The sequence below is a fragment of the Ectothiorhodospira haloalkaliphila ATCC 51935 genome (genome assembly GCF_000633935.1).
Taxonomy (GTDB): Bacteria; Pseudomonadota; Gammaproteobacteria; order Ectothiorhodospirales; family Ectothiorhodospiraceae; genus Ectothiorhodospira; species Ectothiorhodospira haloalkaliphila.
Genome location: NZ_KK214998.1, coordinates 850,530 through 936,316, shown reverse-complemented (window position 1 = coordinate 936,316; position 85,787 = coordinate 850,530). Strand labels below are relative to the sequence as shown.

Below are 85,787 nucleotides of genomic sequence, written 5' to 3'. Positions count from 1 at the left end.
AAAAGGCCTGCATCAGCAACTGCGGGCCCGCCTCCTTGTAGTCAAAGCGCTCCATCCAGCTATCGGCATGTTCACGGAAGAATTGCTGGAAGGCACGTATCAGCCTGGGCACGTCCAGGCAATGGACGGGGGTGAGATACCAGACAGTTTCCTGGTTGGGAATGCGCACCTGCGTGGTCCAGGTCAACTCCCGGGGGATGACTTCTCGGTAGATACGATTGCTGATGCGCACCCGGGGGCGGACCTCGATCAGACCCAGGTCGTGAACGTATTCCAGATCGTCCAGGGGGAGTTGCTCCAGCCCTTCCTCATCAGAGGCCAGCAACTCACTGATCACGCGGCAAACGCGGGGCTCTCGCAACTTGTCCGCCAACTGGTCCAGGTGCGTGGCCCGGGACTGGATCAGGGCCTCCCGGGCCGCCCGGTAGTCCTCCAGGGACAAGGGGCGGCTGCGGTCGCGGGCCGGTTTGAAGCGCCAGGTGAGTTCATAGCCCAGGGCATTCACCAGCCAGGGCTGGCCGTGGGTGTCTTCCCATAGCTCCTGGAAGATGGTCGGATCAAAGGCCTGACCCGTCTCGTCGGTGTGCTGCTGCCACAGGGCCTGGCACTCTTCTTCGGTGAAGTTGCCCATGCGCAGCGACTCGGCCTTGATGTTGAAGGCACTGCCGCCAGTGATCACCTGAGCCCCTTCCTGGTGCAGGCGGTAATCCCGTACATCGCGCACACCACACAGCACGATGCTCTGGGGGAAGGCATCCGGTCGCTGCGGATAGCCGGCGCGGATCTGGCGCAGCAGCGAGATCAGGGTGTCGCCCACCAAGGCGTCCACTTCGTCCAGGAACAGTACCGTGGGGCGATCGCATCCAAGCGACCATGTTTCCAGCAAATGCGTCAGCAGATCCTGGGCGTTGGTGTCCTGATGCTCCCTCAGCCAGCGACTCGGAGCGTCGTTGCCCAGATAGTGGTTGATGGATCGGGCAATGGCGCTGCAGGCTGCATGGATGCCGAGCGTCGAGTCGCCACGCGCGGCCTGGGCGCCCTCGATATTGGCATAGGCACAGGCATAACGACCCTGCGCATTGATCGCCTGCATCATCGCCAGCAGCGTGGTGGTCTTGCCTGTTTGCCGTGGAGCGTGGAGCACGAAATACCGCTTCTGCTCGATCAGTGCCTGCAGATCCTCCCAGTCGATGCGACTCAAAGGATCAATGGCATAGTGATCGGCAGGGACCGTGGGTCCGGCATTGTTGAAGAAACGCGGCATAACCGCAGTATAGGACGGAATCTGTCTGGTAAACCAATGCCTGCGTACAACAGACAGGGACAGGCCTGTTGGAGAAAACGCTGCAGCAGGGCTGATGCAGGAGCGGGCCTGCCCACGAAGACGTTCGGCACCGCGCTTCAGCTCCATGCGCTCCGCTTTTCGCCGCCCTGGCCGGCTCCCACGGTGTTATCACCTTGACTTGCTGCTTGCTCCGGACGAGAAAAACAATAGATAATGCTTCTCATTACGATTCACTGAAATGAGGAGAAAAACATGCGAGTGGCCATCTACTTTGGAACCACCAGTGGCAGCACATTGCATGTGGCAGAAATGATCCGGGATGCCCTCCAACCCATGTCGGTGGATCTGCTGGATGTGGCTACCCTCGACAATGCCCACAGCATGACGGACTACGATCTGCTCATCTGGGGGGCGCCCACCTGGGGTTACGGGGATCTTCAGGATGACTGGGAGGATTTCATCGACCACCTGGACGACGTGGATCTGTCGGGCCTGCCGGTGGCGTTGTTCGGCCTGGGCGATCAGTATGGATACGGTGAGGTGTTCGTGGATGCCATGCGCATCCTGCACGACAAGGCCCAGGCTCGCGGCGCAAGAATTCTTGGTTACTGGCCGATCGATGAACACTACGACTTTGAGCACTCCCTGGCCGTGATCGACGACCATTTCTGCGGTCTGGCCCTGGACGAAGACAACCAGAGCGAATTCACCGATGCCCGCGTGGCCACCTGGTGTCGACAGCTTCAGGCGGTGGTCTTCCCCTGACAGCCCCCCCACCCGCAGCCACGTGCCGCGGGTGGGTATGGCGGCTGCTACTGCTGCGCCGCGGACCTGGCCTCCTCGGACGTGATCCCGCCCCAGGTCATCACCATATTGATGTCCGGGGTGCCAAAAAGCGTTTCGAATGATTTGGTGGGCAAGGTCTCCACCATCTCGTCTTGCAGCGACTGACGCCGCGCCTCCAGCTCGGGCGTCATTTCCCCGGCGCGACGAAGGGTTCGCAGCTCAAACCAGTCCTCGGGCCAGAGTTGCGGGTCCAGGGCAACCGTGACGGTCTGCATGGTGGATTTGCGCAACAACTGAATGCGGAAACTCTCCACGGCGTGCTCCATCCCCGCCGGTCGCGGCGTGCGCGACTCGGGCTTCTCGCTCACCAGCACCAGATCCAGTGCATCGGTCACTCCACCCATGGGTGCATGACTCAGCACCAGAAGATCGTTGGCCCGAGCGATCTCATCCTCCCCAAAGAGCAGGTCCAGACCATATTGCAGGGCCAGAAAGCCGACTGTGGCCGGACCGCATGGGTAGCCATGGTGGTCCAGCACCTGCGCCAGGCTGATGCTTCTGGCGACCCCGTCGGGGTGGATGACGTGTATGGGGGGGTGATCCTTCACCACCTGGGGCAGGTCATCGGACACGGCCTGTTTCAGCGGTAGCCCGGCCAGCAGGATGATGCACAGGGCAGAGGCAAGCACGAAACGACGAGGGGATGAATGCATGGACGATGCTCCTTGGGTAGGTGAAAACAACTTGCAATGAGTCACTGCTCGAATCTCTCCCGGTCGTGGAGCCTGTTCGTTCCCTGTGTGTGCGCCACAGCCTGCTGCCTGGAGGCTGGCAGAGGCGGATTCGCCCGGTTCATCCGGCGCCGGTTCGAGTAACGGGCGCCATGGGGCGTCGTCTTGGGAGATGAACGGCAGGAGAGCCAGCAGCAGGCATCGTTGCGTTTCCGTCAAGCCAGGGTTACGGGTGATGTGATCCTCGCCGTGGGATCACATGGGTAACCGTTGCATGTGGCTGGCTGCGGGCTGGCTGATGATGCAAACGGGAATGGTTAACATTCTTGCATCATTCATCGAATGAGACAAGCACGCATGAATGGCAGATGGCCGGTTGCATTGTGCTGGAACAAAAACACTTGTGAGCGCCCATGAACTCTGATAGAAATGGGAATGATTCGCATTATTTTGTTTCCAAAGGAGGATCTCATGCCCCAATCTGCCCCCCAGCCGCATCCATCCAGCCCCCTGCGCCAACGTCTCGCCGAGGAACCGGGCGTCGTGCTGGAACAGATCGCCCATGAGGAGAACATCAGCCTTCTGGAGGTGGTGCGCTGCCTGCCTCAAAACCACTGGACGGAGGTCAGCGGGCGACACTACCTCAACGTCCTGTCCGCCCTGCCCTCCTGGGGAGAGGTGACCACGGTGCTGCACACCGCCGACGTCATCATGGAGTTCAAGGGCCCGTTTCCCTCCGGTCGGACCGGGCATGGCTTCTACAACCTCCAGGGCAAGACCGGCCTGTCGGGTCACCTGCGTCCTGAGCGCTGTCAGCACATCGTGTTCATGGAGCGCCCCTTCATGGGCATGGAGACGGCGTCCATCCAGTTCTTCAATGGTGAGGGAGAGGGGATCTTCAAGGTCTTCGTCGGTCGCGATGAACAGCGCCAGCTGCGGCAGGATCAGCTCCAGCACTTTTCCCGACTGCGCAACACCCTGACCGCCCTGGATCACGTCGAGCGGGAGGCCTCCGCATGAAGCCTGTCCTGATCTTCGGCGCCACCCGGGGCGTGGGGCTGGAAGTGGCCTACCGCTTGCGTGGGCGCAACCAGCCCGTGCTGGCATTGGTAAGGCCCAACAGCGAGCCCGCTCCCCTCAAGACCCTGGATGTCGAGATCATTCCGGGTGATGCCACCTGCTCCGGGGATGTGGAGCGTGCCTTCATGGCCCTGGGCACCGATGGGATCGTCATTTCCACGCTGGCCGGCAGGCTGGACGACGGCACCTACGTGGACGAGACCGGCAATCAGACGGTCATTGACGTGGCCCGACGCTATGCCCCCGAACGCCTGGTGCTGGTGACCGCCATTGGTTGCGGAGAGATGATGCCCTATCGCTCCGAGCAGGCCATTGCCGCCTTCGGGGATGTGGTGGAAGCCAAAACCCGAGCCGAGGACTACCTGCGCACGTCCGGCCTCCCCTACACCATCATTCGCCCGGGAGGCCTGCTATCCGCACCGGCCACCGGTCGGGCGATCCTCTCCACCAGGCCCACCATACACGGGATGATCACCCGGGCCGACGTGGCTTGCCTGATCGAGCGTGTGATCGATGAACACAATTCACTGGGCAAGGCTTTCGCAGCCGTGGATCTGGATCACTCACGACTTGATCCGGATCCGAGCAAAGATTCTCACGCCGAGCCCCTGACACCTTGACAACGTAATGATAATAATTATCATTCATTAAAGATTTGCCCAGCCCGCCAACGCCCCTCCCGGGCCAGGTAGCCAGCCAGGCCGCTTGTACCACAAGCATCCCGTGACCCCGACTCCATCGCCTGGAGGGCTTTCATGCCGCAACACCGTCATGCCATTCCTGTCATTGCCGCCTCCTTGACGCTGGCATTGCCCGCACACGCCGACACCCGGCCTGATCACGAACAGGTGGCCTCCCTCACCCTGCCCAGCATCATGGTGGAGTCCACCCGGGTACCGACGGCCCTGGATCAACTGGGGGCCCCCGTCGCCGTGCGTGACAGGGCCACCCTGGACCGGGATCAGGCAGCGGACCTGGCGGATGTATTGAATCGCATGCCGGGGGTGGATACCAGCGGCGGGCCCCGTACCACCGCCCTGCAACCCGTGATCCGCGGCCTCGGTGGCGAGCGGGTGGTCATCCGGGTGGATGGCGCGCGTCAGAATTTTGCTTCCGGTCACAAGGGCCGGGTGTTCCTGGATCCGTTTCTTCTGGAGCAGGCAGAAGTGCTGCGCGGGCCGTCCTCCAGCCTGTACGGCTCGGGTGCCCTGGGTGGCGTGGTGAACTTCCGCACCCGCGACCCGGAGAGTTTCCTGGGAGACGATGCCTTCGGCGGCCGCATCACCGCGGGTTACCAGGATCAGGGCAGCCAGCAACTGCTGTCGGCCATCGTGGCCGGACAGGGTGAGCGGGGCTCCTGGCTGGGCAGCATACTCCAGCGGGATCAGTCCGACCTGGAGGACGGCGATGGCGACACCATCCGTTTCACCGGCGATGACATCACTTCCGGGCTGATCAAGGGCACGCTGCGTCCCGCACCGGACCATCGGCTCACCCTGAGCCTGCAGGGATTCCGTGATGACCATGAGATCCCGTCCAATGCCACGGCCTCGGGTACCGGCGGTGGCTCGGCCGGCATCATCGTGGATCGCCGTACCGATAGCCGCACCCAGACCCTGCGCTACCAGTTCACCCCGGACAACGACTGGGTGAACCTGGACGCCACCGTTTACGGCAACCAGGTGGAACTGGAGGAGACACGGGTCGACACCGACCGGTACGACGAGACCCGGCTGCGAACCGTGGGCCTGGACATGACCAATACCACCTGGCTGCGCACCGGCGCGGTGGATCACGAGTTGCTTGTCGGGCTGGAATATTACCGGGACCGTCAGCGGGGACGGCGTGACGGAGATCGGCGGCCCCAGTATCCCGATGCCCGCCAGGAGACCACCGGTGTGTTCATCACCGACCGCATCCTGATCGGTGAGCGTTGGGAGGTCTCTCCGGGGCTGCGCTACGACCGGTTCCACAAGGATGCCGACGATCAGCCCTCCATCACCGAATCGGAATGGTCAGGGCAGTTGACGGCCACCTTCATGGTGGCCCCGGGCTGGGATCTGTTCGGTGGCTATTCGGAGGCCTTCCGGGCCCCATCCCTGACCAATCTCTATGTGGGCGGGGTGCATTTTGGCAACAACTTCTTCGAGCCCAACCCAGACCTCAAGCCCGAGAAGGCCCGCAACAAGGAACTGGGACTGAGCTACCACGGGCAGGGTATCTGGCAGGCCCAGGATCAGGTGCGGGCCCGGCTATCCATCTACCAGAACGATGTGGAGGACTTCATCGATCAACGGGTGGAAATGGAAATGCCTGCGTTCGGTCCTCCCATTCCCGGCGGTCGCACCTATTTCGAGAACGTCGAAGATGCCCGTCTGCGCGGCCAGGAACTGGAATTCCAGTATCTGAACCCCGACTACTTCGTGGCCATGACCGCCAGTCGCATAAGCGGGGATAACCGCACCGACGGGGAACCGCTCTCCGGCATCCCCGCGGACAGTCTCAGCCTGGAGGGTGGCATCCATGTCATGGGTGGGCAGCTCACCCTGGGTGGACGTCTGACCCGGGCCTGGTCCCAGGATCGCGTCCCCGATGAGGGCGAGTCCACCGACGGTTACACCCTCACGGATCTCTTCATGACCCTGCAGCCCAAGGCGGCCGGCGAGCGTCTGCGACTGGATTTCGGCATCGACAACGTCACCGACAAGGCCTATCGCCCTCACCTCGCGGCCATCAACGACCCCGGCCGCAACGTGAAGATCCAGGCCAGTTACCGATTCTGAACACGGCATGTCCCTCAACAGGAGACAACCCACATGTCACGCATCATTCACACCCATGAAACATCCGCCCTGAATCACGTCACCGCCCGTGGACTCCCGGGCCAGGAGTCACGCCATGCATCGTCGTGACCTGTTGCGCTGGCTCGGAGGCGGTGCCCTGGGCATGATCTGCGGACCGCTGGCGGCCAAGCCCGCCTGTGCCGCCCACGACATGTATGTGGACGGGGGCCTGGTGGCCATCGGCGGGGGCCTGACGGAAACCATCTTTGCCCTGGGGGCCGGTGACCAGGTGCTGGGCGCGGATACCACAAGCACCTACCCGGAGCCCGCCAACGCCCTCCCCAGGGTGGGCTACCAGCACACGCTCACCCCGGAGAGTATCCTCTCCTTGCGGCCCGACGTCCTGATCCATGACGGTAGCGCCGGCCCGAGCACCACTCTGGAGCGTGTGGCCGGGGCAGGCGTCAAGCTGCTCACCGTCTCCGGGGAACCCAGCCTCAACGGCTTCAAGATCCGGGTGGTCACCCTGGGGTGCTGGCTGCGTGCCGAGGCCCGCGCCATGGAAATCATCCGGTCCGTGGAGGCGGACCTGGACGAGGCCCGGAAGATCCAGACCGATCTGGGCCGTCCGCCCCGGCTGGTCCTGCTCATGGCCCATGGCCAGGGTAATGCGGTGGCCGCCGGTCGCGATACCAAGGCAGATGCCCTGGCGCGCCTGTGCGGGGGCGAGAACGTGTTCCAGGATTATTCCGGTTATCGGCCCGTGTCCCGGGAAGGTGTCATGGCCCGGCGACCGGATGCCCTGATCATCTCCGGAGAGGCGGCGGCAGACTTTGGCGGCTCGCTGTCCCGGGTGCCCCAGTATGTGGGCGACACCCTGTTCCTGCTGGGCTTTGGCCCCCGACTGGGGGAGGCCGTGCTGGATGTCAGTCGCTTCCTGAACCAGGGCCTGGCCGGCCACCCCGTGGGCATCGGGCACTCATGAGCGCCGTGGCTCCCGAATGGGTGCGGGCCAGCCCGACCGTGAAGCCGGAAGGCTCCCGGTCCGCCCGTGCGCGCCTGGTGACCCTGTCCCTGATCCCGGCGGTGATCCTCGCCGCCATGCTCGGACTCACCACCGGTGCCGTGGCCATGACGCCCTGGGATGTACTGCGCATCCTCACCGGGCAACTGGACGATCCCTTCCTCCACGAGGTGATCTTCAATCTCCGGCTGCCACGGGTGCTGGTGGCCATCACCGTGGGCGCTGCGCTGGCCATGAGCGGCGTGGCCCTGCAGGGGTTGTTCCGTAACCCCCTGGCCGACCCCGGCCTGATCGGCGTGTCGGCCGGTGCGGCGCTCGGGGCCGTGGCGGTGATCGTGCTGGGCACCACGGTGCTGGCCCCCCTGGTTCTGCCCCTGGGGGTGCTGGCGCTGCCCCTGGCGGCCTTCGCCGGCGGCCTGGCGACCACCTGGCTGGTGTATCGCCTGGCCAGCCGGGGGGGACATACCTCGGTGGCCACCCTGCTGCTGGGCGGCATTGCCATCAACGCCATCGCCGGCGCCGCCACCGGCATGCTGGTCTACATGGCCGACGATCAGCAACTGCGCACACTGACCTTCTGGAACATGGGGTCCCTGGCCCATGCAGGCTGGGCCCTGTGGGCGGTCAGTGCAGGCTTCGTGGTGCTGGCCCTGGCCGCCCTGCCCTTCATCGCCCGCGCCCTCAACGGCCTCATGCTCGGCGAATCCGTGGCCACCCATCTGGGTTTCCCGGTACACCGCATCAAGACCCTGGTGGTGATCACCGCTGCCCTGGCGGTGGGCGCCTCGGTGGCCATCGCCGGCATCATCGGTTTCGTGGGACTGGTGGTGCCCCATCTGCTGCGCCTGACCATTGGCCCGGACCACCGCTATCTGCTGCCCGCCTCGGCCCTGGGTGGCGCCCTGTTGCTGCTGCTGGCCGATGCCCTGGCCCGCGTGATCGTTTCTCCGGCGGAACTGCCCATCGGGCTTTTGACCGCCCTGCTGGGCGGCCCCTTCTTCCTGTGGCTGTTGATGCGTCAGCAGGGGAGGCTTGGATCATGAACTCCCTGCTTCATGGGCGATGGCCCCTGCCCGCCGCCTGGCGGTCCCCGACGGTCCGCCCGTCGCCCATGCCGGCGCAGGCGCCCTCGGACACGGGCATCCAGGTTCGTGATCTTCGGGTGGAACGCCAGGGCCGCACGCTGGTGGACAGGGCCCATCTGGATGTGGCACCGGGCACGGTGCATGCCCTGGTGGGCCCCAATGGTGCCGGCAAGAGCACCCTGCTGTCGGTGCTGGCGGGCGAAACGAGGCAGAACCACGGCCAGGTGACCTGGTCGGGACGGCCCCTGGATGACTGGTGCCCCAATGCCCTGGCCCGCTGTCGCGGCGTGCTGCCCCAGGAGGCGGTGGTCACCTTCCCGCTGACCGCCTGGGAAGTGGCGGAAATGGGCCGCCTGCCCCACCGCACCCCGGAACGGGATACCCCCATCGTGCACGAATGCCTGGAACGGGCCGGGGTGCTGCATCTCTCCGGTCGGGATTATCGCAGCCTGTCCGGCGGCGAACGCCAGCGGGTGCAAATGGCCCGGGTCATGGCCCAGGTGTATGAAACCGGCCCACAGCGCCCCGGGGTGCTGCTGCTGGATGAACCCACCTCGGCGCTGGACGTGCGTCATCAGCTGCGACTCATGGAGTTGCTGAGAACCGACGCCGCCAGGGGGCGCGCCATTCTGGTGGTGCTGCACGACCTGAATCTGGCCGCCGCCTTTGCCGATCGCATCACGATCCTCGAGGGCGGTCGCATCGCGGACAGTGGCGCCCCGCGGGATGTCCTTGTGCCCGCCACCATCCGCCGGGTCTGGGGCGTCGACTGCGTGGTGGAAACGGACAAACACACCCAGTGCCCCTGGGTGCGGTTGCGATATGGCACCCCCAAACCCCAATGCGAGCTGGAGGCTTCGCCATGATTGCCCATCCAACGCGTTCCCCCCAAGCCACCTCCCACGGTCACGGAACCCCCGAGGGCCGTCCTCCGCTGCATTACGAGAAGCGGCTGCGCAGCCACCACGACGCCCTGGCCCCCCTGCATGGCCTCTCGGACGGTGCCGTGACGCTGGGCGAGCACCTGGACGGCCGTGAGGCCGACGCAAGGCCCCGGGCCATCTACGTGCACATCCCCTTCTGCCGAAAGCTCTGCCATTTCTGCAACATGCGGCGCATGAAGGGCGCACCCGATGACACCTATACCGAACGCCTCCTGCGTGACATGGAAGCCCTGACTCGCCTCCCCTATGTGGCCGATGGGCGCTACGGCGCCATCTATTTTGGTGGCGGCACCCCCAGCACGCTCAGCGCGGCGGCCTTCAAGCGCATCCTGGCGGGTCTGAAACAGCACTTTCAGCTCACCGATGATGTGGAAATCACCCTGGAGAGCAGCGTTACGGAACTCACCGAGGAGAAACTTCAGGCCTGCATGAACGCGGGCGTGAATCGGGTCAGCCTGGGTGTGCAGACCTTCCATGATGCCGGGCGCCGCCTGCTGGGCCGCAGCGGCAACGGCCAGTGGATCGCCGAACGCATTCGCCGTTACCGTGCCCTGGGGCTGGACAACCTCGGGATGGACCTGATCTACCACTACCCGGAGCAGACACCCGAGGATCTGGCGGCCGATCTTCACAGGATTGCCGAACTGGACCTGGCCGGTTTTTCCTTTTACGCGCTCATGGTGAGCGACAAGAGTCGGCTGGCCCACCAGCATCCCGAATGGACGACACAGACGGCGGAGAGCCTGCGCCGGGAGTGGGGGCTGTTCAGGCAGATCATGGAGCACGCCCATGATCAGGGGTTCCAGTTGCTGGAGCTCACCAAACTGGCGCGTCCCGGGCGGGACCGCTACCGCTACGTGGATTTGCGCTACCAGGGAGGCGATACGCTGCCCCTGGGGGCCGGTGCCGGTGGCCGGCTCGGCGGCATGATGTTGATGAATCCCCTGGCACCGGAAGCCTATGAACAGGCGGTGAATCACCCGGGCGAGCGCCAGGGGCTGGCCACCCGGGATCCTTACCCGGCCTTTTACCGTTTTATCGGCGGTATTCAGTTCGGGCAGGTGGACCTGAGCCTCCTGCCGGCCCCCTGCCGGACAGCGGTGGCGGCCGTGTGCGCCGAACGCACGGCCCAGGGCCTGCTCACACCGGTGGACGGCGAGCGCCTGATCCTCACCATGGAGGGCGTGTTCTGGGGCAACAATCTGGCCGCGGAACTGACCGCCACCGCCATCAACGCGTGGCAAAGGGGCACCGACCAGGCCGACTGAACCGCCTGCCACGCAGCAGCTATCCCTTCATCCTCGGTCACCGCCGCCCATGGCGGCATCATCCGCTGGAAGGCCGCTGGCCTTTCAGCTTTTTACCTGTCCGTCCCTTCTGGAGGAGCAACGCATGAAACAATACCAAGAAGACCATTCCCCGCGCCGTCGTCTGTCCGGGCGCCCTGCCGGGAAACTGCTCATGTCACTGCCCTTGATCGGCGCCTTGGGGCTGGCTGCCGGGCCGCAGGCGGTATCCGCGGACATGCTGCAAAGAGCCACCGAGGCAGGCTGCATGGGATGTCATTTCGTGGATCGGGATCATCCGGTCGGGCCCAGTTACCAGGACGTGGCGGAGCGCTATCGCGGACAGAATGTCACGGACAAGCTGGTGGCAAAGGTCAGGGAGGGGGGTTCGGGTGAATGGGGGCAACAGTTCATGACCCCCAACGCCTGGGTGGATGATCATTTCGGCGAGGGCACCCTGGAGAGCCTGGTGGAATGGATTCTGTCTCAATAGCCTGAACGAAAAGGAGCGGCTCAACCCTTTCGGGCAGGCCGCTCCTCTATCTCGTAGGTTTGTCTTGTCACTTGAGCCGTTTCCGCAATCAATCACCTCCTGCCAGGTTGGGTGGGATGGCCCCTTGAGGGCGATGAAACGCGCGGGGTGCGCCAGAAAAAAGTGCCGCCGACCTCAACGGGAAAAAAAGCCGGCAGCACCCCGGTGCCTGACATCAAATGTAACTGATTCTCATTATAGTTAATTCGCACTACCTGTCAACCTTCCAATGCCATCTTACTCAATAAAATGATTTTCATTCATCATATTGAAGAGTGTGGCCTGAAAGGGCATGCTTGAGCCATGAACCTCATCGTCGCATCCATTCCCGGGCGCCTGCGTCTGCGTGACAAGGGCCTGCAAGAATCCTCCACGCTCAGGACGCTGGAATCCCTGTTCCAGGATCATCCCGCCGTGACCGGGTTGAGGGGCAACCGCCGGGCCGGCAGTCTGGTGGTGGAATATGACGTGGCACGCCTGCCCAGGGCACGGATGGAGCAGGAGGCCCTGGAGATCGCCCGACCTCATCTGGGCATGCCCCCTGCCGCCCCCGGTGCCAAGCGGAGCACGCCGGCACGCCCACCCCGTCGCCGGGGACCGCGTCCGTTGCGGATGCGGGTGAACCGGGTGGCCAAGGTGGCCATGCTGGTCAGCCTGGGCGTCTCCCTGGCGGTGGCGGAATTAAGGCCTCGGGGATGGAAGCACTGGCATGCCACCACCGGCTGGGCCTTCGTGGTGGCACTGGCCGTGCACCTCTACGTGTATCGACGTCATCTGGTGCGATAGCCCGGGGTGAGGCGGGCGCCTCACCCCGGGCCACCCTCACTTGCGATGGGCGGCTTCCGGGGCCACCGACGGCGCGCGGGCCGGTGCGGCTGAAGGAGACGCCGATCTGACTCCGCGACGTGCAAACCTGAGCAAGGCCGTCGCACACAGGATCAGCACCAGCATGGGCCCGAAGGGCTGGTCCACGGCGACCGCCACGACGAAGGCAATCACATAGGCCACCACCGCCAGCCCTGCGGCAATGATCAGCACGTTGCGCCAGCCCTGGGCCACCCCCCAGGCCACCCAGGCGGGGATGAAGAGCAGCGCGAAGGCCGCCATCACACCAAAGGCCGTGGTGGCCACAGCAACGATGGCCACCACCAGCCAGTCGAAGGCCACCCGGTGCCGCCAGGCGGGAATGCCGTTGGCGGAGAAATAGTCCGGGAAGAAACGGTCCATGAGCAGGCGCTGGCTCAGCCAGGACATGCACAGCGTGCCGATCACCAGCAGGGCCAGAGCGCCCAGCAAATGGGCCTGGCCAGTGAAGTACAGCTGCCCGTCCATGAGGGACTGGCCCACCATCTCTCCATGGGCACTGAAGGATCCGGCCACCAGGGCCACACCCCAGCCCAGCAGGATGAAGATGACGAAGTGATGATTGCCCGGGTTGGCCAGCAGCCCCTTGACCGTGGCCACCAGCCCGGCCGCGGCCAGGGCACCGAGCATGACGGGGGCATGGAGCACCACGGCCACCACCGCCCCGGCGGCGGCCACCTGGGCATAAGCCAGGGCCGCCAGCCACTCCTCCCGCAGGCGCAGATACACGCCGGCAATGGCGGCCACCGGTGCCAGCAACAGACCGGTGATGAAGGGCAATCGAAACAGGGGGTCAAACAGTAATTCCAGCATCAGGCACTCACCGAGACAACGCGGGAACAGATGGCATCGATGAAGGATGCCTCGTGACTGACCACCAGGATGGTGCGGCCCGCCTGATCCTTGCGGATGAGGTTGACCAGCGCCTCCACCGTGGCGGGATCCAGGTTATTCGTGGGCTCGTCCAGCAGCACCACCTCCGCCCCGCTCCCCAGGCAGGCCCAGATCTGCAGGATCTGGAACTGCCCGCCACTGAGCTGATCCACGCGACCGTCCAGCAGCCGGGCGATCTGCGGTGGTGGTGTCTGGCGAGAGGCCCCGGTGAGGGTCACCAGGTCATGACCGGAGAGGGGGCATTCAGCCGGTCGAACCGGCTGCTGGCGATGATGGGCCAGCTCAATGCCGGGCGCGGTTTCCAGTCGGCCCCGAAAGATCCTGGCGTGCCCGGTGATGGCCTTGATGAGGGTGGACTTGCCCGCCCCATTGCTGCCCAAAAGCCCCAGGACCTCGCCACGAAAAAGTTCAAAGGTGACGGGGCCGACCACCGGGTGTTCATACCCGGCGACGACCCCGTGGCACCGCAACAAGGCTTCACTCTTCATGCTTTAGAGTTTACCTGCCATGGCGTCCACCCACTGCCCGATCAGATCAAAGTAATCGTCCGCGGTGGCGCCCACCTCCGGATCCAGCGGCAGGGCATACACGGGCCAGTCCAGTTGCTCGCCCACGAAACGGGGGCCCCGTTCCTGATGGAAGGTGGCACGGATCACCACGCCATCCCGGCCTTCCAGATCACGCACCAGATCACGCAGATGACGGGCGGTGGGGGGAATGCCCGGCAGCGGCTCCACATAGCCGAGCACAGGGACATCGAGGCGCTTGGCCAGGTAGTCGGCATCCTCATGGAAGAACACGACACCCGGTGCATCGGCCACCCGCTCCCGCCAGACGGGCAGGTGCTCCTCCACCTTGCGCTCGAAGGCCTCGGCATTGGCGCGGAACAGCTCGGCATTGGCGGAATCGAAGCGGATCAGCCGCTCGGCCAGGGCGTGGGCCACCTGGGCCATGCGCACCGGATCCATGTTCACATGGGGGTTACCTGCCGGGTGCACGTCACCCAGCGCCCGGTCGGCGGGGCCGCCCACGCCGATCAGGTCCACCTGGGCGGCAGCCTCGAAATAACCGCTGCGGCCGGGGAAGACGCCGGGGTTGTTGGCGCCGCGAATGGCGGCGGGCAACCAGCCCACTTCAAGCTCGGCACCGACCGAGACCACCAGATCCGCGCCCCGCAGGGCGGCCATCATGCTGGGCCGGGCCTGCAGATAATGGGCGTCGCGATCCGCCGGCGCCAGCACCCGCACCGACACGGCATCGCCGCCCACCGTTTCCGCCAGCATGCCCATGGCAGGCGTGGTCGCCACTACGTTCACAGCAGCCTGGGCGGTGGCGGTGGACACCAGCAACACCAGGCCAATCAGCCATTTATACATCATCGTATCTCCCTTGAGGTATGAAATCGGGACTGCGGCCACCGGACCGGTTCGCTGACCCCCGGTGACCGCATTTCTCTGGTCTTGAACTTAGAATTCGTGGGCACCGTGCACGCCGAGCGCCATCTGGAACTGCAGCATGAAGGACCAGCCGTCACCGTCGTGATCATCATCCTCGGTGGCGAAGTCGGCACGGTTGACCTGGGCCCGCAGCATGGAGAACTCGGTGGGGCGGAAGGTGACGTTGCCGGCGTAGCGGTAGGAGGTGCCGAAGGAGTCGAAGCCGATACGTTGGCCTTGTGCATCCCTAAATCCACCCAGAGCATTGTCGTTGGTGAGACCTAATGCCTCGGCCCGGGCGCCTACCTGCCAACGGGGAGCAATTCCATGTGTTGCCTGCAGGTAAAGACCGTCCTGGCGAGTTGTAGCCGAAGTCGGGGTAGCGCCTGCGCTTTCTCGGTAGTCAGCATCAATGGCTCGGTAGAAATATTCTCCTTGCAGAACCCAGTCCCCCGCTCCATGGCTACGTCCAGCATCGTATTTATAAACTGCATCCACACCTGCAAACCAGGAATCACCATCCCAGGACTCTTGTCTTCCACTTGAGTGCGTTTCACCACGTTGAAAAGCTCGAGCGTATCCATAGGAGAGTCCAAACTGGGCTGCATGATCAAAGCCAAGGTCAGGCGCAAATTTGGCGAATCCTGTTACGAGCCTTGGACCGGATTCGTCCTTGAAGGGAAATCCATCTTCACGGCCTTCATAGGCAGCAATCCCCTCAGTCTCCCCCTGCAACAACTCGATCCCAAACCGGCTGTAGAACGGCGTGTTCGGCATCCACGTCAACTGCACCCCCGTCTCCTGCAGGCCGTGATCACCAAAGAGGAATTCGTTGACCAACGGGCGATCCACGAAGGCCCAGTCGTGGGGGTGCTGGGAGTTGATGTAGCCAATGTCGGAGAGGAACTTGCCCGCCTTGATCTGCAAGCCCGCCGGGAGGTTGCGGGTGGTGGCATAGGCCTCTTCTACCTCGATGTCGTGCTCATCCAGGGCCAGCATCACGAAGGCATCGAAGTAATTGTCCACCGAGGCACTGAAGGCCAGCTCGATCTCCCGCAGGTTGAAACCCTCGTCCAGATCATGGCCATGGTCATGCCCGCCATGACCGTGATCGTGGCCCGCCTCGAATCCCGCAGGGTCATCCACGTGACCACTGATCTCGTTGAAATACACGGTATCGACGATGATGGAGATATCGGGGTTGAAGGCCGATCCCGAGGTCACCTGGTGGGTGCCTCCCAGGGGCAGGGGGGCCAGGCGGGCACCCGGGAGCTGGCTGTCCCGGAACATATCCTGTGCCATGACCGGCATGGAAAACGACATCAGCACCGCGGCGGGCAGGGCGCGTTTGAGAGAAGGCATCGTGGGCGAGCTCCTGTGAGTGTGTGGTGAACTGAGAATCTTTTCGTTTGGGTGGGTTATACCATAGCTCAAGGAGATCTAAAAAGGGGCATGGGCACTCACACTTGACCGCGCCCCAGGATGCGACGCCACTTTCGGGTTCTAGAGCCCCTTGGGAGGGAGCGGTGGATACGGCGTGCTCAGGCTTGCCGGCAGGCGAGAGGACCCCATGAGCCACAGGTCGATCTGGCGCGCCACGTCACGCCCTTCCCCGATGGCCCATACCACCAGGGACTGCCCACGGCTGGCATCGCCCGCCACGAAGACGCCGGGCACCGGGGTCATCTTGCGCGCGTCAGCCTCCAGGGTATGACTCGAGGTGAGGGTCAGGCGCGGATCGTTCAGGCAGGCGGCTTCAGGGCCCTCGAAGCCGATGGCGATCAGCACCTTGTGGGCAGGCAGGATGATACCGCTCTCCCGCACGATCTTGTCGGTCCGACGCCCCTGGTCATCCCGCTTCCAGTCCACCCGTTCCAGTTCCAGGGCATCGACCCGGCCATCCTGATCCTGATCGAGAAAGGCCGCCACATTGAGACTGAAGGCCTCCTCCCCGCCTTCCTGAAGGGCATAGGTCTGCTGGCGAACCTGGGGTGACTGGGGCCAGAGGTTATCCGCCTGGCGGGTTTCGGGCAGCGGCGGATTGATGCTGATCTGCACCACCGAACTGGCACCCTGACGGTGGGCCGTGGCCACACAGTCGGCACCCGTATCCCCTCCCCCGAGCACCACCACCCGCCGGCCCTGCGCATTCATGGCCGCGTCCAGGGGCTCACCGGCCTGATGGCGGTTTTCGGCACACAGGTATTCCATGCCGAACAGGACACCCTGAAGTTCGCGGCCCGGCACCGCCACGTCCCGTGGGCGGCGTGCACCAATGGCCAGGCAGACGGCATCGAACCGCGCCTTGAGCTCATCAATGGACACATCCTCTCCCACAACCACACCACAGCGAAACTCGATGCCCTCGTCACGGAGCTGCTGCGCCCGGCGCGCCACCTGATGCTTGGCAAACTTGAAATCCGGGATGCCATAGCGCATCAGCCCACCGATGGCATCATCCCGCTCGAACACCGTCACCCGGTGCCCGGCCCGGTTCAGTTGCTGGGCCGCCGCCAGGCCGGCCGGGCCGCTGCCCACCACGGCCACCTGCCTGCCGGTGCGCTCCGACGGGGGCTCGGGACGTATCCAGCCCGCCTCCCAGCCCTGGTCCACGATGGCCCGTTCGATGTCCTTGATGGTCACCGCGTCATCGTTGATGGCCAGGGTGCAGGCCGTCTCGCAGGGCGCCGGGCAGGTGTAGCCGGTGAACTCGGGGAAATTGTTGGTGGCATGCAGGCGTGCCAGGGCTTCCCGCCAGGCACCCCGGGACACCAGATCGTTCCAGTCCGGGATGATATTGCCGATGGGACAACCCGCCATGCAGGTGGGGATGCCGCAGTCCATGCAGCGTTCCCCCTGGGTGCGCAACTGCGCCGGATCCCACCGGAACCGATAGATCTGGTGAAAATCCGCCACACGCGACGCCGGCTCACGATAGCCGATGGGCCGCCGGGGATGACGCAGGAATCCATCAGGATGGTTCTCGGACATGGCGTGATACCTCAGGCAAGGGGGGCCGGTGGCTGGACGCGGATGTCCTGCCCCCGGGACAGATAGTCCGCCACCACCTCGGCATAGGCCTCGGGCACCACCTTCACGAAGGTGTCCAGGGCCCCTGGCCACCCGGCCAGTATCCGGGCAGCCTTCTCGCTCCCGGTGCAGGCCACATGGTTTTCCAGCAGGCGCTGCAACAGCGCCTGATCCCGGGGATCGGTGACCGGCTCGGTGCGCACGCCTGCGGCATGGATGGCGTCTGCTGCCTGACCTTCCTCGTCCCAGAGGTAGGCCTCGCCGCCGCTCATGCCGGCGGCAAAGTTCCGCCCGATGGGACCGAGGATGACCGCCACGCCCCCGGTCATGTACTCGCAGCCATGATCCCCCACCCCCTCGACCACGCTCAGCGCCCCGGAGTTGCGCACACAGAAGCGCTCGGCACCGCGGCCATTGACATAGGCCTCCCCACCCGTGGCACCGAACAGGGCCACATTGCCGATGAGGGTGTTGTCGGCGGCCACATAGGGGGCGTCCGGCGGTGTCTTCACGCTGATCAGGCCGCCGGACAGCCCCTTGCCCACATAATCGTTGGCATCCCCTTCCAGGTGCAGGGCAATCCCCCGGCACAGGAAGGCCCCGAAACTCTGCCCCGCGGTGCCCGTGCAGTGAATCCGGATCGTTCCCGGCGGCAGTCCCTCGCCGCCATACCGGCGCGTGACCTCGTGGCTGAGCAAGGTGCCGAAGGTGCGGTCACGGTTGCGTAATCGAATGGACAGACTCACCGGCTCGCCATGGCTGAGCGCCGCATCGGCCTGGGCGATGACCTGGTGATCGATCTTGCGGTCCAGGCCATGATCCTGCCCTCGTACCCTGCGCGGGCTGTCGTCCGAGCGCACCCGTCGCAACAGGGCCGAGACATCGGGCATCGGCTTGTGCGCCGGTGCCATGGGCCGCGCCCGCAGGCAATCCACGCGACCGATGGCCTCATCCAGCGTGCGAAAACCCAGCGCCGCCATGATCCGCCGCATCTCCTCGGCCACGAATCGCAGATAATTGACGATGTGCGCCGGGTCTCCCTCAAAGCGCCGACGCAGTTCGGGATCCTGGGTGGCCACCCCCACCGAGCAGGTATTGCAGTGGCATTTGCGCAGCATGATGCAGCCCAGGGTCACCAGCGGCGCCGTGCCAAAGCCATATTCCTCCGCCCCCAGCAGGGCGGCGATCATCACGTCGCGTCCGGTCAGGAACCCGCCATCGGCCCGCACGGTGATCCGGGAGCGCAGGCCGTTGGCCATCAGCACCCGCTGGGTCTCCGCCAGCCCCAGTTCCCAGGGCGTGCCGGCATGCTTGATGGAGGTCTTGAGCGCCGCGCCGGTGCCGCCGGAATCCCCGCTGATCAGCACCGCGTCGGCCCGGGCCTTGGCCACCCCGGCAGCGATGGTGCCCACATTGGCCTTGGCCACCAGCTTGACGTGGATCTCGGCCCCTGGATTGGCACACTTGAGATCGTGGATCAGTTGCTGCAGATCCTCGATGGAATAGATGTCATGGTGTGGCGGCGGGGAGATCAGTCCCACCCCCGGCACGGTGAACCGTACCCGGGCGATGCCCTCGTCCACCTTGCCCCCGGGCAGTTCACCGCCCTCCCCCGGCTTGGCCCCCTGGGCCATCTTGATCTCGATCTGCCGGGCCTGGGCCAGGTAGCGGGCGCTCACCCCGAATCGGCCGCTGGCCACCTGTTTCATGGAGCACTCGCGTTCCGTGCCGAACCGTTCTGTCTGCTCGCCCCCCTCCCCTGTGCCGGATTTCCCGCCGATCCGGTTCATGGCCATGGCCAGCGCCTCATGGGCCTCCTGGCTCAGGGCCCCGAAGGACATGGATCCCGTGGAAAAACGCCGCAGGATGGACGCCGCCGGCTCCACGTCATCCAGGGGGATCGCGGCGGCCTCATCCTCGAGGAATCCCAACAGCCCGCGCACATTGAGAAGCCCCCCGGCCTGCTCGTTGATCTCACGGGCAAAATCCTCGTAGGCCCGGGCATCGTTGTTGCGGGCCGCCTGCTGGAGTTTGCCGATGCTGTAGGGATTCCAGTGATGCCGCTCGCCATCCCGCCGCCAGTACAGATGCCCGCCGGGGTCCAGCGGCAGTTCAGCCGCAATGGGCCGGCCAAAGGCCCGCTCGTGGTCTGCCAGGGCATCCTGCTCGATCTCCGCCAGGCCCACGCCGGGCAGGTGTGTGGTGGTGCCGGTGAACCAGGCATCAATCAATTCCTGATCCAGCCCCAGGGACTCGAAGATCTGCGCCCCCTTGTAGGCCTGCAGGGTGGAAATGCCCATCTTCGACATCACCTTCAGCAGCCCTCCCTCCAGGGCCTTGCGGTACTGTGCGACGGCGGCATCGGCCTCCGCTTCGATCATGCCCTCATCCACCAGGGCACGAATCCCCTGATAGGCCAGCCAGGGATGAATCGCATCCGCGCCGTAACCGATCATCACGCACATGTCATGGGCCGTATAGGGCTGACCCGACTCCAGAATGAGGGCCGTGCGCATGCGCAGACCACAGCGGATCAGATGATGATGCAGGGACGACACGGCCAGCAGCGCCGGGATCGCCACCCGCTCAGGCCCCACGAGCGCATCGCTCAGCAGCAGGATCCCGCCCCCTTGTTCGATGATCTGCACGGCTGTTGCGTGCATGGCACGTATGGCGGATTGCAGGTCGAGTTCCTTGGGATAGGTGATGTCGACCGGGTGCGGCTGCAGATCCTCACGGTGGATCATTCCAAGCGCATGCGCCTGGGCCCCGCTCAGAATGGGGGACGGCAGATAGAGTTGGCGGCAGTGATCCTTGCCTTCCTCGAGCAGGTTGCCGCGCGGGCCCACATAGGCGCCCAGCGAAGTGACCAGGGCCTCGCGGATGTAGTCCAGGGGCGGGTTGGACACCTGGGCGAACTGCTGCAGAAAATAGTGGCTCAAGGGGCGGGCACGGGATGACAGCATTGCCGGTGGGGTGTCATTGCCCATGGCGCCGATGGGATCCCGCCCGGATTCGGCCATGGGCTTGAGGAATGCCCGCAGGCCCTCCAGGGTGTACCCGAAGGCCCTTTGATACTGGTCCAGGGCATGCGGGAGAGCGCCGCCCATTGCCGGTCCGGAGGCGATGGGTGGGTCCGGGGGCAGTGTCAGACGGTGCTCGCGCAGCCAGCGCCCGTAGGGTCGTCCGGCCAGTTCAGAGAAGACCTGGGTTTCGGGAACGATCCCGCCACGCTCGGGATCGAGCACGAACAACGCCCCGGGATTCAGTCGCCCCTTGCGCAGGATCTGGTCCGGCGGCATATCCAGCACGCCCGTCTCGCTGGCCATGATCAGGCGCCCATCCCGGGTGAGGCTGTAACGGCAGGGCCGCAGGCCGTTGCGATCCAGCACCGCAGCAATGCGCTGTCCATCGGTGGCCACCACCAGGGCCGGACCGTCCCAGGGTTCCATCAGGGTACTGTGGTATTCGTAAAAGTCCCGTCGGTCCTCCGGCATGGCGGGATTCTTTTCCCAGGCCTCGGGAATGAGCATGCGCAGGGCATGGGGCAGACTGCGCCCGGTCAGCGCCAGCAGTTCCACCACGTTGTCCAGCTGGGCGCTGTCGCTCAGGCCCTCCCCGGTCAGGGGTTTGACCTTGTCCATGTCCTTGCCCAGGTGAGGCGAGGCCAGGGTGGACTCCCGGGCCCGCATCCAGTTCTGGTTGCCCCGCAGGGTGTTGATCTCGCCGTTGTGGACCAGATAACGATAGGGATGGGCCAGATCCCAGGCCCCCAGGGTGTTGGTGGAAAAACGCGCATGCACCAGCACCAGCGACGAAGTGACGCGGGCATCGGAGAGATCCGGGAAGTAGCTTCGGAACTGCCCGCAGGTGAGCAGGCCCTTGTATACCACCGTGGTCCGCGACAGGGAGCAGATGTAGAACGTCTCCGCCCCTGCCCCCACCAGATTGCGGTAAAGCACCTCGTTCTCGATCGCGCGCCTGAGGACGTAAAGTCGGACATCCAGGGCCTTGGGGTCCACCGCCTGTTTCGGCCGAACGAAGAACTGCCAGGTCTGGGGTTCGCTATCAAGGGCGGTCTGGCCCAGTTCCTGATTCTGAGTGGGCACCTGCCGCCACCCGAGCAAATCGAAGCCCTCGGCCTGGCAGCGCCGGGCAATCAACGTGCGGATGGCTGTCCGGTGATCTCCGTCCCGGGGCATGAAGACCTGGGCCGCCCCGTAATCGTCCCGGTCACCCAGCCCCGCCACCACACTGGAGAGAAAGGCATGGGGTTTTTGCAAAAGCATGCCCGCGCCGTCACCGGTGTTCTCCTCGGCGCCACGGGCGCCCCGGTGATCCAGGTTTTCCAGGCACTCAAAGCCATCCTCAATGAGCCCATGGCTTGCGTGCCCATCCAGGTGTGCCAGCACGCCCACGCCACAGGCCGCGTGCTGATGCCGTCTCAGCCAGGGGCCGGTCGCCTCTTCGGCACGTTCCCGCACCCCATCATGAGGATTTGCAAACTGGGTCATGGCAGCACTCCCAAGATGGATACAGCAAATTCGACCCTGTCGATTCATTCTGCGCCCGGCCCGTCGAGGGGATCAACTTGTCATGACAGGGTACCCACGGCGCGGCGCGACGCCGTTCCAGTCCGTTGGAGGCCCATGTGGGGTGATTGAGTTCCCTCAGGCCCTGGACTGAACCCCCTCACGGGCCCGCAGTCCCACCCCTTGAGGTGTCTTTCCAAGGAATTTGCCATGCGTGTTGTGGAGGTGATTGCGCCCGCCCGTTTGCAGACCCATCTGCTGGAGATGGCCCGTACCCACGGCGCCGTGGATGCCTGGTGCGGCACACTGAACGATGACGGCCGCGTGGCGGTGCGCATGGTGGTGCTGGAAGATGAGCGCCAGGCCCTCCTGGACGCTCTGCAAAGTCTGTTGATCGAGGAGCCCAGCGCCCGCATCGTGATCACTCCCATCGAGGCCACGGTGCCCATGCCGGCCCCGGGAGAGAACGACCCGCGCCCTGAGCGCCCCCGCTCGCGCAAGGTCAGCCTGGAGGAACTCTATGCCGGAATCGCCAAGGGCGCCACGCTGGATCGCAATTACCTGATGCTGATCGTCCTCTCCACCGTGGCCGCGGCCATTGGCCTGGCGGAGGACAACACTGCCGTGGTGATCGGTTCCATGGTGATCGCCCCGCTGCTGGGCCCGGTGATCGCGTTTGCGTTCGCCACCTGCCTGGGCGAGCGCTCGCTGGCCCTGCGTTCCCTGGCCACCACCCTGGCTGGCCTGACGGTGACGGTGGCTTGCGCCATGCTCATTGGTTATCTGTGGCCGGTGAGTGTGGGCAATCAGGAGGTGCTGGCGCGCACAGAGGTCAATATCTCGTATGTCATCCTGGCTCTGGCTGCGGGCGCTGCCGGAGTACTGGCCCTCACCAGCGGCGTGACCTCGCGTCTGGTGGGCGTGATGGTGGCGGTGGCCCTGCTGCCACCGGCTGCGGTGACCGGTCTGCTGGTGGGCAAGGGAGCCTTCGACCTGGCCCTGGGCGCGGGCCTGATGCTGGCGGCCAACGTGGTGTGCGTGGTGCTGGCGGCCCAGTTCGTGTTCCTGTTCCAGGGGGTGAAGCCCCGCCGCTGGATCGGCGTGGGCCAGGTGGAACGGTTCACCCCCTGGGACTGGGTGCTCTGGTCGCTGGGCTGCCTGCTCCTGCTCACCGGCCTGGTACTAGCCATCCTCTGGCGCAATGGGGCCTTTTGAAGCACTCAGCGGTGCAGATCCCCCGCGCTCTCGGGCTGATAGAGGATGGCATCGATGCGCACGCGGATGGTGCCACCACCGGGCCGGGGCCATTCGATGCTCTCTCCCACCGACAGGCCCAGCAGGGCGCTGCCCACCGGGGCCACGATGGAAATGCGGTTCGGCTCCCCGGTGCTGTCACGCGGGTAGACGAGGGTCATCTCGAAGGACTCGCCGGTGGACTCCATGACAAACCGCACCGTGCTGTTCATGGTGACCACATCGGCCGGCATCTCGTGGGGCTCGACCACCTCGGCCCGGTCCAGTTCCGCCTGCAAGGCAGCGCGCCCCGGGAAGCTGTCCTCCGGGAGGGAGGCCATCAGGGTATCCAGGCGGTCATAATCCTGGCTGGAGACAATCACCTTGGGTTTTTCTGTCACGTCCATACTCTTGGGAAAAGGCGTTCAACGAACTGCCATTGTAGCCCTAGCGTGCAGGAAAAGCTGCCTTCCCGGCAGCCACCAGGGATGAAAGATGTCCCCAGTCTCCAAAAGGTGCTCATGAAATTTCCCGTGGGAAAACACCTTGTCAAGACTTGACAGCCCAGGACTTTGAGGATTCCTCCTTTTAACCAGGAAACAAGCAGTTACAGACCCTGGCCATTTTTTGACCAATCTGTTCCCGGGCCGCGCACCGTCGCGGCCGGGCGGCGTTTCATGACATTTTGCCCACAAGGTTATCCACAGGTTCTGTGGATGATCGCGGGCCTCAGACGTGCTCGTGCAGCCCGCACTCGCGCTTAAGCCCGAAAAACCGCATCTGCTCTGGCTGTTCGATCTCGTGCACCGAGCGCGTGCTGTGTACGTCGCCGATGGAGAGATAGCCCTGGTGCCAGAGTGGATGGTAGGACAATCCGTGCCGCGTGAGGTACTGATGCACATCCCGGTCGGTCCAGTCGATGATGGGATGGATCTTGGCTCTTCCGTTCTGCCAGGCCACCACTTCAAGCCCGGCACGGCTCTCGGACTGTTGGCGGCGCAAGCCCGCCAGCCAGGCATCTGCCCCCAGATCCTGCAGGGCCCTCTGCATGGGTTCAACCTTGTTCATGCGGTTGTAGTGATTCAATCCCTCCAGTCCTTGCTCCCAGAGCCTTCCGAACCGGGCCTCCTGCCACGCGGATGACCAGGGGGAGCGATACACCTGAAGGTTCAGGTCCAGTTGCGCCGTCAACTCATCCACGAAACGGTAGGTTTCCGGGAAGAGATAGCCCGTGTCCACCAGGATGACGGGGATCCCCGGCCGCGCCTGGGTCACCAGATGCAGCATGACCGCCGCCTGAGCCCCGAAGCTGGAACTCAGTACGATGCGATCTCCAAAGCAACTCAGGGCCCAGTCCAACCGGGCGCGGGCGTCCAGGGGCTCCAACTCACGATTGATCCTCTCCAGGGTGTCGCGATCGCCTGAGATCCGATGGGGCGCGTGCATGAGTTCAATCCTCTTGGCGTTGAATGTGGCCCCACCTTAACCAAGATTGCGATTACGCAAAAAAGAATAAATTGTTTGCTATCAATTCCATTGGATTCTTTATGAGCCGGCATGGCTAATCCCCATTCGGTCTAATTCAATTCTTATAAATTCTTTTTCGCTATTGATATTTCGCATTATCTTGACCCCTCAGCGCCCTTGAGGCACCTCTCACAGACACCGAGGATGAGCATGTATCAGTACAGCGAATGGGATCAGGCTCTGCTCCGGGAGCGCGTTGAGCAATTCCGCGACCAGACCCGCCGCTTCCTGTCCGGGCAATTGAGCGAAGAGGCCTATCGACCCCTCAGGCTGATGAACGGCCTTTACATCCAACGCCATGCCCCCATGCTGCGCGTGGCCATCCCCTATGGCCTGCTCAGCAGTACGCAACTGCGGGGCCTGGCCCGGGTCGCCCGTGACCACGACCGGGGTTTCGGACACTTCACCACCCGCCAGAACATCCAGTTCAACTGGCTTGAACTGGAGCAGGTGCCCGAGGTGCTGGCATCCCTGGCCGAGGTGGGTCTGCACGCCATCCAGACCAGCGGAAACTGCATCCGCAATGTCACCTGCGACCCCCTGGCGGGCCTGACGCCCGAGGAGGTGGATAATCCGCTTCCCTGGTGCGAGGTGGTCCGTCAGTGGGCCACGCTTCACCCGGAGTTCAGCTATCTGCCCAGAAAATTCAAGATCGCAGTGACCGCCAGCCTGCAGGATCGCGCTGCCACCCGAATCCATGACGTGGGACTGCAATTGGTCAGGGGTGCCTCGGGCGAGCCTGGTTTCCGGATCAGCGTCGGCGGCGGCCTGGGACGGGACCCTCATCTGGCCCGGACCCTGCGGGCCTGGCTGCCCGCTGATGACCTGCTGGACTATCTCACCGCCATCCTGCGCGTCTACAACCTGCATGGGCGTCGCGACAACCTCTACAAGGCACGCATCAAGGTGCTGGTGAACAGTGTGGGTCTTCCGGCCTTCAAGGAGCAGGTGGAATCGGAGTGGGCCCTCATCCGCCGGGAACAACCGGTGTCCGCCCTGGAGGCCCATCGCCTGATCAGCGAACGGTTTGTCACGCCCGCTTACAGGGAGGGCGGCCCATCCCGGCCCCCTGCTCTACCAGCCAGTGCGAGCAACGAATTCGCGACAGCCTATGATCGCTGGCTCAGATTCAACACCCGTGAGCACCGGCATCCCGGCTACCGGGTGGTCTTCGTTCCGCTCAAGGGACCCGAACGAGCCCCCGGGGACCTCACCGATCAGGAGATGCATGCCCTGGCCGACCTGGCGGAGCGACACGGCTTCGGCGTGCTGCGCAGCACTCACGATCAGAATCTGCTGCTTCCCGATGTCCCCATAGCGGATCTGCCCAGCCTCTGGCAGGCCCTGGACTCGCTCGGACTCGCCCACGCCCATATCGGCACACTGACGGACATGATCGCCTGCCCGGGGCTGGATTACTGCAACCTGGCCAACGCCGCAACCCTGCCGCTGGCCCGGGACATACAGCAGCACTTTGATGACCTGGACTACCTGCATGACCTGGGCGACGTGCAACTGAAGATCTCCGGGTGCATGAATGCCTGCGCCCACCATCACGTGGGCCATATCGGCCTGCTGGGTGTGGAAAAGCAGGGTGCCTCCTGGTACCAGATCCAGCTGGGGGGATCCTCCGGCAAACAGGCCCGGCTTGGCCGGGTGCTGGGGCCTGCCGTGCCCGCGGACAAGGTGGTGGAAACCCTGGACAGGCTGCTCAGGTTCTACCTGGATCAACGCCAGCCTGAAGAACCCTTCCTGGACACGGTGCACCGCATCGGTCTCAAACCTTTCAAGGAGCACTTGTATGGCCCTGATCATGCTCGACGGGCGAACCGTGCCCGAATTGCCACGGCGGACGCCTGAAGAACACCAGGATGGTGACGGACCGGGGAACGTTCTGCTCGATCTGCGCCAATGGAGAGAAACGATGAACACCGGAGTCATCCCCGAGGGCGTGGAGGGCATCGTCCTGCACCCCGAGGATACACTCACGGATCTCATCCCCTGGCTGGGTCACCTGAACCTGTTGGCCCTTCACTTCCCCAAAGCCGGTGATGGACGCCCTTACAGCATGGCCCGACAACTGCGCGGGCGTTACGGCTATCACGGGGAGTTGCGGGCGGTGGGCGATGTCCGTGCGGACCAGCTGGATGCCATGCGACGCTGCGGGTTCACCAGCTTCGTACTGTCGGTGGGCGACCCTGCCACACCCGCCGCCCGGTATCTTCAGGGACCCCGCGCCTACCCACACTGGCAGGGTCCTTCTGCCGTACCGGGATAAGCACATGGATCATTTCCCCATCTTTCTGGACCTGCAAGAACGCCCCTGCCTGGTGGTGGGTGGCGGGCGGGTGGCGGCACGCAAGGCCCGGCGCCTGCAACAGGCCGGCGCTCGCGTACATCTGCTCACCCCGCACCTGACGCCGTCCCTGGCCGAGGCCGTGGCCCAGGGCCTGTTCGAGCATCAATCAGGCCGGTTTCATCACGGGGCCCTGGAAGGCATGACCCTGGTCATTGCTGCCACGGATGATGAGACCGTGAATCGAGCGGTCTACGAGGCGGCCCGACAGAGGGGCATCCTGGTGAACGTGGCCGACAGGCCGGAGCTGTGCAGTTTCATCATGCCAGCGGTCGTGGATCGCAGTCCGTTGATCGTGGCCATTGGCACCGGGGGCACGGCGCCGGTCCTGGCCCGTGCCCTGCGCGCCCGGCTTGAGGTATTGCTGCCACGAGATCTGGGCACCCTGGCACAACTGGCCGGCAGTTGGCGCGATCGGGTGGCCCGGGCCCTGCCGGAACCGGGGCAGCGCCGACGGTTCTGGGAGGCACTGCTGGAGGGCCTGTGGCAGCCGGGCATGAATCGACAGCCCCGGCATGAGGACTTCTCCCGTGTGCTCGATAACTGGGGCACGGGATCCGGGACCGAGGGCGAGGTGGCCTTCATGCCCTGCCCCCGGGATGAACCGGAGCACCTGACCATCCAGGCCCTGCGACTCCTGCAGCAAGCCGATGTGATCCTTCATGACCCGGACACGCCAGGCCCGGTGATGGATTATGCCCGTCGGGAGGCGGAACTGATCCCGGCGGGCCATTGCAATGACCTCAACGGAACGCCGCACAGCCCCACCCTGCCCATCATGATGCGCCACGTCCGTGATGGTGCCCGGGTGGTGCGCATCGGTCGGACAGACCCTCGGGATCCCTTCGCTTCCGAACGTGCCACGCTTGGCCAGCTGGGCATTCGGGCCTTCCCGGTGCCGGGTGTCTCGGGCCCGGTCGGGAGCATCACCCAGGCGATGGCCAGTTGACCCAGATCATGTGTCGCTGGAAACCCAACCATATTGCGTATTGTCAATATGGACCACTCCACCGGTCCCTCAAGAGGAAATCCATCATGCTTCCGGCCCCCGCCTTCACCCAGCCAACCCACCGCCTCCGGCTGCTGCTCTGTCTGCTGACAGCCCTGCTGCTCCTGCCGACCACCGCACTGACCTCAGAGAACCGCGTCAGCCCGTCCTCGCCCCTGGGTCAGGTGGTGGCCACCGACAAGGACATCAAGGTCTTCAAGACGCCTTACTGCGGGTGTTGCAATGACTGGGTCACCTACATGGAAGAGGAAGGCTTCACTGTGGAGGCGGTGGACGTGAGTCAGGAACAACTCAATGTGCTCAAGGTTCACGGTGGCCTGCAACCGGGCATGGGCTCCTGCCACACGGCCTTCATCGACGGCTATCTGATCGAGGGCCATGTGCCTGCCAGCCACATCCGTCGCCTGCTGGATGAGCAGCCCGATGTGGCCGGACTGACGGTCCCCGGCATGCCGGTGGGTTCCCCCGGCATGGAAATGGGCGACCGTTTTGATCCTTTCGATGTGATCACCTTTGATCGCAGTGGCCAAAGCGAGGTATTTTCTTCACACCATCAGAACTGAGCACCTCAAACTTAATGGAAAAACAGAACAAGACCCTCACCATGAGCGTGCTCATGACGCCGGACATGGCCAACTTCACCGGCCATGTCCACGGGGGGGCCACCCTCAAGCTGCTGGACCAGGTGGCCTATGCCTGTGCCGCCCGCTATTCCAACAACTACGTGGTCACCCTCTCGGTGGACCAGGTGTTCTTCCGGGAGCCTCTGCGGGTGGGTGAGCTGGTCACCTTCCTGGCCTCCATCAACTACACGGGCAACAGTTCCATGGAGGTGGGCATCCGGGTGAATGCGGAGGACATCATCCACCAGAACGAGCGCCACGTGATGACATCCTATTTCACCATGGTGGCGGTGGACGAGCATGGGCGCCCGATGAAGGTGCGCCCGCTGGAAATCGAAACCCCCACCGAACGCAGGCGGTATGAAAACGCCGCCCTGCGCAGGGAATTCCGTCGCGAAATCGAACGGCGCAACGCGGAAATCCGCAAGACCCATGGCCCCAGCGATGATAGCCCCTGAACACATGACCCCAGATCATTTGACCGACGGCGCGTATTCGCCCGGATGACCAAAATACCCGGACGCCAGTTCCGCCGCCCTGCCGGCCACCGCCTCGGGTGTGAACACATAAAATCGCCACAGGCCGGCGTAACGCGCCTCCAGGGCCGAGATCTCGGCGCAGGCGGCGCTGGCAGGGTCATTGAGGCGACGCAGACCTGAGGCCGTCTCCACCCAGGCCCGCGCCTCCTTCATCACCGTCAGGGCCGGGCAATAGACGATCACCTCTTCCGGCGACACCCCAAGCTCGCTGGCCAGCACCGCTTCCGCCTCCGCGCGCCGGGTACCCGAGTCATGATAAAGCCCTACCAGGGCCGCCCGCTCCGACTCGTCCAGGCTGGAAGCGGACAGCACGTAGCCGCGCTTGAGCAGGCGACGCCTCGCCAGGCCTTGCGCCAGATGACGCGCTCCCGGCGGAGACCCGGGCTGTTCCAGCCGATCCAGCAAGGTCCAGTCGTTGAGGTGCAGCAATTCGGGTTCGGTCAGCCACTGCGCCTGCATGGCCAGTTCCACCGCCTTGGAGATCATGGCCCCGGCCACCACCTTGGTGTGGTGATAATAAACCCGCTCGGTGAGGAAATAACGCATTCGCAGCAACTGCACCACCTCGGACCGGGCATCGGGGCGGTCCATGCCATGGCGCGCCATGCGCAGGGCCAGGTGATCATCGGCCACGGTGAAATAACGGAACACCCGATCGTCATAGTCCTGGGCCAGCCCGGTGAACCGGCTGTCGCGACGCAGGTAGTCCAGCAGGTCCGCATCCAGGGTGGAGGCGATGATCTCCCCTGCCCAGCCGGGCAGGTGGCCTGGGGCCTCGCCGAGCAGACCGGCGATCTCGCCCAGGATGCCCAGTTTCTCCAGGGCCTCGCCCAGCGCGCCCTTCAATAACCGGGACATCCGGTCACCCTTGTCGTGACGCGGGAACAGGCGCCGCTCATCCTCCAGGGTGTGTCCGAAGGGGACGTGGGTGACGTCGTGCAACAGCGCCCCTACGCCGATCAGGTCTTCCAGATCCGCGGGCACCGGCGTGCCCTGACGACGCAGGCCCTCCAGCATGCGGTGCGCCAGCGCACAGGCCCCCAGGGAGTGATCGAAGCGGGTATGCAAGGCACCGGGATAGACGTAGCTGGCCGTGCCCAATTGCTTGATCCCCCGCAGGCGCTGCACGTCCGGCAGATCCAGCACCGCCTGCTCCAGGGCGCTCAGTTCGATGTCGCCATGGACCGGATCACGGATCACCATGGGCCTTGCATCCCCACGGCCTCCCTTCACCAGGGCAAGGCCTCACCATCGAAAGACCAGAACCCACCGCTGTCTTCGGGACTCAGGCCCTCCAGCACCTGAAGCATGCAGTTCACGCTATAACCGGGCGTGAACAGGGCGTCCGCAGGCACGTTGCGCTGGAAAGGTTTGGAGAGAGCTGTATCCGTCGTACCCGGATGCAGTGACGCCAGCACAAGTTGTGGATGGGTGCGCCGCAACTCGATGGAGAGGTTCTTGATCACCATGTTCAGGGCCGCCTTGGAGGCCCGATAGCTGTACCACCCCCCCAGTCCGTTCTCGCCGATACTGCCCAGGCGCGCGGACACTGTGGCGAAGATCGCCGGACGACCATGACGCATGAGCGGTGCCATATGCTTGGCCAGCAGCAGCGTCGGCAGGGTGTTGACGCGAAAGTTCTGCATCACAAACTCGGGCTCCACCTGGGCCACGCGCTTCTCGGGGCCATGCGCCCCTTCATGCAACAGGCCTGCGGCGTTGATCAGCCAGTCGATTTCGCCAAGATCCCGAGCCAGCCGGGCCACAGCCGATTCATCCGTCACATCCAGAGGCGCCCATTCCACCTTGGCGTCCTCCCATGAGGGTGGCGTGCTGCGATAAGTACCCACAACACGCTGCACCGACTCCCGCGCCGCCAGGGTCTGTGCGAAGGCGGAACCGATGCCACCTGATGCACCCACGATCAGGATATTCATTGCGCCACGCCGCTCCTCTTCGGGCAGTCCAGGGTGGAGAGGATCTCCTGGGAGAGGGTATCCATCACCCAGCCGAAGCCCTCCCCATAATCGGATTCGTAAAAGCGCTGACTTCCAAAACTCACTCGTGAGGCCACCAGCACATCCCCCCGGGATTCTCGCGCCGCCCGCCGCTGGGTCATCAACTCACCGGACCCGGCTTCGAACAGATAGATCTCCACCTCCGCTCGGCGGCTATGCCGGTTTCGCAGGATACCCACGCTTTCATAGCCAATGTCGAGCACGATGCCGGCCACCAGAAAGTCCACCTCCATGTCCTCTGCGATCATTTTCACCCGTTCCCTCACCTCGGTAGCGCGGGGGTTGGGGAGATTCCCGTTCAGGGGAAAGAACAGACGACGATGGGCAGCACGATGGACCTCCAGCGGCGTATTGATCCCCACCCGATGCAGGATCTCATTCGGAACGCCCATTTCGACCCCCGCCACCCCCATCAGGGTGTTTTGATGGGGCTTGAGGAGCGGGAAACTCACGGCCCCGATCCGCATCCCCATCAGTGCCCCACAGCCGGTCTGAACCTCGTCCACACGGACCTTCACACGATAGAAATCACCTTCCTGGCCTTCACTGATGACCTCATATCGAGAAATATGGGTTCCAATCCGGAACCGGGATTCATCGGACACCACCACCCCTCGGTGCAGGCCGACCTCTCCCCGAATGGTAATCCCTGACTGGGCGGAGGCAGACCAGAGCGCATCCTTGAGGGCTTCCCTGCGCGCTTCCTGCACACTCTGATTTGCCGTGGAGGCGACGCCATCGGCGACGAAGGACTCCCCGAAGGCCATCCCTGGCAGCCACATCAGCACGATGAGTGCGAGAAGCCTCATGACATCCCTTCATCAACGTTGGTAGTAGTAGTAAGGCGCCTGCGAGCAGTAGGGCTCGGTGCAGTGCTGCCATTCAGGCACGCGTTGCCGGGGGGCCTGCAGAGGCACGACCCGGGTGGGCGGACAGGGACTGGCGCCGCAATACTGCCGCGTGACCACGGGCTGAGGAGGAGCCACCGGTCTGGCCGGCTGACACAGGTGGGGTGCCGCCACGCAGCGATAGAAATCATGGCCCACAGTGTACTCAAGCGTGGTCTCATAAATGTCATCCTCAATGAGCGCCACATCAATCACCCGTGCCCCCCGGATTTTCTTGTCTATGTAGGACCTCACTCTATCACGCTCACCCGCCATGTCACGCAGGCTGGTGCCGCCCTCGAGCCGCATGCCATAAAGTTCCTCAGCCAGGTTGCGGTAGGCATCGAGTCGACTGGCCCGAATGGCCATGAGTTTCTGCTGAGATTGCGTCAGGTCAGGTCTTGGCACACTCGTGCCATGCCCCCGAACCCGGATGGTACGTTCTTCCATGGCCGTGTATTGGTACCCTTGAACAGGCACTTGGTAGGAGTGGGCACAGGCTCCTGTAAGCGTTATTACACCAAAAAGCACAAGCACATACGCCATTTTTTTCATTTTCTTTCTCCGTGAGTGACAACCAGCCTCAGTAATCCCAGAAGCGCCCGGGCCGCCCGACCTCCTGGTCGCATATCAAACACGAAACCGAAGGCCCGAAGACAGACTGGACAGGAGCCCCAAGCTTTTGTATAAGCGGCCCTTATGGTCGGTATCGGCATCGACCACGAGGACTTTAGGCATCGCGACCAATCCCTTGAAGGTGTCCATCCTGTCCCGACTGACCTACCCCGCGCGGCCATCCCGTCACCGGCCTTTTTCATCACGGGCGCAGGCCCTGACCATTACGCCCGGCAGGGCCATACTCATCATGGCCATGTTGATGGTGATGGCAGCACAGGCGGGTCAGGTCGCTACCGGCCACACGCCACCTCACATGATGGCGTTCGCGACCGCTGCCACGCCCGAGAGCGCCGGGATCACGCAAAGCCTTGCCGACGCCCGAGCCAGCCTTGATGCCGGCAACCCCATGGAAGCGCTCCGCCGGTTGCCATGGCACACGGAAGGTTTGCCCGATGAACTGCATGCAGAAGCACTGGATATCCGGGCCGGGAGTGAAGCCGCTCTGGGACGAATCCTGGACGCCATCAAAACCTGGCACACCCTGTACACGGCTGGATTCAGCGCAGACCATTCTGCGCATGCACGTCGATCCATACAGGACATGCTCCGGGCACTCCCCCCTGGCGACGTCACGGCACTGAAGCAGCGTGCGCGAAACCCCGTGACGCTGCAGTGGCTGAATGACGCGCAACCCGAGTCCTACAGCCCGCACCGGAGCTTCCGGACACCGACTCGCCCCATGGGCGCTAAAGAACTGCCCCAAGGCACCTTCTCGGAGCATGTCGCCGTGATCCTGCCGCTGTCGGGTCGCTACGCCAATCTGGCCCAGGCCGTGCTGAGTGGGGTGAAGGCATCCCATGAGGCCGTCACATCATCCCAACGCCCGAGACTGAGTGTTTACGACATGGGTGACAGTCCGGAGTCTGCCTGGCAGAAATACCAGAAAGCGGTGGAAGCAGGCGCGGACATCGTGATCGGACCGCTCACCAAGGAGGCTGTGTCGCAACTCACCGATCGACAACCGCTCCCCGTACCCACCCTGGTGTTGAACCAGCCGGAGGGTGACATCGCGGCATCCCGACAGGTCATCCTGTTTTCACTGCAACCTGAACAGGAGGCCGCCCGGGTGGCTGACAGGGCATACGCTCGGGGTCACCGGCGCGCCGCCATCCTTGCCCCGCGATCGTCCCTGTGGGAGCGGCTGGCCAGCGCATTCAGTGAACAGTTCACGCAGCAGGGAGGGCGTGTGGCCTCGGTCCAGCACTTTGTGCCCCAGGCCACGGATTTTCAGGCCGTGCTCGGGAGGATCCTGGCTCAGAACGTGGACATGCTGTTCCTGGTGGCCAGTCCAGAGCAGGCCCGGATGATCCAGCCCCAGTTGCGTTACCTGAGCACCCGACATCCGCCTGTGTATGCCACATCCCACGTTTTCGACCTTGAGGGACGAGCCAGCCAGGACGCGGATCTGGACGGCATCACCTTCCCGGACATGCCCGCCATGCTCGGTCGGTCAGGTGTCCAGGGTCATGCCCGCCTGCTACAACAGGGCAATCCCCTGTGGCCACGGCTGGTGGCCATGGGATTTGATGCCTTTGCCATGATCCCTGAACTCGCCAAGCTGCAGCAGGATCCGCAGGCGAGCCACACCGGTCTGACCGGCCAGCTGCGACTGGATTCGCAGGGGCGCGTGGTGCGCGAACCCCACTGGGCCCATTTTCGCAATGGGCGCCCCATACCCGTCCATGGGCACTGAAACCAACGGCCGTCCTTGGTGAGTGGGCACTCATGTGTCTTATACTCATCCGCAACCCCGCTTGAGTACGCACAAGAAAAACCACAAGGAGCCCCCATGGATCATTCTCTCACGACCGCCACCTGGTTCTGGCTGCTGGTACCCATGTTGCTGCTGGTGCTGTTTTCGCTGGTGAGCCTGATTCTGCACAGTCTGCGAGGGGGCAAGTGATGAATACGGAAGTGGACGTGAATTTCGCCCTGCTGGCGACGCTGGTTGCCTATCTCATCCTGATGGTGCTGGTGGGGATGCTGGCCTACCGGGTCACCACCAACCTCTCCGACTACATCCTGGGTGGACGGCGTCTGGGGGCTGGCACGGCGGCACTGTCTGCCGGGGCCTCGGACATGAGCGGCTGGCTGCTCCTGGGCCTGCCCGGAGCGGTGTATGCGGCAGGCATGAACCAGATCTGGATCGCCGTGGGCCTGACCATCGGCGCCTACCTCAACTGGCAATTCGTGGCCGACCGATTGCGGCGGCTCACCTCCGTGGCGCGGGACTCCATCACCATACCGGCCTATTTCGAGAATCGCTTCCGTGACGACACCTCGGCCCTGCGGGTGGTCTCGGCACTGGTGATCCTGGTGTTCTTCACCTTTTACACCTCGGCGGGCCTGGTGGCAGCGGGCACCCTTTTCGAGGGCACCTTCGACATGGATTACCGGCTGGCGCTGGCGGTGGGCGCGGCCGTGATCCTGGTGTACACCCTGCTGGGAGGATTTCTGGCGGTCAGCTGGACCGACTTCATCCAGGGCATCCTGATGTTCGTGGCCCTGATCCTGGTACCGGTGATCACCGTCATGAACCTGGGTGGCTGGACCGAAACCACCCAGATGGTGGGCGAACTGGAGCCCGGTGCCCTGGATGCCTTCCACAACATCACCCTGTTCGGGATCATCTCCCTGATGGCCTGGGGTCTGGGCTACTTCGGCCAGCCCCATGTACTCACCCGCTTCATGGCCATTCGCAACCCCAAGGACATCCCCCTGGCCCGCTTCATCGGCGTGACCTGGATGGTGGTGGCCCTGTTCGGTGCCATCTTCACCGGCTTTGCCGGTCTGGCCTACTTCGGTGAGACAGGTCTGGATAATCCCGAGACCGTCTTCATCCTGCTCATCCAGACCCTGTTCAACCCCTGGGTGGCGGGCTGTCTGATCGCGGCCGTCCTGGCGGCCATCATGAGCACCATCGACTCCCAGTTGCTGGTTTCCTCCTCGGCCCTGTCGGAAGACTTCTACAAGCGCTTTTTCCGCCCCCAGGCCAGCGACAGCGAACTGGTGTGGATCGGCCGCGGCACGGTGCTGGGCATCGGCGTGCTGGCCACCCTGCTGGCGCTGAACCCGGAGGCAGCGGTGCTCGATCTGGTGGCCTATGCCTGGGCCGGCTTCGGTGCCGCTTTTGGCCCGGTGATCATTCTCTCCGTGTTCTGGCGCGGCATGAACCGTAACGGCGCCCTGGCGGGAATCGTTACCGGCGCGCTCACGGTACTGATCTGGGATCGCTTCGAAGGTGGCCTCTTCGACATGTACGAAATCCTGCCAGGCTTCATCCTGGCCACCCTGGCCATCATCCTGTTCAGCCGTGTGGGCAAGGGGCCCACGGAGGACATGCTCAGGGAGTTCGATCAGGTGCGGGACGAGATGCGGCGGCGCTGATCCAATGGCCGAAGCGAACAGTGCGAGAGCCCGGTTCTCCGGAATGGCCCGGGGGTTGACCGCCCTGGTGGCAGCCATGGGCATCCTGGTGGCCCTGTGGCAGTTGATGTCGGGGCCCGGGGGCCTGCAGATCACCCATGATCGGGTGGACGGCGTGCCCATCACCGTGGTCAGTCCCGCCGCCACCGAGCCCGGCCCGGTAGCGGTCATTGCCCATGGTTTTGCCGGCTCCCGGCAGATGATGCAGCCCTTGGCCATCACCCTTGCTCGCCAGGGTTATCTGGCCATCACACTGGATTTCCCTGGCCACGGGGCCAATGCCGAACCCTTCGTGCCGGACCTGATGGCTATGGAACGGCGCCGCCACTTGCTGGGCGGTGCGCTGGAGCGCGTGGTGGACCACGCCCGCAGCCATCCAGCCGGCGATGGCAGCGTCACCCTGATGGGACATTCCATGGCTGGCGACATCATGCTCCAGCATGGCCAGCAGCACCCAGGGCAAGTGCGCTCCATGGTGCTGATATCCCCCTTCATTGCCGAAGACACCTCCATGGAGGGGCTGGATAACCTGCTGTTCATCTTCGGGGAACTGGAGCCCGAACCCCTGCGGAACACGGCAATGCCGGCTTTCGAGCTTCACGACCCCGCCCGGGTGCAACCCGGCATGACCTATGGCGACTTTGCCAAGGGCGATGCCCGCCGACTGGCCGTGATCGAAGGGGCCGAGCACATGGGCATCATCCAGGCCCGGCAGGCGCTGCTGGAGGCACTGGCCTGGATGGAGGGGGTCACGCCGGCCGATCTGGACGCGCCCTTTGTGGATGCCAGGGGTCCCTGGCTGGGCCTGCTGTTCATGAGCATCATCGCCCTGGCCTGGCCCCTGATGCGCACCCTGCCCCGGGTGGCCCACCCCGCCCGGGGCTCGGATATGCCATGGCGGCGACTCTGGCCAGTGGCGGTGATTCCAGCCGTTCTGACGCCGTTGCTGCTCTGGCAGGTACCGCTGGGCCTGCTGCCACTGCTGCTGTCCGACTATCTGACCATGCATTTTGCGGTCTATGGGCTGCTGACCTGGGCGGGGCTCTGGCTGATGCAGCGCCACCACGGCAATGTCTTCGGGCCCTTCCCGGGCCGCACGGCATGGGGCGCGCTGATCGCGGCGACGATGCTGGCCACGACCTATGGCACCCTGGCCGTGGGGCTGCCCATCCACGCCTTTGTCACGGGCTATCTGCCCATCCCGGAACGCCTGGTGTGGCTGCCGGTGATCTTCCTGGGCACACTGCTGTTCTTCAGTGCCGACGAATGGCTCACCCGGGGAGAGACCGGTACCACCGGCTCCCATATCTTCACCAAACTGCTATTCCTGCTGTCGCTGGTGGGTGCAGTGGCCCTGCGTCTGGATGAACTGTTCTTCCTGATCATCATCTTCCCGGCCATCGCCGCATTCCTGTTGGTTTACGGCCTGCTTGCCCGCTGGATCTTCACGGGAACCGGGCATCCCCTGGTGGGGGCGATCGCCGTGGCCTTCTCCCTGGCCTGGGGCATGAGCGTCACCTTTCCGCTGGTGGGGGACTGACCCTGACGGCCCGTCCCCTGTACCATCACATTCAATGCCAGCCACACAGGGAGTTCCTCGATGCATAAGCGAATCGTCACACTGACCCTGAACCCGGCCGTGGATTCCTCGTGTTCGGCCAACAGGGTGAAGGCTATCCACAAGGTGCGCACCACGAACGAGCGCTATGATCCGGGCGGCGGTGGCATCAACGTGGCGCGGGTGCTCAACGAGCTGGAGGCCGGCAGTTTTGCCGTTTATCTGGCGGGTGGCCGCCCGGGGGACGTTCTGGATGAACTCATCACCCAGGCAGGGGTGATGTCCCATCGGGTACATATCATGGAATCCACACGGATGAGTCATGTGGTGTTCGAGGAAAGCTCGGGGCAGGAATTCCGCTTCACGCCCGAGGGCCCGCAGATCCGGCGCAATGAGTGGCAGGGTGCGCTGGACTTTATCGAAATGCTGGATTTTGACTATGTCGTGGCCAGTGGCAGTCTGCCCCGGGGCGTACCTGAGGATGTCTACGCCCGACTTGCAGCCTCGGTCAAACGGCGCGGTGGCAGACTGGTGCTGGACACCTCGGGGCCGGCTCTGGCAGCGGCCCTGGAGGAAGGTGTGTACATGGCCAAACCCAGCCGGGGCGAATTTGCAGGCCTGATGGGCAAAGACCTGGAAGACCCCAAAGACCTGGAGGAAGCCGCTCGGGAATGTGTGGCTGCCGGGGGCGTGGAACTGCTGGCCATCACCCTCGGGCATGACGGAGCCGTGCTCGCCACCCGTGATGGCATCCACCGCCTCGCCACCCCGGAAGTGACCGCGCGCTCTGCCGTGGGCGCCGGTGATAGCTTCGTGGCAGGCATGACCTTTGGCCTCTCCCGGGGGGAGGATGTCCAGCGTGCCTTCGCTCTGGGTGTGGCCGCAGGCACCGCGACCGTGCTGACATCCGGCACGGAGTTGTGCCACAAATCCGATATCGAACACTTCTGGAGGTTATTGCTCAGCGGCCAGGCATCCACAGCCACCTGAACGACCCGGGCCCTAGGTCAGTTCGTCCACCAGGGCATCCAATGACTGGACATCCAGGGCCAGATAGTCAGCCAGGAAGTCCTGTGTGGCCTCCCAGTCCGCATAGGTCATGCGTGCCGGGTCAACAGCGGTGGTGGCCCGAAGCGCCAGCTTGAGCATGACCAGCAGATCCCGGGCGTCCGGGTGCAGCGTCACCAGCATGTCCAGACGCTGCACCTGATACTGGTGGGCCGTTGCCTGGATGACGCTCGTCGGCGCGCGCCAGCGCTGAGTGATCAGCGCCCCCAGGCGGTCATGACTGACACCATAGCGTCGCTGTTCCTCGTGGATGGCGGAGGGCCACCCCTTCAAATCCGCCTGACGCTCAACGGTTTCGTAGGCCTCACCAAACACACTGCGCAGTGCGGGCACGCCCACCAGATGGAACAGCCCCACAAGATAGGCATCGTCCAACAGATCCGGACGCTTCACCCGACGTGCCGCCGCACCACAGGCTTCGGCCAGGGTGACGCTGGACTTCCAGAATTCGTGCATGCGCGGCAGGTGAGAAAGGGCATTGCGCAGGGCCACGGTACGTGCCACCGAATACACCCGCTGAAGCCCCAACAACATGACCGCCTCACGAATCGAACTGATCTCGCGGCGACGGCGAAACAATGGGGAGTTCACCACCAGCAGGATACCGCCGGAGACACTGACATCCTCCGACACAAGCCTGGCCACCTGTGCCAGATCGCCCTCCTCCTTTTCCACCTCGGCTGCGATGGCACGCAGCACGGTGGGCTGGGACGGAATCATGAGTTGCCCCATAATCCGCTCTTCCTCTTGGGACATGACCAGGTCAGCCATTAATCGTGCATCCTTTGGCTCGGCAAGCGTTTACGAAGCCTAAGCTTAACGCGCTTCAAAAGACGACCATTGTCGGCGCCGGGCCCTTGCAGCGCAACAAGGATAGCGGTTTGTCTGCCTCAGCACTTGCTCGTCCGTCAAAAAAATGACGAAACCTTACGGAAGACGGCCCCCAGCAACGCGGCATGAAAAGTGCATTATCATAAGTCATGAACACATCTCATGAACAATCCCGACGGGAGCGAGGCCAAGAGCACTCCCAGGGCCGCCTGGTTCGTGAGCAGGGCCTGATCACTTCCTGTGCCCTGGACGTGATCCAGACCGTCGCCCAGCAACGGGGAAGGCCCTTGCAGCCCCGGGACCGCATGGCCCTGAAACTGCTCACTCCCCGCAACGCAGCCCTGATGGTCAAGGGAGATAAGCGACACCTGGGATGCAGACAGGTGAGCTTCGAGATCCTGACGGATGACCCGGGCCTGGGGTCTTACCGGCTGGTCCCGGTCGGCGTGCATGTACTCAACCCGGAGACCCAATGGTGGAGTGACGAGTACGGCATCGGCCGTTTCCTATGGAACCTCTATCTGGGCGAGGAACCGGTGGACGGCATGCATCGCATCCTGGAACGTCTCTTCAAGCTGCCTGGCCAGGACCTGGGGCCCGCACAGACCCACATGGAAGTGCTGGGTCAGGAGCACGACATCCAGGCCAGCGTGCGCCCGGATCTGGATCTTTACATCCGCCGTCACAAGGGCAGCATCGAGACCTCCCTGCGCCGCCTGCATCGATCCGGCGGCCTTTGCCGGGCATCGGAACTGGGCCTGGACACCCAAGGACAGGGCCGACTGGCGCTGGTATTTGGCAAAAGCCGGCGCTACGCGGTCAGTTTCGCCGTCGAGAGGGCTTGAACCCGGCGGTCACAAGGGGGCATCATCGCACGCGTCCCCAAGCGCCCTGTCCGCTTCCTTCTTTCACCCATCCAGATTCCTGAATCGAGACCTATGAGCAAAGTCCTGATCATCGGCGCCGGCGGCGTCGGCAGTGTCGTCACCCACAAGTGCGCCCAGCATCCCGAAGTCTTCTCGGAGATCTGCCTGGCCAGCCGCAATGAAGCCAAGTGCCGGGATATCGCCGCCAAGCTGAATCGGCCCATCCAGACCGCTCAGGTGGATGCGGATGATGTGGATGCCCTGGTACGCCTGATCGAATCCTTCAAGCCGGATCTGCTGATCCACGTGGCCCTGCCCTATCAGGACCTCACCATCATGGAGGCGTGCCTGAAGACCGGCGTGCCCTACCTGGATACGGCCAATTACGAGCATCCGGACGAGGCCAGGTTCGAATACAAGGAACAGTGGGCCTTCCAGGACCGCTATGAAAAGGCCGGCCTCATGGCCACCCTGGGCTGCGGTTTCGATCCGGGCATGACCAACATCTACTGCGCCTGGGGGCAGAAGAATCTCTTCGACGAGATCCACCAGATCGACATCCTGGACGCCAACGGCGGCGACCATGGTTACCCCTTTGCCACCAACTTCAACCCGGAAATCAACATCCGTGAGGTCACCGCCAACGGACGTTACTGGGAGAACGGTGAGTGGAAGGAAACCCCGCCCCTGTCGGAAAAGCGGGAGTTTGATTTTGATGAGATCGGTCCCAAGGACATCTATCTGCTGTACCACGAGGAACTGGAATCCCTGGTGCAGAACATTCGCGGCCTCAAACGCATCCGCTTCTGGATGACCTTCTCCCAGCAGTATCTCACTCACCTGAAGGTGCTGGAGAACGTGGGCATGACGGGCATCGAGCCGGTGATGTACGAGGGCAAGGAAGTGATCCCGCTGCAGTTCCTCAAGTCCGTGCTGCCCGATCCGGCCTCCCTGGGGCCACGCACCAAGGGCAAGACCAACATCGGCGTCATCCTGGACGGCATCAAGGATGGCAAGCGCCGCAAGGTGCACATCTACAACATCTGTGATCACGAGGCCTGTTATCGGGAGGTCCAGTCCCAGGCGGTGTCCTACACCACGGGCGTGCCCGCCGTCACCGGGGCCATGCTCATGCTGCAGGGGATCTGGAAAGGTGCCGGGGTGTTCAACGTGGAGCAGATGGATCCTGACCCCTTCATGGAGCGCATCGGCGACATGGGCCTGCCCTGGCAGATGAAGGAACTGGACCCCGACACGGACCCCCTGGGTTGAGCCACACGGTCCGGCCATGAACAACCCATTCGATATCCAGGCCTGCCCCTCACCGGCCTTCGTGGTGGACGACGCCCTGCTGACCCGCAACCTGGAGCTGCTGCGTCAGGTCCAGCAGGACAGCGGGGCCCGCATTCTGCTGGCCCTCAAGGGCTTTGCCATGTGGGATACCTTCCCGCTGGTCAGCCAGTACCTGGTGGGCACCACCGCCAGCGGTCAGGACGAGGCAAGGCTGGGTGCGGAAACCTTTGGCGGTGAGGTGCACTGCTTCTCGCCGGCCTTCTCCGATGCGGAAATGGAGGTGGTGCTGCAGTACGCCGACCACATCAGCTTCAACTCCCCCGGGCAATGGCTGCACCACCGCGAGCGTGTTGCGGCCCACCCCCGTGCCATCTCCTGCGGTCTACGGGTCAATCCCGAGCATTCCGAAGGTACGGTGGCGTTGTATGATCCATGCACACCGGGATCACGCCTGGGTACCCGAGTCCGGGATCTGGAAGGGGTGGATCTCACCGGCCTGGATGGGCTTCATTTTCACACCCTGTGCGAACAGAACAGCGATGCGCTGGAGCGCACCCTGGGGGCCTTCGAGGCCCGCTTCGGGCAATATCTGCCCGGTCTCAAGTGGGTGAACTTCGGCGGGGGACACCATATCACCCGGCCCGATTACGATATCGAGCGCCTGATCAAACTGGTACGCGGTTTTCGGGAGCGTCACAACCGCATTCCTGTGTACCTGGAGCCTGGCGAGGCCATTGCCCTGAACACAGGCTACCTGGTCAGCACCGTACTGGACATCATCGACAATGAAGGCCCCATCGCCATTCTGGACACCTCGGCCACGGCCCACATGCCGGACGTACTGGAAATGCCCTACCGACCCGAGATCATCGGCGCCGGCATGCCCGAGGAAAAGGCCCACACCTACCGCCTGGGAGGCCTCACCTGCCTGGCGGGGGACATGATCGGGGCGTATTCGTTTGATCAGCCCTTGAACATTGGCGATCGCCTGGTCTTCACCGACATGGCTCACTACTCCATGGTGAAGACGAACACCTTCAACGGCATGCGTTTGCCGGCCATCTGCCGGGTGGACGCCGAGACCCGGGAAGTCCGGGTGGTCAGGACCTTTGGATACGAGGCCTACAAGGAGCGCCTGAGTTAGGCGCTGCTGCCCTGGCCGGCCTCACCCAGCACCTCCCTGATCTCGTTCACTTCCAGGGTTTCCCGGTCCAGTAGCGCCTGCGCCAGCTGCTCCAGCATCTGGCGATTTTCTTCCAGGATGCGGCGCGCGCGGGACTCCACCTCGCGAACCAGCTTCTGGACTTCCTCGTCGATCAGGGCCGCCGTGGCCTCGCTGTGCTCCCGTCCCTGGCCCAGTTCCTTGCCCAGGAAGACATGTTCCTGACCCTGGGGGAACGCAGCCGGCCCAATGCGCTCATTCATGCCCCAATGCGCCACCATGCGCCGCGCCAGTTGGGTGGCCTGCCTCAGGTCATTCTCCGCGCCACTGCTCACCTGTTCGAAGACGATGGATTCGGCCAGGCGACCACCGAACATGACTGCCATGCGGTCGTGCAGATAACCCTCGTTGAAGTTGTAGCGCTCCTCATCCGGGACCTGCGCCGTCACCCCCAGGGCCTGCCCCCGGGGAATCACGGTCACCTTCTCCAGGGAATCGGCTTCGGGCAACAGCCACGCCAGCAGCGCATGACCGGATTCATGGTAAGCCACCACCTTGCGCTCCCGGTCCGACAACAGGCTTTCCCGGGCCTCGCCCAGCAGGATGCGATCACGGGCGTCGGAAAAACAGCCCCAGTCCACCCGATCCAGTTCCCGCCGGCCCCCCAGCAGGGCCGCCTCGTTCACCAGATTGGAAAGATCGGCCCCGGAAAACCCGGTGGTACCCGCCGCCAGGCGATCCAGGTCCACATCGTCCGCCAGGGGCACCTTGCGCACATGCACGTCCAGAATCTCCCGCCGCGCCTGCTTGTGCGGACGTTCCAGCGTGATCTTGCGATCGAAGCGCCCCGGTCTCATCAACGCCGCGTCCAGCACATCGGGCCGGTTGGTGGCCGCCAGCACCACCACTGATTCATGCCCCTCGAATCCGTCCATTTCCGAGAGAATCTGGTTCAGGGTCTGCTCGCGCTCGTCGTGGCCGCCCCCCATGCCCGCCCCACGGGAGCGCCCGATGGAATCCAGTTCATCGATGAAGATGACGGCAGGGGCCTGTTCCTTGGCCTGCTTGAACAGATCCCGCACCCGGGAGGCACCCACGCCCACGAACATCTCGATGAATTCGGAACCGCTCAGGGTGAAGAAGGGCACACCGGCCTCGCCCGCCACGGCCTTGGCCATGAGGGTCTTGCCGGTGCCAGGCGGCCCCATCATGAGGATGCCCCGGGGCATGGTGGCCCCCAGTTTGCGAAAACGCGCGGGATCCTTGAGAAAGTCCACCACTTCCATGATGTCCTTCTTGGCATTGTCCGATCCGGCCACATCATCCAGGCGGACATCACTTTCCTCGCTGTGAATCCTGCGTGCCGCGGACTTCCCGATCCCCATGGGTCCCCCAGCGCCACCGCCAGCCATCATGCGCTGCTGGAACCGCTGCGAGGCCCAGAACAACAGGCCCAGCAACAGGATCCACGGGAGGGCACCCAGCAGCACACGTTGCCACCAGGCAGGCTCGACCGGTTGAGCCGTGATATCGACATCGTGATCGTCCAGAAGACCCAGCAGCCGCTGGTCTTCCAGTTCGGGGCGAAGGGTCTCGAAGGTGGCCGGGTCGGACAACTCCCGGTACTGGCGACCGGCCTCACTGAAGTGACCCTGTATGTTCTGGCCGCGCAGGATCACCTCGCTCACGTGCCCGTCGCGAACCGCCTCACGGAACTCGGTATAGGACAGTTCCTTATGATCCAATTCCCGAAGCCCATCGGTGAAATGGAAAAACAGCACGATGGCCAGCGACAGGGCGACAAAGCCCTGCCACTGTCCCCATCCGGAGCCGTTGGATGGCGCCCCCCCGCCCCACAAGGGGGAACGGGGAACTGGCGGGTCACCGGATTCCGATTGCGATGGCGTTCCGGGTTTTCGATCCTTGCGATCTGATCTTGCGATAAACCTACCCTCCGGTCACTTTCAGGCGGCGGGGGACTCCTGCTCGATCCCCTCGAGGCGATCTTCCAACTCCTCGCCGGCGCGGCGCAGGGCCTCCAGGGTCTCGTCATCCGGCTGCCAGTAGTTGCGGTCCGAGGCCTCCAGGAGACGGTTGGCCATCTTCGCGGAGGCCGTGGGGTTGAGCTGGGCCAGTCGTTCGCGCATTTCCGGATCCAGCACAAAGGTCTCGGACAGCTTCTGGTACACCCAGGGCTGAACCTGGCCCGTGGTGGCTGACCAGCCCATGGTATTGGTGATATGCACCTCGATCTGGCGCACTCCCTCGTACCCGTGCTTGAGGGCCCCCTCGTACCACTTGGGATTGAGCATCCGGGTGCGGGTCTCCAGGGAGACCTGCTCGGACAGGGTGCGCACCGTGCCCTCGCCCTTGGTCTGATCGCCGATGTACACCGGGGCGTCCTGACCACCACGGGCCTGGCGCACGGCACGGCTGATGCCACCCAGGGTATCGAAGTAGTTGTCGATGGTGGTCACGCCCAGTTCCACCGAATCCAGGTTCTGATAGGTGAGCTGCACATCCTTGAGCATGCTCTTGAGCAGGGTGTCCTGCTTCATGGGCCGACCACTGCGGCCATAGGCAAAGCCCTTGCGCTGGGTATAGGTGTTGGCCAGTTCGTCCTCGTCGTCCCAGCGGCCATTTTCCACCAGGTTGTTGACGTTGGAGCCGTAGGCCCCATCGGCATTGCCATACACACGCAGGGCGGCCGTCTCCAGATCGCAGCCGTGCTCCTTCATGTATTCCAGGGTGTGGGCACGCACGAAGTTCTGTTCCGGCGGCTCCTCCGCCGACGCGGCCAGGAAGGTGGCCTCGGCCAGCAGTTTGATCTGCAGGGGAAGCAGGTCACGGAAGATGCCGGACAACGTGATCAGCACATCCACCCGGGGCCGACCCAGTTCCTCCAGCGGGATCAGGGTGGCGCCGGCCAGACGACCGTAGTTATCGAAGCGGGGTTTGGCGCCCAGCAGACCCAGGACCTGGCCGATCTGGCTGCCCTCGGTCTTGAGGTTGTCACTGCCCCACAGCACCATGGCCACGGATTCGGGCAGGCCGTTGCCTTCCTCCACATGGCGGGCCAGCAAGCGTTCGGCCTGCATGGCCCCATCCTTCAGCGCAAAGGCACTGGGGATGCGGAAGGGATCGAAGCCGTGGAGGTTACGACCGGTGGGCAGCACGTCGGGCTGACGCATCACGTCCCCCCCAGGGGCAGGCTTGATGAAGCGACCGTCCAGTGCCTTTAGGATACCCTCCAGCTCCGTATCCCGGGACATGAGCTCATTGGAACGGGCCAACTGCTCGAACTGCTCCCGGCGCTCGTTGTCATTCTGGAATCCGGCCTCCTGGAGGGCATCATCCACCGAGCCGGTCTTGACCAGGGTCTCCACCACGGAGCGCTCCAGGCGGGTATCCTGGGAGGCTTCGGCCATGGCCATGAGCATGTCGATACGCTCGTCCTCGCCCAGGGGGGTGCCCACCACGTGCAGCCCGTAGGGGATCAGGGTGTATTCCAGTTCCAGGATCTCCTCGCCCAGCTTGCGCACCCGTTCCTCGGCCTCCCCGCCGGGCACATCCCAGAGGGGCTCGGGTTTGGCCAGTTCCAGCTCGGCGGCCTGGGACTGGATCAGTTCGGCCAGTTCTCCACGCTCATGCTCCTGAGAAGGCTCGAGACCGCGCCAGCGATCAATGGAACTCTTCAGGTCCAGCAATCCACGATACAGGCCCGCATGGGACACGGGCGGCGTCAGGTAGCTGATCAGGGTGGCGCCGGAGCGACGCTTGGCGATGGCACCCTCCGAGGGGTTGTTGGAGGCATACAGGTACATGTTCGGGATATCGCCAATGAGGCGATCAGGCCAGCAGGCCCCGGACATGCCCACCTGCTTGCCGGGCATGAACTCCAGGGCCCCGTGGGTGCCGAAATGCAGCACGGCATGGGCCTTGAAGTCCTCGCGCAGGTAACGGTAGAAGGCCGAGAAGGCATGAGTGGGCGCAAAACCGCGCTCAAACAGCAGGCGCATGGGGTCACCTTCGTAGCCAAAGGAGGGCTGCACCATCACCAGCACATTGCCGAACTGTTTGCCCAACACGAAGATCGAGCTGCCATTGGTCAGCACCTTGCCCGGTGCCGGCCCCCACTGCCCCTCGATCTGCTTGAGCCAGCGCTCGCGGCGCACGTGATCCTCGGCGGGGATCATGGTGTGCACGTTGGCATCGGCACCATACTGATCCTTGTTGCCATGGATGATGCTGTCGCGCAGTTCATCCACGCTGTCGGGCACCTCCACCTGATACCCCTCTTCCTTCATCTTCTTCAGGGTATTGAGCAGGGACTCGAACACGCCCAGGTAGGCGGCGGTGCCGGTATTACCGGCGTTGGGCGGATAGTTGAACAGGACAATGGCCACCTTGCGCTCGGCCCGCTCGGCGCGCCGCAGTTCCACCAGGCGCCGCACGCGGGAGACCAGCATGCCGGTGCGCTCCGGACAGGTGAACATGTCCTGGGTATTCTCGGAATCGGTGAACTTGCAATGGCGTTCGCAACCGGCGCAGATGGCACCTTCCGGGCCTGGGCGTCCGCCGTACACCATGGGGGCGATGCAGCCGTCCAGCTCCGGAATGGCCACCATGATGGTGCTCTCCACGGGCAGCAGGCCACGTTCGGAGTTGCCCCATTGATCCAGGGTCTGGAATTCCACCGGATGGGCGGCGATATAGGGCACATCCAGCTTGGAGAGGATTTCCTGCGCGGCATTGGCATCGTTGTAGGCCGGGCCACCCACCAGCGAGAATCCGGTCAGGGAGACCACGGCATCCACCGTGGGTCGACCGTCTTCCATGAAGAACTGCTCGATGGCAGGGCGCGAATCCAGGCCCGAGGCGAACGCCGGCACCACCTGCAAGCCGGCCTCTTCCAACCCACGGATCACCGGGTCGTAATGCCCGGAGTTGCCGGCCAGTACGTAGGAACGCAGCAGCAGCACGCCCACACGCCCCTTGGGGCCGCGCTCGGACAACCGGCCCGGCAAATCCTGGAGGCGATCCGAGAGACGCTTTTTCATGTCCGGGTGGTATACACCCACCTCGGGGTATTCCGCCGGGGACGCGATGGTGAGCTTGCCCCGCAGGCTGCGACGCGGACCATCGGCATAGCGATCCACGAGGAAGCGGATCATGTTGGCCATGTTCTCTTCCGAGCCACCCAGCCAGTACTGCAGGGTGATGAAGTAAGCGCGCACGTCCTGGGCCGTGCCCGGGATGAACCGTAGCAGCTGAGGAATACGGCGCAGCATCTTCATCTGCTGGGCGCCAGCGCTGGCCTTGGAATCCCCTTCCTTCTTGCCCCGCAGTCGCTTGAGCAAGGACATGGGGCCACTGCTGGGCTTGGACATGTCGAAGCTGCCCATGCGGGTCAGCTTGGTCACATCGCCGGCAGACATGGCACACACCATGGCATCGCAGTCGTCACGACGCGCCTGCAGGTCCGGCAGGATCTGCTGAAACTGGTCCTCCAGGAACAGCATGGTGGTGATGATGATGTCGGCCTTGGCCACATCGGCCTTGCACTGCTCCAGGGCCTCTTCATCCGCGGCCCACTCGGAGGCAGCATGAAGCGAGAACTTCAACCCTGGCAACTCGTGCCTGAGCTCGGCGCGAGCACGGTCGGCGGCGCTGGCCAGATGGGTGTCCATGGTCACGATCACTACCCGTACAGGGGTTTGATCGGCTGCTGACGAGGGCTTGGATGCCATAGATTCAGGTGCCTGTCGACTTGTGTTTTTTCGGGCGCGGATCTGGATTCACCCTTGGGATGCGTGTCAAATTAGATCGACCCGCTGCGGGTGTCAACCAAGGTGGACATTCAGCACGCACATCCGGGCACTGATCGTGCTTGATACCCGGACACTCCCCAAAAATCCCAACCGCCGTAGCCGCACATTATAGTGTGTCGCGGCCTGGAGGTAAGTCTTGAAAGGATTGACCCGTACATTTCTCGCCGGCCTCGCCGCCATCCTGCCCATCGTCGTCACCCTCGCCCTGGTGCTCTGGCTGAGCAACACCCTGGAGCAGGGGCTCGGCACCCTACTCAAGGCCATTTTGCCGGATGTGCTCTACTTCCCCGGCATGGGCCTGCTCACGGGCATCGCCCTGATCTTCGCCCTGGGCGTGCTGCTCCGGGTGTACCTGGTTCAGGGGATCTTTCGCTGGGTGGAGGGGTGGATGGAGCGCATCCCCGTGGTGAAGACCATCCACGGCGTGGTGCGCGACGTCACCCGGCTCTTTTCCGGTGACATTCACGAACGCTTCGGTGAAGCCGTGATGGTCACCCTGCCCGGCATGGACGCCCGTCTGGTGGGGTTCGTCACCCGCAGTGACTTCGAGGGCCTGCCGGACACCCTGGGCAAGCAGGGCACCATCGCGGTGTATCTGCCCATGAGCTATCAGATTGGCGGCTACACGCTGATGCTGCCCCGCGATCGGGTGGAGCCGCTGGATCTGTCCCTGGAGGACGCCATGCGTTACACCCTGACGGCGGGCGTGTCGGCGCGGCGCGACGAGTGACCGGCAGCCCGGCCGTCTGCAAGGCCATGCGGGCGGACCCTCGGTCCGCCCGCGAGCATCGCGACCACCAGGCTATCGCAGGTTGCCCTGCCCCCATTGTTCCATCACGCGCAGCAGGGATACCCCGAACCCTTCAGCCAGGCGCGAGAACAGATCCTGCTTACGGGTGAAATCGACGATATTGGGCTCGCCAATCACCTCGCGGGCCACGTAGCCGGCACTGCCCAGGCCATCCACCAGACCCATTTCCAGGCTCTGTTCCCCGGTCCAGACCAGACCGGTGAAGAGATCAGGATCATTGCCCAGGCGATCCCCACGGCCGGCCTTGACCGTTTCCACGAACTGGGCATGAATGCCGTCCAGCATGGCCTGCAGGTGAGCCTTCTCCTCCTCGTTCACCGGCAGGAAGGGATCCATCAGGCCCTTGTTGCCACCAGCGGTGAGCAGACGTCGCTCGATGCCCAGACGTTCGATGGCCTCATCAAAGCCGAAACTGTCCAGGCGAACACCGATGGAACCCACGATACTGGCCTTGTCGGCATAGATGTAATCAGCGGCGGCGGCAATGTAGTAGCCACCCGAGGCTCCCACGTCGGCAATGACGGCATAGACAGGGATGTCCGGGTGTTCCTCCCGAAGATGACCGATGGCGTCATTGATGTAGCCAGCCTGCACCGGACTGCCCCCGGGGCTGTTGATGCGGATGATCACCGCCTGGGTACGACTGTTCTCGAAGGCCGCCTTGAGGGAACTCACCACCAGGTCGGCACTGGCGGCGCTGCCCTCGCTGATGATCCCCTGCACGTCCACCAGGGCCGTGTGACTGGCCTTGCGCTCGGCATCCCGCGCGGACATGCCGTCCATGAACATGAACAGCAGAAAGAAAAGGTAGAGAAAGCCCAGGGTCTTGAAAAAGATGCCCCAGCGCCGGGTGGCACGTCGCTCCTTGATGCCTGCCAGGGCAATCTCCCGCAGGGCCTCCCGCTCCCAGTTTTCGGGAGCCGGATCCGTTTTGCGCTGGCTGGCGGTTTCGTTTTCTTCACTCATATGGGTTCCTTGCTCAGTGGTTGATCTAGCGCCCGGCCCTCCCGCAACCACGCCGGCAACTGGCCCACCCCGTTCAGCACGGCCCTGGGCTGATGCAGCCACAGTTCCCGGGCATCATGCACGCCCGAGGTCACCCCCAGTCCTTGCGTGCGTGCATTGACCGCCATGAGCAGATCCAGATTGCTGTCGCCGATCATCAAGGCATCGGAGGGCGCCACGCCCAGTTCATCCAGGAGGGATTCCAGCATCTGGGGATGGGGTTTGGAGAAGCTCTCGTCGGCGCAGCGGGTGGCCAGAAACCGTTTTTCCAGACGGGTATCCTTCAACACCCGGTCAAGCCCCGCCCGGGACTTGCCGGTCGCGATGGCCAGCCAGTAACCCTGCTCCGCCAGGTCGTCCAGCAGGTCGGTCACGCCAGGGAAGAGTGGCGCGGGAGTATTGTCCGTGTGGAGAAAGCGCTCCCGATAAGCGGCCGTGAAGTCCCGGATCAGCGCATCATCCGCCTGTGGGTACAGGTCGACGATGGCCTCGCGCATGCCCAGGCCAATGACATGACGCAATTCATCCGGTGGCCGCGTCTCCAGTTTCAGGGCAGAGATGGAACCTTGAAGGCAGGCGATGATGCGCCCGATGGAATCCATGAGGGTTCCATCCCAGTCGAAGATGAGCAATTGATAGGGATTGGCCATGATGATGTCGGTTTGTCGTCGATAAAGCCAAAATCAGCGGGGTTCCAGCCTCTCCAGAACCCTCTCCAGGGCGGGATCCAGCGGCGCCAACACGTTGTATGCACGACCCTGGGTAGGCAGCATGAACTGCAAGGAGGCGGCATGAAGAAACTGTCTCTTGAGGCCCAGACGCTTCATCCGCCGATTGAATTCGAAATCACCGTAATGCCGATCACCCGCCACGGGATGCCCTTCGTGAGCAGCATGGACCCGGATCTGGTGGGTGCGGCCCGTGCCGATCTGCACATCCATGAGCGTGGCCTCGGCAAACACCTGACGCGGCGTGAAGAAGCTATCCGCATCCTGCCCCTCCTCATCCACCTGCACCAGGCGCACCTCGCCACGACGATCCGTGCGCGACAGGCTCTGGGCAACGCGGCGGGGTCCGCCCTGCCAGCGACCCGCCACCAGGGCGCAGTAGACCTTATCGACCCTGCCATCGCGCAACAGTTCATGAAAGGCCAGCAGGGCTGGACGATTGCGTGCCAGCACCAGGCAACCGCTGGTCTCCCGATCCAGGCGATGGGCCAGTTCCAGGAAACCCGATTCGGGCCTGAGCCGCCGCAAGCCCTCGATGACGCCCACCGGCACGCCACTGCCTCCATGCACCGGCAGGCCCGCTGGCTTGTTCAGAATGAGCAGGTCATCGTCTTCCAGCAACACGGCGTCGGCGAGGGTTCGCGCCAGGCCTTCGGGCAGTGGCAGTTCCTCCAGTTTTTTCTCACCGCGAGTCACCGGCGGGATGCGCACCACATCGCCCACACAGAGGCGTTGATCCGGTTTGCAGCGACCCTTGTTGACCCGCACCTCCCCCTTGCGCAGCAAACGATAGATGCGGCTGCGGGGCACGCCCTTCAATCGACGCATGAGAAAGTTGTCCACGCGCTGGCCGTCCTCGTCCCGGGTAACCTGGACATGGGCAACCCGCGAGGCGGGGCTTTGAGGTGTTTCTGGCATGCGCGGATAATAACAGGTCATTCAAAGGTTTGATGCTCTTTTGCAACATTGGTACTATACCGTGTCGCGCTGGGTTGACTCGGCATGATACGGGATCGGCCCGGCAGTGCCTGCTGCCCACCCGAATCGCCCCACCCCGCGACTCAACAGAACACCACCGGGAGACGCCTGCCAACGGCAAGTCACGTTTCCCCTCAACGGACAATCGCTCACGAAACGCCAACTCAATTTGATGATTCTGAGCGGATTTTTGGACAACTTTGCCCCCACGCCCCGGCGCGATTCCCGCGCGGGCGTTGTGTTCCCATGGTTGTGCGCGTGGGCGCTGCTGTTCAGCGCCGTGCGACCACCCCATGCGGCACCGCCGACGCCGGGTCACCGCCCGGGCGTAGCTGGGCCACGCACTCGAGACACACTTCATGAAACGAATTCTTGTCAATGCCACGCAGCCCGAAGAGCTGCGTGTGGCCATGGTGGACGGCCAGAAACTCTTCGATCTGGACATCGAACTCCCTTCCCGGGAACAGAAAAAGGCCAACGTCTACAAGGGGGTCATCACCCGGGTTGAACCCAGTCTTGAGGCCGCCTTCATCAATTACGGCGCCGATCGCCATGGGTTCCTGCCCTTCAAGGAGATTGCCCGCAGCTACCTCCCTCAAGGTGAAGATGGCGATGCCTCGCCCAAGACCGGCCTCAAGGAGGGCATGGAGCTCATCGTTCAGGTGGAGAAGGAGGAGCGCGGCACCAAGGGTGCGGCCCTGACCACCTTCGTCAGTCTGGCCGGACGCTACCTGGTCCTGATGCCCAACAACCCCCGCGCCGGGGGCGTCTCCCGCCGAATTGAAGGCGAGGAGCGCAGCGAGATCCGAGAATCCCTGGCGCAACTGGAGGTCCCCCAGGGCATGGGCCTCATTGCCCGCACGGCCGGGGTGGGTCGCAGCGTCGAGGAACTCCAGTGGGACCTGGAATACCTCAAGACCCTCTGGACCTCCATCGATGAGGCCGCCCAGAGCAACAAGGGCCCCTTCCTGATCTACCAGGAGAGCAATGTCATCATCCGCACCCTGCGGGATCACATGCGCAACGACATCGCCGAGATCGTCATCGACGACCCCAAGGTGTACACCCAGGCCCAGGACTTCATGCAGCAGGTGATGCCCAATAACCTGCGCAAGCTCAAGCTCTACGAGGACCATGTCCCACTGTTCAACCGCTATCAGATCGAGAGCCAGATCGAAGCGGCCTTCCAGCGCGATGTCACCCTGCCCTCCGGCGGTGCAATCGTCATCGATCACACGGAAGCATTGATCTCCATCGACGTGAACTCCGCCCGGGCCACCAAAGGTAGCGACATCGAAGAAACCGCCCTGAACACCAACCTGGAGGCCGCCGAGGAGATCGCTCGGCAACTGCGCCTGCGGGATCTGGGCGGCCTGATCGTCATCGACTTCATCGACATGGCCCCCAACAAGAACCAGCGGGAAGTGGAAAACCGGCTGCGTTCAGCCCTGGAAATGGATCGCGCTCGTGTGCAGGTGGGGCGGATTTCCCGCTTCGGCCTGCTGGAGATGTCCCGCCAGCGCCTGCGCCCCTCCCTGGGCGAGTCCAGTCAGAACGTCTGCCCCCGCTGCAACGGCCACGGCCATATCCGCAGCGTGGAATCCCTCTCCCTCTCGGTGCTGCGACTGGTGGAGGAAGAGGCCATGAAGGAAAAGACCAGCCGGGTACTTGCGCACCTGCCCGTGGATGTATCCACGTTCCTGCTCAATGAAAAGCGCCAGGTGATCTCCACCATCGAATCCCGCTATCACGTGGACATCACCCTCGTTCCCAGCCCCAACCTCCTTACGCCCCATTTCACCGTACGCCGCATGCGTGACGACGAATCCGCCGACGAGATCGGCGACAAGAGCAGTTATCAACTGCTCACGGAGGAGGAGCCGGAACTGGTCAACCAGCCACGGGCGGCGCGTCTGGAAAAGGCCCTGGTACAGACGATCTCGCCCTCCACACCAGCTCCGACCGCAGCGCCGGCACAGGCCGAGGCGGCACCCGAGCAGAAAAAACCCGTCTCTCCCGTGTCCCTCCCTGGCCTTTTCAACCGCATCTGGACCAGCCTCTTCTCCAATGGCGGGCAAAGACCCGAGTCCCGCAGCGTCGATGGCGACAGCGGCACCTCCCGCCCTTCCCAGCGTACCGCGTCATCCGGGCAAGGTACCCGCAGTGGGGGCGCTCAGCGGCCCGCGCGCACCCGCAACGTGGCCCCCGGCGGCCCACAGCGCCGCGAGCGTTCGCAAGCGGATAAGGACAAGGAAGGCGGCAACGGTAACCGCGGTAATCGCACACGCCGCGGCGGTGGTCGCACGCGCCGAGGTGGACGCGACGGCAACGAGAACCCGAGCGAGGACAAGAACCAGAGCCGCAACACTCAGCCCAATGTTGCAGAGGAAACAACTCAGCCCAAGCCCGCGGAAACCGGCAAGAGCTCTCAGGCGAGCGCCACCAAGGGCGGTCAGGAAGGCCAGAAGGAAGACACCCGGAGTCGCGATAAAGAAGCCGACACCCCCAAGGTGCAACCCGAGACTCGCAGCAACGAGGTGGACGAGGCACAGGCTGAGGCATCAACAGGCGAGGCCACTCAGCCGCAAGGCAACGATCAGCCGCAGGAGCAGGAAGGGTCCAGCGGGGGCGGCCGCAGTGGTAGTGGTCGTAGCCGGGGTCGTCGCGGAGGGCGTCGCCGTCGTCGGAGCAGCGCCGGTAACACCGAGGGTCGTCAGGACGATAACGATCGCAACTCGCAAGCTGAAGGCGAATCCGACGAAGCGTCATCCGGCGTGGAACGGACCCCCAGGAAAAGGGGCTCCGACAAGCGCGAGCGCACCGAAGAGCCACAGGACAAGCCAGCTGCAAACAAGGCCCAGGCAAAGACGCCAGACGAGGCCCCAGTGAATGACCAGGCTCAACAGGCCCCTGCCCCTGCCAAGGCCAAAACGGGCGCCGAGGATACACAGGAGGTGGCGAAGCTGACCCATGAGGAGTCCGTACCCCACTCCCGCTCATTGCAAAAGCGGGATGAAGACACGAGTTCCAGGCGCAAGGCCGATACCGCCGACACCTCCCCCTCGACGTCCAGCGGGGGTGACTCTGAAGAAAAGCCGGAAACCGCCAGCCCTGAGGGGCAGGAAAAGAGCGGGCCGTCCAGGCGTACCCGCGGTGGCCGGAGAAGTTCGGGACGCAGCGACCGCAATGAGGAAAGCCAGGGTTCTGGCGGCGGTGAGCGCCGGGTGTCGCGGGAGGAGATGGAAAAGCTCCAGGCCGTGGCCAAGCAGGCCACCTCCAGCCCGGATGAATCACGGGAACAGTCCGATCAGCCCTCCACCGAGGGCGCGCCGGACTCACAGAAGTCAGGTCAGTAAGACCGTGCGGGGATGGGTCTTGACGGCCCATCCCATCTACACCGACAGATCCCCGACCTCAGAAACCATGCTCGCGGCGTATCTGTTCAAGCAGACCCCGCGACGCATCCTCCACCATATCCAGCACGCGTTCAAAGCCGTTGGTGCCCCCATAGTAGGGATCGGGCACCTCCTTCTCCGACCAGGCCCGCGCGTGCTCCATCATCAGTCCCAACTGGCCCATCGGGGTCGATTTCATCAGGGCACGAATGTTGGCGAGATTCTCACGGTCCATGGCCAGCACGTAGTGAAAACGCTGCAGATCTCCCGGTTCCAACCGTCGGGCCCGTTGTCCACTCAGATCAATCCCACGGTTCATGGCCGCCTTGCGCGCCCGATCATCCGGCGGTTTCCCCACGTGATAGGCATGGGTGCCGGCCGAGTCCACGTGAATCCGATCCGTCAATCCCTGTTCTGCCAACAGATGCTCGAACACCCCCTGAGCCGTCGGTGAGCGGCAGATATTGCCCAGGCACACGAACAGCACACCCACCCTGGAGCTGCTGCCACCCTGTTCGGATTCTGACTGCAATACGCGTTGAAACCATCTCATAGGTCGATCTTCTTTGCCGATTAATCTTCAGTGAATGCCGGGATGAAACCATCCTGTGTCAAGCCATCTCCGGCCACGGGGTGTTGACTTCATCGCCCCGGACATGAGACCAAGTCCCCACCACCGGGGACATATCACCTGCCTTTCATTGACCACGTTCCCATCCCGGGATTCCATACCAGACCAGATCCATCCGATTCAATGATCGATATCCCCACCAACCTGACAAGAGTGCAGCTTGCCGACTCCGGCGCCGTGAGCCAGCGCCCCCTACAGGCAGGACAGGTGCTTCAGGCCCGTGTGATAGGGCAGGCCGCCACGGCGGGTCAACCGGTGCAACTGAGGCTGGGCGGGCAGACGGTTGAGGCGCGCCTGCCCGTCCATGTGCAGACCGGCGATAGCCTGCGTCTGCAGGTGGCCAGCGTCAAGCCCCGGCTGGAGCTCACCCTGATGCGTGAAGCCCCCCGGGGGGCGAACCCGGGCATGAACAGCACGCTTCCTCCCCTGCTCCGCCAGTGGGCCCCCCAACAGGGCAGCCAGGCCCCGCTCATGGCCTCGCTGCAACAACTCAACCAGACAGGCAGCCCAGCCGCCCAACAGCTCCCAGCGGCGGTAAGACAGGCGCTGGAGGCCCTGTGGCAGGCCATCCCCAACCGGGAAAGCGCCATGACCGGCGAAGGCCTCAGGCAGGTCATGCGTGACTCGGGCCTGTTCCTCGAGGCACGCCTGGCCGGTGCTGCCGCCACGCGCGCGGACCCCCGGGGCATCATCCATCAGGATCTCAAGGCCCGCCTGCTATCCCTTGCAGAGCAAATACGTTCCACTCCTGCGCCGCGCTCGGAAGGACGAACCGCCTTGGGAAGCACGCCTCCCCCACTGAGGGACAGCGCCCCCGTGGCCCAGGCTCGCGCCGCGCCGGCACAACTGGCCAACCTGACGCGTGAACCACTGCTGGATACGCTGCGCCAGCAGGTGGAGCGCTCGCTGGCCCGCATGGTCATGCATCAGTTATCCAGTGCCGACAGCCCGGACGAGGCCACTCCCCGATGGCTGATGGAACTGGCCTTGCGCCATGGTCAGAACACGGATCTGGTACACCTGCGGCTGGATCGTGACGCTCGGCAGAACCACAAGGACAACGAGCGTTCCTGGCGTGCCGACCTGGCCCTGCATCTCCCTGAACTCGGCCCGCTCACCATCCGCGTCGTGGTGCGCGGGAACCACGTCAGCACCCAGTTCTGGACGGATTCCGACACATCCCGGGCGACCATCCAGGAGGCCCTGCCCCAACTGCGTGTAAACCTGGAGTCACGGGATCTGCAGGTCCTGAACATCACTTGCCGTGAAGGAGAACCTCCCGAGAACCCACCCTCGCCTGCGGCCTCTTCGGCGCGTGGCCCCATCGTGGACGGCCACGCATGAGCGGCAAGCATTCCAGGCCCGACTCACGCCAGGCCATTGCCCTGAAATACACCGGCAAGGGAGCACCGCGGCTGACCGCCAAGGGGGGCGGGGATATTGCCCGGCAGATCCTGGAACTGGCCGGAGAACATGGGGTACCCGTCCATGAAGACGCTGCCCTGACTTCGGCACTGGCCCAGATCCCTTTGGGGGATGAGATCCCGGAAAACCTTTACGTGGCGGTGGCGGAGGTGCTGGCCTTCATCTACATGCTCAGCGGCCGCCGTCCCGGCGACGCTCGGCCCGGGCAGGCGTCGGACAAGGAGGAGGGTGTTGTGGACGTCACGCCGATACGGGACCGACAATCTCAGGAAGGCGACTGATCCCGGTGCATGGCCAGCAAGAGTTCAGCCTCGCCCAACGACAGACCACACTGATCCACCAGCGCTTCGCGCCCGGCCCCCTGTCGCACCAGCCTCAGGGCATGCTGATAGGCACCCTCATCCGGCACCCTCAGCAACAGCTCTTCCTGCTGTTCAGCCAGCCGCGCGATCTGACGCTCGATCCGCGTACGATATTCCTCGGCATGCTGATCCTCCACATGCAGTGCGCTCAGGGCACCGCGCAGGGCACCCAAAGCGCGTTCCTGGCTCTGCAGCCGGAATTCCATTTCCTTCATGCTACGGGACTGTCGGGCGCACACCCACATGCTGGCCGCAGAGAGGGCCAGGGCGAATAACAGTAATAGCGCGCCGCCAATGGCAATTGTCAGGGTCATGCGTACTCGTCGATGTGATCGGGATCCTGATCCTTGGGCGGTCGGGGCGTGTCCCGAGCCTTGTCCTTGTCCTTGTCCTTGTCCTTGATGCCCTTATCCTTGTCGTGGTGCTTCTCCTTGGCATCATCCGCGTCGTTTCCAGGCTCCTTCCTCTCGGGCCGGCGTCTGGGGTTACGCCGGTAGTCATCGCCCTCCTCCGGGACGGGGCGACCCGGAATGGTGGGGTGGATCGGGGAAATCGGAGTTTCAGCCGCCATGATGACCTTCCCCTTTGAAGAAACGGCCCAACAGGGCCATTGTGACCTTCAGATTCACATGCTGGCAGGTACCCTGTTAAAGACTGGCCACCTCTGCCCACTCGTCGTCGGTGAGCAGTTTGTTCAGATCCACCACAATAGTCAATTCACCCTCGCGGCTTGCCACACCCTGGATGTATTTTGAACTCTCATCGTTGCCCACGTTGGGGGCCGGGTCCACATCCTTTTCAGCCAACTCAATCACCTCCGCCACACTGTCCACCAGGATGCCGATCACTTGCCCGGTCACCTCGATGATCACCACCCTGGAAGAATCATCCGATTCCTTGTCCATCAACCCCATGCGCCGCCGGGCATCGATCACTGTGACCACATTGCCGCGCAGATTGATGATTCCCAGCACATAGTGCGGTGCCCCAGGCACCGGGGCAATCTCGGCAACCCGCAGCACCTCCTGCACCTGCATGACGTTGATGGCATAGGTTTCCTCCGCCAGCCGGAACGTGACGTACTGAGTGGCATGGGTCGCGGAGGCAGATTGGGATTCTTTGGCCATGAGAGAGTGGAACCTCGGTCGGTTTTTACGTTACCTGCAGCCACCGACTCCGGGTTGGAGCCCATCAAAGCGGCAGCCTGTCAGATCATTTTGAATGCGTTGAGTGCTCAACCCCAGTTGCCGTCTTCCAGGGAAGACGCCAGATAGTCCACATCCAGGATGGCACACAGATGCTGGATCATCGTGCCAGCCAACCAGGGCCTCTTGCCCTGGGACGAGCGCCATCGTACCTGCTCCGCGGTGACGGTCAGGGTTTCTTCAACCCTGTCGCAGGCCAGCCCCCAGCGGGCGTCATCGATGAGGATGAGATTGCGTGGCGGCGAACGCTCAGGTATCCGGTCCCGGGGCATCACCAACTGGGTGATATCCACCACCTTCACCTTGCGTCCATGGCGATTCACCAGCCCCATGAACAATGGGCTGTGGCCCGGCATGGGCGTGATCTTCTCGGGCATCTCCATGATGCCGTTGAGTTTGATCAGAGGAACCGAAAGCGGCAGTCCAGCCAGCCGGAACAGCAGACACTGAAAGGCACCCTGGGCCCAGTCGGGCGGCATCGCTTGCCGCGGTGCCAGCGTGGCAGCGGGAACCGGTGGCGCCACCTGAGGCACCGACACCAGTTTCGGCTGAGTCACCAACCGCGGACCTGGCGCCACCTTCGCGGCGATGGGCTCGGGCTCTGCCTCGTCAAGGGCGATCTCCTGAAGCAGACCATCCAGGTAGGCGGTCAGGGCCTGTTGTTCTTCAACGATCAGGGTTTTCTGTGGACGATCCTTCATGACACCGCCTTCTGCTGGCAATGGCTGGCTGAATTGAGCAACCAGTCCAGCAGGCGTGCGTAGGCCTGACTACCCCGTGCCTCGGGCATCATCACGGGCAGGGGTTCGCCGGCCACGCTGGCTTCACGAAACTTGGTGTCCACGGTGATCACGCCCGGCCACAGGCAGTCGCGATATTGATCACGCAATTCCCAGAGGGCCTGAGTGGAGGCCCGCGTGCGACGATCGAACAAGGTGGGCACCACCAGGTACTCCAGTGGTTGCTTGCGGGATTTCTGTACCATCTTCAGCGTATGCAGCATGCGGTCGAGACCGCGGATGGCAAGAAATTCCGTCTGCACCGGAATCAGCAACCGATCACAGGCCGCCAGGGCATTCACCATCAACACACCCAGCATCGGCGGGCAATCCAGCAACACGAAATCGAAGCGGTCCTGCATGCTGGCAATGGCGCGCTTGATGACCAGCCCCATGCCCTCGCGGGTGCCCAGTTGCCGGTCCAGGGTGGCCTGGGCGGTGGATGCCGGCATCACATACAGGTGTTCATAGCGGGTCTGGCGTACCGCAGCGAAGGCATCCAGGGGCTTGCGCTCGGCGGATCGCTGGTAAAGGCTGTAGACGCCCCCGGTGGCGCCCTCGGGATCGTAGCCAAAATAGGCCGTGAGGGAGCCATGGGGATCCAGATCCACCAGCAGTGTATCGTGGCCCCGCAGTGCCAGCAGCCCACCCAGGGTGACAGTGGTGGTGGTCTTGCCCACCCCACCCTTTTGATTGGCCACAGCCCAGGTCACGGTGCTCATCACAATCCCCCCGGGCCAACGCGTTGGCGATCCAGCAGCATCTCCATATCCTCCCGAAGCATCTCGGGGGGATCCCCATCCTCGGCGCGGGGGCGCTTCCCGGCCAGGATGACGATATTCACCCGCCGATTATCCCGCCGCCCTTCCGGCGTGTCGTTGCTGGCGATGGGCCGGTACTCACCAAAACCGATGGCGGCCATCTGATCCGGATCCAGGCCATTGCGGGCGAGCAGATTCACCACCGTGGCCGCCCGCCCTGAGGAGAGCTCCCAGTTGGAGGGGTACACGGGACTGCTGATGGGGATGTTATCGGTATGCCCTTCCACATGAACACGCACCGGGAAACGGCTGAGGATCTCCGCCAGAGTCTCCAGCACCGGCACGGCCTCGGTCGCCAGATTGGCACTCCCACTGGCAAACAGGATGCTGGTGTTGATCTGAACCTCGATCCAGAGGCGATCCCGCCCCACATCGATCATTCCGGCTTCGATCAAGGGGCGCATGGCCTCACTGATCTCGTCTGCCATGAAATTGATCCCGGCCACGGCCTCGGCAAGGCCCTCCACATCCACATCCGCCAGCATGGATTCCAGGCTGCGGGTCATTTCCGGCATTTCGATGGGCGCAGTCAGCGGCGGCGTTTCGAGGATGGCGGGGCGCGGGGCGCGGGTGGGCTCCCCCACCTGAATCGGGTCCACAGCCCGCGGGGGGGTGCCAAAGGCGTTCACCAGAGATTCCGATAACACCCGATATTTACCCTCGTTCACCGAGGAAATGGCATACATCACCACAAAAAACGCCAGCAACAGCACGAGCAGGTCCGCATAGGGAATCGCCCATGCCTCGTGATTTACGTGATCCTCATGTTTTTTGCGGCGTTTGGCCATAGTGTCAATATCGGCATAAAGGCAATTTTTTCAAGGCCCTATCGCTGCAAATAACCTTGCAGTTTGGTCTCGATGTTACGGGGATTCTCTCCCTCGGCGATGGAGATGATGCCCTCCACGATCATTTCCCGATGGGCACTCTGATTCTGAATCGTGGTCTTGAGCTTGTTGCTCATGGGAAGAAAGAAAAGATTGGCCGAGGCAATACCATAGATTGTAGCAACGAAGGCCGCGGCGATACCGGCACCGAGCCGGCTTGGGTCCGCCAGGTTCTGCATCACCGCCATCAGACCCATCACCGCACCCACAATTCCCATGGTGGGCGCATAGATCCCCATGCTCTCGAACACCTTGGCGGCCTGAGTGTCGAAGTCCTCCTTGGTGCCCATCTCCACTTCGAGAATGGTGCGGATATTGTCGGGTTCCGTGCCATCCACCAGCAGTTGAAGCCCCTTCTTCGAGAACACATCCGTCTCTTCCTCGGCCAGGGACTCCAGCCCCAGCAGCCCCTCCTTGCGCGCCACCTGGCTCCAACTGACGATTTTCTCGATCGTCGCCTCCGGCTCGAGTCGAGGCTGAACAAACACCCAAGGCAGGATGCGGAAGGCACGCATGAACACCGCAGGACGGGTTTGCACCAGGGCCGCCGCAATCGTGCCCAGGATCACGATGACGAATGCCGCGCCGTTCCACAGCGCCGCAAGACCACTGCCCTTGGCAATGGTGCCGCCGAACACCGCCACCAACGCCAGCATCACACCAATGAGACTGAGGATATCCATGATATCAGCAGGCCTCCGCCAACAACTTGCCGATCTGGGGCAAGGGCAATATCCGATCCGCCAACCCGGCCTCGGCAATGGCTGCGGGCATGCCGTAGACCACACAGGTGGCCTCGTCCTGTGCCCAGACCGTGGAACCACATCGCTTGAGCAACCGGGCACCCTCACGACCATCCGCCCCCATACCGGTCATCACGATGACCAGGGCATCACCACGGAAGCAGGCGGCGGCGGAGTTGAAAGTGACATCCACGCAAGGTCGATAATGCTGATCAACAGCGCTCTCGGTGATACGCACCCGCGACTGCCCGCCGCGACACTCCACCTGCATCTGTCGTCCCCCGGGAGCCAGCAGGGCAAGGCCAGGCTGCAGCGCGTCACCGTCTTCGGCCTCCTTGACGCGGATACTGCACAGCTGATCCAGGCGCTGTGCAAAGGCCGGCGTAAAACTGGCGGGCATGTGCTGAACCAGCAACAAGGGGAGTGGGAAATGGGCCGGCAGGGCGGCAAGAACCTTCTGCAAGGCCAGGGGCCCGCCCGTTGATGTACCAATCAACACCACCTTGAAATCCCGCAGAACCGGGGGCGCCCGGTCGCCGCTTCCCCGAGACGCACGAGGCGCGGTTGCCACGGAAGGCTGAGCGATCGATCGTCCTGTGGCCGGAGGGGCTGACTTGGGGGCGGGTGCCGTGGCGCGTGAGCCGTTGTCGCGTCCTGACCTGACGGCTGCGCGGCGACCGATGGTGCGCACCCGGCGACACAGCACATCACGGGCTTCCTGCTGATCCCGGGCGATATCCTCGAAACGCTTGGGCAGAAAATCGACGGCACCCGCTTCCAGTGCATCCAGGGTGGCCTTGGCCCCCTCGAAGGTTAGTGATGAGAACATGAGAATGGCCGTGGGCTGACGCGCCATGATGCGGCGCACCGCCGTGATCCCGTCCATCACGGGCATCTCGATGTCCATGGTCACCACATCGGGCTTGAGCGCAATGACCTGATCAATGGCTTCCTGGCCATTGCTGGCCGTACCCACCACCTCAAGGGAGGGGTCCGCATTCAGGATATCCACGATGCGACGCCGGAAGAACCCGGAATCATCCACCACCAGAACGCGAACCGCCATTCACCGCCTCCGTTATCCATGAGCCCATCCAACGGGCCACGATGTTACAGAAGAACCCGACGCTCACAGGCGCCGGGCATAACTTTTCAACAAGCCGGGCACATCAAGGATCAGGGCAATGCCCCCATCACCGGTAATGGTGGCACCGGCCAGCCCGGGTACCCCATGCAGGACATTGCCCAAAGGCTTGATCACCACCTCTTCCTGACCAATGAGGCTGTCCACCACGAACCCCACCCGCTGGTTGCCGGCAAACACCACCACCACATGCCCCACGCCTTCCCCGGCGGGTGCGTCGCCGGACACCAGCCAGCGCCGCAGGTAGTAAAGCGGCAAGGAACGGTTACGGACCATGATGACCTCCTGGTCATCCACCCGGTTGGTACGCGACAGATCCAGATCAAAGATCTCGCTGACATTGGCCAGCGGCAATGCGAAACGCTGTTTGCCCAGCACCACCATCAGGGTGGGCAGAATGGCCAGGGTCAGAGGAAGACGAATACTGAGCGTGCTGCCCTGCCCAGGCGCCGAGGTGATTTCCACGCGACCGTTGAGCTGGGCAATGCGCGTCTTGACCACATCCATGCCCACGCCGCGGCCCGAGACGTCGGATATCTCCGTCTTGGTGGAAAAACCGGCCCGGAAGATCAGGTTGAAGGCATCATGATCCGTCAGTCGCGCGGCCGCGTCCTCGTCCATCATACCCTTCTCGACGGCCTTGCCCCGCAACACATCGGGATCCATTCCCTTGCCGTCATCGGAGATGGTGAGCAGGATGTGGTCGCCTTCCTGATTGGCGGAGAGCACCACCCGGCCCGCACGTGCCTTGCCCGCTGCCTGGCGCTCCTCGGGAGATTCAATACCATGGTCAACCGCATTGCGCACCAGGTGCACCAGCGGGTCGGCCAGGGCCTCCACCAGATTCTTGTCCAGGTCGGTATCCTCTCCCTCCAGCTCCAGGTTGATCTCTTTCTTGAGGGTGCGCGCCAGATCACGGACCACCCTGGGAAAACGACCAAAGACCTTCTTGATGGGCTGCATCCGGGTCTTCATGACTGCGGCCTGCAGATCCGCAGTGACCACATCCAGATTGGTGACGGCCTTGGAGACCTGCTCATCCTTCATGCGTGAGCGCAGCGTGGCCAGTCGGTTACGCACCAGAACCAGTTCACCCACCAGGTTCATGATGTCATCCAGGCGCTTGGTATCCACCCGAACCGAGGTCTCTGCCGGCGCTGCCTTGGCCTGCGTGGGCGCGGGTGCCTCCGGGGGGGCGGCCTCCCCGGTGGAGGTCGGCTTGGAAGCCGGCGGCGAGGCTGCCCGGGACTCTTCCTTGACGGTCTCACCACCGGTCGGCTTCTGAGGCTGGGGGGCCTGACCCTTGCCATGCAACTGATCCAGCAGATTCTCGAATTCGTCCTCGGAGATCAGTTCATCCTGGCCGCTGCCGGCCGCTGGCGCAGTGGACTGCCCACCTGCCGAGGCCCCCTTGCCTTGAAGCTCGTCCAGCAATTGCTCGAATTCTGCATCCGTGATCTCATCACCGCCCTGCTGGGTCGCCTCTGCGGGTGACGCCACCGGTGAAGTGCCGGCGCCATTTCCGGGCTGTTTGTTGTCCTTGCCCTCCTGCATGGCATCCAGGAGCGCCTCGAACTCTTCGTCAGTGATATCCCCGTCAGCCGTTTCCACCGGTGGCATGGGGGTGGAAGGTGCCGGGGTTGGTTCGGCAGGCTCGGCAGGCGCCGCTGCGGGAGGGGGGGACAGGTGTGCGGGTTCTTCTCCCTCGGGGTAAGTGAGCGGCTCCAGGGCCGCCAGCAGATGGTCAGGGGCGGGCTCAGGCTCCTGGCCAGAACGCAATTCATCGAACATCCGGTTAAGCACATCCAGCACCTGAAGGATGATGTCCATCAGGTTGCTATCGGCACGACGCTGCCCCTGGCGCAGCAGGTTGAAGACGTCCTCGGCGCGGTGACAAATCTTCACCAGGTTTTCCAGATTGAGGAACCCGGCGCCGCCTTTGATGGTGTGGAAACTGCGGAAGACGGAGTTCAGCAGGTCCTTGTCGTCGGGGGTTCGCTCCAACTGCACCAACTGCTCACCGAGGGCATCCAGGATCTCACTGGCCTCTATGAGGAAGTCGTTCAGGATTTCGTCGTCGGTGTCCAGAGTCATGCCTTGTTCTCGCGCGTCGTGCGGATGCCCTTCTCACTCCCAGGTTGGCGGCCAACTCGGGGAAATCTGAAATGGGCATACACCCGGAGGTGGGCCCTTGGACTCGATCAGAAACCCAGGCTGGAGAGCAGATCGTCCACATCGTCCTGCCCGCTGACCACTTCCCCCTTGTCGGAGGTCCCGGAGACTGCAGGGCCTGTGCCGGCGCTGGCAGGGCCGGCATCCTTGCGGGGATCAGCCGGACGATGGTCGGTTTCGGGTTTGGTCAGTCGTTGTCCCGATACCCTCACCAAACCCACCAGGTTGTCTTCCAGATCCTGAACCAGGGTCATGACCCGGCGAATCACCTGACCGGTCAGATCCTGAAAGTCCTGTGCCATCAACACTTCGGACAGACCCTTGCGCAGCTTGTCTGCATCCCGCTCCGTGTCCGCGAGAAAATCGCTCAATTGCTGGCTCACCTGTCTGAACTCCTCGAGAGACATCTCGCGTTGGCGAAAGCGTGTCCACTCCGCACCCAGTTCCCCGGCGCGAGTGGCCAGCGACTCCGCCACGGGCAGATTGTCCTCCACCGCGTTGAGCGTGCGGTGAGCAGCCTGTTCCGTCATGGCCACCACGTAATTGAGGCGCTCCTTGGCATCAGGAATATCCTGATGAGTGAGTTCCGACAGACGAGTATCCAGGCGGAAGCTGTTGAGCGCCTCGTGCAGGTCGCGGGTCAGTTTGCCCAGTTCCTGGAACAGCATGCTCTCGTGCATGCGGCCCAGTTCCTCGATCAGGTGGCCCGCCTTGTCTTCCTGGCCGGCCTCCATCATCTGAACCAGTTCCCGGGCTCGCTCCAGTTGCTCCTTCTTGAAAAGGGCCTCTTTGTCGCTGTCTTGGCTCTTATCCATGGGCAATGATCAACCGTTTTGCTCGAGGCGTTCGAAGATCCTGTCGATCTTTTCCCGCAGGGTTTCTGCCGTGAACGGCTTGACGATGTAGCCGTTCACGCCCGCCTGAGCCGCCTCAACGATCTGCTCGCGCTTGGCTTCTGCGGTCACCATGAGCACTGGCAGATCCTTGATGCGGGGGTCCGCCCTCACTGCCCGAAGCAGGTCGATGCCCGGCATGATGGGCATGTTCCAGTCGGTGACCAGAAAATCGTAGTTACCATTTTGCAGCATGGGTAACGCCGTGTGTCCATCATCCGCCTCGGAGGTGTTGTTGTACCCAAGATCCCGCAGCAAGTTCTTGATGATGCGACGCATTGTGGAAAAGTCATCCACAATGAGGATCTTCATATTCTTGTTCACAAAAAACCTCCAGTGATGCGCAAATCGTGAACCGCACGCTCGTCGCGCGGAATTGATACGTGTTCCGGAATCCAGTGACCTCGGGGATATTTCAGACCCGAACGCCATCCCCCACCCAGTCGCCCATGCGCGCCTTGAGCCGCATCAGCGCCTGACCATGGAGTTGACAGACTCGGGATTCACTCACCCCCAGCACCTGACCAATCTCCCGCAGGTTCAATTCCTCGTCATAATACAGGGACAGCACGAGTCTTTCCCGTTCCGGCAATTCGCCGATGTTTTCCACCAGCGCCTTCTTGAAATCGGTTCGTGTCAGATCCATCAGCGGATCCGGCCCATCAGAGGTCAGCAGATTCTCTGCCGAGGCATCATCATCCCCCAGATCATCGAAACCCAGCACCCGGCTAGAGACCGCATCACGGAGCATGTCCTGATAGGTCGTCATATCCACGCCGAGCGCCTCGGCGATCTCGGCCGCGGAGGCCTCCCGCCCTTCCCGGTTTTCGATCTGGCGGATCACTTCACTGATCTGCCGTGAGTGACGATGCACGGAACGGGGCGTCCAGTCACTGCGACGCACCTCATCCAGCATGGCCCCACGGATACGGATACCCGCGTAGGTTTCGAAACTGGCACCCTGGGACGCGTCGTAATGACGGGCAGCCTCCAGCAGGCCGATGATGCCCGACTGAATCAGATCATCGACCTGCACATTGGCCGGCAGGCGCGCCAGCAGGTGGTAAGCAATACGCTTGACGAGGGCGACATGCTCATCCACCAGGCTATTGGAATCCAACTGTTGGCTGGCATACATGGCGAGACCGCTTATGGTGCTGGCTCCAGATCACTCTGATCGCTATTGATCAGACGTTCCACAAAAAATTCGATGCCGCCCCGGGCCCCTCGGGGCATGGGCCATTGTTCGATGCGCGAGGGCAAGGCCGCGAATGACCGGGCCGCCGGAGAAGAGGGGTAGGCCTCCACCACGGACTGACGACGTTGCACGGCCTTGCGAAGATAATCGTCGTAGGGAATCGAACCCACGTAGTCGAGCGTGACATCGTCGAGAAAACGGTCACACACGGCGACCAGCTTGCGGAACAGACTCCGACCCTCGTCTTCCTGCTCGTTGCGCACCATGTTGGCCAGGATGCGGAACCGCATGACGCCGTGATCCCGACACAGGACCTTGATCAGCGCATAGGCATCCGTGATGGAGGCCGGTTCGTCACAGACCACCACCAACACCTCATGGGCTGCTCGGCAGAAACTGGTCACGCTGTCATGCAGACCTGCCGCGGTGTCCACCACCAACACGTCCAGGGGGTGAGTGAGTTCGCTGAAGGCATGAATGATGCCCACATGCTGGGCGCGCCCCAGGTCCGCCATATCGGCGATACCGGACGCCGCCGGGACAATCAGCATCCCGTTGGGACCCTCCACCACCACCTCATCCAGGCTGCACTGCCCTTCCAGCACATGGGACAGATTCCTCTTGGGTTGCAGCCCCAGAAGCAGATCCACATTCGCCAGACCCAGGTCGGCGTCCATGAGCATGACATGCTTGCCTGCCCGCGCCATCGCGGCACACAGGTTGACTGACACGTTGGTCTTGCCCACCCCCCCCTTGCCGCTGGAAACGGCAATCACCCGAACCGGCCGGGGCTTGTCCCGGCGCCCCGATGCGCTGCTTTGATTATCACTGGGTGAAGGCATGGGTAAACCTGGTGCTGAGATCGTTGACACTGTCAGGACGCGAGGTCACAGGTGCTGTCTGCGCCCGGAACCTGGAACGAGACCGTTGCTCGGAAAACCTCCCCGGGGCTTCAAGCGCCGCTGCCGCCATCTGAACCAACCGCGGGGCACTGGCGGCCAGCAGGTCCTCGGGGATCCTCTGGCCCGCGCTGAAGAAACTGAGCGGCAGCCTGGACGAGATCAGAGCGGATAGCACCTCACCCAGGCTGGCGGCTTCATCCACCTTGGTCAGGATGCAGCCCTGAGGTTGCAAATGACTGAATCCACTCAGGGTCTCATCCACGACGGCCTTTTGCACATTGGCGGCCATCACCAGCATGACGCGGGCGGCCGACGCCGAGGTGACCTGAGCCAGCTCATCGAGCATGCCCTTGTCACGCTGATTGGTTCCGGTCGTATCGATCAGCACAAGCCTTTTGGACTTCACTCGCCTAAGCATATCCTTGAGTTGCTGCTCTGTCTGCGCCAGATGAACGGTGACCCCAAGTAACTGACCGATGGTCTGCAACTGACGATGAGCGCCCAGGCGATAGACATCGGTGGTGATGATGGCGATGGATTCCTGCCCGTGCCGCAGGCTGGCCAGCGCCGCCAGTTTGGCCAGCGTTGTGGTTTTACCCACGCCACTGGGGCCTACAAAGGCAATGATACCATTGTGATCCAGGAGGTCATCGTCGGCGATGGGCAGCAGGCCCGCCAGCTGGCGCAGGGCCTCGGACCACCCTTCCACCGGCTCGAACCGGCCAGCGACCGGGGAGTTGTCCAACTCCACCGCACTGGCCACCGTGCGGGCCACTTCGTGATCCACCCCCATGGACGCCAGGCGCTGGACGATGGCCGCACGCCAGGGTTCAGAACGGGCAAACTCCTGGTCCATCAATACCGAGAGTTGTTCCTGCAGCAATCCACGCAATCCCTGAATTTCCTTGCGCATGGCCTTGAAGGCGGCATCCTCAGGGTCACTCTGCGTGGCTGCCCTGGCCCTGGCCTGCCCTGACTCAGGCTTTTTGCGTGAGGGGGTTTGTTTCTGCCTGTCCGGGGGCTCAACCAGGGGTGTCATCATCGCGCTCAGGGGGTCGTCTTCCGACGATGCACTCGCATTCCCGGACGACTCCCTTTTGTTCACCCTGGATGGGGTGGCGTCTTGAGGCAGGCGCGCCCAGGAATCCCCTGCCCCACGACGTGATGGCATCTGCCCCTGGCCCTTTGACTTCGCATCCACACCCAGCGAGAGCAGATCATCCTCCAGCCCGTCGTCCTGCGACGGGGAGTCGGATGCGCGGGCGGCACGCGGCGCATCTCCATGTTCCTCCTGATCCGCCATTTCCGTTACCAGGTCCTCGTCGTAATCGATGGCGGCGATCAGCTCGATCCCTCCGTCCACGCTGCGACTTGAGAGGATCACCGCATCCGGACCCTGGCTGTCACGCACCTGACGAATCGCCTGGCGCATGTCGGGTGCAAAATAGCGTTTAATCTTCATGTCGATACCCGTTATCCGTTTCGCTCCGACCCCGGCACATTGCCCGGGCCGGCCTGTATTTCACCTGTCAGGTCTCTTCCCGTCCCACAGTGGCCACCACCCGGATCTGCTTGTTATCCGGTATTTCGGTGTAGGCCAGCACGTTCAGCCCCCGTACAGCACTGCGTAACCAGCGGGCCATCCAGGGCCGGATATCGGGCGAGACCACCAGGACGGAGGGTTCTCCGGACATTTCCTGGCGTTGGGAGGCCTCGGCGATGGAGCGTTGCAGGCGTTCGGCCAGCCCCGGCTCGATGCCCAACCCCGCTCCCGAGGCCCCTTGTGAAGACTTCTGCAAAATCTGTTCCAGGGAGGGATCAATGGCCAGCAAAGGCAGCTCCGATGCCGTTCCAATGATGTTCTGCACGATGGAACGGGACAGGGACACCCGCACTGCCGCGGTGAGAACGTCGGGATCCTGACTGCGCGGACCATGCTCCGCCAAGGTTTCGGCGATGGTGCGCATATCCCGAATGGGGATCTGTTCCGCCAGCAGGTTCTGCATCACCTTGAGCACCACGCCCAGGCTCAGGGTCTTGGGCACCAGGTTCTCCACCAGCTTGGGCGAATGCTTGCCCAGGGTATCCAGCAGGTGCTGCACCTCTTCATGACCCAGCAACTCATGGGCATGATCCCGGAGGATCTGCGACAGATGGGTAGCCACCACCGTGCCGGCGTCCACCACGGTGTAACCCAGGCCCTGGGCCTCCTCCCGCTGCGCCGGATCGATCCACAGGGCGTCCAGCCCGAAGGTGGGGTCCTTGGTGGGCGTGCCCTTCACCTCGCCGAACACCTGTCCGGGATTGATGGCCATCTCCCGGTCGGTGAAGACCTCGCCCTCGCCTACCGTCACCCCCATGAGGGTGATGCGATAGTGATTCGGGCCCAGGTCCAGGTTGTCACGGATGTGCACCGGCTGGATCAGGAACCCCAGCTCCTGGGACAGCTTGCGGCGCACGCCCTTGATGCGTCCCATGAGCTGCCCCCCCTGGGAGCGGTCCACCAAGGGGATCAGGCGATAGCCCACCTCCAGGCCCACCAGATCCACGGGCGGCACATCGTCCCAGGTAAGCTCCTTCATCTCCGGGCTCGGCGGCGGCGCCTCGGCCTCCATCTCCTGCGCCTCGGCCGCCTCCAGCGCCTTGCTCCGCTGCATCATCAGATAACCGCTGGTCGCCATGAGGGTCGCCAGGCTCAGGAAGACCATGTTGGGCATGCCCGGCACCATCCCCAGCGCACCCACGATACCCGCCGCGACGAACAGGGCCCGGGGAGCGCCGAACAACTGGCTGAGCACCTGCTGACCCATATCCTGGGAGGTGGAGACGCGAGTGACGATGATGGCCGTGGCAGAGGACAGCAGCAGGGAGGGAATCTGCGCCACCAGACCATCACCGATGGTGAGCAGGATGTAGTTGGTGGCGGCATCGCCCACGCTCATGGCGTGCTGCAAGGTGCCGATGATGAGCCCGCCAATGATGTTGATGAACAGGATCAGGATGCCGGCAATGGCATCACCACGGACGAACTTGCTGGCGCCGTCCATGGATCCATAGAAATCTGCCTCCTGAGCCACTTCGTCACGTCGCCGGCGGGCTTCATCCTGGGAGATGAGGCCGGAGTTGAGGTCGGCATCGATGGCCATCTGCTTGCCGGGCATGGCGTCCAGGGTGAAGCGGGCGCTCACCTCCGAGACACGCCCCGCCCCCTTCGTGACCACCACGAAGTTGATGATCACCAGGATGGCGAACACCACCAGGCCCACGGCGTAGTTACCGCCCACCACGAAGTCGCCGAAGGCGCCGATCACGTTGCCGGCGGCATCGGTACCGGTATGCCCTTCCAGGAGGATCACCCGGGTGGAAGCCACGTTCAGGGCCAGACGCAACAGGGTGGCCACCAGCAGCACCGTAGGAAACACCGCGAATTCCAGTGGCCGGGGCGTGTAGACAGCCACCAGGATCACCACCAGTGACAGGGCGATGTTGAAGGTGAACAGCAGATCCAGCGCCAGGGGCGGCAGCGGGATCACCATCATGGTGAGCAGCGCCATGAGCAGCAAGGGCGCGCCCAGGCCCGACCGCTGGATACTGCGCAGGGATTCCATCAGGGCATTCATCTAGGGTTCCTCCCCACGGGTGGGGTCGCGCTTGAGAAATTCACTGGGCACGGGCAGGTCATCGGGCGGTGGTGGCTCGTCAGTGCCCTGACGATGGGCATGGCGCAACTGATAGACATAGGCCAGCACCTGCGCCACGGCCACATACAGGCCGGCCGGGATCTCCTGATCCAGGCGGGTGCTGAAGAACAGGGCGCGCGCCAGGGGCGGCGCCGAGAACAGCGGCACCTGATGCACACGAGCCACCTGGCGGATCTCCGCCGCCACTTCATCCGCCCCCTTGGCCACCACCCGGGGAGCCCCCATCTTTGACTGGTCATACTTCAGTGCCACCGCAAAGTGCGTGGGGTTGGTCACCACCACGTCCGCCTTGGGCACCTCGCTCATCATGCGGCGCTGGGAGATCTCCTGCTGGGTCTGGCGGATCTTGCTCTTCACCTCCGGCTTGCCTTCCGTCTCCTTGAACTCGTCCTTGACCTCCTGCTTGGTCATGCGCAACTGGCGCTGGTGGTTCCAGATCTGGAATGGCACGTCGATCATGGCCACCAGGATCAGCGAGACGCTCAAGGCCACGAAGGTCCAGGCAATCAGGTAACCGGCATGCACGACCCCGGGCACCATGTCCTGGGCGCCCAGACCAACGATACGTCCGGAGAGGTTCCACAACAGGAATGAGGCCACCGTGGTGATCAGCGAAAACTTGGCCAGGGTCTTGCCCAGTTCCATGGCACCCTGGGGGCCGAAGATCCGTTTGATGCCCTTGATGGGGCTGAGCTTGTCCGGCTTGGGGGCCATGCCCTGGGGCCGAAAACGCCCACCCCCCATCACCACCGGGCCCGTGATCGCGGCCACCACGAGGATGAGCATCATCGGCGCCAGTACCAGCAGGGCCTCGGCGATGCGGTGTTCAAGGGCGGTGAGCATGAAAGCAGGATCGAAGATGCGCTCCCGATCCACCATGAAGCTACGCCGGATCAGCTCCTGAATCCGGTTGAGCATGTCGCCGCCGAGCGCGAGCAGGGTACCGGAACCCGCCAGCAGCACCAGCGTGGTGTTCAGCTCCTTGGAACTGGCCACCTGTCCCTTGTCCTGCGCGTCGCGCAGGCGTTTGGGGGTGGGTTGTTCGGTTTTTTCCTGTGAGGTTTCGTTTTCGGCCATGACCTAGCCCCCCAGCATCCTTGAGATGACGCTGAATCCGGCCATGGCCAGATCCTCGACCCGTAGCGAGAGGGCGGGCAGCGTGAACATGATGAGAATGAACCCCAACAGGATCATCATGGGGAAACCCACGGCGAAGATGTTCAACTGCGGTGAGGCGCGAGTGATCACCCCCATGGACAGATTGACCATGAGCATGGCGGACACAATAGGCAGCCCCACCAGCAGTGCCCCCACATACATGGTGGAACCGAACTGCACCACCGCCCACATATCCACCTGGCTGAGCCCGTCCACCGCCACAGGCATCATTTCAAAACTGCGCAGCAGCATCTCCAGCATCACCAGGTGGCCATTCATGGCCAGAAAGATCAACGTCCCCATGATCATGAAGAACTGGGAGACCACCGGCACCTGAACCCCCATGGCCGGATCCACCATGGAGGCATAGCCCAGCCCCATGGACAGGGCGATGGATTCACCCGCCATGGTCAGGGCACTCAATACCATTTGCAGGATGAAGCCCATGGTGAGCCCGATCAGCACCTGCTGAGCCGTGACCAGAAGCCCTTCCAGGCTGAACGGCGACACCGGCGGTGGCTCGGGCAACAGCGGCGCCACCATGAGTGCCAACACCAGGGCCAGCACAATGCGAACCCGGACCGGCACCGTACCCGCGCCAAAGATGGGCGCCGCCAGCAACATCGCACTGATGCGCACGAAAGGCCACACGAAAGCGGCGACCAGGGCAAGGAGTTCGGCTTCGGTGAAACTGAACATGAGATGCCTCCCCACCTACCCGATCAGTCCGGGAATGGCGTCGTAGAGACGGGTCACGTAATTGACCAGAAGATCCAGCATCCAGCCACCGAACACGATCAGGGCGGCGAACATCCCCAGCAGCTTGGGAATGAACGACAGGGTCATTTCCTGAATGGATGTGGCGGCCTGAATCATGCCAATGAACAGTCCGATGCTCAGCCCGGTGATGAGCACCGGCGCAGCCAGCATGATGATGGTCATCAATGCCTCCTGGCCCACTTCCACGACGGTCTCGGGGGTCATCTCGGCCTCCTCAGGCGAAAAAGCTGGTGGCCAGGGTGCCCATGATCAGGGCCCAGCCATCCACCAGCACGAACAGCATGATCTTGAAGGGCAGCGAGATGATCAGCGGGGAGAGCATCATCATCCCCATGGACATCAGCACGCTGGCCACCACCAGATCCACGATCAGGAACGGAATCAGGATCAGAAACCCGATCTGGAAGGCGGTCTTGAGCTCACTGGTGATGAACGAGGGCACCAGGACCGAAAAAGGCACCTCCTCGGGGGACTCGAAGCTCTCGTAGCCCGCAATGCGCGCAAACATGGCGATGTCCGTTTCGCGGGTCTGCTCCAGCATGAAGTCCCGCATGGGCTCCCAGGCCCGCTGCACCATCTCTTCCTGAGAGATTTCCTCTGCCACGAAGGGCTGCACGGCCTCCTCGTTCACCGCCTGAAAGACCGGCGCCATCACGAAGAAGGTGAGAAACAGGGCCAGACCGATGAGGATCTGGTTGGAAGGCGTCTGGGTGGTACCGATGCCCTGACGCAGAATACCCAGCACGATGATGATGCGCGTGAAGGCGGTGAGCATGATGAGCGCCGCCGGGAGCAGGCTCATCAGGGTCATCAGGATCAGGATCTGCAGGGTGACCGAATAGGTCTCACTGCCATCCGGCCCTGGCTCCACGGTCAGGATGTCGAATCCTGCCTGCGCCATGGCCGTATCCAGAGGCAACAGGGCCAGCAGCGGCAGCCAAAGGGCCCACCCGACGCGGGGTTTCATGACGACGCCCCCTGACCGCTCATGGCGGTGCGCAAACGCTGGGCGAAGGACGGGTCGGCGCCCTTGACCGCAGTCGGGTTCACATCAATGGGACGCTCCAGCACATGCAGGGTCTGCACGCGCCCCGGGGCCACGCCCACCACCATTTGCACATCGCCCACCTGCACCAGCACCATGCGCTCCCGGGAACCCAGGGAGACACTGCCCAGCACCCTGAAGTCGCTGGAAAGCCCACCGGAAAGCCCGTGGATGCGGCGCAGTACAAAACCCAGCACCAGAATGGCGGCCACCACCACAATCAGGCCCAGCACCAGCTGCACAAGATGTGCGGCGCCGTCGCCGGTGACACCCAGCCCCGGGGTGCCGCGCTGGACCTCCTCGGCAGCCAGCATCCAGGGCATGCAGAGCAGCCCCAGAGCGGTCATGATCTGTGTTGCGGTGCGCATGGAGGACCTCACTTGAGCTTTCTCACCCGTTCCGCCGGGCTGATGACATCGGTGAGTCGAATACCGAATTTCTCGTTGACCACCACCACCTCGCCATGGGCCACCAACGTGCCGTTGACCATGACATCCAGGGGCTCGCCAGCCAGACGATCCAGTTCCACCACCGATCCCTGGTTCAATTGAAGAAGATTGCGAATGGGTATCTTGGTACGGCCGATCTCCATGGAAATGGTCACCGGCACATCCAGGATCACATCCAGGTTCAGATCCGAATCCCCTTTGCCCTTCCTGGATTCATCCATGAGATCCTCAAACTCCGCCCGTGAGACCTTCTTCGCCCCCATGGCCGCCGAACTCTCACCTGCGTGTTCGAAGTCATCGTCCTCACCCGGCTTCGCCTTGCCGGCCTGATCTCCCTCGCCAGCATCCCTCGCGGCATCTTTGCCAGCCTTGGCATCGGCTTTGGCCCCGGCGTCCTGCATTGACGCCTCCTGCTCGGCCAGCAGCTTGTCCAGGTCGTCCTGGGCACTTTGCTCGCCTCCCTCGCCTTCCGGCTTCTGATTCTTGCTCTCGGCTTCAGCCTGTTCCGCCAGGGCGGCAGCCCAGGGGTCTTCAGCGTCAGCAGCCTTGTCCTGCTCGTTTTTTTCACTCATGGGAGCCTCCTGATATTCAGTTCGAGAGCTTCACTTGCCCTACAATCTTCAATGCATTGAATCCATTGGAAATCCTGAATCCGTGGCCAACCTCGCCCGCCCGACCGGAAATCGGCCCTGGCACGGGGGCGACCCCGCGAGCGATGCTGTGACCGGTGGCCAACCAGCGTTCAGGTTACCTGAAGGCGTTCATCCATGAAATTCAAGCCTTTCCAAGCAGCAGTTGGGGGTGATTCCCAGGGCCGGAGCCACAGGTATCCGCACCGCCTGTGCCCCAGGCTGTGTGCAAGGGTTCAGGATGTGAGCCGGCGTTTCCCGCTATCCGGAAGCGCAAGCCTGGAGCTGTGTGAACACTCGCTTGAAGGCCGCAAAGCCGGGGCAGTGAGCGCCAAAGCGCAACCAGACCTGACGGGCGTGGTGAACCAGCTGAGCAGGCAGGCTGATCAACTCCTGGAACACAGTGCGGATGCGGCGGCGCTTGGCGGGATGGCGCACGGGCGAGTCATCGCCGATCAGCCCCTGCAGGCCAATCCAGCGCAGGACGTTGTACACGAAAGTGCCCGCTGCCATGACCAGGGTGTTGGTGTCGAACTTGCCGGAGGGCAGGCGCTCCAGGTCCATGTCGGTCTTGAACTCGGAATGGAATTGCTCGCAGGTGGCATGGCCGCGATACAGGGCGATGGTGTCGTCATCGGAAAACTCCAAGGAGGTCCACCAGCCCTCGACCTCCAGGTCGGGGAACACCAATGCCTGGCCCTTGCGGTCAATGGTGCGCTCCACCACGCGCATGACGCGTCGGAAGGTGTACTCCCGCCCTTGCCAGCTGCGGGTTTCGTTGACGCTGAAGGTGGCGATCCGCTTACCCTCGCGGGGCGTTTCCCACTTGACCTTGCTTGCCTCCAGGCCATCCGCATGCGCCATCCAGTCCGCGGCCGACGCCTGTCGGGGGTTCCACTTGATGACGAAGTCGATGCCTTCGGCCTGCGCGCGCACTCGGTTTTCCAGGGCATCATGGGCACTGTCCAGGCGCATCAGAATGGGGCGTTCAGTGAGGCTGCGCGCCGCTGGCAGCACGCGATCCAGCACGAACCCGAAGCCGTTCTGGCTGTTCTCGGATCCAGGCTTGAGCTCGGTGGCGAGACACCAGCCCTCTTCACCCAGATAGGCCGGCATCACGCCGTAGCCGTCAAAGCCCCGATAGGTGTAGCCCACGCCTTCCTTGTGGGTGCCCGAGTTGTCCTGGGCAAACAGGTCCAGATCCAGCGCCACGTGGCCACAGGACAACGGCGTCACCGGCACCTTCGCCTGCTGGAGGAAGGTCAGGTTGGCTCGATCCAGGGCGCGGGCATAATCCATGGCCGAGGCATCCATGCGCTGACGCAAGCGCGCTGCCGACAGGCCGCGCTTCAAGCCCATGCAGGACAGAAAGAACGGATCCTTGCGCACCCCTTCGGCGGCTTCAAAGTCGCTTTTGCCCAGGGTAAGCAGCCCCAGGTAGGTGCTGAGCACCTGACCATGGTCGGTGCCCCGGTAAGATCCCATCGACTTCACCGCCTGATCCAGGCGGGATGCCGCAATCGCCTCGCCAATCAGTGCCAGCCCCGCATGGGCGGTGAGAATCCGGCGCGGCGACTGCTCAAGGCGAGGTTTTTTGAGGGGCATCTGGGTTCACCCAACTGGTGCAACGGGAAGCCCCGATTTTCTCATTTATCTTATTGTTTTTGAAGGTTAATCATGAAATTTGGCGAGATTTCGTCACGGATTCAGGGAAATGCCAAACTCACCTCGCAGGACTGGGACGTCCTCCGCCCGCAGAATGATGTTTTCAGGCATTTCGATGGGGATGACGTCTCCCGGCTTGAGGTTGATCATTTCCGCCACGGTCAACTCGGCCTCTGCCAGGGTCGCGCTGACCTCCACCTGAATCATCTTCAACTCTTCCCGAAGGGCCTTGGGCCAGCGATCATCCACATCGGCGCGATCGCTTTGCAGCCCTGTATCCAACTGATCCCGGATCGGCTCGATCATTGAGTAGGGCATCGTGATGTGGAACTCTCCACCACCTCCATCCAGTTCAACCTGGAAGGAACACACCACCACCACTTCGGTGGGGCTGACGATATTGGCGAACTGCGGATTGACTTCCGAGCGGCTGTATTCAAACTCCAGATCCATCACCGGGGCCCATGCCTGCTTGTAATCACGGAAGGACTGCTCAAGCAGCATGCGAATGACCCGCAGTTCCGTGGGTGTGAACTCCCGACCCTCGATCTTGGCCGGGTAACGCCCGTCGCCCCCGAAGAAGTTGTCCACCAGGATGAAAACCAGTTTGGGATCAATGACGAACAGGGCCGTCCCTCTCAAGGGCTTGACGCGAACCATGTTCAGACTGGTGGGCAGGTAAAGCGAATGGACGTACTCCCCGAATTTCATCATCTTGATGCCGAGTACCGAGATCTCGGCAGACCGGCGCAGCAGTTCGAACATGCCGATACGCATGTAGCGGGCGAAGCGTTCGTTGATCATGTCCAGGGTCGGCATCCGACCCCGCACGATGCGGTCCTGGGTGGTCAGGTCATAACCACGTGCCACCCCGTCATGGGCCAGGAAATCCTCCTCGGTTTCCACCGCCCCGCTATCGACCCCGTGCAAAAGGGCATCAATCTCGTCCTGGGAAAGAACATCATTGGTCGGCATGGCCCAGCCTCACTGCATCACCAGGTTATTGAAATAGATCGCTTCCACGTTCGAGGGCGCCCCGCGCTGCTCCAGCACACCGCGAATCTCTTCCAGTACCTCGGCGCGCAACGCCTCCTTGCCCTCAGGAGTGACCAATTGGTCATAGGTCTTCTGGCTCAGCAGCAGCATGAGGTTGTTGCGTATCACCGGCATGTGTCGCTCCACGCCCGTAAAGACGTCTTCACTGCGTGCCATCACCACAATGCCCACCTGTGCAAACCGGATGCGCTCCGAACCGGAGAAATTCACCACCAGCGGTGGTTCCAGCGGCAGGTATTGCGGCTCGGCCACAACGGTCTGCTCTGCTGATGGACGATCCGCTTGCATCACCAGGAAATACCAGGCGGCGCCCCCTCCCACCGCAGCGGCCACCACGAAGGTCACCAACACGATCAGGATCAATTTCAAGGCGCCCCCCTTGCCACCGCTCTTGCCGGCATTGGGATTCAGGTCGAGCTTGCTTTTTTCAGGTTTCTTGGCCATCGGACGGTCTCCCTCTATCGGGGCTGATGCAAGGCACATGCCACACACGAAATCCCCGGAAAATCATTGATTAATCAAAGTCTTGAAATTCACGCACCCAGCATTTCGCCATAATTTTGACAGATGCCATAGACGCAAACACGCCCCCTGCTCCGCGGGAAGCAGGGGGCGTGTCAAACCTGGGGGAGTCTAACGAAGTGACGATGCTTGTGCCGACATGATGGCGAATTAACCGCCCTCATGCCAGATCGGTCAACTCGTCATGGTCATATCCTGAAGCGACCTACCGAAGATTGGAGGTCGGCCGCCAGACGAGCCAGTTCCTCGCTGGCGCGGGCAATCTGGTCCGATCCCGTTGCCGTCTGTTCAACGGCATGGCTGATGTTATTGATATTGCGATTGATTTCCTCCGCCACCGCAGACTGCTCCTCGGCGGCACTGGCGATCTGCGCGTTCATATCGTTGATGGTCCCGACGGACTGATTGATGGACCGCAGGCTCTGGCCCGCCGACGCAGCCTGTTCCACGCTGTCGCGTGCCTTGGCGCGGCTGGTCGTCATGGTCTGCACTGCCTCATGAGTACCCGCCTGGAGACTCTCGATGATGCCACGGATGTCGTTGGTGGATTCCTGTGTGCGGCTGGCCAGCGTGCGCACCTCGTCGGCCACCACGGCGAAGCCACGCCCCTGTTCACCGGCGCGAGCCGCTTCAATGGCCGCATTCAGGGCCAGCAGATTGGTCTGCTCGGCCACATCACGGATCACATCCAGCACCTTGCCGATCTCATCGCTTTGGTGCGACACCCGCTCGATGGCCTGAGCCGCATTCTCCACCTCATTGGCCAGCGTCTCGATGGCCTCAATCGTCCGGTTCACCACGTCATTGCCGGCATGTGCCTCCTGGTTCGTTCCGGTCGCCGCCTGGGCCGCCTCGGAGGCGTTGCGGGCCACATCCTGGACCGTGGCGGCCATCTCGTTCATGGCGGTGGCCACCTGATCCGATTCACTTTGCTGACGCTTGATCTGCTGAACCGTCTCTTCGGTGGTTGCCGAGAGTTGCTCTGCCGCAGCGGCCACCTGGGTTGAGGCGCCAACGATCTGGCGCACCAACTGATGAATCTTGTCCACAAAACCATTGAAGGATTGGGAAAGCTGTGCCAGTTCATTGCGCCCCTCGGCGGGCAGACGCTGTGTGAGATCACCGTCCCCCTGAGCGATCTCATCCATGCGCTGGGCGGTGAGTCTGAGCGGTACCACAATGCCACGGGCGATGAACCAGGCCGCCAGCAGCCCACCCAGCATGACCAGTGCCCCAATACCCAGGACCCCCATCAACGCCTGACGATACTCGGCCACGTAATCACTGCGGTCGATCATCACTTCCAGCACACCCACCGGGCGGCCGGCAAAATCCAGGACCGAGCCTGCGTAGAGGGCGACGGCCTGCCCCTGATGCTCCATGGTTTGCAGAAGGGTGTCGCCCCCCATCACCCGATCCAGATGATCCTCGCGGAAGCGGGCTGGGCCACCGATGGTACCGGCAAAGGTCTCGAAGCCTCGGTCAGTGGGGATATGCAGGGCCGCACGAACACCGTATTGCTCGGTGAAGTCCTGGAAAAAGGGGTCTCCGAAGGAGAGTCCGAACTCCACCACCCCCACCGACTCACCCTGATGGCGAACCGGTGTCACGCCACGTACACCCAGACCCGCCACACCGCGCTCGAGTCCTCGCACGGGGCGCCCCTGGCGATTGGCCTGAACCACGGTCTCGCGCATGCTGCGCAGATCATCACCATGGCGATCCAGCATGTGCAGGCGCAGGAAGGAGGTGGCGGGGGCCGTCAGGAACTGGAACTGAACCGCGTCATATTCATCACGCATCCGTTCGAAGATGGGCAAGGTGAGTTCCGTCAACGCCTCTCGGTTCCGCTCGGCAAAGGCCCGCTGCACATGCGGCTGACTGGCGACCACCTCGGCCTGGGTCTGCGCTCGCAGACTCGTCTCCTCCACGGAGGCCTGCAGCGCCATGAACAGATCCTCCAGTTGCCTCAACTGGGCGCGCTCCGTGATCTGGCTGATGGCGTTAAGCGCTGTGGGGATGACCAGGCCCAGGGTGACCAGGAGCACCGCAGCCACTCCCACCAGCAGGCGGGTACCGATGCGAACGTTGTTCAACATATCCTGTTACTCCGTTTTGGTTCTTGTCCCTGCCCTGGCGCGGACATCATCCTCATTCACAGGTCACACAGCACGCATCGGCTCCGGAGCGACCATATTTCAGGCATAGGCATCCAGCAGACCCGATGGCCTACCCGAGATACCGCCGTCCTGAATCTCGCCCCCGGCTGCGCCCTCCGCCTGGGTCATGCCAGCCCCCTGGCCCTCCTCCTGACCGGACTGCTCCCCATCTCCAGCCTCCCGGTGCGAGACATCCACATCACCCAGTTGCACGCCGTTTTCCGCAAACATCTCCCGCAACCGGGGCATGGCGGCGTCCAGGGCATCCCGGGTGACCGCGTGGGCCGCCAGGAACTGCACATTGGCGCGATCGCCCTCCATGGACACGCGGATCTCCAATGGCCCCAGGTGGGGTGGATTCAGGCGCAGTTCGGCCCCTTGCACATTCTGGTTCACCATCCATAGCACCCGGTTGCTCACCGCCTCATTCCACTTGGGTTGCGACATGGGCACATCCAGGTTCATGACGCGCAGCCCCGACTGCTGCTGGGAGGCAGGCTGCAGGCTCAGTGACATATCCCCGGCCATCTGCACGGACAGCCCCTCCCGGCCCGTCCCCTCCGCCTGCGGGATGGCACGTGCCAGCAGGGTCTCGATGGACTGCACCTGAACCGGCGTCTGTGGCTGACCCTCGACACCGCCTCGCCATACCTGTGCCATGGCGGCGGTCAGGAGGTTGGGGCGAGTGTCCTGCTCCCCTGTCTGTAGCGGCAACACCTGGCCGTGTGCTGGCAGTTCTTCGCCCCTCAAGGCATGGAGCATGGCGAACAGACCCTGTGCGTCGGCCTCGCCCTGCTCCTCCATCAGTGCCCTGAGCTTGTCGGCATCCAGATCGGTCGGCAACATCAAACCGTCCGGCAAGTGATCGCCGAGTTCACCCGGCAGATCTGCTTCCAGCGCCTGAAAATGCAGCAAAAGACTCTCCCAGAAGTTACCTCCCTCGGCCAGCTCTTCCTGAAGTTCAGGCGGCAATTCCTTGACGAATTGCGCCAGACCGCCTTCTCCGGAGCCCCGCATTGGCAGGGGGAATTGCATGATGGGCATATCCATGACGGGATACCTATGTGATGGCCACTCTGGATCAATTGACAGTCAAGAAACGTGCCGTCCTACAAATCAGGTTTGCGCTGCACATTGCGATCATCCTGCTCGGCCTGCTCCCGCCGGTCCATCTCATGACGCTCCTCGACCTCAAACCGTTCAACCACACGGTTGATCGCCTCCGTGCGCCCCCGGGCCTCGACCCACTGACCGCGACTGCGTTCCAGCTCTGCCCTCGCCGCCTGCACCAGTTTCATCTGTTGCTCGATGGCCTGGTTCAGCCGTGACAGAAATAATCGGTAGTCCTGCAGTCCCAAGCCATTGAGCGGAACCGACGTGCTGGACTCGAATCGCTGGGCATATTCATCGCGATACCCGCTCAATTCATCCAGCCTGGCGAGGCGATCTTCCAGGGTCTTCTGCCAGTCCCCCAACTGACGCGCCGCCTTCTGCTGTCGGGTGTCGGCCAGACGGGCCACAGGTTCCATACGCTTGGATCGATTCATTGGATCTCACCTCACGACGACGTTGCGCGACCGGCAGGGGCGGCCTGCTGGACGGGTTTCTCTGCCTGCGCCGATTCCCGTCTGGAGACGAGATCTTCCAGTGCCCGCAGGCTCTTCTTGAAGTTCACGGCCTCCCGCAGGTCCTGCTGCAGAAAACGCTCCAGACGGGGAAACAGGGCAATCGCCTCGTCAACGCGGGGATCGGACCCTTTTTGATAGGCCCCCACGCTGATCAGGTCGCGGTTTTGCTGATATTGTGAATAAAGTTGCTTGAATTGGCGGGCGGCCTGCACATGCCCCGGGTCGACGATATCGTTCATCACCCGCGATACGGAGGCCTCCACATCGATGGCCGGGTATCGTCCCGTATCGGCAATACGCCGGGAGAGCACCACGTGCCCATCCAGGATGGCCCGGGCCGCGTCGGAGATCGGGTCATTGGTGTCATCGCCCTCCGCCAGCACGGTGTAGAATGCGGTGATCGAGCCTGAGCCCCGATCCCCATTGCCAGCGCGTTCCACCAACTGCGGCAGACGGGCAAAGACCGAGGGGGTGTAGCCCTTGGTGGCAGGGGGTTCGCCAATGGCCAGGGAGATCTCCCGCTGGGCCTGGGCGAAACGCGTCAGCGAATCCATCAGCAGCAGCACGTTATGCCCCTTGTCGCGGAAATACTCGGCAATGCTGGTGGCCAGCATGGCTCCATGCAGGCGCATCAAGGGTGGGTGATCCGCAGGTACCGCCACCACCACCGCCCGGGCCATGCCCTCCGGTCCCAGGATCTTCTGGACGAACTCGTTCACCTCACGCCCACGCTCACCGATCAGGCCCACCACGGTGATGTCTGCCGCGGTGTAACGGGTCATCATGCCCAGCAGCACACTCTTGCCCACACCACTGCCGGCGAAAAGCCCCATGCGCTGGCCCCGCCCCACGGTGAGCAGGCCGTTGATGGCACGGATCCCCACATCCAGCGGCTCATGGATGGGTTCCCGGGCCAGCGGGTTGATGGGCCGGCCATGCAACGATACATGGTCATCGCATTGCGGTACCCCCGCGCCGTCCAGGGGGCGACCCGAGCCATCCAGTACCCGGCCCAGCAGGGCCTCTCCCACCAGCGTCTCGCGAGCATGGCGTGTGGGGATCACACGGGCCCCCGGTGTCAGGCCGCTGACATCGCCCACCGGCATCAGGTAGGTCCGCTCGCCGGAGAATCCCACCACCTCGGCCTCGACTTCATGATCATCCAGGCTGACGACCCGACAGCGGCCACCGACGGAAACCTGACACCCCTCTGCTTCCAGGGTCAGTCCCACCATGCGCACCAGGCGCCCCTCGGCCACCACCGGGCGGGCGTGTTCAAGACGCCCCCGGTAGCGCTTCAGCCGCGCCTCGAGCCGTGCAACCCGGGCCTGGGTGGCAATTGATCGGGGAATGACGGAGGCCTCACCCATGACCCTCTCCGGAGGCTGACTCAGACGCCCTCACCTCGGCGGGGTGTTCTCCCACCGCCTCAACCTCAAGGCTATCGCTGCGACGCTCACCGCCCCACAGGGACGCAATCACCGCATTGAGCCTCGATTCCAGACTGGCATCCACCCGCGAGGTATCCGTCTCCACCTTGACGCCACCACGACTGAGCGTGGGGTCCTCCACCACGGACCAGGGCCGTTCCAGGTCGTTGAGATGCAATGCCTCCTTGACCAGCCTGGCATCCTGAGGATGCAGATACAGCCTGACCTTGCGATCCGCGCTGGGCAGTGCCCCCAGCGCTTCGCGCAATACCGCCACGATGGCCGATGG

The 85,787-nt window shown here is 63.3% G+C and carries 78 protein-coding genes (1 of these 78 only partly in view); 27 read left to right on the top strand and 51 right to left on the bottom strand.

The features are described from left to right. On the bottom strand, nucleotides 1–1,264 hold a 1,264-nt coding region (locus ECTHA_RS18180; RefSeq protein ID WP_035369598.1), incomplete at its 3' end, for an AAA family ATPase. A 273-nt stretch (nucleotides 1,265–1,537) separates the two neighbouring features. On the opposite strand from ECTHA_RS18180, the gene ECTHA_RS0112140 reads away from it, so the two are divergent. Further along, the gene (locus ECTHA_RS0112140) at nucleotides 1,538–2,050 is read left to right on the top strand and encodes a flavodoxin (RefSeq protein WP_025282933.1); all 513 of its coding nucleotides are present in this window, start codon (nucleotides 1,538–1,540) and stop codon (nucleotides 2,048–2,050) included. Between the two features lie 47 nt (nucleotides 2,051–2,097). On the opposite strand, the gene ECTHA_RS0112135 is transcribed toward ECTHA_RS0112140, so the two are convergent. Next, the gene (locus ECTHA_RS0112135; protein WP_025282934.1) at nucleotides 2,098–2,784 is read right to left on the bottom strand and encodes a hypothetical protein; all 687 of its coding nucleotides are present in this window, start codon (nucleotides 2,782–2,784) and stop codon (nucleotides 2,098–2,100) included. Nucleotides 2,785–3,273: 489 nt separating this feature from the next. On the opposite strand from ECTHA_RS0112135, the gene hutX reads away from it, so the two are divergent. The 9 genes from hutX to ECTHA_RS0112090 all read left to right on the top strand — a co-directional run bounded on the left by hutX (nucleotide 3,274) and on the right by ECTHA_RS0112090 (nucleotide 12,322). Next, complete coding sequence (hutX, locus tag ECTHA_RS18175) at nucleotides 3,274–3,822, top strand: heme utilization cystosolic carrier protein HutX (protein ID WP_025282935.1); 549 nt, start codon at nucleotides 3,274–3,276, stop codon at nucleotides 3,820–3,822. Further along, complete coding sequence (locus ECTHA_RS0112125; protein ID WP_025282936.1) at nucleotides 3,819–4,502, top strand: SDR family oxidoreductase; 684 nt, start codon at nucleotides 3,819–3,821, stop codon at nucleotides 4,500–4,502. The genes hutX and ECTHA_RS0112125 overlap by 4 nt, the downstream gene beginning before the upstream one ends. Before the next feature lie 135 nt (nucleotides 4,503–4,637). Continuing rightward, on the top strand, nucleotides 4,638–6,665 hold the full coding sequence (locus ECTHA_RS18170) for a TonB-dependent hemoglobin/transferrin/lactoferrin family receptor (RefSeq protein WP_025282937.1): 2,028 nt from the start codon (nucleotides 4,638–4,640) through the stop codon (nucleotides 6,663–6,665). A gap of 115 nt (nucleotides 6,666–6,780) precedes the next feature. Then, nucleotides 6,781–7,650 carry a heme/hemin ABC transporter substrate-binding protein gene (locus ECTHA_RS0112115; protein ID WP_025282938.1) on the top strand — a complete coding sequence of 290 codons (870 nt, stop codon included), beginning with the start codon at nucleotides 6,781–6,783 and terminating at the stop codon, nucleotides 7,648–7,650. Beyond that, nucleotides 7,647–8,732, top strand: coding sequence for a FecCD family ABC transporter permease (locus ECTHA_RS0112110; protein ID WP_025282939.1), 1,086 nt, complete (start codon nucleotides 7,647–7,649; stop codon nucleotides 8,730–8,732). Before ECTHA_RS0112115 ends, ECTHA_RS0112110 begins: the two co-directional genes overlap by 4 nt. After that, nucleotides 8,729–9,640 (top strand): heme ABC transporter ATP-binding protein, encoded by a 912-nt coding sequence (locus tag ECTHA_RS18165; protein ID WP_238984784.1) that lies wholly within the window; start codon nucleotides 8,729–8,731, stop codon nucleotides 9,638–9,640. Before ECTHA_RS0112110 ends, ECTHA_RS18165 begins: the two co-directional genes overlap by 4 nt. Next, a complete protein-coding gene (locus tag ECTHA_RS0112100; RefSeq protein WP_025282941.1) occupies nucleotides 9,637–10,986 on the top strand; it encodes a coproporphyrinogen-III oxidase family protein in 1,350 nt (449 codons plus the stop codon). Before ECTHA_RS18165 ends, ECTHA_RS0112100 begins: the two co-directional genes overlap by 4 nt. Before the next feature lie 124 nt (nucleotides 10,987–11,110). Next, nucleotides 11,111–11,497 carry a c-type cytochrome gene (locus ECTHA_RS0112095; RefSeq protein ID WP_051582648.1) on the top strand — a complete coding sequence of 129 codons (387 nt, stop codon included), beginning with the start codon at nucleotides 11,111–11,113 and terminating at the stop codon, nucleotides 11,495–11,497. 342 nt (nucleotides 11,498–11,839) lie between these two features. Then, entirely contained in the window at nucleotides 11,840–12,322 is a 483-nt protein-coding gene (locus tag ECTHA_RS0112090; protein ID WP_025282943.1) for a hypothetical protein, read from the top strand. Nucleotides 12,323–12,358: 36 nt separating this feature from the next. Here the strand turns inward: ECTHA_RS0112090 and ECTHA_RS18160 are convergent, their stop codons facing one another. The 6 genes from ECTHA_RS18160 to gltB form a co-directional block, all read right to left on the bottom strand. Next, a complete protein-coding gene (locus ECTHA_RS18160) occupies nucleotides 12,359–13,213 on the bottom strand; it encodes a metal ABC transporter permease (RefSeq protein ID WP_025282944.1) in 855 nt (284 codons plus the stop codon). Continuing rightward, the gene (locus ECTHA_RS0112080; protein WP_025282945.1) at nucleotides 13,213–13,782 is read right to left on the bottom strand and encodes an ATP-binding cassette domain-containing protein; all 570 of its coding nucleotides are present in this window, start codon (nucleotides 13,780–13,782) and stop codon (nucleotides 13,213–13,215) included. Before ECTHA_RS0112080 ends, ECTHA_RS18160 begins: the two co-directional genes overlap by 1 nt. Nucleotides 13,783–13,785: 3 nt before the next feature. After that, a complete protein-coding gene (locus ECTHA_RS0112075; protein WP_026623770.1) occupies nucleotides 13,786–14,673 on the bottom strand; it encodes a metal ABC transporter solute-binding protein, Zn/Mn family in 888 nt (295 codons plus the stop codon). An 87-nt stretch (nucleotides 14,674–14,760) separates the two neighbouring features. Further along, nucleotides 14,761–16,092 (bottom strand): TonB-dependent receptor, encoded by a 1,332-nt coding sequence (locus tag ECTHA_RS0112070; protein ID WP_238984785.1) that lies wholly within the window; start codon nucleotides 16,090–16,092, stop codon nucleotides 14,761–14,763. 141 nt (nucleotides 16,093–16,233) lie between these two features. Then, the gene (locus ECTHA_RS0112065; protein WP_025282948.1) at nucleotides 16,234–17,721 is read right to left on the bottom strand and encodes a glutamate synthase subunit beta; all 1,488 of its coding nucleotides are present in this window, start codon (nucleotides 17,719–17,721) and stop codon (nucleotides 16,234–16,236) included. An 11-nt stretch (nucleotides 17,722–17,732) separates the two neighbouring features. Continuing rightward, on the bottom strand, nucleotides 17,733–22,274 hold the full coding sequence (gltB, locus tag ECTHA_RS0112060; RefSeq protein WP_084306967.1) for a glutamate synthase large subunit: 4,542 nt from the start codon (nucleotides 22,272–22,274) through the stop codon (nucleotides 17,733–17,735). Nucleotides 22,275–22,502: 228 nt separating this feature from the next. Between gltB and ECTHA_RS0112055 the strand changes: the two genes are divergently transcribed. After that, nucleotides 22,503–23,507 (top strand): TIGR00341 family protein, encoded by a 1,005-nt coding sequence (locus ECTHA_RS0112055; protein ID WP_025281272.1) that lies wholly within the window; start codon nucleotides 22,503–22,505, stop codon nucleotides 23,505–23,507. A gap of 5 nt (nucleotides 23,508–23,512) precedes the next feature. Here the strand turns inward: ECTHA_RS0112055 and rnk are convergent, their stop codons facing one another. Both rnk and ECTHA_RS0112045 read right to left on the bottom strand, forming a co-directional pair. Further along, nucleotides 23,513–23,932, bottom strand: a complete 420-nt coding sequence (gene rnk, locus ECTHA_RS0112050; RefSeq protein ID WP_026623767.1) for a nucleoside diphosphate kinase regulator — start codon at nucleotides 23,930–23,932, stop codon at nucleotides 23,513–23,515. Nucleotides 23,933–24,254: 322 nt separating this feature from the next. After that, nucleotides 24,255–24,971, bottom strand: a complete 717-nt coding sequence (locus ECTHA_RS0112045) for a phosphoadenylyl-sulfate reductase (protein WP_025281270.1) — start codon at nucleotides 24,969–24,971, stop codon at nucleotides 24,255–24,257. Nucleotides 24,972–25,202: 231 nt separating this feature from the next. On the opposite strand from ECTHA_RS0112045, the gene ECTHA_RS0112040 reads away from it, so the two are divergent. From ECTHA_RS0112040 to ECTHA_RS0112020, 5 genes are all read left to right on the top strand, one after another. Beyond that, nucleotides 25,203–26,912, top strand: a complete 1,710-nt coding sequence (locus ECTHA_RS0112040; protein WP_026623766.1) for a nitrite/sulfite reductase — start codon at nucleotides 25,203–25,205, stop codon at nucleotides 26,910–26,912. A 64-nt stretch (nucleotides 26,913–26,976) separates the two neighbouring features. Continuing rightward, nucleotides 26,977–27,330: a DUF934 domain-containing protein gene (locus ECTHA_RS19080; protein WP_203225309.1), complete on the top strand. Its 354-nt coding sequence runs from the start codon at nucleotides 26,977–26,979 to the stop codon at nucleotides 27,328–27,330. A 4-nt stretch (nucleotides 27,331–27,334) separates the two neighbouring features. After that, nucleotides 27,335–28,357, top strand: coding sequence for an NAD(P)-dependent oxidoreductase (locus ECTHA_RS18150; RefSeq protein WP_051582647.1), 1,023 nt, complete (start codon nucleotides 27,335–27,337; stop codon nucleotides 28,355–28,357). An 86-nt stretch (nucleotides 28,358–28,443) separates the two neighbouring features. Beyond that, nucleotides 28,444–28,980, top strand: coding sequence for a DUF411 domain-containing protein (locus ECTHA_RS0112025; protein ID WP_084306963.1), 537 nt, complete (start codon nucleotides 28,444–28,446; stop codon nucleotides 28,978–28,980). 14 nt (nucleotides 28,981–28,994) lie between these two features. After that, the gene (locus tag ECTHA_RS0112020; RefSeq protein ID WP_025281267.1) at nucleotides 28,995–29,498 is read left to right on the top strand and encodes an acyl-CoA thioesterase; all 504 of its coding nucleotides are present in this window, start codon (nucleotides 28,995–28,997) and stop codon (nucleotides 29,496–29,498) included. Nucleotides 29,499–29,513: 15 nt separating this feature from the next. On the opposite strand, the gene ECTHA_RS19075 is transcribed toward ECTHA_RS0112020, so the two are convergent. From ECTHA_RS19075 to ECTHA_RS20600, 5 genes are all read right to left on the bottom strand, one after another. Then, complete coding sequence (locus tag ECTHA_RS19075; protein ID WP_025281266.1) at nucleotides 29,514–30,782, bottom strand: HD domain-containing protein; 1,269 nt, start codon at nucleotides 30,780–30,782, stop codon at nucleotides 29,514–29,516. A 26-nt stretch (nucleotides 30,783–30,808) separates the two neighbouring features. Further along, nucleotides 30,809–31,516, bottom strand: coding sequence for an SDR family NAD(P)-dependent oxidoreductase (locus tag ECTHA_RS0112010; RefSeq protein WP_029762348.1), 708 nt, complete (start codon nucleotides 31,514–31,516; stop codon nucleotides 30,809–30,811). Then, nucleotides 31,513–32,406, bottom strand: coding sequence for a flagellar assembly protein T N-terminal domain-containing protein (locus ECTHA_RS0112005; RefSeq protein WP_025281264.1), 894 nt, complete (start codon nucleotides 32,404–32,406; stop codon nucleotides 31,513–31,515). The genes ECTHA_RS0112010 and ECTHA_RS0112005 overlap by 4 nt, the downstream gene beginning before the upstream one ends. A 12-nt stretch (nucleotides 32,407–32,418) precedes the next feature. Continuing rightward, nucleotides 32,419–32,934: an LPP20 family lipoprotein gene (locus ECTHA_RS19070; RefSeq protein WP_025281263.1), complete on the bottom strand. Its 516-nt coding sequence runs from the start codon at nucleotides 32,932–32,934 to the stop codon at nucleotides 32,419–32,421. A gap of 367 nt (nucleotides 32,935–33,301) precedes the next feature. Next, on the bottom strand, nucleotides 33,302–33,682 hold the full coding sequence (locus tag ECTHA_RS20600; protein ID WP_338018932.1) for a hypothetical protein: 381 nt from the start codon (nucleotides 33,680–33,682) through the stop codon (nucleotides 33,302–33,304). Between the two features lie 21 nt (nucleotides 33,683–33,703). Between ECTHA_RS20600 and ECTHA_RS19565 the strand changes: the two genes are divergently transcribed. The 4 genes from ECTHA_RS19565 to ECTHA_RS0111970 all read left to right on the top strand — a co-directional run bounded on the left by ECTHA_RS19565 (nucleotide 33,704) and on the right by ECTHA_RS0111970 (nucleotide 39,136). Then, entirely contained in the window at nucleotides 33,704–34,855 is a 1,152-nt protein-coding gene (locus ECTHA_RS19565; protein WP_338042726.1) for a penicillin-binding protein activator, read from the top strand. A gap of 209 nt (nucleotides 34,856–35,064) precedes the next feature. After that, nucleotides 35,065–36,549, top strand: a complete 1,485-nt coding sequence (gene putP, locus ECTHA_RS0111980; RefSeq protein ID WP_084306957.1) for a sodium/proline symporter PutP — start codon at nucleotides 35,065–35,067, stop codon at nucleotides 36,547–36,549. A gap of 4 nt (nucleotides 36,550–36,553) precedes the next feature. Then, on the top strand, nucleotides 36,554–38,128 hold the full coding sequence (locus ECTHA_RS0111975) for an alpha/beta hydrolase (protein WP_025281259.1): 1,575 nt from the start codon (nucleotides 36,554–36,556) through the stop codon (nucleotides 38,126–38,128). A gap of 60 nt (nucleotides 38,129–38,188) precedes the next feature. Next, nucleotides 38,189–39,136, top strand: coding sequence for a 1-phosphofructokinase family hexose kinase (locus ECTHA_RS0111970; protein ID WP_025281258.1), 948 nt, complete (start codon nucleotides 38,189–38,191; stop codon nucleotides 39,134–39,136). Nucleotides 39,137–39,148: 12 nt separating this feature from the next. On the opposite strand, the gene ECTHA_RS0111965 is transcribed toward ECTHA_RS0111970, so the two are convergent. Continuing rightward, complete coding sequence (locus ECTHA_RS0111965) at nucleotides 39,149–39,985, bottom strand: HDOD domain-containing protein (RefSeq protein ID WP_025281257.1); 837 nt, start codon at nucleotides 39,983–39,985, stop codon at nucleotides 39,149–39,151. A gap of 209 nt (nucleotides 39,986–40,194) precedes the next feature. On the opposite strand from ECTHA_RS0111965, the gene ECTHA_RS18135 reads away from it, so the two are divergent. From ECTHA_RS18135 to nspC, 3 genes are all read left to right on the top strand, one after another. Continuing rightward, nucleotides 40,195–40,890 carry a hypothetical protein gene (locus ECTHA_RS18135; protein WP_025281256.1) on the top strand — a complete coding sequence of 232 codons (696 nt, stop codon included), beginning with the start codon at nucleotides 40,195–40,197 and terminating at the stop codon, nucleotides 40,888–40,890. Between the two features lie 93 nt (nucleotides 40,891–40,983). Continuing rightward, on the top strand, nucleotides 40,984–42,183 hold the full coding sequence (locus tag ECTHA_RS0111955) for a saccharopine dehydrogenase family protein (protein ID WP_025281255.1): 1,200 nt from the start codon (nucleotides 40,984–40,986) through the stop codon (nucleotides 42,181–42,183). A gap of 16 nt (nucleotides 42,184–42,199) precedes the next feature. Further along, the gene (gene nspC / locus ECTHA_RS0111950; RefSeq protein WP_025281254.1) at nucleotides 42,200–43,348 is read left to right on the top strand and encodes a carboxynorspermidine decarboxylase; all 1,149 of its coding nucleotides are present in this window, start codon (nucleotides 42,200–42,202) and stop codon (nucleotides 43,346–43,348) included. On the opposite strand, the gene ftsH is transcribed toward nspC, so the two are convergent. Together ftsH and ECTHA_RS0111940 are read right to left on the bottom strand one after the other, a co-directional pair. Continuing rightward, the gene (ftsH, locus tag ECTHA_RS0111945) at nucleotides 43,345–45,309 is read right to left on the bottom strand and encodes an ATP-dependent zinc metalloprotease FtsH (protein ID WP_026623764.1); all 1,965 of its coding nucleotides are present in this window, start codon (nucleotides 45,307–45,309) and stop codon (nucleotides 43,345–43,347) included. The genes nspC and ftsH overlap by 4 nt on opposite strands. 21 nt (nucleotides 45,310–45,330) lie before the next feature. Further along, nucleotides 45,331–49,116 carry a magnesium chelatase subunit H gene (locus tag ECTHA_RS0111940; RefSeq protein ID WP_025281252.1) on the bottom strand — a complete coding sequence of 1,262 codons (3,786 nt, stop codon included), beginning with the start codon at nucleotides 49,114–49,116 and terminating at the stop codon, nucleotides 45,331–45,333. A 217-nt stretch (nucleotides 49,117–49,333) separates the two neighbouring features. Here ECTHA_RS0111940 and ECTHA_RS0111935 point away from each other — a divergent pair, with 217 nt between their 5' ends. Beyond that, nucleotides 49,334–49,927 (top strand): DUF502 domain-containing protein, encoded by a 594-nt coding sequence (locus ECTHA_RS0111935; RefSeq protein ID WP_025281251.1) that lies wholly within the window; start codon nucleotides 49,334–49,336, stop codon nucleotides 49,925–49,927. Nucleotides 49,928–49,999: 72 nt separating this feature from the next. On the opposite strand, the gene ECTHA_RS0111930 is transcribed toward ECTHA_RS0111935, so the two are convergent. The 3 genes from ECTHA_RS0111930 to ECTHA_RS0111920 are packed head-to-tail and all read right to left on the bottom strand — an operon-like array spanning nucleotide 50,000 to nucleotide 52,659. Continuing rightward, nucleotides 50,000–50,974, bottom strand: coding sequence for a S49 family peptidase (locus ECTHA_RS0111930; protein WP_025281250.1), 975 nt, complete (start codon nucleotides 50,972–50,974; stop codon nucleotides 50,000–50,002). Beyond that, entirely contained in the window at nucleotides 50,971–51,663 is a 693-nt protein-coding gene (locus ECTHA_RS18130) for an HAD-IA family hydrolase (RefSeq protein WP_035369595.1), read from the bottom strand. The genes ECTHA_RS0111930 and ECTHA_RS18130 overlap by 4 nt, the downstream gene beginning before the upstream one ends. A 33-nt stretch (nucleotides 51,664–51,696) precedes the next feature. Next, complete coding sequence (locus tag ECTHA_RS0111920) at nucleotides 51,697–52,659, bottom strand: RluA family pseudouridine synthase (RefSeq protein WP_026623763.1); 963 nt, start codon at nucleotides 52,657–52,659, stop codon at nucleotides 51,697–51,699. Nucleotides 52,660–53,078: 419 nt separating this feature from the next. On the opposite strand from ECTHA_RS0111920, the gene ECTHA_RS18125 reads away from it, so the two are divergent. Then, nucleotides 53,079–56,075, top strand: coding sequence for an Rne/Rng family ribonuclease (locus tag ECTHA_RS18125; RefSeq protein ID WP_025281248.1), 2,997 nt, complete (start codon nucleotides 53,079–53,081; stop codon nucleotides 56,073–56,075). A 58-nt stretch (nucleotides 56,076–56,133) separates the two neighbouring features. On the opposite strand, the gene ECTHA_RS0111910 is transcribed toward ECTHA_RS18125, so the two are convergent. After that, nucleotides 56,134–56,667 (bottom strand): low molecular weight protein-tyrosine-phosphatase, encoded by a 534-nt coding sequence (locus tag ECTHA_RS0111910; protein WP_051582645.1) that lies wholly within the window; start codon nucleotides 56,665–56,667, stop codon nucleotides 56,134–56,136. 201 nt (nucleotides 56,668–56,868) lie between these two features. Between ECTHA_RS0111910 and fliK the strand changes: the two genes are divergently transcribed. Then, nucleotides 56,869–58,089, top strand: coding sequence for a flagellar hook-length control protein FliK (fliK, locus tag ECTHA_RS0111905; RefSeq protein ID WP_025281246.1), 1,221 nt, complete (start codon nucleotides 56,869–56,871; stop codon nucleotides 58,087–58,089). Next, the gene (locus tag ECTHA_RS18120) at nucleotides 58,086–58,451 is read left to right on the top strand and encodes an EscU/YscU/HrcU family type III secretion system export apparatus switch protein (RefSeq protein ID WP_025281245.1); all 366 of its coding nucleotides are present in this window, start codon (nucleotides 58,086–58,088) and stop codon (nucleotides 58,449–58,451) included. Before fliK ends, ECTHA_RS18120 begins: the two co-directional genes overlap by 4 nt. Here the strand turns inward: ECTHA_RS18120 and ECTHA_RS0111895 are convergent. The 29 genes from ECTHA_RS0111895 to ECTHA_RS0111755 all read right to left on the bottom strand — a co-directional run. After that, the gene (locus ECTHA_RS0111895; protein ID WP_025281244.1) at nucleotides 58,436–58,846 is read right to left on the bottom strand and encodes a DUF2802 domain-containing protein; all 411 of its coding nucleotides are present in this window, start codon (nucleotides 58,844–58,846) and stop codon (nucleotides 58,436–58,438) included. The two genes, ECTHA_RS18120 and ECTHA_RS0111895, sit on opposite strands and share 16 nt — an antisense overlap. Then, nucleotides 58,843–59,103, bottom strand: coding sequence for a hypothetical protein (locus ECTHA_RS0111890; protein WP_025281243.1), 261 nt, complete (start codon nucleotides 59,101–59,103; stop codon nucleotides 58,843–58,845). Before ECTHA_RS0111890 ends, ECTHA_RS0111895 begins: the two co-directional genes overlap by 4 nt. Nucleotides 59,104–59,179: 76 nt before the next feature. Then, nucleotides 59,180–59,659: a chemotaxis protein CheW gene (locus tag ECTHA_RS0111885; RefSeq protein WP_025281242.1), complete on the bottom strand. Its 480-nt coding sequence runs from the start codon at nucleotides 59,657–59,659 to the stop codon at nucleotides 59,180–59,182. Nucleotides 59,660–59,766: 107 nt separating this feature from the next. Then, complete coding sequence (locus tag ECTHA_RS18115) at nucleotides 59,767–60,438, bottom strand: chemotaxis protein CheW (protein WP_025281241.1); 672 nt, start codon at nucleotides 60,436–60,438, stop codon at nucleotides 59,767–59,769. Continuing rightward, complete coding sequence (locus tag ECTHA_RS0111875) at nucleotides 60,435–61,238, bottom strand: ParA family protein (RefSeq protein ID WP_035369593.1); 804 nt, start codon at nucleotides 61,236–61,238, stop codon at nucleotides 60,435–60,437. The genes ECTHA_RS18115 and ECTHA_RS0111875 overlap by 4 nt, the downstream gene beginning before the upstream one ends. Next, on the bottom strand, nucleotides 61,238–62,125 hold the full coding sequence (gene motD, locus ECTHA_RS0111870; protein WP_026623760.1) for a flagellar motor protein MotD: 888 nt from the start codon (nucleotides 62,123–62,125) through the stop codon (nucleotides 61,238–61,240). The genes ECTHA_RS0111875 and motD overlap by 1 nt, the downstream gene beginning before the upstream one ends. A 38-nt stretch (nucleotides 62,126–62,163) precedes the next feature. Beyond that, the gene (locus tag ECTHA_RS0111865) at nucleotides 62,164–62,907 is read right to left on the bottom strand and encodes a flagellar motor protein (protein ID WP_025281240.1); all 744 of its coding nucleotides are present in this window, start codon (nucleotides 62,905–62,907) and stop codon (nucleotides 62,164–62,166) included. A 4-nt stretch (nucleotides 62,908–62,911) separates the two neighbouring features. Then, nucleotides 62,912–64,033 carry a protein-glutamate methylesterase/protein-glutamine glutaminase gene (locus ECTHA_RS0111860; protein ID WP_026623759.1) on the bottom strand — a complete coding sequence of 374 codons (1,122 nt, stop codon included), beginning with the start codon at nucleotides 64,031–64,033 and terminating at the stop codon, nucleotides 62,912–62,914. 63 nt (nucleotides 64,034–64,096) lie between these two features. Then, nucleotides 64,097–66,205 carry a chemotaxis protein CheA gene (locus tag ECTHA_RS0111855; RefSeq protein WP_025281239.1) on the bottom strand — a complete coding sequence of 703 codons (2,109 nt, stop codon included), beginning with the start codon at nucleotides 66,203–66,205 and terminating at the stop codon, nucleotides 64,097–64,099. Between the two features lie 107 nt (nucleotides 66,206–66,312). Then, nucleotides 66,313–67,098 carry a protein phosphatase CheZ gene (locus ECTHA_RS0111850; protein WP_025281238.1) on the bottom strand — a complete coding sequence of 262 codons (786 nt, stop codon included), beginning with the start codon at nucleotides 67,096–67,098 and terminating at the stop codon, nucleotides 66,313–66,315. 9 nt (nucleotides 67,099–67,107) lie between these two features. Then, nucleotides 67,108–67,488, bottom strand: coding sequence for a chemotaxis response regulator CheY (locus ECTHA_RS0111845; protein ID WP_025281237.1), 381 nt, complete (start codon nucleotides 67,486–67,488; stop codon nucleotides 67,108–67,110). Between the two features lie 103 nt (nucleotides 67,489–67,591). Continuing rightward, nucleotides 67,592–68,314: an RNA polymerase sigma factor FliA gene (locus ECTHA_RS0111840; protein WP_026623758.1), complete on the bottom strand. Its 723-nt coding sequence runs from the start codon at nucleotides 68,312–68,314 to the stop codon at nucleotides 67,592–67,594. 11 nt (nucleotides 68,315–68,325) lie between these two features. Then, a complete protein-coding gene (locus tag ECTHA_RS0111835; RefSeq protein ID WP_025281235.1) occupies nucleotides 68,326–69,216 on the bottom strand; it encodes a MinD/ParA family protein in 891 nt (296 codons plus the stop codon). Continuing rightward, entirely contained in the window at nucleotides 69,200–70,738 is a 1,539-nt protein-coding gene (gene flhF / locus ECTHA_RS0111830; RefSeq protein ID WP_025281234.1) for a flagellar biosynthesis GTPase FlhF, read from the bottom strand. The genes ECTHA_RS0111835 and flhF overlap by 17 nt, the downstream gene beginning before the upstream one ends. Before the next feature lie 67 nt (nucleotides 70,739–70,805). After that, nucleotides 70,806–72,896, bottom strand: a complete 2,091-nt coding sequence (gene flhA, locus ECTHA_RS0111825; protein ID WP_025281233.1) for a flagellar biosynthesis protein FlhA — start codon at nucleotides 72,894–72,896, stop codon at nucleotides 70,806–70,808. Next, complete coding sequence (gene flhB / locus ECTHA_RS0111820; RefSeq protein WP_025281232.1) at nucleotides 72,897–74,054, bottom strand: flagellar biosynthesis protein FlhB; 1,158 nt, start codon at nucleotides 74,052–74,054, stop codon at nucleotides 72,897–72,899. It abuts the gene before it with no gap. Between the two features lie 3 nt (nucleotides 74,055–74,057). Beyond that, a complete protein-coding gene (fliR, locus tag ECTHA_RS0111815; protein ID WP_025281231.1) occupies nucleotides 74,058–74,834 on the bottom strand; it encodes a flagellar biosynthetic protein FliR in 777 nt (258 codons plus the stop codon). A 15-nt stretch (nucleotides 74,835–74,849) separates the two neighbouring features. After that, nucleotides 74,850–75,119 carry a flagellar biosynthesis protein FliQ gene (gene fliQ, locus ECTHA_RS0111810; protein WP_025281230.1) on the bottom strand — a complete coding sequence of 90 codons (270 nt, stop codon included), beginning with the start codon at nucleotides 75,117–75,119 and terminating at the stop codon, nucleotides 74,850–74,852. A 10-nt stretch (nucleotides 75,120–75,129) separates the two neighbouring features. Continuing rightward, entirely contained in the window at nucleotides 75,130–75,882 is a 753-nt protein-coding gene (gene fliP, locus ECTHA_RS0111805; protein ID WP_025281229.1) for a flagellar type III secretion system pore protein FliP, read from the bottom strand. Further along, complete coding sequence (gene fliO / locus ECTHA_RS18110; protein WP_029762339.1) at nucleotides 75,879–76,328, bottom strand: flagellar biosynthetic protein FliO; 450 nt, start codon at nucleotides 76,326–76,328, stop codon at nucleotides 75,879–75,881. Before fliO ends, fliP begins: the two co-directional genes overlap by 4 nt. Nucleotides 76,329–76,336: 8 nt before the next feature. Next, nucleotides 76,337–76,981, bottom strand: a complete 645-nt coding sequence (fliN, locus tag ECTHA_RS0111795; RefSeq protein ID WP_025281227.1) for a flagellar motor switch protein FliN — start codon at nucleotides 76,979–76,981, stop codon at nucleotides 76,337–76,339. Between the two features lie 318 nt (nucleotides 76,982–77,299). Continuing rightward, nucleotides 77,300–78,643 carry an IS1380 family transposase gene (locus ECTHA_RS0111790; RefSeq protein WP_026623756.1) on the bottom strand — a complete coding sequence of 448 codons (1,344 nt, stop codon included), beginning with the start codon at nucleotides 78,641–78,643 and terminating at the stop codon, nucleotides 77,300–77,302. A gap of 93 nt (nucleotides 78,644–78,736) precedes the next feature. Continuing rightward, nucleotides 78,737–79,678, bottom strand: a complete 942-nt coding sequence (gene fliM / locus ECTHA_RS0111785; protein ID WP_026623755.1) for a flagellar motor switch protein FliM — start codon at nucleotides 79,676–79,678, stop codon at nucleotides 78,737–78,739. Between the two features lie 9 nt (nucleotides 79,679–79,687). Further along, the gene (locus ECTHA_RS0111780) at nucleotides 79,688–80,203 is read right to left on the bottom strand and encodes a flagellar basal body-associated FliL family protein (RefSeq protein WP_025281869.1); all 516 of its coding nucleotides are present in this window, start codon (nucleotides 80,201–80,203) and stop codon (nucleotides 79,688–79,690) included. 266 nt (nucleotides 80,204–80,469) lie between these two features. Next, nucleotides 80,470–82,380, bottom strand: coding sequence for a methyl-accepting chemotaxis protein (locus ECTHA_RS0111775; protein ID WP_025281870.1), 1,911 nt, complete (start codon nucleotides 82,378–82,380; stop codon nucleotides 80,470–80,472). 99 nt (nucleotides 82,381–82,479) lie between these two features. Next, complete coding sequence (locus ECTHA_RS19065; protein ID WP_158407554.1) at nucleotides 82,480–83,475, bottom strand: flagellar hook-length control protein FliK; 996 nt, start codon at nucleotides 83,473–83,475, stop codon at nucleotides 82,480–82,482. 74 nt (nucleotides 83,476–83,549) lie between these two features. After that, complete coding sequence (gene fliJ, locus ECTHA_RS0111765) at nucleotides 83,550–83,987, bottom strand: flagellar export protein FliJ (RefSeq protein WP_025281872.1); 438 nt, start codon at nucleotides 83,985–83,987, stop codon at nucleotides 83,550–83,552. A gap of 11 nt (nucleotides 83,988–83,998) precedes the next feature. Further along, nucleotides 83,999–85,438: a flagellar protein export ATPase FliI gene (fliI, locus tag ECTHA_RS18100; RefSeq protein WP_051582644.1), complete on the bottom strand. Its 1,440-nt coding sequence runs from the start codon at nucleotides 85,436–85,438 to the stop codon at nucleotides 83,999–84,001. Further along, nucleotides 85,431–85,787: the end of a flagellar assembly protein FliH gene (locus ECTHA_RS0111755; protein ID WP_025281874.1), read on the bottom strand. Its footprint extends 456 nt past the window's final position; only the last 357 of its 813 coding nucleotides appear in the window; its start codon lies off the right edge, out of view — the gene reads right to left on this strand; its stop codon occupies nucleotides 85,431–85,433. The genes fliI and ECTHA_RS0111755 overlap by 8 nt, the downstream gene beginning before the upstream one ends.

Coding starts and splice junctions, on each gene's coding strand:
- ECTHA_RS0112140 (WP_025282933.1), top strand. CDS start 1,538: ATGCGAGTGGCCATCTACTTTGGAACCACCAGTGGCAGCACATTGCAT.
- ECTHA_RS0112135 (WP_025282934.1), bottom strand. CDS start 2,784: ATGCATTCATCCCCTCGTCGTTTCGTGCTTGCCTCTGCCCTGTGCATC.
- hutX (WP_025282935.1), top strand. CDS start 3,274: ATGCCCCAATCTGCCCCCCAGCCGCATCCATCCAGCCCCCTGCGCCAA.
- ECTHA_RS0112125 (WP_025282936.1), top strand. CDS start 3,819: ATGAAGCCTGTCCTGATCTTCGGCGCCACCCGGGGCGTGGGGCTGGAA.
- ECTHA_RS18170 (WP_025282937.1), top strand. CDS start 4,638: ATGCCGCAACACCGTCATGCCATTCCTGTCATTGCCGCCTCCTTGACG.
- ECTHA_RS0112115 (WP_025282938.1), top strand. CDS start 6,781: ATGCATCGTCGTGACCTGTTGCGCTGGCTCGGAGGCGGTGCCCTGGGC.
- ECTHA_RS0112110 (WP_025282939.1), top strand. CDS start 7,647: ATGAGCGCCGTGGCTCCCGAATGGGTGCGGGCCAGCCCGACCGTGAAG.
- ECTHA_RS18165 (WP_238984784.1), top strand. CDS start 8,729: ATGAACTCCCTGCTTCATGGGCGATGGCCCCTGCCCGCCGCCTGGCGG.
- ECTHA_RS0112100 (WP_025282941.1), top strand. CDS start 9,637: ATGATTGCCCATCCAACGCGTTCCCCCCAAGCCACCTCCCACGGTCAC.
- ECTHA_RS0112095 (WP_051582648.1), top strand. CDS start 11,111: ATGAAACAATACCAAGAAGACCATTCCCCGCGCCGTCGTCTGTCCGGG.
- ECTHA_RS0112090 (WP_025282943.1), top strand. CDS start 11,840: ATGAACCTCATCGTCGCATCCATTCCCGGGCGCCTGCGTCTGCGTGAC.
- ECTHA_RS18160 (WP_025282944.1), bottom strand. CDS start 13,213: ATGCTGGAATTACTGTTTGACCCCCTGTTTCGATTGCCCTTCATCACC.
- ECTHA_RS0112080 (WP_025282945.1), bottom strand. CDS start 13,782: ATGAAGAGTGAAGCCTTGTTGCGGTGCCACGGGGTCGTCGCCGGGTAT.
- ECTHA_RS0112075 (WP_026623770.1), bottom strand. CDS start 14,673: ATGATGTATAAATGGCTGATTGGCCTGGTGTTGCTGGTGTCCACCGCC.
- ECTHA_RS0112070 (WP_238984785.1), bottom strand. CDS start 16,092: ATGCCTTCTCTCAAACGCGCCCTGCCCGCCGCGGTGCTGATGTCGTTT.
- ECTHA_RS0112065 (WP_025282948.1), bottom strand. CDS start 17,721: ATGTCCGAGAACCATCCTGATGGATTCCTGCGTCATCCCCGGCGGCCC.
- gltB (WP_084306967.1), bottom strand. CDS start 22,274: ATGACCCAGTTTGCAAATCCTCATGATGGGGTGCGGGAACGTGCCGAA.
- ECTHA_RS0112055 (WP_025281272.1), top strand. CDS start 22,503: ATGCGTGTTGTGGAGGTGATTGCGCCCGCCCGTTTGCAGACCCATCTG.
- rnk (WP_026623767.1), bottom strand. CDS start 23,932: ATGGACGTGACAGAAAAACCCAAGGTGATTGTCTCCAGCCAGGATTAT.
- ECTHA_RS0112045 (WP_025281270.1), bottom strand. CDS start 24,971: ATGCACGCGCCCCATCGGATCTCAGGCGATCGCGACACCCTGGAGAGG.
- ECTHA_RS0112040 (WP_026623766.1), top strand. CDS start 25,203: ATGTATCAGTACAGCGAATGGGATCAGGCTCTGCTCCGGGAGCGCGTT.
- ECTHA_RS19080 (WP_203225309.1), top strand. CDS start 26,977: ATGAACACCGGAGTCATCCCCGAGGGCGTGGAGGGCATCGTCCTGCAC.
- ECTHA_RS18150 (WP_051582647.1), top strand. CDS start 27,335: ATGGATCATTTCCCCATCTTTCTGGACCTGCAAGAACGCCCCTGCCTG.
- ECTHA_RS0112025 (WP_084306963.1), top strand. CDS start 28,444: ATGCTTCCGGCCCCCGCCTTCACCCAGCCAACCCACCGCCTCCGGCTG.
- ECTHA_RS0112020 (WP_025281267.1), top strand. CDS start 28,995: ATGGAAAAACAGAACAAGACCCTCACCATGAGCGTGCTCATGACGCCG.
- ECTHA_RS19075 (WP_025281266.1), bottom strand. CDS start 30,782: ATGGTGATCCGTGATCCGGTCCATGGCGACATCGAACTGAGCGCCCTG.
- ECTHA_RS0112010 (WP_029762348.1), bottom strand. CDS start 31,516: ATGAATATCCTGATCGTGGGTGCATCAGGTGGCATCGGTTCCGCCTTC.
- ECTHA_RS0112005 (WP_025281264.1), bottom strand. CDS start 32,406: ATGAGGCTTCTCGCACTCATCGTGCTGATGTGGCTGCCAGGGATGGCC.
- ECTHA_RS19070 (WP_025281263.1), bottom strand. CDS start 32,934: ATGGAAGAACGTACCATCCGGGTTCGGGGGCATGGCACGAGTGTGCCA.
- ECTHA_RS20600 (WP_338018932.1), bottom strand. CDS start 33,682: ATGCGCAGAATGGTCTGCGCTGAATCCAGCCGTGTACAGGGTGTGCCA.
- ECTHA_RS19565 (WP_338042726.1), top strand. CDS start 33,704: ATGCTCCGGGCACTCCCCCCTGGCGACGTCACGGCACTGAAGCAGCGT.
- putP (WP_084306957.1), top strand. CDS start 35,065: ATGAATACGGAAGTGGACGTGAATTTCGCCCTGCTGGCGACGCTGGTT.
- ECTHA_RS0111975 (WP_025281259.1), top strand. CDS start 36,554: ATGGCCGAAGCGAACAGTGCGAGAGCCCGGTTCTCCGGAATGGCCCGG.
- ECTHA_RS0111970 (WP_025281258.1), top strand. CDS start 38,189: ATGCATAAGCGAATCGTCACACTGACCCTGAACCCGGCCGTGGATTCC.
- ECTHA_RS0111965 (WP_025281257.1), bottom strand. CDS start 39,985: ATGGCTGACCTGGTCATGTCCCAAGAGGAAGAGCGGATTATGGGGCAA.
- ECTHA_RS18135 (WP_025281256.1), top strand. CDS start 40,195: ATGAACACATCTCATGAACAATCCCGACGGGAGCGAGGCCAAGAGCAC.
- ECTHA_RS0111955 (WP_025281255.1), top strand. CDS start 40,984: ATGAGCAAAGTCCTGATCATCGGCGCCGGCGGCGTCGGCAGTGTCGTC.
- nspC (WP_025281254.1), top strand. CDS start 42,200: ATGAACAACCCATTCGATATCCAGGCCTGCCCCTCACCGGCCTTCGTG.
- ECTHA_RS0111940 (WP_025281252.1), bottom strand. CDS start 49,116: ATGGCATCCAAGCCCTCGTCAGCAGCCGATCAAACCCCTGTACGGGTA.
- ECTHA_RS0111930 (WP_025281250.1), bottom strand. CDS start 50,974: ATGAGTGAAGAAAACGAAACCGCCAGCCAGCGCAAAACGGATCCGGCT.
- ECTHA_RS18130 (WP_035369595.1), bottom strand. CDS start 51,663: ATGGCCAATCCCTATCAATTGCTCATCTTCGACTGGGATGGAACCCTC.
- ECTHA_RS0111920 (WP_026623763.1), bottom strand. CDS start 52,659: ATGCCAGAAACACCTCAAAGCCCCGCCTCGCGGGTTGCCCATGTCCAG.
- ECTHA_RS18125 (WP_025281248.1), top strand. CDS start 53,079: ATGAAACGAATTCTTGTCAATGCCACGCAGCCCGAAGAGCTGCGTGTG.
- ECTHA_RS0111910 (WP_051582645.1), bottom strand. CDS start 56,667: ATGAGATGGTTTCAACGCGTATTGCAGTCAGAATCCGAACAGGGTGGC.
- fliK (WP_025281246.1), top strand. CDS start 56,869: ATGATCGATATCCCCACCAACCTGACAAGAGTGCAGCTTGCCGACTCC.
- ECTHA_RS18120 (WP_025281245.1), top strand. CDS start 58,086: ATGAGCGGCAAGCATTCCAGGCCCGACTCACGCCAGGCCATTGCCCTG.
- ECTHA_RS0111895 (WP_025281244.1), bottom strand. CDS start 58,846: ATGACCCTGACAATTGCCATTGGCGGCGCGCTATTACTGTTATTCGCC.
- ECTHA_RS0111890 (WP_025281243.1), bottom strand. CDS start 59,103: ATGGCGGCTGAAACTCCGATTTCCCCGATCCACCCCACCATTCCGGGT.
- ECTHA_RS0111885 (WP_025281242.1), bottom strand. CDS start 59,659: ATGGCCAAAGAATCCCAATCTGCCTCCGCGACCCATGCCACTCAGTAC.
- ECTHA_RS18115 (WP_025281241.1), bottom strand. CDS start 60,438: ATGAAGGATCGTCCACAGAAAACCCTGATCGTTGAAGAACAACAGGCC.
- ECTHA_RS0111875 (WP_035369593.1), bottom strand. CDS start 61,238: ATGAGCACCGTGACCTGGGCTGTGGCCAATCAAAAGGGTGGGGTGGGC.
- motD (WP_026623760.1), bottom strand. CDS start 62,125: ATGGCCAAACGCCGCAAAAAACATGAGGATCACGTAAATCACGAGGCA.
- ECTHA_RS0111865 (WP_025281240.1), bottom strand. CDS start 62,907: ATGGATATCCTCAGTCTCATTGGTGTGATGCTGGCGTTGGTGGCGGTG.
- ECTHA_RS0111860 (WP_026623759.1), bottom strand. CDS start 64,033: ATGGCGGTTCGCGTTCTGGTGGTGGATGATTCCGGGTTCTTCCGGCGT.
- ECTHA_RS0111855 (WP_025281239.1), bottom strand. CDS start 66,205: ATGACTCTGGACACCGACGACGAAATCCTGAACGACTTCCTCATAGAG.
- ECTHA_RS0111850 (WP_025281238.1), bottom strand. CDS start 67,098: ATGGATAAGAGCCAAGACAGCGACAAAGAGGCCCTTTTCAAGAAGGAG.
- ECTHA_RS0111845 (WP_025281237.1), bottom strand. CDS start 67,488: ATGAAGATCCTCATTGTGGATGACTTTTCCACAATGCGTCGCATCATC.
- ECTHA_RS0111840 (WP_026623758.1), bottom strand. CDS start 68,314: ATGTATGCCAGCCAACAGTTGGATTCCAATAGCCTGGTGGATGAGCAT.
- ECTHA_RS0111835 (WP_025281235.1), bottom strand. CDS start 69,216: ATGCCTTCACCCAGTGATAATCAAAGCAGCGCATCGGGGCGCCGGGAC.
- flhF (WP_025281234.1), bottom strand. CDS start 70,738: ATGAAGATTAAACGCTATTTTGCACCCGACATGCGCCAGGCGATTCGT.
- flhA (WP_025281233.1), bottom strand. CDS start 72,896: ATGAATGCCCTGATGGAATCCCTGCGCAGTATCCAGCGGTCGGGCCTG.
- flhB (WP_025281232.1), bottom strand. CDS start 74,054: ATGGCCGAAAACGAAACCTCACAGGAAAAAACCGAACAACCCACCCCC.
- fliR (WP_025281231.1), bottom strand. CDS start 74,834: ATGTTCAGTTTCACCGAAGCCGAACTCCTTGCCCTGGTCGCCGCTTTC.
- fliQ (WP_025281230.1), bottom strand. CDS start 75,119: ATGACCCCCGAGACCGTCGTGGAAGTGGGCCAGGAGGCATTGATGACC.
- fliP (WP_025281229.1), bottom strand. CDS start 75,882: ATGAAACCCCGCGTCGGGTGGGCCCTTTGGCTGCCGCTGCTGGCCCTG.
- fliO (WP_029762339.1), bottom strand. CDS start 76,328: ATGCGCACCGCAACACAGATCATGACCGCTCTGGGGCTGCTCTGCATG.
- fliN (WP_025281227.1), bottom strand. CDS start 76,981: ATGAGTGAAAAAAACGAGCAGGACAAGGCTGCTGACGCTGAAGACCCC.
- ECTHA_RS0111790 (WP_026623756.1), bottom strand. CDS start 78,643: ATGCCCCTCAAAAAACCTCGCCTTGAGCAGTCGCCGCGCCGGATTCTC.
- fliM (WP_026623755.1), bottom strand. CDS start 79,678: ATGCCGACCAATGATGTTCTTTCCCAGGACGAGATTGATGCCCTTTTG.
- ECTHA_RS0111780 (WP_025281869.1), bottom strand. CDS start 80,203: ATGGCCAAGAAACCTGAAAAAAGCAAGCTCGACCTGAATCCCAATGCC.
- ECTHA_RS0111775 (WP_025281870.1), bottom strand. CDS start 82,380: ATGTTGAACAACGTTCGCATCGGTACCCGCCTGCTGGTGGGAGTGGCT.
- ECTHA_RS19065 (WP_158407554.1), bottom strand. CDS start 83,475: ATGCAATTCCCCCTGCCAATGCGGGGCTCCGGAGAAGGCGGTCTGGCG.
- fliJ (WP_025281872.1), bottom strand. CDS start 83,987: ATGAATCGATCCAAGCGTATGGAACCTGTGGCCCGTCTGGCCGACACC.
- fliI (WP_051582644.1), bottom strand. CDS start 85,438: ATGGGTGAGGCCTCCGTCATTCCCCGATCAATTGCCACCCAGGCCCGG.